Genomic DNA, 113204 nt, shown 5'->3' with positions numbered 1-113204 from the left:
GCCGCGTTCGACACCCGTTCAGGGTCCTGACCTGTCCCGCCGCGAAAGGCGGGACAGGCAGGCGTCAGTTAGTTCAGCGCAGGCGTGTCAGTAGGGACCACGCCCGAACCATAGAGGTCCGTGGCGAGGTCCCGAAGTGCCCGCAGAGCCACCCGCTGGGTAAAGGGCCCATAGGAAACACGGGCCACACCAAGTTTCTGAAGCTCTGCTGCCGGGAGGGCGCCGGGTGCGCCAATCACGGAGAGCTTCCCGTGTCCGAGGCCTTCAACCAGAGGCTCGATGACCTCGCGGGTCATGGCGCCGGGCACGAAGACCAGCGAAGCACCGGCGTCGAGGAAGGCGCGGCCCCTGGCAATGGCGTCCTCGATGCTGACGTTGAGCGGACGGTCCCCACCCCGGGCGATAGCGTCAGTGCGTGCGTTCAGCTGGAACGCGACGCCTTCATCCGCGGCGGCCGAAATGATGGCCTGCACACGGGCAACGGCTTCGTCGAAGGGCCGCAAACGGTCCTCAACATTCGCCCCAACCACGCCGATCCCAATCGCCCGGCGGATGGTCTCGGCAGGGTTCTCGTAGCCGTCGTCCAGGTCTGCAGTGACAGGGTGATCCACGGCGTCGACAATTCGCTTGACCCCATCCAGCGCGACGTCCAACGGCATGGTTCCGTCGGCATAGCCGAAGGCTGCAGCTATGGAATGCCCTGCTGTGGCGATGGCCTTGGTTTCAGGAAGTTCTGCAACAGTGCGGGCACTGACGGCGTCCCACACATTAACCACGCTCAGGATTTCCGGTGCCTCGTGCAGGGCTTTCAGCTGTTGTGCACGTGCGTTGGTGTTTGCTTCAGTCATCGTTGCTCTCCATCATCGTTGTTCTCAGTCATCCACGGGTGGGAACTCTCACTTGCCACCCACAGCCTAGGCATAACGTCACACAACGCGATACCAAGCGCTTGCGGACCCTGAACGCCCTGCCGTTGACTCCTGACTTTCTCCAACCTCTGCACCGCCGTCGTAAGAACTGCCTACGGGTGAGGCCCGGCACTTTGCGCCGTATGTCCATGCACTACGGCCCTTGGTGAAACTCGGGCAGCGAAATTTCCACTGGGTCCGCGCCCACGACTCTGTTACGTCCCTGGGCCTTGGCGCTATATAGCGCGGCGTCTGCCACCTTGATCATGAAATCCAGGTCGGGAGCCTCTATACCAGTGGACGTGACGCCATAGCTGACTGTGGGAAACGGCAAACCATCCGGATCTTCCATTGCGGATAGGCGATGGCTGATCTCTGAGGCGATGGCTTCGGCCCGCTGTTGCGTCGCTCCCGGCAGGAACAGGATGAATTCTTCTCCGCCATACCGTCCAACAAGGTCGGTTGACCGAACCGAAGCGGTGCAGGCCTCGGCGAAGGCACACAAGGCTGCGTCCCCGGCCGCATGTCCGTGTTCATCGTTGACGGCTTTAAAGTAGTCGAGGTCCGCCAGGATCAAGGCCCCTCCTCGTTGGGAGGCCGGACCGGCCAGTTCCTTGGCAGCCAGGCCAAGGAAGGCACCCCTGTTTAGCAGGCCGGTGAGATGGTCCCGTTCGGCGCGTTCCCTGAGTTTTGTAATCAGGTGGTTGTTGCTGAGCGCGTTCATGGTGAAGGACAGCGACACCAGGAGGATCAGGTGCACCACGGCCGCCGGCGCGTAGCCGAAGTAGGTCCGGTACGAATTCCCGTCGGGCCCTTCCAGCACAAACGTGATTGCCCGGCCCAGATAGTACAGGGAGGTAAGTGCTGCGGTGAGGGCCAGGAACTTGGTCGCCCGGGAATGGGTTGATTTCGCGAACCACAATTCTGCCCCGGACATGCCAAGGCCTGCCGCCGTCAGGCCCAGATAGACCAAACCACCGGACCAGATACTGGATTCCGCTGTGTCCGTTAACGACGCAACGTAGGTGATCAGTGGTGCCGGGGCCAAGTGCCAAGCGCTGACTTTACGGTCCCGAAGTTTTCGTGCTCCTGCCCAGACGCTGAAAGCTCCGGCGACAACCAGCGCTTTGCCGGGCGGGCTGGCCCACGCCAGTAAGGAGGTTCCGTTGAGCAGGAAGGCGCAATTTCCGGCAAAGAAAAGGCACAGGGAAGCCCGCCACCAAACGGTGAACGGCGGCCGGAGACGTCGAGAGGAGACGCAGGAGAGAACTATCAGGGTCAGGATGACGGCCCCGAGGACCATTCTTACGGAGAACGGGTCCAGGACTACCGCTCCCTCTTGCATAGAGACTGCAATCATGGCTCGATCCCGCTACCGGCCGACCACCGCGGATTTCCTTTTTGTTGGTCTCATGGCTCTTTGACCTCGCAAAACATGTATTCCCCCAGTAAGTTGCTGCGGCCTCTTGACCGCGAACCACAGTCAAGCACGTTTTTTCCAATCAGTGGACAACAGCCGCCACATCACGGGAAAAAGTTTTTCTCGATTTTCGCGTCACGATTCGGAGGTTGGCCGCACTGTAACCGTAAGGAGGGTTTTGTCCGTAAACCGGGCTATCCACATAGGAGCAAAAAACCGTTGCCACCCATACGCCCTGATGGTTCGATGGGGATCATGGCTACTGCAGAGAGTTACGTCATCGCGATCGGGACCAAGAAAGGCCTGTGGCTGGCAACAAGCCCGGACCGCAAAGAATGGTCCCTCTCCGGCCCGCACTTCCTGATGAGTGAGATACCCAGCATCGGGATAGACACACGGAACGGCACTACACGAATCATGGTTGGCGTACGATCCGAGCACTGGGGTCCCACAGTGGCCCACTCCGACGACCTTGGCGCCACGTGGACCGAGCCCGAGCAGGGCGCCATTAGATTTCCGGACGGCACAGACGCCGCGCTGGAACGCATCTGGCAGATATACCCCGACGCCGACTCCCGACCAGGCGTGGTCTGGGCGGGTTGTGAGCCCATTTCGGTGTGGAAATCAACCGACGGCGGCGAACACTTTGAGCTGAACCGCGGACTCTGGGACCATCCCCACCGCAGCGAGTGGGGCGCCGGTTACGGAGGAGCGGCCGCGCACTCCATTGTGGTTGATCCGTCAGGCGAGAAGGTCCACATCGCCATGAGCACGGGCGGCGTTTACAGATCGCTCGACGGCGGTGCCTCCTGGGAGCCCCGCAACAAGGGAATTTCGGCCTACTTCATGCCTGATCCCAACCCCGAGTTCGGCCAGTGCGTTCACAAGATCGCGGCGGATGCCGCCGTCGAGAATCGTTTGTACGCGCAGAACCACCACGGGGTGTACCGCACGGACGACGGCGGCGAGAACTGGGACTCAATCGCGGACGGGCTGCCGGCGGATTTTGGGTTCGTCATGCTGACCCATCCGCGCCGCGAGGGCACGGCGTGGGTGATCCCTTTGAAAGCGGACGGCGAACGCATCCCGCCGGACAGTAAGCTCAGCGTCCACCGCACAGACGATGCCGGCGGAACGTGGAAAGAACTGCACACGGGCCTCCCGGACCACGAATACAACGCCGTGCTCAGGGACGCCGCTTTCGTGGACACCGCGGAACCTACCGGCGTGTACTTTGGAACCCGCGGGGGCGCTGTGTATGCCAGTGCTGACGAAGGCGAAACATTTACTGAAGTGGCGTCGCACTTGCCGGACGTGCTCTGCGTGCGTGCCGCCGTCGTGGTGGGCGCATCTGCCATACCCGAAGCAAAAGCCAACGCATCGGTGTCTGGGTAGGCCGGTCGTGGCTGACTTTACGGTCCTGCTGCCTGGCGTCCTGCAGCCCCTCGTTGGCGGACAGTCCTATCTGACTGCGTCCGCCGACGGGGCTGTGACCGTTGGACAGTTGCTGGACTCGGTAACCGGAGATTATCCAGTACTGGCCAGGCGTTTGCGTGATGAAACCGGGGCGCTGCGCCGCTACGTGAATATTTACGTGAACGGTGATGAGATCCGGCGTGTGAAAGGTCTTGATACGGAGGTTGCGGCAGGCCAGGAGGTTTTGATCATCCAATCCGTGGCCGGCGGCTGAGAGGGGTTTGGGGTCAAGCCGGATCAGACGACGCGCCAAACGCTGCATTCGTCAGTATTGATGGCTTTCCGCATCCCGGAGGCGTGGTCCATGATCCACACAACGCCGATTCCCGGCGCCGTTTCCTGGACGCGTCCGCGGCGGATCACTACGTCGTCGTAAGCGGGCCCTACGGACAGGCGGGCTTCGATCTCGTCTCCGCGGTGGAGCTGGCTGATAGCACGTATGCGTGTTGTGTGAGTGGTGGCTTCCTTCAGCATGGTTTCCTCCTGGCTGGAGCTGGTGCCTGCACTTGCCGGCTATTCCAGTGTGGCGCGGCAATGTTGCCACGGTATTTCGGCCTGGTTAGGGTCCCGTTAGCATTCCGGGATGGTTGGGTTTCCACGTGGCGAGCCCCGCCTGCCGGGCTCGCCGCCTACCCGGTTGTAGCCTGATCTCGGTTGTTGAGTCTCACAGCAACCACAGGCTCCGTCCCCGGGGAGATCGAATGGGTGCGCTACGGCGAACAATCGCGTTGTCTACAGGCTTGATGGTGTTTGCTACCGGCCTGTTTTTTGTACAAACCCCCGCGAGTGCGGTGCCGTTGCCCGGGCCTGACAACCCAAATGTCCAGTTCGTGGAGGGAACGCCGCACTCGGAGCATACGTTCGAGGTTCCCCCAGAGCTCGCCACGCCGTTCAACACGTCGCCCGACGCCGGTCCGGCAGCGGCGGGACCCAGCGGCGACATCCGGGTTCGGCTGGTCACCGCCAAACTGGCGGACAACACCAATACGGTGTCCATGGCGGGCGCTGAACAGGCTGTTGCCGCGTCCAGCAACTACTGGAAAGCGATGACAGCCAACAAGCTGTCCCTGACGGTGAACACCAAGGTTGCCGGCCACCAATCCAAGGCGAAGTCCACGGATAGCTACAGCACCATCATTTCCATCATCACCAGCGAACTGAATTGGTCGGCCAGTCCGTATACAGCGCTGGTAATTTTCATTCCTACCTCCACTCTGTCCGGAAACGCCCTCGGAGCCGGATACAGCAGCGGAAGCTACAGTGGCCGCGTCCTCCTGCCGCAGATCAGCGGGTTCACGAACAACGTGATGAGCCACGAGTTCGGGCACGTCATCGGCCTCATGCATGCGGACGCGTTGCAGTGCGGCAGTGGCGCGTCCGACGTCGGAGTTGACGGTAGCGGACGGTTCACGGATCCTTCCTGCTACATCCGGGAGTACGGCGACACCACGGACATCATGGGCGCAGCCCAATTTGAATCACCCGTGGTCAGCAGCTCGCTGTGGGACTACGCAGGATTTGGCCGTGGTGATGAAATCCGTGATGTTGGCGTGGCAACGGGAGCCAAGACCTACACGCTCAAACCGTGGGGCGGGACCGAAGCACAGCGTGCCATCAAGTTCACCGATCCCATCAGCAAAGAGGTCTATTACCTGGAGTTGCGGCAGGCCGCAGGCTATGACAGTTACCTTGACGACTCGGGAAGGCCGGCCGGAAACAGGGGCGTAAAGATCGTCCAGCGCGGCGGAGCCACCATCGCTTCGTCCCTGATCCTCATGCCGTCCACCAAGCCGTTCCCGGAAGCCTGGTACGCCAGCAACCACGCATGGCAGGCGGGCAGCACTTTCACCACCTATACCGGCACTCAGGTGACCATCAATTCGGTGACCAGCACGTCGGCGTCGGTCACTATCTTTGCCGATCCCAAGCTCACGGCGAAAATCCGCTTCTCGGCGGGAGACTTCGACGGCGACAGGCTCGCCGATGTCCTCTCCCGCGAGGCTGACGGCTCCCTGATGCTCTACGCCGGCCTGCCCGGCAACAGGCTTGATAATCCCCGAAAGATCGGCTCGGGGTGGAACATCTTTGACGCCATCACCGGCATCGCGGACTTCAACGGCGATCGTCGGGGCGACATCCTGGCGCGAACCAGCGACGGTGTCCTATGGCTGTATCCGGGTGACGGAAATGGCGGTTTCCTGGCGAAACGGCAGGTCGGATCCGGTTGGCAGGGCTTCTCGAACCTCATTGGTATGGGGGATTTCGACGGCGACGCCCGGCCCGATGTCATGGCGACCAAGCCGGATGGCACGCTCTGGCTCTACCCAAGCGACGGTCAGGGGGGTTTCCGTGCATGGTCGCAGGTCGGCTCGGGCTGGAACGGCTTCACCAGCATTACTTCCGACGGTTCCTTCGGCGGTGCCGGCGCGGGACTGCTCGCAAGGGCCAGCGACGGCACTCTCTACCTGTACCCCGGCAATGGTTGGGGTGGTTTCGTGCCGCGCATCGCCGTCGGAAGTGGCTGGAATGCCGTGGGCGACATCGTGGGCGGGCAAGACTTCACGGGTGACACGCGCTCCGACGTCCTGACGGTGACATCGGCGGGAACCATGCGCCTCTACCCGGGCAGCGGCTCAGGTTTTGCCGAACGCCTGGCCATTGGGGCCGGATGGAACCAGTTCAGCCAGGTGTGGGAGGCGGGAGATTTCGACGGCGATGCTGTCGCCGACATTCTGGCGCGCGGCACCGATGGCATCCTGTGGCTTTACCCAGGCAATGGTTCCGGCGCTTTCCTGCCGCGGGTCCAGGTGGGGTCGGGCTGGGGTGCGTTTAATGCGGTCCTCACCGCAGGGGATTTCGACGGCGATGGCCACCCGGACCTTGTGGCGCGGACTTCCGACGGGGTGTTGTGGCTGTATCCGACGGATGGTCGCGGGCAGTTCCTGGCCCGCCAGCAAATCGGAACGGGGTGGCAAGGGTTCACGCAGATGCTCGCACCGGGTGATTTCTCCGGTGACGGCAAAGCGGACCTTGTGGCGCGGGCTGCCGATGGGAGCCTGTGGCTCTACCCAGGTAATGGCGTTGGAGGTTTCCAGCCGTGGCGTCAGGTCGGCACGGGTTGGAACATCTTCAATTCGGTGATGCAGGGCGGCGACTTCAACGGGGATGGCCGCGAAGACATCATGGCCCGTGGAACCGATGGCTCGCTCTGGCTTTATCCGGGCAATGGCAACGGAGGTTTCCTGGCCCGGGTGGCCATGGGGGCTGGATGGAACATGTTCACTTCCTTCGCAGCCTTGGGTAATGCCTTTACCGGGGCGGGCAATCCTTCCGTGGTTGGCGTGGCCGGCGACGGGACACTCTTCCTATACGTCGGTACCGGCCAGGGAGCGTTTCAAACGGTGGTTCTGGACCCTCGATAGGGTCTTTGCCGAAGGTGAGATCCGGATTCCATTTTTGTCGTGGCGAGGCGCTAGCATTGGCCCTATTCGTCGTGACTGCCACGGCAATCCACTCTTAATCTTGGGGGAATTCCGTGTCTTTTTTGAGGATCCGGCATTGGCGTGCGGCCGCTCTGGCGATGATCGCAACACTGACGGCATCACTGGTGTTGGGGATGGTTCCGGCGCAGGCCTGGGCTGTGGGCCGAGCAACGGTTCCAGCCGAGACCGCAACGGCCGGCGGATCGACGGGCGGTTCGATCAGCGGAACCGTTACTGTCCGTTCAAATGTGGACTTGGGGTCGGTCTCCGTCTTTGCGATTAATCTCTATAGTCCGTCCTCGAACGCTCCGTCAGGGACGGTGAACCCCGACGGTACCTATATGCTTCCCAGCCTGCCGGCCGCAGAATACAAGGTCTATTTCCATTCCAGCGACCCCGGGTGGACGAGCATGGAGGTCTATGGCGGCTCGGACCTGAGCACCTCCACTCCGGTGCTGGTCAACGAGGGACAGGACGTTACGGGAATCGACCAAAACATGGGCGGCGGCAGGATCCAAGGCAGGGTCCTGATGCCCTACTACGTGGACACGACCACCGTGGTTGTCGAGGCGTTGGACTCCTCCGGAACCGTTGTCGCTTCAGAGTTTCCAAGCAGCGGTGGCCACTATGATCTCCGTGGAATCCCTGATGGCCTCTATCGGATCCGGGCCAGCGGTGGCGTCATTACTTCCTGGCATGGAGGAGGAGCTTCGTTCGCTGAGGCCTCCACCATCTCCATCGCGGGCGAGCAGGATGTCTACAACGCAGATCTGGCCGGTGATCCGGGCTCCAGCATCAGTGGTTGGGTGTCCAGTGCTTGGCCGGCAACGGGTGCAGGCGAGCACAGGGTCTCTGTCCATGACCTCACTGGCAAAGTAGTGAAGGACGTCCCGGTTAATAGCAGTTTTTACACTGTCAGCGGGCTTCAGCCCGGCCAATACAAGCTTGCGTTGGATATGGTGACCGTCAGCAGCGCCCACCAGGCGAAGAGCTCTTATGAGGGGCAGTACTACAGCGGTGTGAGTGAGGACAAGGGTCCCGGTCCTGCGCAGACCATCACACTCACGGCGAATGAGCAGAAAACCCGTTTCGATTTCTCGGGCACGGATGGCGGGAGCATGAAGGGATACCTCCGCGATGCCAGCGGCCATCCTTTGCCGTTCGCGGTAGTCGAGGCCTACACCCGCGACGATGCGCTCGTGACGAGGAAAGCCGTCACGGATGCCCAAGGCAGGTTCGAAATCACTGGCCTGACCACCGGGTCCTATCGCCTCCGCGGCAACACGACGAATGTGCGCTTCGCTGGTCTCACCTATTCAGGAAGCGTTGCGGAGCAATCCGAGGCCAAAGAAATCGCGGTCAGCAGCGGCACCAAAACCGACGTCGGAACGGTGGGCTATTGGTCCCGCGCCGACTTCACCGACGTCTTCGAAGGCCAACAGTTCGACCACCAGATCAGTTGGATGAAGTCCACCGGCATCTCCACGGGCTGGCCTGACGCCACGTTCCGTCCCTTGCTGTCCGTGAACCGTGACGCCATGGCTGCGTTCCTGTACCGGTTGGCAGGGCAACCCGCGTTCACGCCGCCAGCTACGTCGCCGTTCGTCGACGTCCCCACGACCAACCAGTTCTACAAGGAAATCGCGTGGCTCGCGTCCACCAAGATTTCGGGTGGATGGCCGGACAAAACCTTCCGACCCGTGGAGCCAGTGAACCGCGACGCGATGGCTGCGTTCTTGTACCGCTTCTCCAAGGTCACAGACTTTGAGCCGCCGGCCACCTCGCCGTTTACCGACGTTCCGGCCAATGGCCAGTTCTACAAGGAAATTGCTTGGTTGGCTTCCGCAGAAATCAGCACTGGCTGGGATGACCACACTTACCGGCCGGTCACACCCGTCAAGCGGGATGCCATGGCTGCTTTCATGTACAGGTTCAACGCATTGGATAAGTAGGGACAACGAAATGCCCGGCATGTCAGGATGACGTGCCGGGCATTTCCGCGCTCCAGAGCAGGTAACCCGGAAGGAGCGCTGGGCTTGCTTAGTGCTGGGCTTGCTTGTGCAGGCCGAGTTCCGTGGTGGGAGTTTTGGCTGATTCACGGGCGGTCATGGCCGAGACAGCTGCGATCACACAGATCACCGCGGTGAAGATGGAGATCTGGACCCATCCTCCGGGCTTGGTGCCACCCAAAGCCGTGACGATGGCCGGTGCGAAGCCTGCCATGAGGAATCCGAGCTGGGTGCCAATAGCCAAGCCGGAGAAACGGACCTTGGTGCTGAACATTTCGCCGTAGAAGGACGGCCATACGGCGTTGGCGGCGGCGTATCCGAAGGAGAAGAACACCACGGAGACCAGGAACATCAGCGGCACGTTGCCGCCTTCGAGTGTCAGCAGGAACACCGGCGTCATGATCACGCTGGAAAGGGCTCCATAGATAAACACGGGCTTGCGGCCGATCTTGTCCGAGAGCATGCCGAACAGCGGCTGCGTTCCCAAAGCAACAACGTTGGCCGCAACCACCAGCCAGAGCGTGATGGTGCTGTTGACCCCTGCAACATCCTGGGCGTATTTGATGGCCAGTGTTCCAAAGACCGTACTCACTGCGGCGATGAAGGCGCAGCAGACGACGCGGAGAACGTCGCGCCAGTGCAGCCTCAGGAGATCGGCAACGGGGAGTTTGGAGATCTCATTGTTCTTCTTGGCTTCCGCGAAGGCCGGCGGCTCGTGGAGGGTGCGGCGGATAAAGAAGGCCACCAGAACAACCACGGCGCTCAGCCAGAACGGAATGCGCCAACCGATGCCGTATTTGATGTCGTCGGGCAGTGCCACCACCGGGATGAAGACCAACGCAGCGAGGATCTGGCCGCCCTGGGTGCCGGTGAGGGTCCAAGAGGTGAAGAAGGAGCGGCGGTTGTCCGGGGCGTGCTCCAAAGTCATGGAGGAAGCACCGGCCTGCTCACCAGCGGCAGAAAGTCCCTGGCATAGGCGGGCAACTACCAGCAGGACGGGAGCCCACCAGCCAATGGTCTTGAAGTCCGGGAGGCAGCCAATCACGAAAGTGGCGGCACCCATGAGGACCAGCGTGAACATGAGGACCTTTTGCCGGCCAATCCGATCACCGAAGTGACCCAGGATCACGGCACCCACGGGACGGGCGATGTAGGCGAAACCGAAGGTCGCGAAGGACATGATGGCCGCGTTGGCATCGGCGGAGGGGAAGAAGACGTGGGGGAAGATCAGCGCCGCGGCAGAGCCGAAGATGAAGAAGTCGTAGTACTCGACGGCGCTGCCCAGAAAGCTGGCAAGCGCAGCTTTCTTTGGGGTTCCGGCGGTGGTTTCAGTGCCTGGCGTCGCTGACGGCATTGTTTGGCTCATGGGTGTTCCTTCTGTGACGACGATGTCGCGGATCTGGCTTCTTTGGGGAGACCCAAGCGAGGTGCGGCCGGTCGATCCCTGCACAAGTAACCGCATGGTGAGAGCTACTTGTGCAATACAGCAATACTGACTGTGAGTGGGGTCACTTGTCAAGAGAATTCGCCACCATCTAGAAATAGCTCTCACTATATGAGAGCATCGAGCTATGAGTGTGAAAGAGGACACAAAGACCGACATGGTCGGCAAGGCCTTGAGCCTGTTGGTTTTACTGGGCAATGAACCCCGTGGGGCGAGTGCGGCGGATCTGGCGAGGAGTGCGAACCTCCCCTTCAGCACCACCTACAGGTTGTTGGGCTCGCTGACGCGCGATGGGTTTGTGGACTACGAGCCGGATGGCCGCCGCTACCACCTGGGGCTGCGCGTCTTCCAGTTGGGTCAGCGCGTCTCGAATCATCATGGCTTTGCTGCCACCGCGCTGCCGGTCCTCCAACGAGTCACCGAGAGCACGCATGAGGCCACGATCTTGTCCGTTCGTGATGGCAACCATCACCTCACCGTGAACAAGGTGGATGGCCCCAAGACCTTTCGCGTCACCAGTGACCCCGGCCATCTTGGCGCACTCCACACCACCTCCGTAGGCAAGGCGATCGTCGCGTTCGAGGATGAGATTGAGCGGAAGCGGCTCCTTGAGGAGCTGCCCCTGGATCCATTGACCGAGCGCTCGATCACCGACAGGGACGCGTTCCGTGCGGAAATTGAGCAGGTTCGTCGCCAGGGATATGCCGTGATGGACGAGGAAAACGAGATCGGCATGCGCGCAGTTGCGGTGCCGGTCCTCAACTCCCAGGGGCACGCATTCGCATCACTGGCCACCGCCGTGCCGGTGTTCCGCATGTCCATGGACGAACTCATCGCGCACGTACCCACCCTCCAGGAGGCCGCGGCTGAACTCGCGGCCCGCCTACCCCAGCGATGACCGCGGCCACCTTCGTTGCGAGGCCCGCTCTGCGCGCCAAATGGGCGACGAAAGGTGTAAAGCAGGCCCCGCAACGCACGGCCTAGTGTAAATGTTCGCGATAAGAACAAGCGTGCGGAATATGAACACTTGTAGTAATCTAAATAACACCCGGTCAGGCGGCGCCCCAGAAAAGCACCAAACGCCCCGGGTGCTGAAGTCAAAGGAGCTTTAGGATGAGCAACCGAGCCGAGTCCGTTCTGGTGGGCCTCATAGGCGAAGGGGTCATGCCCTCGCTCACGCCGCCCATGCACGAACGCGAAGCCGATGTGCAGGGCCTTCGCTTGCTGTACCGCCCCATCGACCTGCTGGAACTCGCGTTGCCGGCCACCGCCGTCGGGGACCTCCTCGCCGCCGCCCAGCGGATGGGCTTCAACGGACTGAACATCACTCACCCGTGCAAACAGCTGGTGCTTGAGCACCTGGATGAAATTTCCGACGACGCCCGCAGGCTGGGTGCCGTGAATACGGTCCTCATCCAGGACGGCCGGTTCATCGGCCACAACACAGACTTCTCCGGCTTCGGTGCGGCACTCACGTCTGGGCTGCCGAGCGCAAAGCTCGACCGCGTGGTCCAGCTTGGTGCCGGCGGTGCCGGTTCGGCCGTCGCGTATGCGCTCCTTAAAGCAGGGGTCGCCACGCTGGACCTCGTTGACATGGACCCATCCCGCGCCGCTGAACGCGCCGCGGAACTCGGCGGACTCTTCCCGGCGGCCACAGTCACGCCGCGCACTACCGCAGAGCTAAGCGGGATCATGCCCCTCGCCGATGGCCTGGTGCACTGCACACCGATCGGCATGGCCGCGCACCCGGGCCTGCCCCTCGACATCGATCTCCTGGAACCGCGGCACTGGGTCGCGGACATCGTCTACCGCCCGATCGAAACGCAACTGGTCCGCGAGGCACGTGGCAAGGGCTGCGACGTGCTCGACGGAGGCCGGATGGCAGTCGGCCAGGCGGCCGACGCCTTCCAACTCATCACCGGACGCGAAGCTGATCGTGAACGGATGCGGGCGCACTTCCTGGAGCTGATCGCAGTGGAAGACGCTGGGGCTTCCCTGACCCCCGAGCTGACGAAGGCGGGCAACTGATGCGCACCGGAATCGCCACGGTTTGCCTGTCCGGCACGTTGAAGGAGAAGATGCAGGCCTGCGCCATCGCGGGCTTCGACGGCATCGAGATCTTCGAGCAGGACCTCGTCACGTCCCCGCACAGTCCTGAAGACGTCCGGAAAATGGCCGCGGACCTCGGCCTGGGATTGGACCTCTACCAACCGTTCCGGGATTTCGACGGCGTCACTCCGGAGCTGCTCAAAGCCAACCTTCGCCGGGCCGAGGCCAAGTTCAAGCTCATGTCCCGCTTGGGCATGGACACCATCCTGGTCTGCTCCAACGTGGCCACGGCCACCATTGATGACGACGAACTCCGCGCCGCGCAGCTGACCGAGCTTGCAGAATTGGCCGGGGACCACGGTGTCAAGGTTGCCTACGAGGCCCTCGCCTGGGGTAAGTACGTCAACGACTATGAGCATGCGTACCGTCTGGTTGAAATGGTTGACCACCCCAACCTCGGCACCTGCCTGGACTCGTTCCACATCCTTTCCCGCGACTGGGACACCGCGCCGATCGAGAACATCAACGCGGACAAGATCTTCTTCGTCCAAGTCGCCGACGCCCCTAAACTGTCCATGGATGTGCTCTCCTGGAGCCGTCACTACCGTGTTTTCCCGGGTGAGGGCCAGTTTGACCTAGCCAAGTTCATGGGCCATGTAGTCCGCGCAGGATACACAGGTCCGGTCTCCCTCGAAGTCTTCAACGATGTCTTCCGTCAGTCGGACACCGAGCGCACGGCCGTCGACGCCATGCGCTCCTTGATCTGGCTCGAGGAGCAGAGCGCCAAGTGGCTCGCGAGTAGCCCCACGGAAACTGAAACCGCGGCCGGCAACGGCAGTGCGTCCCGCCGTCGTTATCCCATGGAACTTGCCACGCTGCCCAAAGTGAACGAGCCCGCCGGCTTCAACTTCGCCGAGGTCAAGGCCGACGACACCGTGCAGCTCGAGAAGCTCCTGGGCCAGCTCGGCTTCGGATTCGACGGCCGGCACCGCACCAAGGACGTCCAGCTCTGGACTATGGGCCAAGCCCGCGTGATCATCAACGAGCAAGCAGCCTCGCACTCGGAACCGGCTATCGCAGCATTGGGGTTCGACGTCGACTCTCCAGTGATTGCCTCCGCTCGCGCCCAGCAGCTCAAGGCGCCGGTAGTGGCTCGCAAGGTCCAAGCCGACGAGGAAGTCTTCCAAGGCATCTCAGCTCCGGACTCCACCGAGATCTTCCTCTGCCAGGGCAGCCCCGATGGCACCGCTGCATGGACGCATGAATTCGGCGAAGGGCTGGAGCACTCCGCAGCGCAGCAGAATGCCGTCATTGACCACGTGAACCTCGCCCAGCCCTGGCAGCACTTTGACGAAGCTGTCCTCTTCTACACCAGCGCCCTTGCCCTTGAACCGCAGCCTTTCGCCGAGGTCCCCAGCCCCAGCGGACTGGTGCGCTCGCAGGTCATGGAGACCAGCAACGGCGCGGTCAGGCTGGTCTTGAACCTGGCTCCCGCACAGCAGGCACAAGAAAAAGCCCGCAAAACATACCAGGAACACATCGCCTTCGCCGTGGACGATCTCGTAGCAACTGCCCGGTCCGCCCGCGATCGCGGCCTCGAGTTCCTCCAGATTCCGGCCAATTATTACGAGGACCTGGACGCCCGGTTCGATCTCGACCCTGGATTCCTGGCCACCCTCAAGGAGCTCAACCTCCTGTATGACCGGGACGCCAACGGCGAATTCCTCCACTTCTACACCGCCACCGTGGGCAGTGTGTTCTTCGAAATGGTGGAACGCCGGGGCAACTACGACGGCTACGGGGCGCCCAACGCCCCGGTGCGCCACGCCGTCCAATACGACTCGCTCCACCGGGTTTAGGCCCGCCGCCCAGCAAACCAAGAGAACCCATAAACCGAAAGGAGCCGGCCGTGCCGCAAGAACAGACCGCACAAGTCACTACCGCACAAGCGCTCGAATCCGAGGAACTCGTACCGCCCGCAGAGGCGCACGCCGCGCACGTTTCCCCCAAGAAGGTGGAAACCCAAGCGGACCTCAGTGCTGAGATGAAGGGCATCAGCGACCGCTACGCGGAGGCCCTGAAGAACGGCCGGGGGCCGGAGACCATGCCGCGTCTGGACTACGCGCCGTACCGCAGCAGCATCCTGCGCCACCCCACCAAGAGCCTGCACCACGCGGACCCGGAGACGATCGAACTTTACTCGCCCGCGTTCGGCCACCAGGACGTGCACGCGCTGGAATCCGACCTGACCATCCAGCACAACGGCGAGCCGCAGGGTGAGCGCATCATCGTTGCAGGCCGTGTACTTGATGGCGACGGTCGCCCTGTTGCCGGCCAACTCGTGGAGATCTGGCAGGCCAACGCCGCCGGACGTTACATCCACAAGCGCGATCAGCACCCCGCCCCGCTGGACCCGAACTTCACCGGCGTCGGCCGTTGCATCACCGGTGACGACGGCTCCTACAGCTTCACCACCATCAAACCCGGCGCATACCCGTGGAAGAACCACCTGAACGCCTGGCGTCCGGCGCACATCCACTTCTCCATGTTCGGATCAGAATTCACGCAGCGCATCGTCACCCAGATGTACTTCCCGGGTGACCAACTGTTCCCGCTGGACCCCATTTACCAGTCGATCGTGGACCAGGACGCCCGCGACCGCCTCGTGGCAGAGTACGACCATGAGCTCACCAGCCCCGAATGGGCGCTCGGCTACAAGTGGGACATTATCCTGACCGGTTCCAAGCGCACCTGGACGGAAAACGAAGCATACGGCGACGCCGGGGACGAGGAGTAAGCACATGGGCAAGCTGACACCCACACCGGGCCAGACCGTAGGCCCCTTCTACGGCTACGCACTTCCCTTCAACAAGGACAACGAACTGCTGGCACCAGGCAGCCCCGGCAGCATCCGCCTGCAAGGCACGGTATATGACGGCTCGGGCAGCACCATCCCGGACGCCATCCTGGAGATCTGGCAGCCGGATTCCGACGGCAACATCGTCCAGCGCACCGGCTCCCTGGTCCGCGACGGCTACACGTTCACCGGCTGGGGCCGCGGCTCTGTTGGCAACTCCGGGGTGTACACGTTCACCACGGTCAACCCCGGCCCCACGGCACCCGGTGCTGCCGCCTTTATCTCCGTGGCCGTCTTCGCCCGCGGCCTCATGAACCGCCTGTTCACCCGCGTGTACCTGCCGGAAAACGAGGAAGCACTGGCCAACGATCCGCTGCTGCGCTCCTTGGAACCCGAACGCCGTAAGACGCTCATCGCCCGCCGCGACCCCGACGGAGGCCTCACTTGGGACATCCGCCTGCAGGGCGGCGATGAGACCGTCTTCCTGGACTTTCAACAGGACGGCTCGCTGGAAACCAGCGTCAACGCGGACACCCCGGCATGACCGACGGCGACTTCGGCCTCCTTAGCCCCGTCTCGGCGTCGCGCGCTGTGGCTGCGCTGACGGGCGACCGTGCCGTGATCGCGGCAATTCTCGACGTCGAAGCCTCCTGGGCTGCCGTCCTCGAGGACGCGGGGCTCGTCCCTGCCGGGTCTGCCGCTGTGGTGGCCGAAGCCGCCGATGTTGACTCTTACGACGCAGCTTCGGTGGCGGAACGGGCCCAAGGTGGCGGAAACCCGGTCATTCCGCTGCTCGGTGACCTCCGCGCGCGGGTCAAGTCCTTGGAATCGGCCGGGATCGGCGCCGGCAAAGCCGTCCACACCTCGCTGACCAGCCAAGATGTCCTCGACTCCGCCCTCATGCTGCTCGCCAGCCGCACCGTTTCTGCTTTGCTGGTTGACGTAAGGAGCACGACGACGGCGCTCGCCACCTTGGTAGGGGAACATGCGGAAACGCTGTGCGTGGGCAGGAGCCTCACGCAGCATGCGCTGCCGTACACGTTCGGGCTCAAGGCTGCCCAGTGGTTCCAGGGTGTCGCGGCTGCGGCTGCCCGGCTGGAGTCGCTTCAGTTGCCGGTTCAGTTTGGCGGGGCCGGTGGAACGCTGGCTTCGGGGACCAGGTTGACTGCGGGATCTGCTTCCACGCCGTTCGATCTGGCCGATTCCTTGGCGTCCCGGCTTGGCCTCGCACCAGCTCCTGCTCCCTGGCACACCAACCGCCTCGCTGTCACGGCGCTTGGAGATGGCCTCGCTGCCCTCCTCGATTCCTTCGGGAAGATCGCCGCGGACTTGCTGTTCCTGAGCCGTCCTGAAGTGGGCGAGCTCGGCGAACCGTTGGCCGCCGGACGCGGGGTTTCTTCGGCCATGCCGCAGAAGCAGAACCCGGTGCTGTCGGTGTTAATTCGCAGCGCAGCGTTGCAGGCTCCGGGGCTGGCATCACAGTTGCACCTGGCCGCTGCGACCTTCAACGACGAGCGACCAGACGGCGCCTGGCACAGCGAGTGGCCGGCCTTGCGGCAGTTGCTCGCGTTGGCCTTGGGCGCAGCCGGGCATCTTCGCGAACTCACAAAGGGCCTCCGCGTCTTCCCCGATGCGATGCGCCGGAACCTGGAGATCTCGGGACCGCTGCTGCTCAGCGAAGGTGTGGCGGCCGCCGTCGCCCCTCTCCTCGGTGAGGACGGAAAGCAGAAGCTGCAGGCCGTCGTCGACGAAACCCTCAAGGCACCTGCCGCAGAGCAGGGCCGAATTTACACCAAACTCCTGCGCGAAACCGTCCCCGCGGACAAGCTTTCTGATGCCGAACTAAAAGCGCTCCTGGACCCTGCCAGCTACCTCGGTGAAGCATCCGGGATCGCACGGCGCGTGCTGGCCGCCTACCCCGACTTCGTGGCGCCAGCCGAAAACACCGGAACCCCAACGAAGGGAGCCACTCGTGGCTAAGCCAACTGTGAAGGCCGTGCTGCTTTCCCCGCAGCGTGAACTGGGAACCAATCCGCTCCTGGTGGTGGGTCCGTCGTTGGGTACGTCCACCGTTCTCTGGACCGAAACCGCGGCACTCCTTGGCGACGACTTTGACGTCATCGGCTGGGACCTCCCCGGCCACGGCATCTCGCCGACCGTCACCGAAGGTTTCGATGTGGCGGAACTGGCTGACGCCGTCGTCGACCTTGTCGATTCGGTGAGCCCGGGCGCAAGGTTCCACTACGCGGGCGTCTCGCTGGGCGGGGCCACCGGCCTGCAGCTCGGCATCAAGCACGGCGACCGACTGCTCAGCCTGTCCGTCCAGTGCAGTGGCGCCAAGCTCGGCACGCCGGAAGGCTGGCTGGAGCGCGCCGAAACCGTTCGCAAACTCGGCACCCCTGTCATGATTCAAGGCTCCGCCGAGCGCTGGTTCGGTCCCGGTTTCATGGACCGCCAGCCGGACATCAGCAGCCGGCTCCTGCACGCCCTGCGCGACGCCGACCGCTTCGGCTACGCCTTCTGCTGCGAGGCCCTCGCTGTGTTCGATGTCCGCGAGCAGCTCGGCAGCATCACCGTCCCCACACAGGTGATTGCCGGCGTCGAGGATTCAGTAGCGCCGCCGTCGATGGCTGAAGCTGTTGCCGCTGGCATTACTGCGGGCGGCGGTACTGCTCAGGCGATGGCGCTCGACGGCGTCGCCCACCTTGCGCCTGCCGAGGCGCCGGCCGCCGTGGCTGATTTGATGCGCACCTTCATGAAGGAGAACGGACGATGAGCATTTCTTCCCCCGACAGCTTCGCCCGGAATGGCGCAGTCCAGCCCGACGCCACCGCCCAGGACATTTACGACGCCGGCATGGTGGTCCGCCGCGAAGTGCTCGGCGATGCCCATGTGGACCGCGCCAACGCCGGCAAGGACTCCTTCACCGAGGACTATCAGGACATGATCACCAGGATTGCCTGGGGTGGCATCTGGACGCGGCCCGGCCTCAGCAGGCAAATGCGCTCCGCCGTTACCCTCACGGCGCTGGTGGCGCACGGTCACTGGGAGGAGCTGGCCATGCATATCCGGGCAGCCCTCAACAACGGCCTGAGCAGGGACGAGATCAAGGAAATCCTGCTGCAGACCGCCATTTATTGCAGTGTGCCGTCGGCCAATTCGGCCTTCAAGACGGCCCAGAAAGTATTTGCCGAAATCGACGCCGCTTCCCCCTCCAACGAACCCAACTAGCCCCCCAACGAACCCAACTGAGTAACAGCAAACGTCCCACTGAGGGCCCATAGCGACGTTTGCTGTTACTCAGTTGGGAAAGAGAACGAAGGAAAACCCATGAACCAGGCTTTCGTGTACGACGCCGTGCGCACGCCCTTTGGCAAGTTCGGCTCCGGTCTTGCTGCTGTCCGTCCTGATGACCTTGCTGCCCATGTGGTCCGCGAGTCCGTCAAGCGTGCTCCCGGCCTGGATGTTGAGCGGATCGACGAGGTGGTGTTCGGCAACGCAAACGGCGCCGGCGAGGAAAACCGCAATGTCGCCCGCATGGCTACCCTGCTGGCCGGTCTCCCGGTCTCCATTCCGGGCACCACGGTGAACCGGCTGTGCGGCTCGTCGCTTGACGCGGCGATCATTGCCTCGCGCCAGATCAACGTCGGCGACGCCGACCTCATGCTGGTGGGCGGCGCCGAATCCATGTCCCGGGCTCCGTGGGTGCTCCCGAAGACGTCCAAGCCGTACCCGGCCGGTGACATGACACTCGCGTCCACCACGTTGGGCTGGCGTTTGGTGAACCCGGCCATGAACAAGGACTGGACCATCTCCCTGGGTGAAGCCACCGAACGCCTCCGCGAGAAGTACGGCATCACCCGGGAACGGCAGGATGCCTTTGCAGCTGACTCGCATAACCTGGCCGACGCTGCCTGGAACGAAGGCTTCTACGATTCGTTGGTCTCGCAGGTTCCCGGCACTGACCTGGTCCGCGACGAGGGCATCCGTGCCGGATCATCGGCGGAGAAGCTGGCTGGGCTGAAGACCGTGTTCCGGCCTGAGTCTGACGGGCCCGACGGCGGCACGGTCACCGCCGGTAATGCCTCACCTCTGTCTGACGGTGCTTCGGCCGCATGGATCGGTTCGGAGGCCGCTGCCGGGATTCTTGGTTTGGAGCCCCTGGCCCGCATCGCTGGCCGTGGCGCGCATGGCAACGATCCCCAGTTCTTCGGCTTCGCACCCGTGGAGGCCGCGAACAAGGCCCTCGCGAAGGCGGGCATCGGCTGGGACCAAGTTGGCGCCGTCGAACTTAACGAGGCGTTCGCCGCGCAATCGCTGGCGTGCGTTGACGCGTGGGGGATCGACCCCTCAATCGTGAACCAGCACGGCGGGGCGATCGCGATGGGCCACCCGCTCGGGGCTTCCGGGACGCGCATCCTCGGGACGCTCGCCCGTTCCTTGCAGGCTTCCGGGCAGCGCTGGGGCGTCGCAGCGATCTGCATCGGCGTGGGCCAGGGCCTGGCCGTGGTGCTCGAAAACGTTACTGCCGGCGCATCGGCATAGGAGGGTTAAGGATCATGCTGAATTTCATTGACACTGTTGGCGAGGCTGTCGCCGGCATCAAGGACGGCTCCACGGTAATGATCGGTGGGTTCGGCAACGCCGGGCAACCGTTCGAACTGATCGACGCACTGATGGATTGTGGCGCGAAAGACCTGACCGTGGTCAACAACAACGCCGGTCAGGGAGATCAGGGCCTGGCGTTACTGATCAAGGAAGGCCGGGTCCGCAAGATGATCTGCTCCTTCCCGCGGCAGTCCGATTCCTGGCACTTCGATGCCAAGTTCCACGCCGGTGAGATCGAGCTGGAGTTGGTCCCGCAGGGCAACCTGGCCGAGCGCATCCGGGCTGCCGGCGCCGGAATTGGGGGTTTCTTCACGCCCACCGGATACGGCACCACGCTGGCCGAAGGCAAGGAAACCCGCATTATCGATGGGCGGGGCCAAGTGTTCGAGACCCCCATTCACGCCGACGTCGCCCTGATCAAGGCACTCAAGGCGGACGGCAAGGGCAACCTCGTCTACCGCAAGACCGCACGGAACTTCGGCCCCATCATGGCCGCCGCAGCCAAGCACACCATCGTGCAGGTCACGGAAATCGTGCCCACCGGTTCCCTGGATCCGGAGAACGTGGTGACCCCGGGTATTTACGTCAACAGCGTGGTCTGCGTCGATTCAGCCGGAACATCAGATTCCGCCGGGACAAAAGAGAAGGTGGCCTGATCATGAGCACACAAACCAGCATCCAGACTTCGGAGAAGCCGCTGGGCCGCGACGAACTTGCCCAGTTGGTGGCCCGCGACATCGTCCCCGGCTCGTTCGTGAACCTGGGCATCGGCCAGCCGACACTCGTGTCTAACTACCTCACCGAGGAACAGAACATCACGCTCCACACGGAGAACGGAATGCTCGGCATGGGCCCGGCAGCCCTTGGGGATGACGTCGATGGCGACTTGATCAATGCCGGCAAGATCCCCGTCACCGAACTGCCCGGAGCCTCGTACTTCCACCATGCCGACTCGTTCGCGATCATGCGCGGCGGGCACCTGGACATCTGCGTGCTCGGTGCGTTCCAGGTCTCGGCCACCGGGGACCTCGCCAACTGGCACACCGGCGCCCCGGACGCCATCCCCGCCGTGGGTGGCGCCATGGACCTGGCTACAGGCGCCAAGGACGTCTTCGTGATGATGACGCTCCTGACGCGCGAGGGCGTGTCCAAACTTGTGGAACAGTGCACCTACCCCCTCACCGGCGTCGGCTGCGTCACTCGCGTGTACACGGACAAAGCAGTGTTCCTGACAGGTCCCGACGGCGTCACCGTGCGCGAGACCTTCGGCTGCACCTTCGAAGAAATCCAGGAGCTCGTTCCGCTGCCCCTGAAGAAAGCAGAGTAGGCCCCGCAAGTTGCACGCTCCCCGTTGTGAGGCCCGCTCTGCGGGGTATTTCGGGAAGTTAGCCTGCAGAGTAGGCCCCGCAAGTTGCACGCTCCCCGTTGTGAGGCCCGCTCTGCTGGGTATTTCGGGAACTTGGCGTGCAGAGTAGGCCCCGCAACGCACCCTAGGATTGGTAATCATGACCGATTCCCCAGTAACCCCGCAGGCCAGCGACCAGTATGTTCAGTCGTTGGCACGGGGTCTGGCCGTGATCCGGGCGTTCGACGCAAATAACCCGGTGATGACCCTCAGCGAAGTCGCAGCCCGCACGGACCTGACGCGCGCCACCGCCCGGAGGTTCCTGCATACCCTGGTTGAGCTCGGCTACGTCCGCACCGACGGCAAGACCTTCGCGCTCACGGCCAAAGTGCTGCAGCTTGGTTACTCGTACTTGTCGGCGTTGTCCCTGCCGCAGTTGGCCCAGCCGCACTTGGAACAGTTGAGCCTGAGGCTGGGGGAGTCGACGTCCGCCGCGGTCCTGGACGGTCCGGACATCTTCTACGTGGCCCGCGTCGCCACGCGCCGGATCATGAATGTGGGGATCACCGTGGGCACGCGATTCCCGGCTTATGCCACATCCATGGGTCGCGTCCTGCTGGCCGGTTTGCCGCAGGCCAAGTTCGAGGCCTACCTCTCGACGGCGGAACTTACGCCGATCACGCCGCGAACCGTCGCCAGCGTTCCCGACTTGAGGGCCGCCGTCGAGCATGTCCGTTCGCAAGGGTGGTGCCTTTTGGACCAGGAGCTGGAGATCGGGCTGATGTCCATTGCAGCGCCGGTGTGGAACCACAACAACGGCGACAACGTCGCGGCCATTAATGTGTCCCTGCAAGCTCAGGCAGTCGCGTCCCAGCCGAACCCGGTGAAGTACCTCGACGCCGTGCGCCAGGAAGTGGTCGCGACGGCCAACGCCATCTCGCAGGATGTTTCCGCCAAGCACTAGCCCACCCAAGTAGGTCGCAGATCAGGCCGTTATGAGGGCTCAAAACGGCCTGAACTGCGACTCAGTTGGGACAGGCGGGACTATTTCCGGATCGCTGCCAGCCGCGTCTCCAGGATCCGCCGCACCATGGAGTCCGGCACGGGATTATCCGCAGAAAACCGCAGCGTTCCCGGCGACCACGAATAACCACCAAGCTCCTCCGACATCTCCGGGAGGATCTGCCCGCTGAACGGGTAGAGGGCCAGGTGCTTTGTGGTTTCCTGCACGCTCAGGAAGCCCTTGCCATCAACCAGCAGCGCGGGCATTCCGTAGCTGACGCCTTCTTCGGCGTCGGGGGCCAACTCGCGGGCGATCCCCACAATCCGCTCCAGAATTGAGCGGTTGGCCTCGCTGACGCCCTCAAGATATTCGGTGACGGTTCCCATAGGGACATGCTTCACCACGGGCACCGCAAGGGCCAGAGGTTTAGCGTTCCGGAATCACCGCGATGCCCTGGATTTCGATCAGGGCCTCTTTCTGCCAGAGGCGCGTGACGCCGATGCCGGCCATTGCGGGGTACTGCGAGCCCGCCATTTCCCGCCAGATTCGTCCGATTTCGCGGCCGTTAGCCATGTAGTCGTCCACGTCGGTGAGGTAGATGGTCACGTTGACCAGGTCTTCGGGCTCTCCGCCGGCCTCCCGCAGCGTGGTGATCACGTTGGAGAACGCCTGCGTGAACTGCTCCACGATCCCGCCGGGAACGATGTTCATGTTCTTGTCCAGGGCAGTCTGCCCGCCCAGGAAGACAGTGTTTCCGGCAAGGATGGCGTGCGCGAAGCCCGATGGCTTGGGCAGCGATTCCGGGTTGATGGTCTGGTGGCTCATGCTGTTCCTCCTCGTTGTGGCAGCTGCAAAAACTTTTGGAAAGCCTCTGTGCAGATCATTTCCGCCGTGCTACGTTGAGCATATGTGACGATCGTAAAAAAGTCGACACATCATAAAATCTCGAAGGGAATCCCGCAATGAAACTAGCCACCTTGCGCACGGCCGACGGAAGTACGACGGCGGCACTCGCCACGGGTGCCGGCTCTTACATCGCGTTGCCCGCCACTGACGTCGGGGCCCTCCTGGCGCAGCCGGAGTGGCGGTTGGTCGTCGAGAAAGCAGCAGAGGCTGCCGCGTCCAAGGAGCAGAAAGTCATCGCGGCAGGCGAAGCAGACCTCGCACCGCTCCTTCCCCGCGCCGGCAAAGTCATCTGCTGCGGTCTGAACTACGGTGACCACATCCGGGAAATGGGGCGCGAGCTTCCCGAATACCCCACCCTCTTCGCCAAGTACGCGGACACCCTGGTCGGAGCAAACGACGCTGTGGAAGTCCACGGCAGCGGCCGCGTCGACTGGGAAGCCGAGCTCGCCGTCGTCGTGGGTTCTGAACTGTTCCGCGCGGACGAAGACCAAGCCCGTGAAGCAATCGCCGGTTACACGGTGGCCAACGACGTTTCCATGCGCGACTGGCAAAACCGGACCCTGCAATGGTTCCAAGGCAAAGCCTGGGACGGCACAACCCCTGTAGGCCCGGTCATGGTCACGGCAGATGAAGCCGGCGAACATTTCGACGTCCGCGGTTACGTCAACGGCGAGCTTGTGCAGCAGGGGAACACCAGCACATTGGTGTTCGACCCGGCACAGCTCCTGTCCTACATTTCGCAATTCACCACCCTGCGCCCGGGCGACCTCGTCCTCACCGGAACGCCCGGCGGAGTGGGGATGGGAATGACCCCGCCGCGCTTCCTCAAGGACGGCGACATCCTCACCACCGAAATCGACGGGATCGGCCGGCTGGAGAACCAGTTCCGGATCCACGCACCAGTCCCGGCAAACGCCTAAAAGCCTCACACCTCAACAAAAGGAGAGACCCATGAGCCAGACCACCACCGAATACCGTCTCGAAGGCGACAACTCCATCTACGCGCAGGCTGACGGCAAGGTTGTCCCCGTTGTCACCCGCGCCGGTGCCGAAGACACCAACACGGCTCAATCCGGCGACTGCATCCGCGTCTCCGGCGTCAGCATCCAGCACACCCCGGCAACCAAGATCTGGTTCGGCCAGGTGTCCAACACCCCCGGCTACCGCTCACTCCCGCACCACCACGGTGAGGCAGAGACCGGTGGTTACGTGCTCCGCGGCCACGGCCGGATCTACTTCGGCGAGAACTACTCAGAGTTCATCGACATGAAGGCCGGCGACTGGGTATTCGTTCCGCCGTTCATGCCCCACGTAGAAGCCAACATGTCCATCACGGAGGAGCTCGTCTGGCTCACCGCGCGCACACCGGAGAACCTCGTGGTCAACCTCGAAGATGTCGCAGACGAAACTCTCGCCGACTACCGCCGGGCCTAAGCCATGATCACTGGAACCCTGACGTCCGAGACCTTCCTCAAGGCCGTTGAACTTACGCCCGCAACGGCCGAGGTTTTCGACGAAGCCTGTGAAGCAACCACCCAGTACGTGCCGTGGCCCAAAGCCTATGGTGGAGACATGGTGGCACAGGCTGCGGCCGCAATGATGCGGTCCGTTGATGCTGACAGGACTTTGCACTCGATGCACAGCTACTTCATGCGTCCCGTGGATATCGGTTCCAGTGTCCGCTACGAAGTGGAGCGTCTCCGGGACGGCCGCGGGTATTCCACCCGCACCGTCAGGGGCTTTCAGAACGGTAAGCCCGTCTATGCGGCCATGGGCTCGTTCCAGGTTCCCGAGAACGGGCCGGACTTCCAGCCCGAGGCTCCTGCCGCCGTCGAGCCTGAATCGCTGCGGACCGCTGCCGAAGCGTTGGACGGAACGGATGGTCCGGCGGCGGACTACTGGTCCACGGGCCGCAGCTTCGATATGCGTCATATTCCAGGACCGGTATATATAGAACTGGAAGGCGGCTCAGTGCCGCAGCAGGCGATATGGGTCAAGGCCTTTGATGCCCTGCCTGACGACGCCGACCTCCACCGCACAGCGTTGGCTTACGTCTGCGATTACACAATTTTGGAGCCGCTGCTCCGGGTGAACGGACTCAATTGGTCCAGCCCGGGACTCGCCACCGCCAGCTTGGACCACTCGATGTGGTTCCACCGCGACGGTCGCGCTGACGACTGGGTGCTCTACGCCCAGGAAGCTATCTCCGGTCAAAGCAACAGGGGCCTCGCCATGGGCCGCTTCTTTGATCGGCAAGGAAGACTGCTGGCCACGGTCGCCCAAGAGGGCATGATCCGGGCCGGCTCCTAGGCAGTTTTGACCCCCCAACCCCACTCCGCTTCAACGACGCACCACTGAAAGGAACGGCCATGAGCATGATGCCATCGGCCCACGTGGACACGTTCACCCGCGACCACCTGCCCCCCGCCGATACCTGGCCTGCGCTTGAATTCACCCTTCCCGAACTCCACTACCCGGAACGGCTCAATGCTGCTGCGGTACTGATCGACGACGGCGTCGAACAGTACGGCGCGGACAGCCCGGCCCTGCGGACCCCGGACGGCGTTGTCTGGACCTACGGCCAGCTTCAGCAGCGTTCCAACCAGGTGGCCCAGGTACTCACGGAAGACCTCGGTGTTGTGCCGGGCAACCGCGTGTTGCTGCGCGGGCCCAACAACCCCTGGATCGTCGCTGCCTGGCTCGGCGTGCTGAAGGCCGGCGCCGTGGTGGTCACCACCATGCCCATGCTGCGCTCCAACGAAGTCTCCACCCTCATCGGCCTCACCAAGCCGGTGGTGGCCGTCTCTGATCACCGCTTCGTTGACGAGCTCAGGGTCGCGGCGGGGGACCAGGTTAAGGTCCTGACGTACGGGTCCGGTAACGGGTCCGACGACGACGATCTCACCTCCCGCTGTGGGCAAAAGAGCGGCGTGTTCACGGCTGTGGACACTTCAGCGGACGACGTTGCGCTGCTGGGTCCGACGTCGGGCACCACCGGTGTGCCGAAGGTGACCATGCACTTCCACCGGGACATCCTGGCCAACGCGGACACCTTCGCCCGCTTCATCCTTGAGCCAACGGCCGATGACGTCTTCGCCGGTTCCCCGCCCCTGGCTTTCACCTTCGGGCTGGGCGGCCTGGTGGTCTTCCCGCTCCGTTTCGGCGCATCTTCGCTCTTGACTGAGAAGGCCGGGCCCGTGGAACTGGCAGAGCACGCCGCCGCGGCTGGTGCCACGATCCTCTTCACTGCCCCCACTGCCTACCGCGCCATCCTGAAGGAGAAGCGGGGGGACCTCCTCCGCGGCCTCCGCGTTGCCGTCTCTGCTGGAGAGCACCTGTCCAAGGAGACCTGGGAAGCTGTTCGGGAAGCTACCGGCCTGCGTTTGGTCAACGGAATCGGCGCTACTGAGCTACTGCACGTGTTCATTTCCGCTGCCGGCGATGACATCCGCCCAGGAACCACCGGGCGCGCTGTTCCGGGTTTCCGGGCCACTATCCTGGACGACGACGGCAACGAACTCGGCCCGGGCAGCATCGGCCGCCTGGCCGTGATCGGCCCTACCGGGTGCCGCTACCTCGACGATGCCAGGCAGGCTAACTACGTGGTCCGGGGTTGGAACGTCACCGGCGACACGTTCGCCATGGACGCCGACGGGTACTTCACGTACCAGGCGCGCTCGGACAACATGATTGTCTCTTCCGGTTACAACATCGGCGCACCCGAGGTTGAAACGGCCATCGACCAGCACCCCGATGTGGTGGAAAACGCCGTCATCGGAGTTCCGGATGAAGAGCGAGGCAGCATAGTCTGCGCTTTCATCGTGCTGCGCGAAGGTGTCACCGGCGACGCCGCAAAGCGCAAGGAAATCCAGGACTTCGTGAAGCAGGCCATCGCCCCGTACAAGTACCCCCGGGACGTCCGCTTCGTCAACGAACTGCCACGCAATCCCAGCGGCAAACTCCAGCACTTCAAGCTCCGCGACAGCCTTCTCGCCGAGGGCGTTAAAGCGAACGCGAACCAGACCGAACAACTTACCCCCGCCGGCCAGAGCCAGGCCTGAGAAGGAGCAACACCCATGAAAATCGCAATCGTTGGAGGCGGCCCCGGTGGCCTGTACTTCGCAGCACTGATGAAGCAGCTGGACCCGTCGCACGACATCACCCTCTGGGAACGCAACGCTGCCAGCGACACCTTTGGCTTCGGCGTCGTATTTTCCGATGAGACGCTCGGTGGCATCGGCAACGCCGATCCCGTGGTGGCTGAATACATGAGCCGCCGCTTCGCCCGCTGGTCCGATATCGACATCCATTTCCGCGGCGAGATGACGACAGTCGGCGGCCAGGGCTTCGCTGCCATGAGCCGCAAGGAATTGCTGGAGCTGCTGCAACGTCGCTGCATCGAACTGAACGTTGACGTGCGGTTCAGCACCTTGGCCCCCGCCGTAGAGGAACTTGAAGCCAACTACGATCTGGTTCTTGCCGCGGACGGCATCAATTCGCAGATCCGTGCCAAGTACGCTGACTCGTTCAAGCCGAACCTGGACCCGCGGACCAACAAGTTCATGTGGCTGGGTACGGATCAGGTGTTCGAGGCCTTCAAATTCTTCGTGAAGGAAACCGAGTGGGGTGTCATGCAAATCCACGGGTACCCCTACTCGGATGAGGGTTCCACGTTCATCGTGGAAATGCACCAGGACGTGTGGCACGCGGCGGGTTTCGGTGAGACGGCCAACGAGGTCTTCCCTCCCGGCGTCTCGGATGAGAAGGCCATCGCCAAGATCCGCGAGATCTTCGCCGAGGAACTCAACGGCTACGGGGTCCTCACCAACAACTCCAAGTGGATCAACTTCACCACCGTCCGCAACGAAAACTGGCGCCACAACAACGTGGTGCTGTTGGGCGACGCCGCCCACACGGCCCACTTCTCCATCGGTTCCGGCACCAAGCTGGCCATGGAGGACTCGTTGGCACTGGCCGCTTGCCTGCACGAACACGCGGATGTGGAGTCCGCGCTGGCGGCGTATGAGGCTGAGCGCCGGCCCGTGGTCGCCTCCACCCAGCGCGCAGCCCAGGCTTCCCTTGAGTGGTTTGAGCGCATCGGCCAGTACAAGGACCAGGACCCCACCCAGTTCGCGTTCAACCTGTTGACCCGTAGCCGCCGCATCACACAGGAAAACCTGCGCCTCCGCGATCCTGAATTCGCAGATGCCGTGGACCGCGATTTCGCTTCGTCACAAGGACTGACAGAGGTGGCACCGGCCATGTTCCAGCCCTTCCGTATCGGCGAGCTGGAGCTGAAGAACCGTATTGTGGTCTCGCCGATGGACATGTACTCGGCTACGGACGGCGTTCCGGGCGACTTCCATAAGGTTCACCTGGGCTCCAAAGCACTCGGTGGCGCCGGTTTGGTCATGACCGAAATGGTCTGCGTTTCCGAAGCCGGCCGCATCACCCCCGGCTGCAGCGGCCTGTACACGGACGATCAGCGTGACAGCTGGAAGGAAATCGTGGACTTCGTCCACAGCCGTTCCACTGCCAAGATCGGTGCTCAGCTGGGCCACTCGGGCCGCAAGGGCTCCACCAAGCTCATGTGGGAAGGCATTGACCAGCCGCTCGAGTCAGGCAACTGGACCGCCGTCGGCCCTTCTGCCCTTCCATACAGCCCGGAGAACCAGATCCCCGTGGAGTTGGATCGGGCCGGCATGGATGCCATCAAGGCGGAGTTCGTCGCTTCCACGGTCCGTGCCGATGAGGCCGGTTTCGACCTCCTGGAAATCCACGCCGCCCACGGCTACCTGCTGTCTTCCTTCCTTTCGCCGGTATCCAACAAGCGGACCGACGAATACGGCGGCAGCCTGGAGAACCGGTTGCGGTTCCCGCTGGAAGTGTTCGACGCCGTTCGCGCGGCCTGGCCCGCCCACAAGCCGGTGACGGTGCGCATCTCCGCAACGGACTGGATCGAGGGTGGCAACACCTCCGACGATTCGGTGTCCATCGCCAAGGCGTTCGTCGAGCACGGCGCTGCAGGCTTGGACGTTTCCACCGGCCAGGTGGCCAAGGAAGAGAAGCCCGCCTTCGGCCGCAGCTACCAGACCCCGTTCGCCGACCGCATCCGCCAGGAAGTTGCCGCACCGGCAGGCGTGGCAGTGATCGCCGTCGGTGCCATCTCCACCTACGACGACGTGAACTCCATCCTCCTCGCAGGCCGCGCGGACCTGATCGCCCTGGGCCGGACGCACCTTTACGACCCCCAGTGGACGCTGCACGCTGCAGCTGAACAGGAATACCAGGGCCCGGGCGCCCAGTGGATCCCGCAGTTCCGTGCCGGCCGCCGCAAGCCGCCGAGCTCGCGCACTGACGCCGTTCGCCCGCGCCTTTCCTTGCTAAAGGAAGCCGATATCCAAGAGTCCAACACCCACCTTCGCTGGACTCCTGAGTCCGCCGCCGCATCGGTTCTGGTGAAGTAGCCATGGCGACCGCACCCCTCAACACATGGAATGTGCCCAGGAAGACCACCGGACTGGTGTTGTTCTGCTGCTGGCTCGCGATCCTCGCCGAAGGCTATGACGTGGGCGTCCTCGGGGCCATCCTTCCTGCCCTTGCTGAGTACAAGGAATGGAACCTTAGCCCGCTGGCGCTCGGTGGACTCGGCTCATATGCCTTGATCGGCATGCTTATCGGCGCCCTGTTCATCGGCACCCTCAGCGACCTCGTGGGACGCAAGAAGATGCTCCTGGCTTCCATGGCAATCTTCACGCTCACCCAGGCGGGCGCCGCGTGGGCACCGACGCCGGAGCTCTTCGGCCTGTTCAGGCTAATCGGTGGCCTGGGAATGGGCGGTGTCATCCCGGTGGCGGCGGCCCTGACCATTGAATACTCGGCACCGAACAAGCGTTCCTACAACTACGGCCTCATGTACTCCGGCTACTCGTTGGGCATTGTCGCCGCCGCTCTTGCCGCCCTGTTCGTCCTGCCCATGGGCGGTTGGCGTGCGGTCATAGCTATTGGTGCTGCGCCGGTAGTGCTGATTCCGATCATCTGGAAGTTCCTCCCGGAGTCCTTGGAATTCCTGGAATCAAAGGGCCGGAAGACCGAAGCCAAGGCACTGGCCACCAAGCTGAACATCTCCAACTACACGCCGGTTGTTGCCGTGGCTCCCAAAGCAGGTGTGCAGGCTGATCCTTGGTGGAAGACCATCACCACCATGTTCTCGCGGAAGTACCTGCGCTCCACGGTGTTCTTCTGGATCTCGCTCTTCTGCGGCCTGGTCCTCGTCTATGGCCTGAACACGTGGCTGCCGAGCATCATGAAGAAGGCCGGCTACGACCTCGGCTCATCCTTGACCTTCCTCCTGGTCTTCAGCCTTGCTTCCGCGATCGGTGGCCTGCTCCTGGGCCGCGCCGCAGACAAGTACGGCAAGAAGCTCATCCTGGTGGTGTTCTACATCCTGGGCGGGCTGGGCATCATGCTGCTCGTCTTCCCGAACACCATGGTGGTCAACCTGCTGTTCGTGGCCTTCGCGGGTGTCGGATCCATCTCGACGTCCCTGGTCCTGACCGGCTACATCGCCGACTACTATCCGGCGAAGGTTCGTGGCACGGCAACGGGCTGGGCCCTGAGCTTCGCCCGACTTGGTGCCATCTCCGGGCCCTTGATTGGTGGCTGGATCGCAGGCTCGAAGCTTCCCTTCGAGGCAAACTTTGCGATCTTCGCCGGCATCGCAGTACTGGCAGCCGGTGCTGTGGCAATGATTCCCAAGCCACAACCTGAGGTGCCGGTTGCCGCCGTCGACGTTGATCCCGACGACGCCACCGTCGGCGCCCGCTAGGAGCAATCATGGACAGGTTTCCGGAGGCGTGCGTTGAGCGAACGGTGGAGTGGGTAGACACCGATGCCTCCGGACACCAGCACAACTCGGCGATCCTGCGTTGGGTTGAGGCTGCGGAAGCTGAGCTTTTCCGCTCGCTGGAGTTGCCGGATTATTTCCCCAGCGCTCCGCGGGTGCAGCAAGTTATCAATTACAAGGCGAAGCTGTGGTTCGGCCAGCGCATCACCGCCACGGTGAGGATTCACGCGCTCGGCCGGACCTCGCTGACCATGGCTTTCGATGTAACGTCCGACGCCGGTGAGGTCGCCGCGTACGGGACGGTCACCACGGTGCACGTCCCTAACGGCAGCACCGCTGCGCAGCCTTGGCCGGAACATCTGGTTCGCGCCGTAAAGGGTGTCCCGGCAGCCGAATAGCTCCGCCGAGATGGCAGTTGACACCAATGTTGAAGCCTGGGATTGGTGTCTGCTGCCATCTCGGCGAGGGGGTTGTCTAGCGCAGGCCCTTAAGGATGTTCTTGGGTCGCTGCATCTCACCGTGCTTGGCACCCAGGATGATCACCCAGGCAGCGAACGCAGGAATGGCCCACTGGAGTGCTTTCAGCTGGGTTTGGGCGGCCTTCAACTCGTCCGATGCGCCGGCCTTCGGTTCCGTGGCGCCCACGGCGCCTTCGTCGGAGAGCTCATCCACCTTCTTGCCCACCACGCCTGCATACAGGGTGACGGCTGCTCCAGCCAAAGTCACTACTGTTTTGTATATGGTGTTGGCGGCGACGCTGTCCTGCTTGGCGATCCGGCCTTTGTTTTCCCAAGCGATGGCCAGGTCGGCGGCAAGGTGTCCGGCGAAAGCTGCCGTCTGGACCGGGGCCCACTTACCCCAGCCTTTGCTTGAGAGGCGGGTTCGCTCGGTGGGGTCTTTGGCTTCCGCTGCGGCGCCGTTGAGTCCGATGGCCCCCATCAGCGAGCCGCCGAACCATGCTGCGGCGGTGAGGTCGTGAATGGACCGGGCTACGAGATTTCCTGCCATGATGTGGTTCCTATCGTTGATACGGAAAGGACTTTCTGAGGCCGTGTTAGCCTCGAAACAGCATGGTCCTATACTAAGCATGCTTACTAAGGTGCGGCCAGTCGGTGGAGCGATGCCTTGCGGTTACGCTTGGACCGTGGAGCAGCTCTGGGCGATTCTCGCGTGCACAATTCTTGGTTGTTTGGCCGTTTTCCAGGCTGCGTTGGTGGCTGGCGCGCCCCTAGGGCGGTTCGCTTGGGGTGGGCAGCATGACGTCCTGCCGCGGAAGTTGCGGGTGGGCAGCGTGGTCTCCATAGTGCTGTACGCCTTGTTCGGCTACACGGCGTTGGCAAAAGCGGGTTTGGCGCCGGTACTGGTCAGTGAAACCTTCGCCGACATTTTCATGTGGGTACTTACCGCCTACTTCATTTTGGGCGTTGCCATGAATGCGATCTCCCGCAGCAAGCCCGAGCGTTTCGTGATGACGCCGGTGGCGCTGGTTCTTGCAGTCCTCTTCTTGCTTCTTTCGCTTGGTTGATCCCGGACCCGGGAGCACGCAGCCCGCGACACTGCAGTTAACCCCGATGTTGCGCCCGAGCATGGGGGTTACCTGCCAACTCGGCGGGGACCAACACCGCACCTATGATGAACTGGACTGGCGCCGGACTGCGGCGCGGAAATGAGGGCCCTTAGATGTTCGCCGTCCCGGCACCTCCGGTGCGCCACCAGCAACTGCTCGTCACGATTTTCGGTCTTTACGGCCGCAACGCGGGCGATGCGTTGCCGGTCTCTGCGCTGATTTCCATGCTGGGCTCGCTCGGTTACGACGCCCCGGGTGTGAGGTCGTCCGTCTCCAGGCTTAAGGCCAAGGGCGTACTGAAGAGTGTCCGCGAGGGCGGAATCGCCAAGTACAAGATTTCCGAGTCCGTCAGCGACGTGTTCCGTGAAGGTGACCGGCGGATCTTCGCACCGGAGCAGCCTGCGCCGGTGGATACCTGGGTGCTGGCCGTCTTCTCAGTGCCCGAATCCATGCGCAACCGCAGGCACCAGCTGCGGTCCGCGCTGCTGGGACTTGGTTTTGGTTCCGTAGCCAACGGTGTGTGGATTGCCCCCGCACACAAGTTGGAGCAAGCCCGGGAACGCCTTACCGCGAGCGGGTTGATCGAGTTCGTTGACCTTTTCCGGAGCGACTACGTGTTCGACGGGCCCATGCGGCCCAAAATATCTGAGTGGTGGGACCTCAAGGAACTCGATCAGCAGTTCACCGAGTTCCTCGAGGTATACAAGGGTGCTGAGCAGCAATGGACCGAGCAGGTGGGCGATGATCCGGAAGCTGCCCTGGCTGCGTCCACCGAAGAGCTGCGGCGCGACGCATTCCGCTTTTACATTCCCATGCTCACCATGTGGCGTAAGTTCCCGTACCGGGACCCTAACCTCCCCACCGACTACCTTCCGCCCGAGTGGCACGGACCAGCGGTGCGCAAGACCTTCCTGGCCGTACACCGCTTGGCGGCGCCCCTTGCAGCGGCCCACGCACATGAGGTCATTGCTGAGGCCTTGAACCCGGCCGCAGCCTGAACCCTGAGGTCTTGTACGCGGCGGACTGGGCCTTTGGGGTGGTTCTCTTACTCGTTGATGCGGGGGGCGTCGATGATGCCGAACACTTCACCCTGTGGCGCTTGAATGATGGCCATACGCCCCAGGGGACTCTCCGTTACGGGCATCAGAAGGGTGGAGCCGAGCTCCACTGCCCGTTCCGCAGTGCCTTGGACGTAGTCGCTGGCAAACCAGGTCAACCAATAGTTGGGGGTGGCATCGGGGATGTCGTCGTCATGCTGGATTCCTCCCACTTCCCGGCCGTCCAGCGGCCTGCGCAGCGTGGAGTAGACAAAGCCGTCCTCGCTGGCGTCCTGGTAGCTGACGTCGAAGACCTCAGAGTAGAAGGACCTGGCGGCGGTGAAATCGCGGGTGTGGAGCTCGTTCCAGCACAAGGAGCCGTGTTCATTGACGCGTTCCGCCCCGATATGAGTGCCGGCCTGCCAGATACCGAAGGCCGCGCCCACGGTGTCGACGGCCAAGGCCATGCGGCCGGATTCCATGACATCGAACGGAAGTGCAATCATTTCTCCGCCGGCCGCGCTGATTTTCCTGGCAGTAAGGTCGACATTGTCTGATGCCAGGAACGTGGTCCACACGGTGGGCATGCCCGGTGCCTGCTTCGGCCCCACACCAGCGACGGCGCGCCCGCCAAGGTGTGCCAGCAGGTACTCGCCGGCGTCCTGGCCGCCGGCTACGAATTCCCAGCCGAAGAGATCCGTGTAAAAGCTTTTCGCGGCTGCGAGGTTGTCCACGCCCAAGTCCACCCACATGGGCGTCGCTGCCGGCCAGCTCGAGATTTTGGTGGACATGGGACTCCTCGGGGTAGGGCTCTTAGGGGGTGGCTGACTCCCCGAATGCCCGATGCGCCAGGCGCCCGGAGAGACAGCCACTATAAAGTGCGCCGACGTCCCGATTCGTGACACGATTTCGACCCCGGAATTTGAGCCAGCCCTAAACCGCTGACCCCAAAGACGCCGACCCCAAAGACGGCAGCGCCGCATCGGCGGCGGGAAGGCGAAAGCCGCCCTCCCGCCGTCGTGCGTTTCCCGTTAGACCGTGCGCGTTGCCTTCGCGAGGTTCTCGCGGAGTTCGTCCGCGTTCTGCCGGATGACGTAGGCCGGGCGGTCGCGCTCAACGCGCCAGCTGTCCTCCAGCGGGCCGACGTTGACGGTGTCGAAGCCGAACTCGTCGTAGAGCTTGGTGACAAGCCCGGCTGCTTCCGGGAAATCACTCGAGGTGGCCAGGGCACGACGGTTGGCGCTGCCCGCGGGGGCGCCGTCCGTGGTGATGTCCTTGGCGAAGATGTGATTGAAACCTTTGGCCACCTTGGAGGTTGGGAGGTGCTTCTGGAGCAAGCCGGAGGTGGTGGCTTCCCCGTTATCCAGCTCGGGAATGCGGCCGTCGCGCTCCCAGTAGTAGTTGTTGGTGTCGATGACGATCTTGCCCTCAAGCGGCTCCGTCGGGATGTCCCTGTAGTTCTTGAGGGGAACGGTCACGACGGCGAAATCACCCGCCGCTGCTGCTTCGGCTGCCGTCGCAGCCCGGGCGCGCGGCCCCAGCTCCGCCACCAGCCCGCTCAGGGTCTCGGGGCCCCGTGAGTTGCTGATGACGACGTCATAGCCAAGTTCCACTGCTTTACGGGCGACTTGGCTGCCAATGTGTCCTGCACCGATGATTCCGATTGTTGTCATGACCTTGCAAACAACAAGTTGCAGACGCCTCATTCCTGCGTTACGCAATGTTTCTGAGAAGCTTATACTAAGTAGTCTTACTATGCTGGTTGGCATCGAAGACGAGGAGGTAGGGATGGCCGGGCATTTGGAACTGGTTGAAACGCCTGACGGGGAATTTCGGATTTTGATGGTGGACGGCGACGACGTGTTGATGGGTCTCTCCAAGCGGTTTGCCTCAGTGGATGAGGCCGTTGAGGGAGTTGCTGCCATCAGGGAGGTGGCGGGGACGGGACTCCTTCGCACCTCGACGGCGGAACGATATGCCGTGCTGATGTTGGAGGAACCTGTGATTGATTCTGCGCTGGCAGCGCAGGGTGTGCACGGTGCACAAGCCCGGACGAAGGTGGTCAACTGTGGCAGCTGACACGACGACTCAGAAGAAGCGCGGTGTTCTTTTCGATGTTGATGGAACGCTGATCGATTCGAGCTACTTCCACGCTATGGCTTGGTGGCAGGCGTTCCGACGCGAAGGGTTGGACATCGAGATGTCCGCCATTCATCGTCGAGTAGGCATGGGTGGGGACCGGCTCATCCAGAGCCTGGTTCCGGACTGCTCCGAGGATATGCAGGAAGATCTGAAGTCTGCGCATGGTGCGGTCTTCTCAACGTTTTGGCCGACTCTGCGTACCTTCGAGTCGGTTCGGGACCTTCTGGCCGCGTGCTCCGACGCCGGATTGGCGGTGGGCTTGGCGTCCTCGGCGCAGGAACGCGACCTGGAAGTGAGCAGGCGCCTCCTGGACGCCGGATCTTCCATCGATGCGTGGACCAGTTCCAATGACGCCAAGGAGAGCAAGCCCGCGCCGGACATTCTTGAGGCGTGCTTGGAGAAGCTTGGGCTTAGCCCGGAGGATGTGGTGTTTGTTGGGGACGCGGTATGGGACGTGAAGGCCGGCAGTGCCATTGGCATTCCCGTTATCGCGCTGACCTGCGGTGGAATCAGTGAAGCCGAACTGCGGGACGCCGGTGCCGCGGAAGTCTATGACAATCCACGGCACCTGCTGGAGAACCTGGAGACCAGCATGATCGGCAAGTTGATGGCTGGTTCGCGGGACGCCTAATGGCTGCTATCGGTGCATCTAGCGCGGCTCGTTGCTGATTCCTTTGTCCCGTCCGCGCCGGTTCCGCAGGGTCCAAATGATCAAAACGATGATGATGGCTGCCGCAACGCCCGCCAGAATCCACGGAACGACGTCGGTGCGGGTTTGCTCCTGTTGTTCGGTCTCGCTGGTGCCCGGATTGGCAGGTCCGGTGCCGGCGGGATTCGAGACGTCCGTGGTCGGCTCCGCGGTGGGCGTGGCCGTGGAAGGGCCGGAGGGATTGCTGGGTTCCGGCGACGGAGTGGTGGTGGCAGCTACGCTGCCCTGCACGCCGCCTGCTGCGTTGGCTGCAACGGCAGTGGAAAGCATGGCCCCGGCGAAGAGGGTCAAAGCAAGGGTGGTCATGGCTAATCTGCGAAGCATCATTCCTCCTGGGTTACTAGCATGATTCCTCATATAGTAAGCATACTGACTAAGCCCTGGTTGTGGATGCCTTTAGCGGGCGCCGCCGGCAGTGGATCCGGAGCGGCACCCGCGGGCGCCTTAACGCGTGAGCTTGGCGGAATCCGGTTCCTGGTCGCCGATGTGGCCCGGCGCGTTGGCAGCGAGGACGCGCTGGACGAACGCACTGTACTCCTCCATGTAGTGTCGCAACAGCCCGGCCGTTCCTTCGTCCTTAACTGAACCGTCGTCGTCGTACGCGTCTGCGACGAAGCGGATATACGCCTCAGGTGCGTTCAGCTGCGGCGCGTCCAGGAAGCTCAAAACGCTGCGCATGGACGACTGCATCACCGCTGTACCGATACCGCCCGGCGATGCGCCGATGATTCCGGTGGGCTTGCGCGCGAATGAGTTGCTGCCCCACGGGCGCGAACCCCAGTCGATGGCGTTTTTCAAGGCGCCCGGAATGGAGCGGTTGTACTCGGGGGAGACGAAAAGGATGCCGTCAGATGCGGCGATGGCATCCTTCAATTCGCGGCCTGCAGGCGGGAAGTCAGCGTCGTAGTCCGCGCTGTATAGAGGGAGGTCCTTGATGGCGATTTCATGGAACTCGAGTTCCGGCGGTGCGACGCAGATGAGGGCCTTGGAGAGGACCCGATTGATGGAATTGCTTGCCAGGCTTCCGACGAAATAACCGATTTTGAAGGTGTCCATAGCGGCTTTCCTTTCCGACGGCACGGCCGGAACCGGCTCGTCGACGGTGTGGTGGCTGGTTGCCCCCAGCTTCCACCGACCCTAGTTGACTTATGCACATAGCGCAGCCCCTACTCCCGCCGGGACCTTTGCGGTCATAGACTCATGCCAACTGAGTTCTGGAGAGTTCCGGAAGAGGGGTGACGGGTGAAAGCAGGCATAGCGCGCGAGACGCTCGATGGCGAGCGACGTGTTGCCGCAACGCCGGAAACGGTGAAGCAACTGGTGGCTTTGGGCCTTGAGGTCGACATCGAGTCCGGCGCTGGGATGGCGTCCGGCCATAGCGACGACGACTACCGGGCGGCCGGCGCCGCTGTGGTGCAGTCATTGGTTCTCGGATCGCTGGATGTTTACTGCCACGTGCGTCCCATGGAACCGTCGACGGCGGGAGCTCTCCGCCGCGGTACGGTCACCGCCGGTTTGGGGTCACCGTCCTCGGAGTTGCCCACTGTGCGGGCGCTCGCCGCTGGAGGAATCACCTCCTTTGCACTGGAACTGGTTCCGCGTATATCGCGTGCCCAGTCCATGGATGCGCTCACCTCGCAGGCCTTGGTGGCCGGCTATCGCTGTGTCCTCGAGGCGGCCATGCGGCTCCCACGGTTCTTCCCGCTGTATATGACGGCAGCAGGGACCATTCCGCCCGCCCGCGTGTTGGTGCTCGGCGCTGGAGTGGCTGGTTTGCAGGCCATCGGAACCGCCAAAAGGCTCGGGGCCCGGGTTTCCGCCAACGATATCCGCCCGGCCTCGGCTGACGAAGTGGCATCCATGGGAGGCACGTTCATCAGGCTGGACCTGGAGACCGCCGAGGCGTCCGGCGGGTACGCGCGGGAACTCAGCGCGGACCGGGGTGCCCTGCAGCGGGCCCTTTTGACGCCACACGTGGCCCAGGCCGATGTCCTGATCACCACCGCCGCGGTACCCGGGAGGCGCGCTCCGCTCCTGGTAACCCGCGAGATGGTGCAAGGGATGCGCCCGGGATCCGTGGTGGTGGACCTGGCTGCCGAATCCGGCGGCAACGTGGAGGGCAGCATCCCCGGCCAGGACATCCCCATCCCTACCGGCGACGGTCAGGGTGTGGTGACACTGGTGGGAATCAAGGACCCTGCCTCGGCGATGCCCGCTGACGCCTCGCGCTTGTACGCCAAGAATGTGTCCAACCTTTTGGCCCTGATGACGCAGGACGGCGTTGTTGCTCCGGACTTTGAGGATGAAGTTGTTGCCGGCACGTGCCTCACCCACGACGGCCAAGTCCGGCACGCACCAACTGCGGAAGCATTGGCGGCGCTCGCAGGGGAGACTGCCCCCTTTGGCAGCGGTCATGCCGGCACTTTCCCAACAGGAAATTCCGGCAGTGAAGGAGTGCGCTGATGGACGGCATGAGCCTGCTAACGATTACTGTCTTGGCCGTGTTTGTGGGTTTTGAGGTGGTTTCCAAGGTCTCCAGCACCCTGCATACGCCGCTCATGTCAGGGGCCAACGCCATCCACGGCATCATCCTGGTGGGCGCCATCATCGTGGCCGGACAGGCCGCTGACTCGTGGGTGTTGGCGGTCGCCCTGCTGGCTGTCGTCCTCGCCACGGCCAACCTCGTGGGCGGGTTCGTGGTAACCGACCGCATGCTGGAGATGTTCCGCGGAAGGCAACGGCCGCCGTCGAACGCTGGCTATGGAGGTTCCGGCGGTTCCGGCTCTCCCGGTGGACCTGGAAGCCATGCCGTCGTGGAGCCGTTCGATAAGGAGCGCCGGCAATGACGCTGCTCAATCCCACGTGGACGGCACTCCTGTACCTGGCCGCCGCGGCCTGTTTCATCCTCGCCCTGAAGGGATTGAATTCGCCAAAGACTGCACGGCGCGGCAACCTGATCGGAGCATTAGGCGCCCTGCTGGCTGTGGTGACCGTGTTCGTATCGGTGAAGCTGGACAATATTCCCTGGATTCTTGGAGCCATAGCTGTGGGCTCGGGTATTGCTGCGCCCGTGGCCCGTCGCGTGCAAATGACTCAGATGCCGCAGCTCGTCGCACTCTTCAACGGTGTGGGTGGTGGCGCTGCGGCGCTGGTCGCTCTGCTGGAACTCTCCCACGCGGACGATCCGTGGGTTCGGTTGGCAATTGTCTTCACGCTGCTGGTGGGTGCGGTGTCGTTCGCCGGCTCCGGTGTCACCTTCGCCAAACTTCAGGGGCTCATGACCACCCGGCCCGTGACCTTCCCTGGCTTGCCCGCACTGATGGCAGTAGTGCTGCTGGCCGCCGTGGGAGCCGGCGTCGTAGTGATCCTGAATGGCTCGTTGGTGTTGGCGCTGGTGCTGCTGCTGTTGGGATTGGTTGCCGGAGTCCTGTTGGTGCTTCCTGTGGGTGGCGCTGACGTGCCGATTGTCATTTCGCTTCTGAACGCCTTCACAGGGCTGGCCGTCGCGGCATCTGGATTGGTGCTGGGCAATGTCCTCCTTGTTGTCGCAGGCACGTTGGTGGGAGCGTCCGGCACCATCCTCACTCGTGCCATGGCTGCCGCCATGGGACGCAGTGTTGCAGGCATCATGTTCGGGGCCTTCAAGGGTGGGTCCACGGCCGGATCCACTGCGGTGAGTGAGCGGCCAGTGCGTTCCTCCAGTGCGGAGGACGTGGCAGTACTTCTCGGCTACGCGCAGCGGGTGATTATCGTTCCGGGATATGGCCTTGCAGTCGCCCAAGGCCAGCACACCGCCGCAGAGCTTGCCCTTGCCTTGGAAGCACGCGGTATTGAAGTGGACTTCGCCATCCATCCTGTGGCTGGGCGCATGCCTGGCCATATGAACGTATTGCTCGCAGAGGCCAACGTCCCGTACGAGTCGCTGAAGGAAATGAGTGAGATCAACTCCGAGTTCAAGACCACCGATGTGGCCTTGGTGGTGGGCGCCAACGATGTTGTGAATCCCGCAGCAAAGACCACCTCAGGATCGCCCATCTACGGAATGCCTATCCTGGAGGTCGCCGATGCCCGCCAGGTGGTGTTCCTCAAACGCTCCATGCGTCCCGGGTTCGCCGGGATTGAGAATGAACTGTTGTACGAACCGCAGACCACCCTGTTGTTCGGCGATGCGAAGGACTCGCTGACCAAGGTTCTGGGGGCCGTTAAAGCGCTCTAAGACCGACGACTCGGACGGATACTTGCTGGCTTCAAAGACCTTTCGGACAATCAGGTGGGGTCCTATGCTGAACCGTACGAGCTGCCCTGCCCATGCCGAACCGCCACATTCAACGAGGTTGCGCCATGACCGTGAAACTCAACAAGAAGGCTTTTGACCACGCGAAGCATCTGATCCGCGACGGCAAGGTGGTCAAGGACACCCGCGATGACTGGAGCGAGCACGCCCCCAGCGCCAAGGATGAGAGTGCATTTTTGGACAAACATGGGCACTCGGAGTACTCCAAGTGGTTCCTCGGAGTGGACGACGATCACCCGGACGACCAAAAGGGCCACTACAAATTCCCCATCGGTGACTTCAAGAAGATCCACCGATGCGGTGTGATCTCCGCCGAGAGCAGGGCCGGACAGTACGACTACGACGACATTCGTGATGCCTTGGGGAAGCTGCTCGAAAAGATCGACGAGGACTGAACCCTCTCGCCAAGCTCATCTATTCGGCCGTCATGCCTTTGGACGGCTACATCGCGGACCCCGAGCGCACCTTCGGCAAGGACGCCATCTTCTTGAGGCGCCGCGTGCTGAACTGACGTTGCCGGCCGCCCTCAGTTGGTGGATGGCTCGTGTGCGGGACTGTGCGCCAGGATTTCCGCGAGTTCGGCCAACCTATGCGCGCGCGCCGATTCTGCGGGCGAAAATGGCTCGCCGGGTCGGGAAAAGACCAGCGGCCCGTGCCAAGCCGTCGGGATTTTGAGGATGTCAGGTGAAGGCCCGACGACGGCAGTCGCCTCGGGTCCGTGGCGTTCAGGATTCATCGGAACTACTTTTGCGGACAGGAGTTCGGCTACCGCATGCGGAAGTTCCTTGGGGTTCCCGGCGATGCGGGTGGCGAGGCTCAGGGCCTTGGTTTGGCCGTCGGCCATGGCCAAAGCCGTGGTGGGCCAAACGTGGGACTCGTGCCCGCCGCCGTCGTGCAGTGCTTTTAGCAGTTCCGGCTCGGTGACGTCGCCGGGCGTGGAGAGAACGAACTCATCCATCACGCGCTCACTGTGGCCGGTGGCGGCGGAACTGGTTACGGTCATCGGGTGTACGTGGAGGCTAAGGATGTTGGCGTCCAACTTAGCGAGGGACTGGGTCAGCTTCTGCAAGGACCCTGATTGGTCCAGCAGCACTGTTCGCGCACGCCAGAGGGCAGGAGCCAGGTGCAGTTTGTGCCGCTGACGGAGAGCCGGAGCATGCAACCAGCGTCGCAGAACCTTGGCGGCTGACGGTTCGGCCACCCAAATGACCAGCACCGTGGCGGTGACGGCCAGCAGCAGGACCTTGGCCACGTACGGCAGATGGGTTCCGACCACTGCTGCATGAACCAGCAATTCAATGGGAAGCATGACCGCGATGTTCGCGAGTGTAAGCCGGGCTTTGGGGGCTTCGGGCAACTGGCCGCAGACATCACAGAGTAGATCCGCGGTGACGGGAGTGCTCGGATTGGGCTTCATGGTTTCATGCTGCCCTGCCACTGTTTCGAGCCCGTTGCCTTCGCGTCACGTTCCGGGGACGTGCCTGTGAACGTGAATGAACCCGGCGTTCCCGCGGAGAGAACGCCGGGTTCAGGCCAAGCAACTGGGACGCAGCGCTCGCGACGAGCGGTCGGTCCTAACGGGTGCGGTCGGCCCTAGCGCGTACGGTCGGAATCGAAGTCCGCGTCCAGCTCGGAAGTGTTGCCGGCGTTGCGGGCGGCGGCCGCGTCCTTGAGGAGATCGCGGATTTCGGCCAGCAGGGCGGTATCGGCCGGGAGCGGCTCTTCCTCGGGTTCCTCGGTGGAGAGGCGGTTCTTAACCAGGGAATTGATCTTGTTCATGGGCGCTACGAAAATGAAATAGACCACGGCGGCAGTGATCACGAAGGTAACGAGTGCCGTCAGAACAGCGCCGATGTTCACAAGCGTGGCGGGATTGTTTTCCCAGATCTTGAAGCCGAGTCCGTCAGCATTCATGCCGCCGGCGGCGGCGATCACGGGGTTGATGATGTTGGTGGTGAAAGCCGTAACAAGAGCGGTGAACGCACTACCGATGACCACGGCAATGGCCAACTCGATCACGTTGCCGCGAAGTATGAAGTCCTTGAAGCCCTTGAACATGGATGGTCCTCCGATTGGGTGCGGGTGTCTGGCTCAGCAGAGATCAAACTACCACTCCGAGGTTTCAGGGGGTTGTCACAGGGATGTGAGCGAGCGATGGGCGGAAGGGCTCGGGATGTGAGCGAGCGATGGGCGGAAGGGCTCGGGATGTGAGAGAGGGTTGGGCGGAAGGGCTTGGGATGTGAGAGAGGGTTGGGCGGAAGGGCTTGGGATGTGAGAGAGGGTTGGGCGGAAGGGCTTGGGATGTGAGAGAGGGTTGGGTCTCTCACATCCCGGTGCCCCCGGACAAAGCAGTACTCGTTAGGCGAGCAGGGACCTTGTGTGGTCGTTGAGGAACATTCCGCGGGGATCGAACTCGCGGCGGACCTGGATGAACGTGTCCAACTCCGGGTAGAGGCGTTCCAACCGGCTCCGGGTCATGAAGTGGATCTTCCCCCAGTGCGCGCGTGGCTCGAATTCCTGGAGCACGGCATCGGCGTCACGGAAGAACTGCCAGTAGTCGGTCCCGGGCTCGGTGGTCAGGGTGATGACAGTGCTGTCGCGGCCTTGGAACTGGGATATGTACGCGTCATCGGACTTTACCCAGCGGACCTCCACGGGGTACTTCTGCTCGGGATACTTGCTGCGGATCAGGTCCTGGATGGCTTCGACGGCGACCAAACCGTCCTCGCTGCGGACAAAGTACTCGAGTTCATGGAACTGAGTGGTGAAGCCGCCGGGGTAGATCCGGTAGGAACGGTCCAGCCGGGCACCTTCGACGGCGGAGAGCTGGCTTTCGTCCTGGACGGAAGCTACGTTGTACCGCTTGGTGTAGCTGCGGCCGCCCATGCTGTGATCCGGTGAACCGGGGAGGTCCAACAGTTCACAAGAGTCGTCCTCCGGGCACCACAGGAAAGAATAGTGCCGGTTATCATCGATGTCGGCCTGCCATGTGGACGTGGTCTCCGCCCACGTGGGATAGGTGATCTGTTCCTGAAGGTAGTAGCTGTCCTCTACGTCCAGCTCCACTTCCAGGAAGATCCCCAAGGTACCCAAGGCCGTCTGTGCGGCGCGAAGTTCGCGAAGTTGGCCCTCACCGATCTCCACGATTTCGCCGTAGCCGTTGATCAGCTTCACCCAGCGCAACTTCGAGGAGAAGCTGCCCAGGTCCTTGCCGGATCCATGGGTGCTGGTGGCCAGTGCGCCTGCGATCTGCTGCTTGTCGATGTCGCCCTGGTTGCTGAGCGCCAGTCCTTTCTCCCACAAGGCATCCCCGAAAGCGCTGATGGTTGTGCCGGCCAAGGCCCGGGCACGGCGCCCCGACTGGTCAGTTCCGGTGATGGCAGAAAGGCCGGACATATCCATCAGCACGCCGCCGGTTTGGACCAACGGTGAGGACGAATGTCCTGAGCCGACCGCCCGCACAGGCAGGCCTTCGCGGATGGCGAAACGGACGGCGTCGAGCGCTTCTTGTTCATTCCTGGGCCGAACGGTAAAGGCGGGCGTCGCGCTTTGGTTCCCACCCCAGTTGGTCCAGGTGGCGTCCGTGGCAAAAGGGGCCGACGGGGTAGCGGCACCTGGCAAGGAGGCCGGTCGGAAAACATTAGTGGTCATGGTGAAAGCTCCGTTGCTTGTCTGAACGCTCACGCGCCGTGGTTGATCATGACGTGCTTGGTGCGCGAGTAATCATCCAGGGCATAGAGCGAGAGGTCGCGGCCGTAACCGGAACCTTTGAATCCGCCCCACGGTACCTCGCACGCCAGGACCAGGTGGGCATTGACCCACACGGTGCCGAAATCCAGCTGCTTGGGAATGCGGAGGGAGAGGCTGGAATCGCGCGTCCACACTGAAGCTGACAAACCATAGGGGCTCTCGTTCGCGCGGGTCACAGCTTCCTCAGTGGTGCCGAAAGTTTCCACCGTGACCACTGGGCCGAAGATCTCGTGCGTGGCGATGTGTGCGCCCGCGGGAACGTTGCTGATGACCGTGGGCTCGATGAAGTAGCCGGGACCTTCCATGGCGGATCCTCCAACAGCCACGGTGAGGCCTGCCTCACGGGCTTCGGCCAGCGATTCCTTGACCCGCTCGAAGTGCGGGAGGGAGATCATGGGGCCGATTTCGACGTCGTCGCCGGCCTCGGGTGCGCCGACCACCAGGGTGCTGACCTCGCGTACCAAGTGTTCGGTGAACTCTTCGGCCACGGACTCGTGCACCAGCACGCGGCAGGCGGCACCGCAGTCCTGGCCGGCATTCCAGAAGCCGGCGTTGCGTACGCCGGCAGCGGCGGCGCGGAGGTCGGCGTCGGGGAAGACAACAACGGGAGCCTTGCCGCCGAGTTCCAAGTGGACGCGCTTGACGGACTTCGCGGCGGTTTCGGCCACCGCCTGGCCACTGATGACGCTGCCGGTGAGGGCGACCAAGGCAATGTCAGGGTGTTCGGACAGTCGCTGGCCTACAGTCCGGCCGCGTCCTGTCACCACGTTGAGGATCCCGTCAGGAATGCGTCCGGCCAGCACTTCCACCAGCTTCAGCGTGGACAACGGAGTCTGTTCGGAGGGCTTGATGACGATGCTGTTGCCGGCAGCGAGGATGGGCGCGATCTTCCAGGCGGCCATCAGTAGCGGGTAGTTCCAGGGAGTAATGACGCCCACCACGCCGACGGGTTCGCGGAGGATCACGGACGTGTGGTCCGTGGCGTAGTCGCCTCCCGCCATGGAAGTCAGGGTACGGGAGGCGCCGGCCATGAACCGGAAGGTATCGATGGTGCTGGAGACATCGTCGTCCGACACTGCCTGCGGCTTGCCGGTGTTGGCAGACTCGATTGCCTGGAACGATTGCCGGTTCTCTTCGATGATGTTCGCAATGAGGTTCAGGACATCCGCGCGTTCCTTCGGGGTGGTGGCACCCCAGGTCTTTTGGGCCACGACGGCGGCGGCAACAGCGACGTCGACATCATCGGCCGTGCCGGCCTGCACCGAGGCGATGACCGCCTCCGTGGTGGGATCCACGACGTCGATGGTCTGGCCTGAGGAGCCGGGGACGAAGGAGCCGTTGATGAAGTGTCCTGCGGGTGGCAGAGGCAGGTTGTCGGAGTGGTCGGCAGAGGAGCGTCGGACAGTGAACTGTTCGGTCTGGGTGGTAGTCATGATGATTCTCTTTCAGATGAGGGCAGGTCAGATGAGGTCTGGGGTGAGTGCAGTTGCGGGAAAGGGGGCGGCTTCCGTCTTTTTGTCGAACAACCGGGCCGCGAAGTAATACAGGGGAGCGACGACGACCAGGCCGACAATCCAGGAAATGTCCACGCCACCCATCGCCGCAGCCAGTGGGCCCGTGTAGATGGCGGTTGCCGAGAAGGGAACCTGGATCAGGGCACCTGCCAGGTAGGAGCCGATGGCGACCCAATTGAACCGCGCGTACACGCCGCCGTCGCGCTTGAAGAAGTCTTCAACCCTGTACTCGCCGTGCCGCAGGAGGTAGTAGTCCACCAGGTTGATGGCCGTCCACGGAACCAGGACATACATCAGGAAAGACAGGAAGTTGGTGTAGAAGAGGATGAAGTTGTCACGGGCAAACAGGGCGATGGAGACGGCGACGACGAAGAGGATGATTGCCGCGATGCTGCGGGTCTTGGCGTGCGGCAACCAGCTTGGCTTGAACGTTTGCCCGATAGTGAGGGTGCACAGGACGCCGCAGTAAAGGTTCATGGCGTTCGACGCCGCGACGCCCAGGCAGAAGATGCCCACGATGATCAGGGTCCAGGGCTGAAGCAATGCGCCAAGGCTGCCCACGATTTCGACGTCCCCGGTGCTCATGGAAACGGCCAGCGTGCCCACCAAGGCGCCCAGGATCATGGGGAAGAGCGTTCCCAAGACACAGCCCGAGTAGGATGCCCAGAATGCCGGAGCGGATCCTGTTCCTTGCGGCATGTAGCGCGAATAGTCGGAGACGTACGGTGCGTAGGCCAGCTGCCACAATGCGGAGACGGAGATGGTGCCCATGAAGCCCACCCAGTTGAAGTTACCCGTCTCGAGGAAGCTGGCCGGCAGTCCGTGGACCATCAAAATCCACCCGAAAGCCAGCAGCAGTGCCAGCCCGGCGGCGACGCTGAGGACGCGTGCATAGGCGTGGATGAGCCGGTAGCCGAAGATCGTGGCGATGACGCTGACCACGCCGATGATAATAATGCCGGCGTCAACGCTGATGCCCGGACTCACCGCTGCCATGGCCTCGCCGCCGAACACCAGGTTGGCCGCGAAGAACCCCACGTACATGACCACCACGATGACCACGATCAACAAAGCCCCGAAAGAACCGAACTGGCCGCGGGTCTGGATCATCTGGGCCACACCCAATTGCGGGCCCTGCGCGGAGTGCAGCGCCATGAAGATGCCGCCCACCACGTTGCCGATGATGATGCCCACGATCGCCGGCACGAAGCCCAGGCCGAACACCGTGGTGGCGAGCCCGCCGGTCACGATGGTCATGATCATGATGTTCGAGCCGAACCAGATGGTGAAGAGGTCCCGGGCCTTGCCGTGGCGCTCATCGGCGGGGATCGGCTGGATGGTCTTGTCCTCGAGCCGGGGTACCTCAGTTGCCGGCGCACTCATGACGTAGCCCGGGATGCTGAAGCCAATTCACGGCCAACTGTGCTGTTTGCTTTGCTGCGGTTCACCATCAGCCCGAGAAGGTCAAAGACCAGCGTGGCGGCGGCGACGGTGGTGATGTCCGCGTGGTCATACGCCGGGGCGACTTCCACGACGTCGGCGCCCACGATGTTGATGCCGTTCAGCCCGCGGAGCAGGGCCAGGAGCTCGCGGGAGTGGAGCCCGCCCATCTCAGGGGTGCCGGTGCCGGGTGCGAAGGCCGGGTCAAGGACATCGATGTCGATGGAGACGTACACGGGGGTGTCACCGAGCCTGTCCTTGACGCGCTGGATAGCTGCGGGGACGCCGATGACGTCCAGGTCCGAGCACCGGATGATCTGGAACCCGAATTCGTGGTCGCGGAGGAAGTCGTTGCGGTCGTAGACCGGCCCGCGGATACCCACGTGCATCGACTTGTCCTCCACAAGAAGGCCTTCTTCGAACGCCCGCCGGAAGATGGTGCCGTGCGTGATCGGCTGGTCGAAATAGGTGTCCCAAGTGTCCAAGTGGGCGTCGAAATGCAGCAGGGCTACCGGACCATGGACCTTGTTCAGGGCCCGCAGCATGGGCAGGGCGATGGTGTGGTCGCCGCCGATGGAAATGAGCCGCTTGTCCTCGCTGATCAAGGGCAAGGCCTGCTCCTCGATTTCACGGACGGCCCGGGTGATGTCGTAGGGGGTGCAGGCGATGTCGCCGGCGTCCACTACCTGGGCTTCGTACACCGGTTCAACGTCGAGCTCCGGGTGGTACCCCGGGCGGAGGAGGCGGGAGGCTTCGCGGACTGCGGCGGGTCCGAAGCGGGCGCCGGGCCGGAAGGAGGTTCCGCCGTCGAACGGGACGCCGACGATCGCAATGTCGTAGTCCGGGACGCGGTCGATTTGGGGGAGACGGGCGAAAGTACCGAGGCCTGCATACCGGGGGACTTTGGTGGCGTCGACAGGGCCGATGGGCTTGTGCGTTGTCATTGACGGATCCTTGGGTTGAGGGGTGCTCGCCGTTGAGCGGGAAGTAAGTAATTCCATTCTTGGTGACGCGGATCACTCCGGAAAGCGCTACATTGACTACAAATAGTTGAGGCGTTTAGACGAATGTCTAAGTGCCCCGGAACGCGGCGGCAAGACCGCCGGAAACGCAAGGGAACCGGAGCGCACAATGGCAATCACCGTGGGTGAACTCGTGGCTGAACCGCAACTGGGACTCACCCTCCTGGCAGGAGCGGCAGGCCTCGAAAACCGCATCACCTGGGCTCACACGTCGGACCTTCCCAGGCTGTGGGAGTGGGTCACCGGCGGCGAACTCATGATGACCAACGGCCTGTCGATTCCCGCCGACGCCGAGGGCCAAGTGGCGCTCGCAGAGGCCTTGATGGACAGCGGCGCCAGCGCCTTGGCGATCGGCGAGAAAATGCACGCACCGCCGCTCACCGCGGAATTCATGGAAGCGTGCGAGCAACTCCCGTTGCCCCTGATCAACATCCCGTACCCGCTGCCGTTCATCGCGATCGCCCGGTCGGTGGCCGAGTCCTCCTTGCTCGAAGAATCCCGTCGGCTGCGGCAGACTGCCCGCGTCTACGATCTGCTCCGCACCGCCGGAGCCTCCGAAGACCACTGGCAGAGCCTGGTCCAGCGGCTGGCGACCGAGCTCGACGCGGACCTGTTCGTGGTGGACCGCCGCTGCCTCCATCCTTGGCACCCGGACGGTCAGGCACTCCCCGTGTTTCTCTCCGAGGAGTGGGCTCCGCTATCGGGGCAAGTGTCCCTCGCGGGAAAGAACTTCCAGTGGCATCGCATCCGCGGCAGGCACGTCCTCACCATGGACATTCCCACCCATGCCAACGCGCTCCTGGTGGTGCTGCCCAACAGCGAACCGCACCCGGACGCCGTCGTGCTTCTCCACGCCGCAACCGTGCTGGGACTGCAGCTTTCGCGCATCGTTTTGTCGCTGGAAGGCCGCCACCGGCTGGCCGGCGAGTTCCTCCTGCAGGCAATGGACGGACGCTTGGGCGCGGCCGAAATGGAGAGCCGGCTGGCAGCTTTCGAGGTTTCGCCCCAGGATTTCCTGCTCGCCTCACTGACGGCGGACGCCGCGGTTAAAGCGGCGGACGACGGCGGCAGGCTGGCGAACGTGCACATCGAACTGTGGCGGCACGGGGTTGCGTCCGCGTCCTTGAAGCGGAACAACAGGCTCCATGTGGTGGTCCCGGCAGACGTGCCTGACGATGTCCTGATGCACTGTGCCGGCATGGAAACCACGATCGGGATCAGCGCGCCGGCGGCCGTTGCGAACATCCAACGGGCGCTGCAGGAGTCCCTCTGGGCGCTCGGTTCCGCCCGCGCCAACAACCAAGGGCTGGCCCGCTATGCGGAGGGGCCCTCATGGCTGGGACTCACCGGTTTTGAGGAAGGAACCGCCCTGGTCCGGCGTCTTTTGGGTCCGATTTTCGACTACGAGCAGAGCCAGGAAGGTGATCTCATTGTCACCTTGAGGACGTATTTGGACTCGCAGCGGTCGTGGCAGAAGACTGCTTCAGCATTGTTCGCGCACCGACAAACCATCATCTACCGGATGCGGAAAATCGGCGAACTGACGGGGCTGGACATGGGCGAAACGTCCACCGTCGCCCAACTGTGGTTCGCTCTGCAGATCCATGAAGCGATGCATCAGTAGCCACACCTTGCTTGCGTTTCTTCAAAACAACCAGTTATGGTGTGAAGCGTGTCACTCACGTGATGCAACGCTTTTGATCTGCGGCGGGAGAGCCCTGCCGGTACATCCAGTCAGGCGCCGTAGGAGCAAATCCTCCCCAGGAATCTCTCAGGCCCATGTACCGCCGCGGTTAGGCAACTCTGGAAAGCAGTCCGGGTAACCGGGCTCACCGACGGTGCAAGCAGGCAACCATTCCTGCGGAATCTCTCAGGTCCAATACAGAGCGGGGAGGAACCCCACATCATCGTGGCGCTCACTGGGCGCCTGAATCATGGAGTTCCTCTTGACTGTTCAATCAACCCCCACCGCCTTCGCGGACCGGCACATCGGCGCCCGCCGCCAAGCCGACGTTGACACCATGCTCAAGGCCATCGGCTACGACTCTGTCGACGGCTTGGTAGACGTCGCCGTTCCCGATTCCATTCGCCAGGACACTGCCCTGAAGCTGCAGGACGCCCTCACCGAGGTGCAGGTCCTCGCCGAGCTTCGCAAGCTCGCCTCCAAGAACAAGACCGCTGTCCAGATGATCGGCCAGGGCTACTACGACACCGTCACGCCCCCGGTGATCCGCCGCAACATCCTGGAAGCTCCGGCGTGGTACACGGCCTACACGCCGTACCAGCCCGAGATTTCCCAAGGCCGTCTGGAGGCGCTGCTGAACTTCCAGACCATGGTGCAGGACCTCACCGGGCTTCCCGTAGCCAACGCCTCGCTCCTGGACGAAGCCACCGCCGTTGCCGAGGCCGTGCTGCTGATGCGCCGCGCCAACAAGTCCAAGACCGCCAAGGACGGCAAGACCGTTCTGGACGCTGACCTTCTCCCGCAGACCATCGCCATTGTGAAGGGCAGGGCTGAGGCGCTGGGCTTCGAGGTGGAGATCGCTGACCTTTCGGCGGGCCTTCCCGACGGCGATATCAACGGCATCGTCCTGCAGCAACCCGGCGTTTCCGGGCGCGTGTTCGATCACTCCGGTGTCATCGCTGACGCCAAGGAACGCGGCGCGCTGGTCACTGTGGCCGCGGATTTGCTGGCGCTCACCCTCATCACGCCCCCGGGCGAGCAAGGTGCGGACATCGCCGTCGGAACTGCGCAGCGCTTCGGCGTTCCACTGTTCTTCGGCGGCCCGCACGCTGCCTACATGGCCGTCCGCGAAGGCATGGAGCGCACGCTGCCGGGCCGCATCGTTGGGGTCTCCAAGGACAACGCCGGCGTCCCTGCTTACCGCCTGGCCCTCCAGACCCGCGAGCAGCACATCCGTCGCGAGAAGGCGACGTCCAACATCTGCACCGCGCAGGCACTGCTCGCGATCGTAGCCTCGATGTACGCCGTCTACCACGGCCCGGAAGGCCTGAAAGCAATCGCCGAAACCGTCCACGGCCACGCCCGTGTTTTGGCTGCGACCCTGCAGAAGGCCGGCCGCGAACTCGTCTCCGAGGCTTTCTTCGACACCCTCACCGTTCGCGTTCCCGGCAAGGCAGACAAGGTCATCGCCGCCGCCGAAGCCCGCGGCATCAACCTGCGCCTCATCGATGCGGACACCGTTGGCGTCTCCATTGATGAAACCACGACGCCGGAGATCCTCTCCGCGGTTGCCGTCGCCTTCGGTGCCGGTCCGGTAGGGGACTTTACCGGATTCGAATTGCCCGCTGACGTAGTCCGGACATCCGATTTCCTGCAGCACCCGGTGTTCAACACGCACCGTTCCGAGACGCAGCTGTTGCGCTATATCCGCAAGCTGTCGGACCGGGACCTCGCACTGGACCGCACCATGATCCCGCTGGGTTCGTGCACCATGAAGCTGAACGCCACCGCTGAGATGGAGGCGATTTCCTGGCCGGAGTTCGCCTCCATCCACCCGTTCGCTCCGGACCACCAGACCGCGGGTTGGCGCGAGCTGATCGAGGACCTGGAAGCGGACCTCACCGAGATCACCGGCTACGACCAAGTCTCTATCCAGCCGAATGCCGGTTCCCAGGGCGAGCTCGCAGGCTTGCTTGCGATCCGCGGTTACCACCTGTCCCGCGGCGATGAGCAGCGCACTGTTTGCTTGATCCCGGCATCGGCCCACGGCACCAACGCGGCCTCGGCTGTGCTGGCGGGCATGAAGGTGGTTGTGGTGGCGACGGCTGCCGACGGCACGATCGATCACGCGGATCTCGCTGCGAAAATCGAGGCCCACCGTGAGGTTTTGTCGGCCATCATGATCACCTACCCGTCCACGCACGGTGTGTACGACGCCGACGTCCGCGAGGTCTGCGACGCGATCCACGCAGCCGGCGGCCAGGTGTACGTTGACGGTGCCAACTTGAATGCGCTGGTTGGTTTGGCACAGCCGGGCAAGTTCGGCGGCGACGTGTCCCACCTGAACCTGCACAAGACCTTCTGCATCCCCCACGGTGGCGGTGGACCGGGCGTTGGGCCTGTAGCTGCGAAAGCCCACTTGGCTCCGTTCATGCCTGGCGACGCGAAGAAAGCGGCGCATGAACCCGGTCATGGCGTTGCGATCTCGGCTTCGCGTTATGGCTCGGCCGGTGTGCTGCCGATTTCCTGGGCATACGTGAAGCTCATGGGTGGCCAAGGACTGACGGAAGCCACCAAATCGGCTTTGTTGGCAGCCAATTACGTTGCTTCCCGCCTGGATGAGCACTTCCCGGTTTTGTACACGGGCGAGGGCGGACTCGTGGCCCACGAGTGCATCCTGGACCTACGTGAGCTGACCGTCCGCACAGGTGTCACGGCTGAGGACGTTGCCAAGCGCCTGATCGACTTCGGCTTCCACGCCCCCACGTTGGCGTTCCCGGTTGCGGGCACCTTGATGGTGGAGCCCACCGAGTCCGAGGACCTGGCCGAGATCGACCGTTTCATCGAAGCCATGATCACCATCCGTGCGGAGATCGAGCAGGTGGCCAGCGGTGATTTCACTGTTGAGAAGTCGCCGCTGCGCAACGCACCGCACACGGCTGCCGCCGTCGTAAGTTCCGGCTGGGACCGCGACTACCCGCGGGAGCAGGCAGCGTTCCCCGTCCACCACCTGAAGCAGGACAAGTACTTCCCGCCGGTCGGCCGAATCGACGGCGCCGCAGGCGACCGGAACCTGGTGTGTTCCTGCCCTCCCCTCGAAGCGTTCGAGGACAACACTGCTGACTTCGAAAACTAAGGACTCCCGTCATGTCTGAGAATTACACAGCTCTTTACGAGCAGCACAAAAAGGCCGGTGCATCGTTTACGGACTTCGGTGGCTGGCAGATGCCCCTGAAGTACGAGTCCGAGCTTGCCGAGCACCACGCTGTCCGCAAGTCTGCGGGCTTGTTCGACCTCTCCCACATGGGTGAAGTCTGGGTCACCGGCCCGGACGCTGCGTCCTTCCTGGATTACGCGCTCGTGGGCAAGCTGTCCGCTGTCGCCGTGGGCAAAGCGAAGTACTCGCTCATCTGCAACACCGACGGCGGCATTATCGACGATCTCATTTCTTACCGTCGCCCCGCTCCCGAAGAAGGCATCGACAAGTATCTGGTGGTCCCCAACGCGGGCAACGCGAAGGTGGTTGCTGCGGCACTGCTGGAGCGGGCGGCCGGCTTCGACGTCGTGGTGGAGGACGCTTCCGCTGAGACCTCACTCATCGCCGTGCAGGGCCCGAACGCCGAAGCCATCCTGCTGAAGCTGGTCCCCGCGGAGCAGCACGCGCTGGTCACCGAGCTGAAGTACTACGCGGCGGTTGAGGTCTCCATCAACGGACAGGACCTGCTGCTGGCCCGCACCGGATACACCGGCGAGGACGGCTTCGAGATCTACATCCCAAACGTCGACGCCGCCGGTCTCTGGGAAGCACTGCTCGAAGCCGGCGAAGGCCACGGACTCATCCCCGCCGGCCTCGCAGCCCGCGACTCACTGCGCTTGGAAGCCGGAATGCCCCTGTACGGCAACGAGCTCTCACGCCACGTCAACGCCTACGCGGCGGGACTGGGCCCCGTAGTTTCCCTGGCCAAGGAAAGCGACTTCATCGGCCGCGATGCGCTCACCGCCATCAAGGCCGCCGGCGTCGGCTCCGCTCTTGGACAGAAGCTCGTGGGCCTCAAAGGAACCGGACGCCGCGCCGCCCGCGCCCACTACTCGGTGCTGAAAGACGGTTCGCTCATCGGCGAAGTCACGTCCGGCCAGCCCAGCCCGACGCTCGGCTACCCAATCGCCTTGGCGTACGTCGACGTCGAGCATTCCGAGCCGGGCACCATCGTGGACGTCGACCTCCGCGGCAAGGCGGAGCCGTTCGTAGTCGTCCAGCTCCCGTTCTACAAGCGCCAAAAGTAGGTCCCGGTGAGAGTGACATCCTCCGCGGGCTCGGTCGCAGAAGCGCCCGTTGGGCGGCGGGTTAAGTAGGTTCCGTCGGCTTTGACCTCCTCTGCATGCTCCCCACCGTCCCCCTCGCCTCGCAAGCTCGGCCAGGGAACCCGGACGGCGTGGCCCCCGTCGAATACAGGGCCCGCTGAGCGGACGCGACGCTCCCTTAGACGCATGCTGCCGGAGGCCAAACCCGAAAGGGACCGGCGGCTCACCTTGCGCACGGAACCAGGAGACCGAGGCAACCTGCTGAAAGGCGGGTTCCAAGCCTCGGTTCGCTGCTCCTCAAAAGGCGAGCGGCACAACGGTGACGGCCGGCAGGCGGACAGCGGATTCCGGAAGCGTGCGTCAAAGCGACGAAGGAGCAGCACGCGGAGGAATTCGGTGTCCGGCACCCAACCCAAGTGTCACCGTGACCACGAACATTTTTTAGACATATGAGAAGTGAGGAATTGGAATGAGCAAAGTAGTTGCCGAGCTGAAGTACTCGGCTGAGCACGAGTGGGTTGCCGTTGATGGGGACGGGCCCGTAGGTATTGGGATTTCCGCCGTCGCCGCTGACGCCCTGGGTGACATTGTGTACGTGGACCTCCCTGAGGTTGGTTCCACTGTGACCGCCGGCGAGACCTGTGGCGAGGTGGAATCGACCAAGTCGGTATCGGACCTGTACTCGCCCGTTACTGGTGAGGTCACCGAGATCAACGACGCCGTTGTCAGCGATCCGGCACTCATCAACAACGATCCCTACGGCGCAGGCTGGCTGTTCAAGGTGGCCGCCACCGAAGAAGGACCGCTCATGTCGGCCGAAGAATACGCTGCAACAAACGGAGGAGAACTGTGAACCCGGTATCTGTAACTGACTTTCAGCAGGTCGTGTCGGCGTCGTTGGACGCGCAGCTGTCCGAGCTGGATCCAGAGATCGCTGCAAAGATCGACGACGAACTGGGTCGCCAGCGCGACGGCCTGGAAATGATCGCCTCGGAGAACCACACGGCCGTTGCAGTGATGCAGGCTCAGGGCTCGGTGCTGACCAACAAGTACGCCGAGGGTTACCCGGGCAAGCGTTACTACGGCGGCTGCGAGCACGTTGATGTGATCGAGCAGCTCGCGATTGATCGCATCAAGGCCCTGTTCGGCGCGGAGTTTGCCAACGTCCAGCCTCACTCCGGTGCACAGGCCAACGCCTCCGTGATGCACGCCCTCATCAAGCCGGGCGACACCATCATGGGCCTCAACCTGGCCCACGGCGGCCACTTGACCCACGGCATGCGGATCAACTTCTCCGGCAAGCTCTACAACGTGGTCCCCTACGGCGTCCGCGAAGACACCCACACGGTGGACATGGCCGAGGTTGAGCGCCTGGCCTTGGAACACAAACCGGCACTCATCGTCGCTGGCTGGTCCGCTTACGCGCGGCAGCTGGACTTCGCCGAGTTCCGCCGGATCGCCGACTCCGTTGGTGCGTACCTCATGGTGGACATGGCCCACTTCGCCGGTCTGGTTGCTGCAGGCCTCCACCCGTCACCGGTCCCGCACGCCCACGTCACCACGTCCACCACGCACAAAACCCTCGCCGGTCCGCGAGGCGGCATCATCCTCTCCAACGACGCCGACATCGCCAAGAAGATCAACTCGGCCGTGTTCCCCGGCCAACAAGGCGGCCCGCTGGAGCACGTCATCGCAGGGAAGGCCGTCGCGTTCAAAATCGCCGGTTCCGAAGAGTTCCGCGAGCGTCAGGAGCGTGTCCTTGCCGGTGCGCGGATCCTCGCCGAGCGACTGATCCAGCCCGACGTTGCCGCCAAGGGCATCAGCGTGGTCTCCGGCGGCACCGACGTGCACTTGGTCCTCGTCGATCTCCGCAACTGCGAACTCGACGGCCAGCAAGCCGAAGACCGCCTCGCCGAGATAGACATCACCGTCAACCGCAACGCCGTCCCCTTCGACCCCCGCCCGCCCATGGTCACCTCCGGCCTGCGCATCGGCACCCCGGCCCTGGCTACCCGCGGGTTCGGCGAAGAAGCGTTCCGCGAAGTTGCCGATATCATCGCCGAAGTACTGATTGCCGACGCCGATGCGGACCTTTCCGGGCTGCGGCACCGTGTTGATGTGCTTGCGAAGGCGCACCCGCTGTACCCGGGTGTTTCGAACCTCTCGTAAGTCGCCTCGGGGCTCGGTTCGCCCGTCGGGTTCGGTTCCCGTCGGGTTCGGTTCGCCCTTCGAGTTCGGTTCGCCCTTCGAGTCCGGCCTCCTCTGCATGCTCGGTCGCGTAGACGCCCGCTGGGCGGACGTGACGCTCCCTTAGACGCATGCTGCCGGAGCCCGGACTCGGAGGGGCAGCTCTCGGGTTGCCGTTAGCGACAGGACCGCCGGGTTCGCTTGTTGTGACTAGGTCTAGCTGCCGGGAGTGTTCATCGGGCGCCGGGTTGGTTTGGGAGCGTGGGGATGTTCTGGTCCGATTCGGGGGTTGGCTGCGGAACGTGCCGTGCGCACGGCATGTTCCGCTGGGAACCCACGAAACGGCCGGGGCGGTTCGCCCAGGCCACTTATCCCGACCACACACATTTAGTTAGGAAAAACCATGGCCGTTGGGGTCTTTGATCTGTTCTCTGTGGGTATTGGCCCGTCGAGCTCTCACACTGTTGGGCCGATGCGCGCCGGGGCGGTGTTTGCCCGGGAGTTGCGTGAGTCCGGAGTGCTCGAATCCGTTGCCGGGTTGCGGGTTGACCTGTACGGTTCCCTGGCTGCCACGGGCAAGGGACACGGGACTTTCACGGCCGTCTTGCTTGGACTCGAGGGGTTCGACCCTGAGGAGATCCTTCCTGACGAGGTGGAGGATCGGCTGGCTTCCATTGCTGAGACGGGAAAGCTCAACCTTTCCGGCGATACGCTCCTCGACTACGCGGTTGAGGACATGATCCTGCATCCGTTGACGGTGTTGCCGCGGCATACGAATGGGATGAAGTTTACTGTCTCTGATGCTGGTGGGAATGTGCTGCGGGAGGCGACGTTCTTTTCGGTCGGTGGTGGGTTCATTGTCCGGGAGGGTGAGGAAGATGCGGCCCGGGAGGAACTCGAGGAGTCGAAAAAGGAGTTGCCGTTGCCGTTCAGGACGGCGGCGGAGTTGCTGGGCCGGTGCTCCTCCGAGGGCCTTGGGATCAGCGACATCATGTTCATCAATGAGCGTGCGTCCCGGTCCGAGGAGGAGATCCGGGAGGGTTTGCTGCATATTTGGTCCGTGATGGAGGCCTGTGTTGAAACCAGTCTGAAGCGTGAGGGTGTGTTGCCCGGGGGTTTGAAGGTTCGTCGTCGTTCTCCTGATTGGTTGGAGCGGTTGCTGAAGGAGGACAAGGACCGGAACGATCCGAAGTATTGGCAGGAGTGGGTGAACCTGATCGCGTTGGCGGTCAATGAGGAGAACGCTTCTGGCGGCAGGGTGGTGACGGCGCCGACCAATGGTGCTGCGGGGATCATTCCGGCGGTGCTGTATTACGCGTTGAATTACGCGCCGGGCATGGACAAAGCTACGCAGGCCGATAAGGACGATGTGGTGGTGAAGTTCCTGCTCACTGCGGGTGCGGTGGGTGTGTTGTATAAGGAGCAGGCGTCCATTTCGGGGGCTGAGGTTGGTTGTCAGGGTGAGGTGGGTTCGGCGTCGTCGATGGCTGCTGCGGGGTTGGCTGAGGTGATGGGTGGTACGCCGGGTCAGGTGGAGAACGCTGCGGAGATTGCGATGGAGCACAATCTGGGGTTGACGTGTGATCCGATCGGGGGGTTGGTGCAGATTCCGTGTATTGAGCGGAACGCGATTGCGGCGGCGAAGGCGATCAACGCGGCGAAGATGGCGTTGTGGGGTGATGGGACGCATCGGGTGTCGTTGGATGAGGTGATCGTGACCATGCGTGAGACGGGCAAGGACATGTCCTCCAAGTACAAGGAAACCGCGATGGGCGGCCTCGCCGTCAACGTCGTCGAATGCTGACGCCGGGCTCACCTGCGAAAATGGAATACCAACAAGGAAGAAACTCATGACACTCGCACCTGAAGGCCGTAAGTTGCTGCGCGTTGAGCAGCGTAACTCGGCGGTCCCGGTTGAACGTAAGCCTGAGTGGATCAAGGCCAAGGTCCAGATGGGGCCGGAGTTCGTCCAGCTCAAGAACCTGGTGAAGAAGGAAGGCCTGCACACTGTGTGTGAAGAGGCCGGTTGCCCGAACATTTTTGAGTGCTGGGAAGATAAGGAAGCGACGTTCCTGATCGGCGGGTCCGAGTGCACCCGGCGCTGTGATTTCTGCCAGATCGATACCGGCAAACCTTCGCCGGTGGACATGTTCGAACCCACCAAGGTGGCCCGGAGCGTGCAGGCGATGCAGTTGCGCTACGCGACCGTGACCGGGGTGGCCCGTGATGACCTGGCCGATGAGGGTGTGTGGTTGTACGCCGAAACGGTCCGGAAGATCCATGAACTGAACCCGGGCACCGGGGTGGAGTTGCTGATCCCTGATTTCTCCGGCAAGCCTGAGCACATCGCGGCGATCTGTGTTTCAAAGCCGGAAGTGTTCGCGCACAACGTCGAGACCGTGCCGAGGATTTTCAAGCGGATCCGTCCGGCGTTTCGGTACGAGCGGTCCCTGGATGTCATCACCCAGGGCCGGGACCTTGGCATGGTGACCAAGTCCAACCTGATCCTGGGCATGGGCGAGACCCGCGAGGAAATCTCCGAAGCGCTGCGGGATCTGCACGCTGCCGGGTGTGACCTGATCACGATCACCCAGTACCTGCGCCCGTCCGAGCGGCACTTGCCGGTGGACCGGTGGGTCAAGCCGCAGGAATTCGTGGACCTCCAGCACGAGGCCGAAGAAATCGGGTTCCTTGGGGTCATGTCCGGCCCGTTGGTGCGCTCCTCGTACCGGGCAGGGCGTTTGTGGGCCACCGCGATGCGGAAGAAGGGCTGGGAAATCCCGGCCGCCCTGGCCCACATCGAGTCCTCCGGCACCACCCGCCAGGAAGCCTCCACCATCCTCGCCGCCCACGGCTAAGCACCACGCACAGCATCATGAGGACTCCTCATGCTCCCCACTCGTGGTGAAATCGTCCCTATCGGCGGCATTGGGGCTGTAGTGCGACGGCGGTTGGTTGCCTCTCTGAGGTGACTGCCCGCCGTCGGTGGTTAAGTAGCGGTGGCGAAACAATCGAACACCAGCGCAGTTTTTGCTCAAGACAGGCACAATGTTCGCGCATACAAGTCGGAGTAAGACGGGTCCGCGGGAATTCAGCAGTGTCCACTCTTTGGACAGGGCCTGGGAAAGCGAGTACCCGCACCCCCGGTATGACTGGGGTCTCTGGCATCGGTCCAAGTAGTGCGGGTTCGAAAACCGAGTAATGGCATCGCGAAGGTGGGTATCTTTCGCCGGCTGTTCGAATGAAAAGTGGCGTACCCGGAAACCTAGCCACAAGGCTTGCGCTAGCTGAAATATTGGGGACATCGCTTCATCCGACAACAACGATCGGATGCTTGGGGGTTGCGACGCGGCTCCCCGGGACGTAGATCAACCAAGGAGCCTTATCATGCGCAAGCTTTCCAAGAAGAGCCGGGTCACCGCAGCCGTCGCAGGCGTTGCATTGGTAGCCGTGGGTGGCGGAGCCGCTTACGCCTACTGGACCACCACCGGTTCAGGCAACGGCACGGCAACCAACTCTGCCGGCGGCGGAACGGTCACCCTCCACGCGACGTTCGACGCCGGCCTCGCTCCGGGCAACCAGGTTAATGTGGCCTACACTGCCGACAACGCCACTACCTCCAGCACCGTGGTTGGGGCTCTCAGCGCCAATGTGACCACCAATGTGGCCACCTGTCTTCCAGCCTGGTTTGAGGTCACGGCCACCACCACCAACACCAATGTGGCAGCAGGCGCCCTCGGAACGTCCGTGGGCAGCGGCGTGCTGAAGTTCAACGACAGCACCACGGAGAACCAGGACGCCTGCAAGAGCGCAATCGTCACGGTCAACGTCACCAGCCTGTAGCGCGTGACCGCCGGGGACCACCTTGCGAGTGGTGGTCCCCGGCCTACGCATTTCTGCCCGCAGCACCGAACACGTCCGAAAAGAGCTTCCATGGACCCCCGGCCAAAGCGAACAACGCCGTTCCGCCAAGCACGAGTGCCACTCCGTGCGCTGATACTTGCGCTCGTAGTTGCCCTGTGCCCGGTGGCGGCCCTCGCGGCCAGCAGCGGGCAGGGCGCCTCCCAAGGAAACCAAACCAAGGTCGCCAAAGGGATTGTGGTCGCGCTCTCTCCCTCAAGCCGGAGCCTGGACCAGGGTCAGTCCATCACGTATACCGTGTCAGCCACCTCCACGGGAGGTTTCACGGGAACCGTCACGTTCGCCGCCAGCGGGTTGCCGGCCGGAGCGGTAGCGGCCTGGCAACCGTCGTCGGTGGTTCTCACCTCCGGGAGCACCGCGCAGGTGACCATGACAGTGCAAACGGCACCCACCACAGTCGCCGGTAAGACGGACTTCACAGTGAAAGGCACCAGCGGATCTGTGCAGGCCTCAGCTCCGGCGCAGCTGCACGTGCTGGAGGTCAAGCGGACATTTGACGTGACCGGCTCGGTGGACGGCTTACTCGCACCCGGAACCACCAGGCCCGTGAACCTCCAGATTTCCAACTCCAACAACAGGAGCATCGCGGTGACCGACCTGACCGTGGCTATCAGCCAAGTGGTCAGAACCCCCGCGGCGGTGGCTGCCAACCTGCCCTGCACCACGGCGGACTACAAGATCACCCAGTATTCGGGGACGTATCCGCTGACGGTTGCACCGGGCACCCGCTCACTTTCCGCACTCGGCGTGCCGGAGTCCAAGCGACCGCAGATCGCCATGCTCGACACATCCATGCTCCAGGACGGTTGCAAAGGCGCGACCCTCCAGCTCGCATACTCCGGCACGGGACAGGCGAACTGACATGAAGACCACAGTCCGAACTCCCCGCATTCCCGGCAATGGACGGCTGGCCCGAACAGCCGCTGCCACCGTTGCCCTCTGCATCCTGGGCGGCGCAGGGACCGCTTACGCTTACTGGGCTTCGACGGGCACCGGAAGCGGATCAGCAACGAATGGCACCATGCAGGCCGTCACGGTGGACGCCCTGGTCCCGGGCGATACCCTGCAAACCAGCTTGGTCCCCGGCGGAACTGCCGATGTCATTCTCCGTGCCACCAATCTCAACGCCCACGCCGTCACCATCTACGGCATTGCGGCGAATGGTCCCGTGACTGCCGATGCCGCACACCCCGGGTGCACCACCACCGGGGTGACGTTTACGCCCCCGCCAACACCGTTGACGCCACCGGCAACCATCCAGGCGAATACGTCCATCCTTTTGACGCTCCAAGGGACGGCCAGTATGAGCGCGGGTTCGCTATCTGCCTGCCAGGGCGCCCAGTTCAACGTTCCCGTGACGCTGGAGGTTCGGAAGTGAGCAAGCATCGCCGGTCAACGGGCCCAGGGGCCACTTTTGGCCTCTGGAACAGAATTGCCGTGATCGTGGCAGGTATTCTCCTCGTCTCATGGGGAGGGCCGGCCGCCACCGCCTTCTGGGGGTCGATCAGCGGGGGCCCCGGAGCCGCCAAGGCCGACACTGTAGCCCAAGGCTCCAAACCCGTCACCGCTGTTTCCGGGGGCAACGTGACGGTCACCTGGGCAGCTAGTACGACGGCGGCAGGACGGTCCGTGACCGGCTACAGCATCGCCCGCTACGCCACGGCGACGGCGGGTACCAGGATCGCTGCGGCAGGCACGTGTACTGGAACAGTCGCCGCTCTCATTTGCGCTGACAGCAATGTTCCTACCGGAACCTGGTACTACACGGTCACGCCGTTGCTATCGGCATGGCAAGGGGCGGAAAGCACGCGGAGCGCCGCGACGGCCGTGGACGCCACTGCGCCTGGAGCTCCTGTTATCACTGCTCCTGTGTACGTGTATTCCGGCAATGTGAACAAGGTTCCCGTCAGCGGTACAGCCGAACCCGGTTCAACCGTGGTGCTCACGGTCACTGGTGCCGGGGCCCAACCTTTGACGGAAACCATGACGGCTAACGGTTCCGGAAACTGGACGGCACCAATCCTGAACATGAGCGCCTTCAACGAAGGAAATATCAATTACTCAGCCCGTGCAACGGATGCAGCCGGCAACACCAGCCCTGCAGGTACGGCAGATTCCACGAAGGACGTGACTGCACCGACGGTGACCGGGGTTCGGTTGAACAACGGCGGAGCCACGGCCGGCAAGGTTGACTCAGGCGATTTCGTGACTCTGACATTCTCCGAGCCGCTCAAGGCCAGCACCATCTGCAGTACTTGGACCAGCCCCGCCAGCACCCAAACTGTGAGCGGCAACGGGAACAACCGGGTTGTGGTGAATGTCAGTGCCAACGACGTTCTCACCGTGACCACCAATAGCTGCCCGGTGCTAAGAGTAGGCTCGGTTGCTCTCGGAGGAGAGTACACATCGAGCAATTTGAGTTTCGATACACCTAACAGTGGCGGCGTTTTGCACTGGAGCTCGACATCCCAAGCACTCACCATCACGTTGGGTGGAGGAAACGCGGGAGGGGCGACCCTCGGCTCAGACACAATCCCGACTTACACCCCCGCCTCCGACCTGACTGACGTCGCCGGCAACGCGCTTGGCACCTCGTCGGTACCAGGAGCCCCGTCCCGCTTCTGATCTCAGGAATTTGTCCGCAGACAGTGCCCCTCGCATACGTGATGAGGGGCACTATCTGTACCTAATACCGGGGCAGCCCTAAAACCCGGGCGTAACCTTGAAGCGGACGCCAGCGCCGCCGTCGTACGTTTGATCCTGCGACGAAAGGCGAGCTGCCACTTGAAGGCTGTAGCGGAAATGTTCACGATGGGTCCTGGAAACAAGGACCACCATCCCGCACTCCGCTGCGCTGTAGGTGTGTTTGTCCCGCTGATTACCTTGACCCTGCTGGGGCGACTGGACCTGGCAGTGTTCGCCTCATTCGGTGCGTTCACCGGAATTTATGGCAGGAACGAGCCCCACAGTGTGCGTTTCCGGAGCCAGTTGCGCGCCGGCGGCTTCATGCTTTTGATCGTTCTTATGGCCACCCTCATGGCCCGCTTTGCGCAGGCCGCGGGCATGGAAGGTGCAGCTTATTCCTGGCTCCTGACGGCAGCCACCACAGTCGTGGCCGGTGTCTGCTCCTTGGTGGTGGCCGCTTGGCGGCTCCGGCCTGGCGGCTCGCTCTTTCACATTTTTGCCTTCGCTGCCATTGCCTCCATCGCCGCGCAACCTCCCCTCTGGGAAGCAATGCTTGTGGCGGTGGGGACCACAGTCTTTTGCTTGCTCATCGGCATGTCTTCGCGCGTGCTCAGAAGCCACCGGACACCGTGGAAGCGGCCTCCGCGCATCCGTCACACCGCAGCTGAGCGCCGGGCGATCTGGCTTGAGGGCGGTGGTTATCTCGTTGCAGCAGGCCTGGCGGGGACCATCGCAACGTTGGTTGGGGAGCGACTCGGGTTCGGGCACACCTACTGGGCCATGGTGGCGGCTGTGGTTCCGTTGGTGGGCCACTCGACGCGTCACAGGGTCAGTCGTGGCATCCAAAGGATCGCGGGAACGGTGATCGGACTGGTGCTGCTGGCCGGCATTCTCTGGCTCAACCCTGCACCGTGGGCCATGGTCCTGGTCATTGCTGCGTGCCAGTTCGGGGCTGAGATGTTCATCGCCCGCCAGTATCTGGTGGCGCAGGTCTTCGTGACGCCGCTGGCCTTGATTGCCACGCTGTTGGCCGCGCCGGTTGATCCGGCTTTGCTGCTCCGTGACCGCATCATCGAAACCGTCATTGGCGCCGCCGTCGGAGTGGCGGTCGTAGTGGCTCCTGCTGTTTGGCGGCGTCTGCGGGCGAGTGGCCCGGGTGCATAAGCTCTAATGCCAAGGGGTTCGGACCGCATCGCCTCGTCATATCACCTAGGATCAACTGGTTAGACAATCGAGATACATGTCTACCAGAGGATTGTTGATGAGCGATAAGAGTGAACGACAGAGCTATTGGTACGGCTTGGAGAGTCGCAAGCGGATGGGTGCCGTGGACGTCCTGAATGCACTCAGGGACTACCGATCGGCCGAAGCCGACATGCGGCGCCGAACCCAGGCTTCCATGGGGATGGGCGAAACGGACCTCATGGCGCTCCGCTATTTGCTGGAGGCCGAGCGCGCAGGCCGGGATGTGGGGCCCAAGGAATTGACTGTCCGCTTGGGGATTACTTCCGCTTCCATGACCTCGCTGGTGGACCGGTTGGTCAGGTTGGGCTATGTCACCCGGGAGCCGCACCCTACCGATCGACGAGCGCTTATTCTCCGGCCAACTCCAGGATCGGACCGGGAGGTCCGCAGCACTTTGGGCGATATGCATGCCCGAATGATGGAGGTGGCGGACACCCTTAGTGCTCAGGAGTCTGCGGTGGTGGTGGACTTTCTTAGGCGCATGAGAGCAGCGATTGACGCCGTTGCCACCTGATCCCGACTGGACTTAAGTAGTAAGTACACATATAACTAGATAGCCAAGCTACTTACTAGGAAATGTGTGGGAGAGAACGATGACAGTCGCGCTGCGTGAACCAAGCTCCACACCAGTGGCTGAAAATACCGTGGACATTGTCACGGAAGAGGCTATCCCCCAGGGACCCGTGCACTGCGGTTCCCATATGGCTATCTCCGCCGGGCCGTCCTACGACTCCATGCAGTGGGTTTCTGTAGAGCCGATCTGGCCGGAGTGGGCCTGCGGTTGCGGCTTTCGCATGGATATTGACGCACTGGACCCCGTCAGCGGTGTCTGGATCGCGGCTCTCCGCCGGCAGAGCCTGCAGCATGAGCTCGCCGTTGCCCAGAACACCCTCGAACTGGCGTTCAAAAAGGCGGTCGACGCCGGTGTCGATCCTCGCGCTCTGGCCGACGTGACCGGAGTGCCTGCCACCGAAATCGAATCCCTCCTTCAGTGACGCTCCTTGAACGGGCGGCTGTCCGCGCTGATCGCGGGGCCGCTGGAATTGATCGGCAGGGTGCCGGAACTGATCGTGGGGCAAGAGCTGACCACCACGCAGTAGCTGCCAACGAGGTGGTGCTTGGAGGACGCTACCGACTCGGCGCCCAACTGGGTGGAGGTTCGGAAGCGTATGTCAACGAGGCCCGGGACCTGCTCTCAGGCAAATCGGTAGCGGTGAAAATCTTCAGGTCAACGGACTCCATGGACAACGCCCCCTTTCGGCGGGAGCTGGAAATCCATGGACGGTTGCGGCACAGGAATATCGTCAGGGTCCTCGACTCCGGCGACACGCCAGGCGCCGGGGGCGTCGGCAGCCAGAAAAGCCGCAGCTTCGTCGTGATGGAGCTGGTAGGCGGCAAGGACCTGCGTGGGTTCCTGCAGGATAATCCCGCCTCCCCGGAGCAAACGGCGGCCTGGATGACCGATATTGCCCGCGCCTTGGCCCATGTCCATCGCAGGGGAATCGTCCACAACGACATCAAGCCCGGCAACATCCTGGTGGACTTCGCGTCCGACCCGCGCGGTCTTGGAATCGCGAAACTGGCGGACTTCGGAATTGCCCTCAACGGACGCCACGCGGCGCCCAACTCTTCCTCGGGCACACCGCATTACCTGAGCCCCGAAGAGGTATGCGGCGGAACGTCCACAACCGCCAGCGACATCTACTCGCTGGGCCTGGTTGCACTCGAATGCCTGACCGGAACCAAAGCGTTCCCAGGCCCTCCCCTCGAGTCCATGGTGGCAAGGACTCTGAGGGAACCCCGAATTCCCGGCACGGTGCGGCGGCGCTGGTCCATGGTGCTTCATGCCATGACAGACCCCGACCCTGCCGGCAGGCCGTCTGCCAGCCAAGCCGTCGGCATGCTCCGACGGCTCAGCTGGTAGCCAACAATCAGGCAGATAGCGGCATGCGTCCTTATGCCGAACTGGGGCCTCCTTATGAAAGAGAGAATGAAAAATGGGAATCATCGGTTGGATTATTTTGGGTTTGATTGCCGGCGCCATTGCAAAGGCCATCATGCCCGGTAAGCAGGGTGGCGGCTGGATCACCACGATCCTCCTCGGCGTCGTGGGCGCCGTTCTGGGTGGTTGGATCGGCAGCGCGCTCTTCAAGGTGGGCATCAACGAGTTCTGGTCGCTGTCCACCTGGCTGCTCGCGATCGGCGGCGCACTGCTGGTCCTCATTATCTGGGGACTGGTCACGCGCAAGAAGGCATAACTGCCTGAACACCAAGAGGCCCCGACGCTGCTGCAGTTTCTGCAGGGTCGGGGCCTCTTCGCTGCGTTCTAGTGGGTAATCCGGCCGAGTGGCCGAGTGCCTGGTCGATGAACAGGCGGGCGCCCAATCGCGTGGCACCCTTGGGGGCGCGCTCCTTAGAGTGAGTGATGGGCGTCATCCGAGGTCACGGCCAAGGCAAATATCCAGTCTTGTACGCTGCTGCAACAGCGTCATGCCGTGAACCGGCTCCCAGCTTCGAATAAATAAGGCGAATGTGGGTCTTCACCGTGTTCACGGAAAGGTGGAGTTCCGCTGCCATCTGTTCCTGCGACAAGTGGGACGGCAGAAGCGTGAGGACCTCACGTTCCCGGGGAGTCAAGGACTGCGCTCGCCGAGCCTCAGCCGGTGGGTGCAAAGCAAGCAGGCGCTGGGCAATTGCCTCTTGGTGGCCGAAAGTACCCGCTCTTTCCACCAAGAGGTCGGTGACATCCTGGGGAGCGATTGCCAACGGCCGGAGGACGTCCAGTTCGTCGGCTACATGCAGGGCTTCATCCAAGAGTTTGCCGGCTAGCGTCCGCCGCCCCGTCCGGAGGGCCATGGAACATTCCAAGACGTTCACGTGGAGCCGGGTCCATTCCAGCACTGGCTTCACCGCACCCGTATGCAGCGGCCGGAGGCGGTCTGTGGCCGCATCGAAGCGGCTGATCCCCGCTGGTCCCTGGGCTCGCAAAAGACAAAGCTCACCTGTTCCCGGAATCCGTTCGCCAGCCCATTCCAAGACCTCCCGAGCATGGTCGGCGTGACCCAGTGCCAGCGCGGCTGTTTGCTCAATGACGGCTATGCAAGCAGCCAGTGGCTGCGCAAAGAGGTGATGCGCAGCCTGGCTTGCCGCATGTCGTCGAGGGCGTTGCGCCTGTCCCCGGAATCCATGTGAGCGCACGCGGTGATTATTTCCAAGGTGACTCGCATGGCAGCTCCGACTCCCTTGGCGGACGAGCCGAGTTGTTCGAGCTCGGAGATGCCGGTTGCGGCGAACTGCAAGGCTTCGGCGGGTTCAGCGCGAAGAAGCGCTGCCGACGCATGCATGAGGGCTCCGATCGATCTTCCGGTTCCCGCTGTCCATGCTTGCGCCGGAAGCTTGTCCTCGGCGAGTCGCAGGAAGTCACTGGCACGGCGTAGCTGGCCTTGCATGGAGTGGGTGGCAGCGAGCTTGAGGTAGACCTTGCCTGTGAGGTAGGCGTTGCCGGTCTCAGTGGCGTCGATCAGGGCCTCGGCGGCCTCATTCTCTGCAGTTCCGTATTTCCCCTCGACCAGTGCGGCAGTGACTTTAACCATCCTCGCCTCGATGCGGACGTCGCTTCGCCGCGAGAAACGTAGGGCAGCGTAGTCCACGGTGGCCTGCGGGTCCTGGTCCACCCAGGCGTCGCTGAACCAGGAAAGGCGTGCTTTTGCCAACGCCTGCAGTTCGCGGAGATCGGGAGGTGATTCGTCGTCCCGGTTTCGGTGGGCTGCCACCATGTAGCGGGTGGCGGTAGTGGGCTGACGGCTTTCCACGTGGGCCAGGGCGGCAACCACGCAGAGCTTGGGGCTTGCGGCGAAAACGGTGTCGGGTAGGACCGCCAGGGCGCGGCGGACCTGGAGGAATTCGCCGGACCCTAGGAGCGTTGCGCCGTGCCGTTCAAGAATTTCGCCGATCAAGCCGTTGTCCGTGGAGTCGATGGCGTGACTGAGCGCCGCTTCGGGTTCGCCGGCACGCTCATGCCACAGCGCAGCTATCCGGTTGTAGCTGAGCAGTTCGTCGGGCTCCATTCGCAGAAGCTTTGCCCTGAAGAACGCCCGGATCATGGGACGGACCAGGAAGACCTTCCGTCCGCTGCCTGCCGATTCCACAAGTTCCCGGTCGTCGGCCAATCCAGTGAGGATCCTTCCGGCACTCCGATGGCCGGCAAGGGCGTTGGCCTGCGCTGCGACCAGTTCGCGGCACACGCTGGTACTGGACAGTACAAGCCGTTCCTCATCGGAAAGCGTGCGGACGATCTGCTGGTCCAGGTAATCGCCGAGCTGCCGGTTGCTGGCAGCGATGTCTCCCAAAGGGGCATCGGGATCGGCGGCTTCGCGCAGGGAACGCAGAGCGAGCACTACACAGGCAGGCCAGCCCGCGGTCTGCCTGAACAGCTCGCGCAGTTGATGCTTCCCCATCAGGGTGGTTGTCTTTGCCGCCAGCACGTTGATGTCTTCCAGGGTGAAGGCGAGATCTTTCGAGCGCAGCTCCACGATGCGTCCGCCCAGACGGTAGGGTCCGGGGATCAACCGCAGAGTTGTCCCTGTAAGCCAACGCCAAGTGGGGGGAGGCCTGTTTGCTTGAGAAGTGCGGGCAGCCAGTAATCGCGTTCGTCTGGAGCGAAGCCGTCCACTCCGTCGATGACCAGGCGAACGGTTGCGTCGATTGCAGTGAGCTCCTGGGCCAGATTTCCCAGGACGTCGACGGCGTTCACCTCGTCCCCGGAAAATTGCCTGAGTGCACCGGGCGGGATGGCCGGGCAGCGCCTCAGCGCCTGCAATATCGCGGGCCAAAGCGCATCCCGGTTGTGTTGGGTGGGGCTGAGCCACGCCACCTTGTGCATCTGACCTTCGAGCCACTGGCCCAACAGCACTGTTTTTCCATACCCGGCAGGGGCACAGATGAGGACGGTTTCGGCCGTGCAATCAAGCTTGGCCACGAGTCGGGATCGAGCCAGAAGAGCCAAGGGCAGCCGGGGGACCGCGGTCGGCTTCAGGCTCAAGAGGTCCGGGCGGGTACCACCTTGGTCGTCCACTCCTTCAGTGTAGGGGCGGTGCATCGAGGATTCACCCGGTACGGGTAAGCGCGTGCTTGAGGGCTCGACGACGAGTGGCCCGCAATGCGGTCACTGGTCAGATCCCGGCGTGCACCAGCCCGTCGGTCACAATTCTCCCGTAGCTGGACGACTGCAGACGACATCCAAGGGTCGGTTACGCTGCTCAAAGCCACGCCACTCCGCACGCATGGGGCCACCAATGACGCACTCTTTTGCAGCTGACCACGCTATCCCGCAGACGGGAAGTTCGCCCAAACCTTCGCCCGAACCCAGCGTCGAACACAGCGCCGCCGGCACCGCCTTGGGAGCCTTCGGAATGGTGGCCGTCGTCGGTGTATTGGCGCTTCTCCTCCACACGCTGGCGCAGCATTCGCCGCGGATTGGTGCTGGCTACGCGGCATGGCCGCAAGACGCCGTTGACACCCCGTTGGGCGCCGTGCGCTGGTTCCTGGGCGACATGACAGAGCCACTGTTCTACAAGTCCGATCTCGCAGCGCTCGGGCTACTCGCGGGCGCCGCGGTCGCGTGGTGGGTTGGCCGACGAGGTGCGAAATGGGCGGGCTCGCTTGGCTATGGGACGGGCCTTTGGCCTTGGGTCCTGGTATCCGCGTCCATGAGTTTGATTCTGTCCAACCTGGTGTTCGGCTGGATGCTGGACGACGGATGGCAGCCAACGTTCGTGCCTTTCGTTTGCGTCGCACCCGCCCTGGTCCTGATGTACGGAGCGGGTTGGCGGACCTGCATCACCGGCGCGGTCCTTGGGGCGGCCACCACCACACCCTTGGCGTTGTTGTTCATAGTTACCGTCTCAGAACCGCTCGGCCTGCCCCCCGTGGTTGGGGGTGTCCTCGCAATGTCGGTGGGTTCGGTCATCTCGTTCCTGGCCGCCCGGCGGATGCCGTGGCTTGTCCTTCGGGAGCCGCGACCGGCTACGCAACCGGAGTTGCCGCCGTCGAGCTTCAACCGAAACTTGGCTGGCGACGCCGCCTGGGCCGCGCGCAGGGTGCTCAAGGACTTCACTGAAACGCATTTTTTCGCCAACGAGCTCGCCGCCGCCTGTGTGATCCTGGCTGTGGCGGCGGCATTTGTCCTGAACCCGGCGCTGCCGTCGTACGGGACGGGCCTGCTCCCTCACATACTGTTTGCCCAAGCGTTGACCTCGGCCATCGGCGTCACGCTGTGGCGGGGCTGGTACCGCGACGGCGGGTGGGCGGCCACCTACGCGTCCGTGGTGTCAGTGGCTCCTGCGGCAGTCCTCGCGTATGGCGGCTCCTGGACGGGAATGGTGGGCGGCGCCGTGGTGGGTGCGGTCCTCGCGCCGCCTCTGGCCAGGGCGATTTCCGCGCGGTTGCCGGCCGGTTTCCATCCGGTCATCGGCAATACAGCGGCCATGGCCGTCTCGACGGCAGTTGCCTTGCCCGTGATTGGGCTGCTGCCCTAGTTGCGCGGGACTTGGCCCGCGACAGTTCGCTCGTCCGGCTGCCTCTTTCGGACAGCTCAGCCGCCGACGTGGTGAATTGTAAAGGCGCTCAGGAATCCGACGGCGGCCGTCAGTCCTGTCAGGTTGTGGTGCTCCTCAAAGGCCTCGGGAATCATGGTGTCGGCAAGCATGGCCAGGATTCCGCCCGCAGCGATGGCGGTGATGAACGCGATGACGGTCTCCGGAGCGTTTTCCAGAGCGGTGTACCCCAGGAGTGCGGCAAGCCCGCTGAACACCGCGATGCCGGCCCACGTGCCAAAGACGTATGCGGGGCTGCGTCCGGCCTTCTTCATTCCTGCTGTGCTGGACAGGCCCTCCGGAACATTCGAAATGAAGACTGCGGCGAGCATGGCCGGACTAACTGCTCCTCCGGCGAGGAGGCCGACCCCCAGAACCACTGATTCCGGAATGCCGTCAATAAGTGCACCTACTGCGATGGCAGTGCCGCTTCCAGGAGAGTCCTTTTCTGAGGGCTGAGCTCCGCCGGAGCGCTTGCGATGCTTGGCTCCCGCGCGGGCAAGCAGGGCATTGGAGCCCACAAAGATCAGTGCGCCCAGGAGGAAGCCCAGGACCGTGGGGAGCAGCCCGCCGCCTTCCACGGCTTCGTCCACCAGTTCGAAAGCCAAGGCAGAGATCAATACCCCGGCGCCGAAGGCCATCACTGTGGACACGATTTTGGGCGGCACTTTCCATACCCATGCGATACCCGCCCCGAGGACCAGCGCACCGCCGGCCAGAGTTCCCCACATCAAGGCCTGCAACCACATTGGCATTCGTCGTGCCCTCCCATCAGCCGTTCGCGTGCATCAAGAAGTGTTGCACATGAGGTCTGTGTGGCTGCTGAAAGTCTTGATGATTTCCTGAGGAAGAGCAGGATTTGTTCTTGATCCGGGCCCTGCACAGTAGTTCTTGTCAGCCAGAGAGGCTGGAAAACGAACGGCCGGCCGGACCACGGTGGCCTCCCGAAAGGACCATACTCAGATGGCCATCAGCCTCAAGACCACCTCCGGTAAGATCCTCGCGTCCGTCGCGCTGGTCGGCACCGCAGCCGCAGTGGCAGGCATGGGCACCTACGGCGCCTTCACCTCCTCCACCTCCGCCTCCCAGGCAGTCACCGCCGGCACCGTCACCATCGCCCTCGGAACACCCGGCCCGGCCAACACCCTCAACGTCCCCGTCGCAGGCCTGCTCCCCGGCGACAAAGTCGAAAAGCTCGTCACCCTGGCCAACACCGGCAACTCGGACCTGAACAACGTCACCCTCACCACCTCCGCCGGGACCACCGCGTCCCTGCTCACCACCGATGTCACCAACGGCCTGCAGCTGACCATCGAAAACTGCTCCGTAGCCTGGACCGGCGCCGCAGCCCCTTACAACTGCACCGGCACCAAAACCACCGTGGTGGCCTCTTCACCGGTGATCGCCGCGAACAAGGTCCTGAACAACCTCACCTCCCTGATCTCGGCCAAGACCGACAACCTCAAAGTCACCACCGCGTTCCCCACCACCGCGAACAACGACTTCCAAGGCGCCACCTCCACCATCGCCTTCGCCTTCACCGGCACCCAACGCACCGAAACCACCAAATAGACACAGCAACACACCTGCCCCGCCGGGCCTGGTCGGGCGCCCCCCTGCCCGATCAGGTCCGCCGGTAAAGCCCTACCGAACAACGAAAGGAACGCCAGGCAATGAGCACCATCACCAGCATCAACGAACCCGCAGTCCAGGGCCGGCGTTCCGCCGCGCAGGCCATTGAAACCGCAGCACCAGTTTCTGAGGCGGATACCGCGGTGACGTCCGCCTCCGCGACCCGGCCCAACGCCGTCGTGATTCCCCCGGAACCTGCCGCCGCAACTACGGTCAGCTTCAAGCCGAGTGCTCTTCGACGGGTTGCCGGCAAGGTGGTTAAGGGAATCGGTGTGGGCATGCTGGTCCTTGCTGCCATGGTGTTCCTCTTCCTGGCCATCGGGCCGCGGGTCTTCGGTTACCAGACCTCAACCATGCTGACCGGGTCCATGGCCCCGCTTATCAACCCGGGAGACGTCGTCGTGACCGTCCCCACGCCCGTCGCGGACATCAAAGTAGGCGACGTCATCACCTATCACATCCCCGTCGAAGACCAGCGTGTGGAAACCCACCGCATTACAGAGATCACCACCACCGCAGACGGCGGTGTCGCGGTGCAAACCAAGGGCGACGCCAATAACGGCATCGACCCCTGGATCGCCACCCTCCAAGGCAAAACCGTGGACAAGCAGATCGCCACCATCCCGTACGTCGGCAACGCCATCCGCGCCCTCCGCGAACCGATCGTCATGAACACCCTCATGTACGGCGCACCTGCCATCCTGGTCATCGGAATGCTCGCCTCCATCTGGACTAAAGAGCCCACCAAGTCAGCGCCGGAAGACGCCGCAGCAGCTCAGGCAGCAAGCGGTGAGTGAGGATCCAGTCCCCACGCCGGCGGCGATGACCCTGGAACCGTGCAGGCTACAGGCCTTGGCTGACGAGTTGGGAGATTCCACGCCAGTGCTCCGCTTTCTCTCTACTTACCTGTCCATGCTGCCTGACCGGATTCGCAGTATCTCCAGCGGCCTGTGCACGCACGACGTCAACGCGAGCATGGACGCCATCCTGAGCCTCAAGATCGCCTCGGGCATGGTTGGCGCCCTGGAAACAGAGGGCCAGTGCCGAGCCATGGAAATGATGATCCGCGAAGACCACTTTGATTCCGCCGTTCAGGCGTTCACGGCGCTTCAAAACTCGACGGACCGCTGTTTTGCTGCGGGACCGCAGTTGCTGGGGAAGGCGCGGGAATCGCTCTGCTCCACGCCCCGGACTAGCTTTTAGCGCTCAAGGCGCCGTTCAGCGCTCAGCCAGGACGCCGGTGTCGGCGGTCCGGACCTCATGCGGCACGAGGAACAGCGCGGCCACGGCCAACACGCCGGCGGCAGCGAACACGTAGAAACCGGCAGGGTAGGCAATGTTCGCAGCGACCAGGGTTCCCGTAACTGCAGGTCCAACGATCGCGCCGAGCCGGCCCACTCCTGCGGCGAATCCCAGCGCGGTTCCGCGGAGCCGGGGTGGGAACAGCTGGCTGATCCAGGCGTAGACCAGCACCTGCGAGCTGAAGACAAAAACGCCGGTGACAAACACGGCAGCGTTGAGGAGGAACTCATTCGGGATCTTGACGCTCAAAATTGCCAGGAACACCGCGGACAACCCGAACCACATCAGCACGATCTTCTTTGTCCCATGTTTGTCGGCCAGGATTCCGGCAACGAACAGGCCCGCGACGGCACCGAGGTTTAGGACAAGCAGCAACGTCAGGCCAGTGCTCACGGGGTATCCGGCGGCCGCCATCAGCTGCGGCAGCCACGTGTTCAGGCCGTAAACCAGCAGCAGCCCCATGAACGAAGCGATGCCAATGCCCACGGCAACCATGGGATAGGGCTTCTGCAGGAGGTCGCGGAAGCCGGTCTTTGGCTTTGTGCCCGTTGAATGCTCGACGGCGGTTGTTGTGTTCGCGGGTTCACTCGCCTTCAGTTCGCTGGTCTTAGCCGGACCGGACTTGGCCGGGCCGATCTTGGCGGAGGCTGCTTCGGGGAGCGATTCCGGCAGCTTGACCCACAGGAAGGGCAGGAGAAGCAGGCCGGCTACGCCTCCGATGATAAACATGAGTCGCCAGTTCGGAACGATGAAAATGGCCAAGAGTGCCGTTGCTACAGCACCAACGTGGTACCCGGTCATCGTCCGGGTGGTGGACTTGCCGGCGGACCCGGCTGGAGCGTAGTCGTTGATATAGGCCAGGGCGGCGGGGAGGCAGGCGCCCAAGCCGAGCCCGGCCAGCATGCGAAGCAGCGAGAACACGGCGACGTTCGGGGCGAGGGCAACTCCGATGGTGAACAGCGAGAAGCTTGCGACGCAGGCGATCAGCAGTTTACGGCGTCCGAACTTGTCTGAGAGCGGGGCGATGAAGAGAGCGCCAAGGCCCACGCCCACCAAGGAGATGGTGGCGGCGAAAGTGGCTCCGACTGCGTCGAAGCCTAGCTCGCCGGTCTTGATGAGTGTCGGGATGACGGTGCCCAGGACCACCAAGTCGAAGCCGTCCAGGACCATGGCCAGTCAACAGAGCCAGACAGGCCATTGGGAGCGGCGGGCAGATGACATCGTTGGCATAGCGTCCTCGGTACTTCTTGGTGATTGGTGCCGACCACAGAACGTTCGGTCAGTCATGAGAGTTGTATCACCGCATCATGTTGCCTGGCACACGTTCTACCATTGAATGGAAAACGACCCAAGGGTACATGTCATTGAGTGACCAAGTAGCAGTGGTCAGGCGTGCCCGAGAGCTGTGACCCAGAACACTGACCGATAAACCAGGAGTCCATGTGGCCAACTCAGCATCCGGCGATTCCGTGGTGGACCGTGTTGTGCGGGTCATGGAAGCTTTCCCGGAAGGGGTGACCTCCCTTCAATTGAGCGAACTGGCCGACCGCGCCGGACTCCCGCTGTCGTCAGCTCATCGGTTGGTCCGGCAACTTTCCGAGCATGGACTGCTGGATCTTGGTGCCGGCGGGACTGTTCGCCTGGGACTGCGTTTGTGGGAGCTCGTCAACCGAAATTCGCCCACGCTGGCTCTGCGACAGGCAGCCATGCCCTTCATGGAAGACATTCAGCAAGTCCTCAGCCAGAACGTGAATCTGGCTGTGCTTGACGGATGGGAAGCGCTTTTTGTGGAGCGGCTTTCCCGGCGGGGGTCGGTAGCCAACCGGGCACGTATCGCCGGGCGGATGCCGGTCCACATTTCCTCTGCGGGTCTTGCCTTGATGTCCCACCAGCCGCGTGAACTGCAGGCGGAGTACCTCGAGCAGTTCGCAGATCCGGCTGGAAAGGTGAGCGCCGACGTCGTGCGTCATTTCCTGGCCGAAGCAGCCCAGCAGGGGTACGCGCAACTGGCTGGCGTGGTGGATCCGGACACGTGGGGCATTGCCGTGCCGGTGATCGATGCCAAGCGTCGAACCGTGGCCGCGCTCGGAGTAGTGGTGCCCCTTGCGGAGATGCGGCTGCAGGCTCTGGTGCCCGCGCTCCAAACTGCGGCCCGGGGGATCGGCCGCCAATTGGGGGACTAGCCTCCCTTCCGTTCAACGGAATTGTTGTAACGCCAATCACGCCATGCGGGCCACACTGATTCCAGACTCATCCCGCTTCCGAGTAAGCCGGGATCCGCAACGAAGCGAGGAAAACCATGGCACGTACACCAATCACCACCCAAGTCGCCATCATGGGCGCAGGTCCCGCGGGCCTCATGCTCTCGCACTTGCTGGCCAAGCAGGGCATCGAATCCGTGGTGGTGGAGATCCGCAGCCGCAAGGAAATTCAGGAGACTGTCCGCGCTGGAATTCTCGAGCACGGCACCGTTAACCTGCTGGTCGATTCCGGCGTTTCGGACCGGGTATTGCGCGAAGGTGACCGGCACGACGGCATTGAACTGCGCTTCAACGGTGAGAGCCATCGCATCAATTTCAAGGAACTCGTGGGTGAGTCCGTGTGGTTGTACCCGCAGACGGACGTGTTCATGGACCTCGCCGCGAGGCGCGAGGCCGACGACGGCGACGTCCGATACAGCGTCACCGACACCACTGTTCACGACCTCGAAGGCAAGCCGAAAGTCTGGTTCACCGACGCCGACGGTCAGGATTTCGAAATCCAGGCCGACTTCCTGGTGGGTGCCGATGGGTCGCGCAGCCACTGCCGCTTCCAGATCCCCGAAGCAAACCGCAAGTGGTACTTCCACGAGTATCCGTTCGCATGGTTCGGAATCCTCGCTGAGGCCCCCCGCAGCGCCGACGAGCTCATCTATGCCAACTCTGCAAACGGCTTCGCCTTGATCAGCCAGCGCACCGAAACTGTCCAGCGCATGTACTTCCAGTGCGACCCCAAGGAAAACGTTGCCGACTGGGACGACGAACGCATCTGGTCCGAGTTCCGCAAGCGCGTCAACGGCAACGGCTTTGAGCTCAAGGAAGGACCCGTCCTGGAAAAGATGGTCCTGCCTTTCCGCAGCTTCGTGCACACACCCATGCGTCACGGCAACCTTTTCCTCGCGGGCGACGCTGCGCACACCGTCCCACCCACCGGCGCCAAGGGCCTCAATCTGGCCATCCACGACGTCAAGGTGCTCTTCGAAGGCCTCGATTCGTTCTACTCGAACGGTTCAACTGCGCTGCTCGATTCCTACAGCGAGCGCGCCCTGGACCGTGTGTGGAAGGCCCAGCACTTCTCTTACTGGATGACCTCCATGCTGCACACCGTTCCTGGAGCCGACGACTTCGATCGCGCCCGACAGCTTGGCGAGCTTCACTCCGTTGTCACATCTGAGCACGCCAAGGCGTATCTGGCTGAGTCGTACACAGGCTGGCCGACTTCGCGGTAGGTCTGGGCGCGGACACTCGCACCCCGACTCACGTCAGCCGGGCTACACCACCTTATGTTCTCTGGGGTGTGTGGTGGTGGTTGCGTCGTGGTGTTTGTTGGGGGTCGAGGTGGGGTGGGGGGATGAACCAGGGGACTCCGGTGGTGATGTCGATGCGCCATTGTTCTTTGTGGATGAGGTGGTGGTGGTGGCTGCAGAGCAGGGTGCCGTTGTTGGTTGATGTGGTGCCGCCGTGGGACCAGTAGGTGGTGTGGTGGGCTTCGCACCAGGGTGCGGGGATGGTGCAGTCGGGGAAGGCGCAGCCGCCGTCGCGGGCGGTGATGGCTTTGCGGATGTGGGGTGGGAAGATCCGGGTGGTGCGGCCGATGTCCAGGACGCGGGAGTCGGTTCCGAGTAGGACGGGGATGATGTCGGCGTCGCAGGCGATTTTGCGGATGGTGTTCGGGTGGATGGGGCCGGTGAAGGTCGCTGTGCCGGTGCTGAGCGGATTCAGGGCCGCTCCGGTGTTGCCGTGGTCGCTAGGTCGTGAGTTGTGGGTGACTTGTTCGAAGAGGTCGCGGTGGTCGATGGTGACGGTGAGTTGGGGTCGGAGGCCGCCGTTGGAGGGCAGTTTCCCGGTGGTCATCGCCAGGGCGCAGGCTCCGACGAGGCCGTTGAGGAGTTTCTGGGCCCGGCTGCGGCGGTCCAGGTCCGGTCCGCTGGGCTTGTCATCGGTGGGATTGTTGCCGGTGGTGAGTCGTGGGTTGGTGGCGGTGTTCATGGCGGTGGTGAGGGTTTCGTATTGTTCGGCGGTGGCGAAGATTTCGAGGTGGTGGAGTCCGTGGCGGCGTCGGCGGCGGAGGAATGCGCCTTGGAGTTGGCGGAGAACTTCCTCGGACGGTTCGGCACCGTCCTGGTCGATGACGTCGGTCCAGCGTTTGGTCATTTTGGCGACGAAGTCCGGGTCGGATTCCATCGCGGTGGTGGTGAGGGCGTGTTCCATCCGGGTGATGGTGTCCTCATCGGTGAGTTGCCGGACGGTGTCCAGGGCGGTGCTGATGATCGTCGCGGACCGGGACGGTACCAGGGCTGAGGAGAGGGCGTCGGCCAGCACTTCGCGCCGGGCCGGGATCTGTTGCCCGGCCATTCCCGTCTGGGGCAGGACATCGGCCGCGAGGGCGAGCCTGCGCCGGGCTTCCCCGATGCTGATCCGCAACCGGGCCCGAAGGAACTCCGCGGCGTTCCGGTACCCGTCATCCAAAGGGCTCACTGAGCCGGCGGCCTCAGTTACTGGCCCTGGACCGGTCACGGAACCTGCCCCGCGCACGGAAGCTCCTGCGCTTATGGAGCGTGCTCCAGCGGCAGCTGATGCCACACCGGATCCTGGCCCCACGTCGGATCCTGGCCCGACGTCGGATGCTGTCTCTGGTTCAGTCCACCCAGTCCGCCATCCCGGCCCGGCCCCGAACGCGGACGCCCCCGGCGACGCTTGCTGTGCTTCTTTCCGGGTCCGTTCCACCGCCTGCGCGGCGACGACCTGCAAGTACTCCAACGACCGGGAGATCTCCTCGACCCTGCCCGCGAAATCGGCAGCCGCAACAAAACCAAACAACCGCGCCTCATCGGCCCCCATTGATCGCAACGCATCCGCTGCGGCTGCACACTCATGGAGCGCCGCTTCCAGTACTGGCAAACCCGGCGCCGAGGATTTCGGCCGCAGCAACTCCGGCCGCAGTGGCTCCGGCGCCTGCTCGGGGGCGGAGGCCCTGGGCGAGGGCAACTGCTGGGGCGCCTCCTCCTCGCGCGCCGCATTTTCGGGCATGGAACATTCGCGGGACCCTGGAGGCGCAGCTTCCCGGGCATCGGGCGCCGACGCGAGTCCAAGAAGTAGCTCAGGAACCAGTGAGGTTTCCGCGTCGGTGCCTGCCGTCGTCGGGAGCTCACGCGTTGGAAGCGGGGAAAACGTGTCGAGCGGGGAGGGCGAGACGCGCGTGGGCATCTCACTGGCGTCGGACGGACCCGTCCGCCGCGCCAAAACCTGCCCTATGCCTTCCATAACTCAACCCTGTCAGGATGGCGCCACATCTATCAGCCCTCATTGACGCTATGTGGAAAAAGTCAGTCCACGGCTCAGGTTGTCGAAAGATCGGGGCTTCAGGACCTACCGTACAAACATGACTATTGATCCAAGTCCAAAATCACCGGTCCGGCAGTTGCGCCTCGTCGTGGAGGCTGAGGACTACGAAGCTGCGTTGGCATTTTTCCGCGATGCCCTGGGCCTTACCGAGCAGGCTGCTTTCGAAGGAGAGGGGGATGCGCGCGTCACTATCCTCGAAGCCGGCCGGGCTACCCTGGAGATTTCCAACCCCGCCCAGGTGCGGCTGATCGACCAAGTAGAGGCCGATGGCCAGCCCAGTGCCAAGATTCGCATAGCCTTCGAAGTGGATGATTCCGCAGCAACCACTAGAGACTTGGTCGAAGCAGGGGGCACCTTGATTGCTGAACCCAGGGAAACTCCATGGAAGTCATTGAATTCGCGACTCGAAGCACCCGCAGGTCTCCAGATCACGCTGTTCCAAGAGCTTGAAGCCATCGAAGAACGAAGCTTGAAGCCCGGTTTCAAACGACCTTGAGCCAGTGTCGCGTGTGCCCGCCCCAACTTTAGGCGGTGCCTATCAGACGACTCCGTCTTGGTGATCGATGCCCGCTTGATCGACCTTTCGGTGGAAGCGCATGCCGGCCTTGCCGCCCACGATGGCGCCGAGGAGGGGGATGATCAGGGCGATGACGAGACCGATGATGCCGCTGGTGGTCATCAGGCTTCCGTCGACGGGAATCTGCGGTGCGCCGTTGAGATTGTCGAGAATGTTGAACTGGCTCCCGGCCACCGCCGCGAGGACTGCCACGATAATGGCGATGATGATGCCCCACAGCCACACGGCGAGCCCCTGTTTCGCTCCGTCGAAACGGGCCATGCGGCCAGCGACGTACCCTCCGCAGTAGTAAGCCAGGAACAAGACCACTGCGAGGACAATTCCGCTGACGATGCCCAAGGTTTCCGCATTCTGCTGGGCCTGGTCTGCCGCCTGTTCGGCGCCGGATGGATTCGCTGCTCCTACCCCCACGCCGATGGCAGTGGCTAAGGCGCTGAGCAGGACCGTCATCCCGATGGCCGTCAGCCAGCCAAAGAAAGCCGAGCCCCATTTGATGCCGCCGAAGCGTTCCTTTTCCGCTCTGACGACGTCGTCCCTACGGGCTTCGGGAGTGCTTGAGCCCGCACCATTTTCGTAGACCATGTCAGCTCCTAATCCTGGTGCCTTTGGTTAATCAAGCAAAACACCACCCCCGACAAGAAAGCAAGCATACTTACTAAAGTGCCGCATGCCTTACGAGTCGATTTCCGCCAAACCGCGAGGGACTTTCAGGGTGTCACCTGAAACCTGAAGCAACTGGAGGGCTTCCGCAGCCGCTGATCCCGGGTCTGCGGCGTACAGGAGCACCCGATGCCCCGATTCGTCCGGCGGCGTGAGTACCTCGAAGTTCAACTCCAGATATCCCACTTCAGGATGGTGCAGGTATTTCACACCGGACATGCAGTTCTCCACCGGGTGCCGGGCCCAGAGCTTCGCAAAATCAGGGCTTTTCAAGGTCAGCTCACCAACCAGGGACGCCAGTTCCTGGTCATCGGCGGATTTTCCCGCGACGAGGCGCAATGACGCGACCGCCCTTCTCGCCTCGTCCGGCCAACGCGTGTACAGCTCCCGTGTGTGATCGTCGAGGAACAACAGCCGGGTCATGTTGGGACGAGTAGAGGGGGCCTCCGGCGCTGCGAAGTCCAGGTGGCCGGCAACGAGCCGGTGTCCCAAGACGTTCCACGCCAACACTTCACTTCTGCGCCCCAGCACCACCGCCGGAGTGCCGGGCATGGACTGGATCAACCGCAGTGTCCCCGGCCGCACTTTGTCCGGCTTTGCCGGCGTGCGGCGTTTCGTCTTTCCCGGACGAGCCAGGTTGAAGAGATGCACGCGTTCGTCTTTGCTGAGGTTCAGGGCACGAGCGATTGCATCGATGACAGCTTCTGAGGCGTTCGTACTCAGGCCCTGCTCCAGCCGTGTGTAATACGTGGTGCTGACTCCGGCCAGCATGGCCAGTTCCTCCCGTCGCAGGCCAGGGACGCGCCGGATGCCGTAATTTAGAACGCCCACGTCCTCGGGCTGCAAGGATGCCCGACGGATGCGAAGGAACTCCCCAAGTTCGCTATGTGTACCCATGCCCCCATTGTTCAGCTAATTGCCGGGGTTGTCCTGTCACTGCCAGTGGTACCCACAGCGGGGTGTGGTTGCCACCCACGAAGACGGTCACGCTGAACGCATGCCAACAACCAAACGCATGCCAACAACCAATAGAGCCAGCCATCCCCACATCGAGCCAGCACAAAACAAAGCCCCACAAAGCATGACCACCAAACAACGGCTTGCGCTCATCGTCCTCCTGGCAGCGAGTTTCACGCTGGCCGTCGATTTCTCGATCCTCAACGTCGCACTGCCCGCAATCGGCTCCGATGTCGGTTTCTCGCTGGAAAACCTCCAATGGGTCGCAACGGCTTTTGCGCTGTGCGCCGCTGGCTTCACGTTGCTGTTCGGCCGAGTGGCAGACTTGGCGGGTCGGCGGAGGATGTTCCTGATCGGCATGGCGCTGCTCGGGGCTGCGTCCCTGGCTGGTGGCCTGGCCGCTGAACCGGCGTTGCTGCTGCTGGCAAGGGTGGGCCAAGGAATCGCAACGGCGATGGTGGTACCGGCGGCCCTGTCACTGCTTCTGGTTTCGTTCCCGGAAGGCCCTCTTCGGGACAAAGCACTCGGGCTCAATGGGTCCCTGATGGCTGCCGGATTCACCACGGGGGCAATCCTTGGTGGGCTGCTGACCGAGCTCCTGAGCTGGCGGTGGGCGTTCTTCATCAATGTTCCCGTTGCGGTAGCAGTTCTCCTCATCGCACCCGTTGTACTCGCCGAAAGCCGACCATCGTCCAAGGTCCGGCTCGACGTTCCCGGCGCCATCACGGTCACCCTTGGCCTGCTCGCACTGGTCTTCGGCCTCACGCATGCCGCGGAACACTCCTGGACCCACCCTCTGACGCTCGGTGCGCTTGCGGCCGCCGTCGTCCTCTTTGCGGTGTTTGCCATGGTTGAAAGCCGGGCGCTGCATCCGCTGGTGCCTCTTGCCATCCTCAAGCGTTCGAGCGTGGCGTGGGGCAACGTCGCCGGAGTCCTGGCCTTCGTTACCGAGACATCGCTGGTGTTCCTGCTAACCCTGTACCTGCAGCAGGTCCTTGGCTATACGCCGCTCGGTGCGGGTCTTTCCTTCGCCGTCCTGGGCTTGGGCACGGTGCTCGGCGGCATGCTCGGACCCAAAGTAATTGCGAGGGTCGGCAGCAAAAAGGCAATTGTGTACGGGTTCGTGGTTCAGGCAGCGGCCACCGGAGCGCTGGTGTTGCTCAGCTCGGATCCGGCGTCCATCGGGCTCCTCCTTGTGGCGACATTCGTTGGCGGCGTCGCCAACCTGGTGGTCATCGTGGGCTTCATGGTGACCGCCACTTCAGGGCTGCCCGACGCAGATCAAGGCATGGCAACCGGGCTGGCAACAATGAGCCAGCAGATCGGCATCACCATGGGGATCCCGGTGATGAGCGCGGTATTCACCGCTCAGCTGGTGGCTATCGGCGCCTCGGACGCTCCCGCCGTCCTCAACGGCGTCACGGTGGCGGTCGGGGTGAATGCGGCCATATGCGCCGCGGCTGCTGTGGCCGTTGCGGTGTTCCTCAGGAAGGAAGCGGCACCAGTCGCTGGCTGACATACCTGACGAGGCGTATTGGCGGGGAAACGCACGACGGCGGCAGGTCGCCGTCGTGCGTTTGTCGCGTTGGGAACGGACTGCAGAAGTGGCGGTCAAGGCTGTTGCGACGCCGCCGCGGTCGGTTCAAGATCGGCGAGCGTGAGCAGACGCGCAGGAGCATCCGGGAAGGGCGCAGTGGAGGTTACGGAGAGATCCGGACCGACATGAACCAGCTCGCCGGACTTCATGGGCCGCCAGCCAGGGTTGGGGTCCATGGGTTCGGTGGCGAAGAGGACATGCGGAGAACGGGAGAGCTCGGTACTCTTCGAACGGATCCGATGACTTCGGGCGTCGAGCGGGGCAGATGCAGAGGCCTGCCGTTCAAGCACGTACAACTCGTGGGTGGCCGGGTATCTCAGCGCCCACATGTCCGTTGCGGTGGTCAGGATGAAGTTGAGGCTGAAAACGGGGAGCTCCCGAGCGGCCCAGTTGATGGCCTTCACTATGCCGGTCCCTACGTCCCCTCCGGCGAGGCGCGTTTCCGCCGTGATGAGTGCGAAAAGGCGTTCGCTGTCCGACTGTCCCAGCACCAGGTCCATCACGCCGAGCGTGTTGAGGTGCTGATCGAGTTGGTCCAGGCCGTGGAGAACACCGTTGTGTGCGAACAGCCGCCCGTCCTGCTCGAACGGGTGCGTATTGGCCATGGTGAGCGCGCCGGTGCTGGCGTACCGAACATGGGCCAGGAACGTGGTGCTCTTCAGGTCCCTTGCTTCGCGGGCGAAAGCGTGATCCTCCCACGCCGCCAAAGGCTGTTTGGCTACGTGCGCCCTGCCTGCCGTATCAAACGTACCTATGCCGGCGCCGTCGGGCTCGCGTCGGCTTTGCACGGAGAGGCTGTCCGGCGCATCCAACAACCAGAAGGTGGCCCGCACCGGCCGTGGACCGGCGTGGAGCCCGAAGAGCCGACACATATGGAAGTTCCTTTCCCGGAGTTAGTGGTGAAAGCCTTCTGACTGCTTGTCCGTGGGCATCGGCGCCGTGAGGCTGTCGAGGTAGTCCACTTCCTTCTTCAGGTCAGCCAGGAAGCTGGAGGCGAGGTCCCGGGTGAAACCGTTGCGGACCACGATCCTTTGGACTGTGACCTCACTCAACCCATCGGGCAACGGGTAGGCCGGAACCAGCCAGCCGTTCATTCTGAGCCGTTCCGAGAGGTGGTGAAGGTCCCAATGCTCCGTGTGGCCGTCGCTAAGCTGCCACGCGAACACCGGGATATCCGACCCGTCGCTCCAGAGGGTGAACGCGTCCATCGCCCCTATCTCGCTGGAGAGGTAAAGTGCCACATCCCTGGACGTCGCTTGGACAGACCTGTATCCGGCAAAGCCGAGGCGGAGAAACAGGTAGTACTGCAGCAACACCTGGGCGCCGGGCCGTGAGAAGTTCAGCGCAAACGTTGGCATATCCCCGCCGAGGTAGCTGACGTGGAAGATCAAGTCCTCGGGGAGTGCCGCCGCGTCCCGCCACACCACCCAGCCCAGGCCCGGGTACACCAGACCGTACTTGTGGCCGGAGGTGTTGATGGAAGCGACGCGGGGGAGCCGGAAATCCCACACGGTTTCGGGTTGCAGGAACGGTGCCACCATGGCTCCGGAAGCACCGTCCACGTGGATGGGGATGTCCAGTCCGCGACGTGCCTGAATCTCGTCCAAGGCCTCGGAGATGAGCTCCACCGGCTCGTACTTGCCGGTGTAGGTGACGCCCAGGATGGCGACGACGCCGATGGTGTTCTCGTCCACATACTTGTCCAAGTCATGGCCGTCCAATGTGGGATGCTCGGCCGAGACCGGGACGAACCGGGGCTCCACGTCCCAGTAATTGCAGAACTTCTCCCAGCACACCTGGACGGCGGAGCTGAGGATGAGGTTGGGCTTCTCCGTGGTCTTGCCGGCAGCGCGCCGGTCATGTTGCCAGCGTCGCTTTAAGGCCAAGCCGCCAAGCATGCAGGCCTCGGAGGACCCGATGGTGGAGGTGCCGATGCTCTTCTCGGGATCCGGCGCATTCCACAGGTCCGCGAGCATCCGCCAGCAGCGCGTCTCGATCAGTGCTGTCTGCGGGTACTCGTCCTTGTCGATCATGTTCTTGTCGAACGTCTCGGCATAAAGCTTGGATGCTTCCGTCTCCATCCATGTCCCGACGAACGTGGCCAGGTTCAGCCGCGAATTGCCGTCCAACATCGCTTCGTCGTGGACAACCTGGTAAGCCGTGGCCGGCAACGATTCGCCGTCCGGCAGGGTGAAACGGGGGAAAATGTTGGATTCTCCGGGCCTGCTGAACAAGGGATTGAGTTCGACGGCGGTGTCCGGTTCATGCTGTGACGCTCGGTGGGATCTGCTCATGGGGCAACTCCTTGGGATCGTCCGCTCGCGGCGGGGCGCAACCTGTCCTCGGCTCACGCTACCCGGGACGGGCCGCCCACCCAAGCTTCCGAAGCGCTGCAGAAAGCCTACGACGACGGTAGCTCGCCGTCGAACGCTCTTTTCGCCCTGGTGTCGGTCAAGCTAGCGCTTGTGAAGTTAGAGCCAGTGAAGTCCAGCGCAAGCTGAGGCTAGTCCGGAATCTCCCTCCGGAACCCGTACTCATCGCAGTGAAATCCTGGGCGTGGCAAGCGCCACCGATTCTTCAATTGGGGCTTGCCAAGCAAACACTAAGCATGCTTATGATTTGGTGTTCCTTAAAGCCGACGGGTTGAATTCACTCCCCGTACGGGCGTCCGGAAACCATGCCTGGTGATGCAGCCCGCTTGGCAACCCACAGTAAGAGAACCGCATTCCAAGGAGACATCATGCTCGCGAGGGAAAACATTGACCGTTTGATGGGCCTCAACGGAAACGTCCGCACCACCGAAGGTGACAAGGTCGGCTCCATTGGCACGTTCTACACCGACGACGACACGGGTGAGCCCACCTGGGTGACCGTCAAAACCGGCCTTTTTGGCAGTTCGGAATCGTTCATCCCCCTGCAGGACGCCACGGTGGAAGGTGACGACGTGGTGGTTCCCTTCAGCAAGGACCACGTCAAGGATGCCCCGCGTGTGGCCGAAGACGGGCACCTGGATCCGGGCGAGGAGAGCCGCCTGTACAACCACTATGGACTAGAGGGCAGGGACAGCTTCAGTGGCCATGGCGACTATGCCGGCACCACTACCGGCACGGTCGGGACGGCGGGCACTACCGGCACTAGGGATGCTGTGGACACAGACGCCAATTACACGCGGGATACAGACACCAACCGCGACGACGCCATGACCCGTTCGGAAGAGCGGCTGAACGTGGGCACCGAACGGCAAGCCACCGGCCAAGCACGGCTGCGCAAGTACATCACCACCGAAAACGTCACCACCACCGTCCCCGTCCAGCGTGAGGAAGTCCGGCTGGAGCGTGAGCCCATTACGGACGCCAACTCGCGTGACGCCATGTCCGGTTCGGATCTGACGGAGAGCGAGCACGAGGTCACCCTCCATGAGGAACGCCCCGTTGTGGAGAAGGAAACCGTTCCTGTTGAGCGGGTTCGCCTCGAAAAGGACACCGTCACTGACGAGGTCCAGATTGACGAGGAAGTCCGCAAGGAGCGCATCGAAACAGAAGGAACCGGCACGGGCGAGACCCGCCGCTAAGCACACGTTGCGAGGCCCGCTCTGCGCCCCAAAGAGCCGGGAGAGGGTGCAGAGCGGGCCTCGCAACGGCAGTTTTAGCTATCGCTGACGAACTGGTGATGGGACCATTGGGGTATGGGCGAACAAGAGCAGGTGCAGCCCGCCGCGCCAATCGGCGCAGCGTCGGAAGATCGAGGTGACCCCACCACGCAGCAGATGCGGACCGTAGGTCAGCGTCGACGCGAAGCCGAACGTAAGCTGGACCTGCACTTGGAGGAAGCGAGCCACAAGGGCGAACCATCAGCTACCGAAGGCGAGGATCATTCCGAAGGGTAGAGCCACTGGCGCTGTCCGGATGCTTGGGTTTGTGAAGCGGGGTGTCGCTGCTGTGGGCCTCGCCCTGGTGAAGTTGCAGGGCGCTGTGAATCAACGGGAAATGGCTGAAGGCCTGCGGGGTGTTGCCGAGGTGCCGCTGCGTCCGCGGATCCCATTCCTCACTGAGCAGGCCCACATCGTTACGCAAGCTAAGAAGGCGCTCGAATAGCTCGGTAGCCTCACCCGAGCGGCCGATTCCCAGCAGCGCATCCACCAGCCAAAACGAACATGCCAGGAACACGCCTTCATCACCCGGGAGTCCGTCATGTCCGGACTGGGTGCGATACCGGAGGGCCAGTCCGTCGTCGGTGAGTCCTTTCTGGATGGCGTCCACAGTTCCTATAACCCGCGGATGCCGGTGGGGCAGGAAGCCGACGCGCGGAATCAGGAGCAGGCTCGCATCCAGTTCCTTACTGCCGTAGGACTGGACGAAGCTGTTGAGTTCATCGTCGAAGCCCTTGGCCATGACATCTGCATGGATTTCGCTACGGAGCGCAGCCCACCTGTCGGCAGGGCCTGGGAAGCCGGATGTTCGGACGGCTTTGACCATTCGGTCGGCAGCCACCCACGCCATCACTTTGGAATGGGTGAAGTGCTGCCGTGGTCCGCGCATTTCCCACAGCCCGTTGTCGGGCTGGTCCCATGCCCCTTCGAGGAACTCCATCAGAGCGACTTGAATGTCCCAGGAGCTATCCACACTGCCATCCGGGGATGCCGCCCGGGTCAGCGAAAGCCCGTCCAGGACTTCGCCCCACACATCCAATTGAAGCTGCGGGGCAGCGGCATTTCCGGTACGGACGGGCAGTGAACCTTCGTAACCCGACAACCAGGGAATGTCTGCCTCCGGAAGTCTCCGGGCGCCGTCGAGACCGTACACAATCTGAAGTTCCGACGGGTCGCCGGCAATTGCCCGCAGCAGCCAGTCGCGCCAGGCGGCAGCCTCCTCCGTGTAGCCGGCGGCGAGCAGTGATTGCAGGGTCAAGGTGGCGTCGCGCAACCAGCAATACCGATAATCCCAGTTGCGGGGCCCGCCGATTTGCTCGGGCAGGGAGGTTGTTGCGGCGGCCACAATGCCGCCTGTAGGCGCATACGTGAGTGCCTTGAGGGTGATGAGGGACCGCTCCACCGGTTCTTTGTATTTGCCCGTCATCTCGCTGCGGCCGATCCATTCCAGCCAGAACGACTCCGTCGCCTCCAGTGCATGCATCGGATTGATTCGACGTGGCTCGCGTTCGTGGCTTGGAGCCCAGCGCAGCACGAAGGGAACGCGTTCGCCCGCGCGGACAGTGAATTCGCTGAAGGTGCGCTTGTCCCGGCCCTCCAGGGGAGCGGGGGTGGTGAGGTAGGCGCTGTCGGGGCCGGCCACCGCGCTGATGCCGTGCTCGCCATGACGGACCCATGGCACCACCCGGCCGTAATCAAAGCGCAGGACCAGTTCCATCTGCATGGTGACCTCGCCCGACACTCCTTCGACGATCCGCACCAGGTCCACGGCGTCGTCGCGGACGGGCATGAAATCGAGGACCCGCACGGATCCGCCGTCAACTTCCCATTCCGTTTCCAGGATGAGGGTGTCCTCACGGTATTGGCGACGCGTGCAGTCGCCGCCGTCCGCTGTTCCGGCGGGCGCCAGCAGCCAGCGGCCGGCGTCGGGGGTGTGCAGCAGTGCGGCGAAGCAGGCGGGGGAGTCGAAGCGCGGCAGGCACATCCAGTCGATGGAACCGCTGCGACCCACCAAGGCGGCAGTGTTCAGGTCTCCGATGATCGCATAGTCCTCGATCCTGGCCATGAACTCAGCTCCCTCATTCGGCGTCGTCAGCTATGCCTGACCGTACCCCGTTGGCCTGAGCGCCTTCAATGAGACTCGCGCCTCCAGCCGAAAGGCACTTATTCCCCGCCGGATTTCAGCCGGTTGAGACCTTCAAGGATCAGGTCCAGGCCGAACCCAAACTCGTCGCCAAAGTCGTAGCCGGGTTTGAGGACGTGCTCGACGGCGATCTCCACCATGCGCGGATACTCACCTGTGGCGAAGCGCTCCAGGATGGGGTTGGTGATCTCGGCCGCGGTGTCCCTGCCCTCGAACGGGAGTGCTGCTTCCTGAAGGGCGAAGCCGTAGATGTAGCTGTCCAGCAGGGCGTAGGCGTGGGCCGTCAACTGGACGGAGAAGCCTGCCTCCCTCAGTGTTGCCAGCGTTGCTTCATGGTGCCGGAGTGTGGCCGGTCCCGGTGCGGACCGGCTTTCCAGCAGCCCGACTGCCCACGGGTGGCGCCTGAGCGCTGATCGCACTCCGTGAGCCCTCTGCTGCATTTCCGCGCGCCAATCTCCCCCCGGTTCCGGCGGTTGGATTTCGCTGAAGACCATATCCACGATCCCATCAAGGATCTCTTCCTTGTTGGCTACGTAGTAGTAGAGCGACATGGGCTTGGTTCCCATGCTCTGGGCCAGCGTGCGGATGGTCAGCGCCGCCAGTCCGGATTCGTCAGCGAGCGCAACTGCGCACTCCAGTACTCGTTCCCTGCTGAGGGGCAGGCGCTGGGATGCTGGGGCGCGCACATGGACTCCTTGCGTTGAGTGTCAGGCTCTAGCGGTTTAGTACAGTGTACGGTAGCGTGTTTGGTACAGCGTACGAAAAGAAAGGTCCGGCCCATGACCACTGATCAGCAGTCCAAGGAAGCGCGCAAGGAAGAGGCGTCGCCCGGAAACGTGAGGGCCATCGTGCAGGAAGCGTATGGCTCCGCCGATGTGCTTCACGAGGCGCAGGTTCCTCGCCCGGCCATCAAGGAAAACGAGGTTCTGGTGAAGGTCCGGGCAGCCGGGCTCGATCGCGGTACGTGGCACGTCACCACAGGTTTGCCGTTTGCGTTGCGTTTGGCTTACGGCTTCCGCACGCCAAGGAACCCCGTGCCCGGGCTCGACCTCGCGGGCACTGTGGAGGCTGTCGGGGCTAAAGTCACGCGGTTTGCCGTGGGCGACCAGGTTTTCGGGTCAGGGAAGGGAACATTCGCAGAGTACGCCGCTGCCCGCGAGAACCAGCTCGCCCACAAGCCGGCGGGGATCAGCTTCGAGCAAGCGGCCGCGGTTCCTGTGTCCGCGTGCACGGCCTTGATCGCGTTGCGTGCGGGAGGTATCGATCCGGGCAAAGGCCCCGTAGCGAAGGAAATCAAGGTCCTGATTACTGGCGCCTCGGGCGGCGTGGGCAGTTACGCGGTGCAGATCGCCAAGGCGGCCGGTGCCGAGGTAACCGGGGTGGCCAGTGCCGCCAAGGCGGACTTGGTTCGGGAACTCGGCGCTGACCATGTCATCGACTACGCCTCGCGGGACTTCGCTGTTGGCAGCGAGCGCTATGACGTCATTATCGACATAGCCGGAAACCCTTCGGTTTCCCGTCTTCGCCGGGCGCTTACTTCTTCGGGAACAGCAGTGATCACCGGTGGGGAGGAAGGTGGGTCCTGGACGGGCAGCTTGGATCGCCAGTTCCGGGCCGTGGCGCTCTCTCCCTTCATCCGCCAGAGGCTCACCATGATCGTGGGCACCCAAACCGCGGCGGATCTGGAATACCTTGCAGGCATCCTCGAAGCCGGAACCATTACCCCTGCAATAGACCGAAGTTATCCGCTGGCCCAGGTCCCGGATGCCATGCGGTATTTCGACGCCGGTAAAGCCCGCGGGAAGATTGTCATCACCATTTGAGTTTTAGGGTGAAGCTGAAACGCCCCCTAGCCCCAAGCTCCGGCCTCGTGCTACCACTGACCCTAGGAACAAACCCCTGAGGAGAAACAGTGGCCGAAGACCTGCCTGTCCTTGTTGTTGGCGCCACTGGTTTCTTGGGTGCACAAGTGGTGGACGAACTGCTCAAGCGCGGAAAGAAAGTTCGGGCCCTGGTCCGGCCCAAGTCCAATGCCGCCAAGCTTGAGGCCAAGGGTGTTGAGATCGCCCGCGGAGACATGTTGGACGCCGCCTCTTTGATCACCGCAATGACCGGCGTTTCCGCGGCAATATCGACGGCGGCTGGATATACGCGGAATGACAAGAACGCCAAGGCCATCGACACCTTCGGCAACAGCAATCTGGCCGTCGCGGCCAAACACGCCGGAGTGCCGCGTTTTGTGTTGATCAGTATCGTCACCAGCGATCAAACTCCCCAGATTCCCCATTTCTGGAACAAGAAGCTGGCCGAGGACAAATTCGAGGAGCTCGGCGTTCCCTTTGTGGCCCTCCGGCCAGGCGCCTTCTTTGACCAGGCGGTAGGTATGGGTGGTGATCCCTTCGCTAAGGGCCGCTTCGTCTGGCTCGGTTCCAAAGATGCCAGGCTCACATTCGTCCTGGCCAGCGATGTTGCCGCCTATCTTGCGGAGGCGGTTGACGCGAACATTGTTGAGGGAGAGCGCATCGATATCGGCTGGAGTCGGCCCTTGAGTATCCACGAAGCCGCGGAAATTGCCGGACGCCGGGCCGGCAAGCAGATCAAGGTGATGTCCATACCCGCCGGTGCCATCGCTGGACTCGGCAAGGTGACTGCGAAAATCCTTCCGTTGGTGGGCGATATGGCAAGCATGGTGGCGTGGTTCGAGACCGGGAAATACGTTGCGGACGTCACCCGCCAGGAGCAGGTCTTCGGCCCCGCGCCGACCCCCGAGGATGCCATCGCCAGAGTGGCGGCACGCTACGGCCACTGACAATGGCACCGGGTTGATGCTGGTCGGCGAGGTGGAACGTAAGTATCCTGATGATACGGATTCGGCTGCAGGCCCTGACTGCGTCGAAAAAACATGAGGAGCACGTTATGAGAATTGGTTCTTCCATCGCCCTGATTGCCATCGGAGCTATTCTGGCTTTCGCGCTCGCCCCAGGAATCATCCCCTTCCTTGACCAGGTCCTGGTCGGCTACATTCTGATCGGGGTCGGCATCGTCGGTCTCATCATTTCCATCGCCATGTCCAATCGGACCCGTCGCACAGTCGTTGAGCGCCGCGGCGATCCCCACACCGTTGTTGAGCGCCGCGATGAACCCCACACGATTGTCGAGCGGCGCCCCGAGGTCTAGCAACTGCAAGCTGCAGAAGAAGCGCACGACGGCGGATACTCGCCGTCGTGCGCTTTCTTTCGTCAGTGCCTCTGAGGTTAAAGCCCAGCGGCTCAGGCGAGCGAGAGGGTGAACGACAAAACAAATCCTGCTGCCGTACTCAGCGCAACGGCCGGGCCGCCGTGTTCGTAGGCCTCTGGCATAAGAGTGTCCGCTAGCGACGCGATCACGGCGCCCGCTGCAAATGCCAAGGGGAGGGAGATCGTCTCGGGCTGGGCTGAGGAGAGCGGCCCCGCTCCGAGGACGACGGCGGCAACCAGCAACACAGCGCATACGCTCCAGAGCAGCATGATCCGCCCAGCCTTGCGGCCCTGGCTGCGCATGGACGAAGCTCCCACCAAGGCCTCGGGCAGGTTGGAAACGAAGATGGCCGCCAGCAGTGCCAGGCCGCCGGATCCCTCTCCCAGGGAGATGCCCAAGGCGACATTCTCCGGCACGCCGTCCAAGGTGACCGCAGCCAAGAGGGCCATGCCGGCGGCGCCTCGTGTTGAGGCGGAGGTGGCGGCTTTATCGGACGCGGCGGCGTCGGTGTCCAGCTTGGGGCTGCCCTGTATTTCGTCCGCGGCTTTGGATTTCGAGGTTCTCCCGGGTTGGGCCCAGCGGTCCAACAGGGCGCTCAACGCCGTGAACACGATGGCCCCGGCAAGGAGCCCCACGGCAGCGCGCACGATTCCGCCTTGTTCGTACGCGTCCTCGAACAGTTCGAAGGCCAAAGCCGTGATGAGTGAGCCGGCCGCGAAGGACAGCAGGATGGCCAGGAGCCGTTTTGGCAGTTCGAAACGCACGCCGATGATTGCGCCTATGACCAGGGCGCTGGAGGCAATCAATCCGAACCATAGTGATGCCATCACAACGCCAGTATAGAAGTAAGTAACCTGATCTTCTCTACGGCGAGGAAAAAACGTTCGACGGCGGCAGCTCGCCGTCGAACGCTTCTCAGGTTGGGCGTGTGGTCAGGCCCGTCGAGTGCCGCTGCCCTGCCGTGCTGAAGCGGAACCGCCACTCCACTCCGGCGATTGGAAGTGAGCTCCGCCGAACATCGGGAAGCGCAGCAGGCCTTCCTGGTCCCGGAGCTGGGCCCAAGGGCGGTTGATGCCGTGAGTTCCATAGCGGCGGAGCTGGGTGACGCGGTCCAAGTCCAGGACGGCGAACAGGATCTCCTCACCGCCCCGGGCGTGCTGCATGATGGTGCCCTCGGGGTCGACGATGACGCTCTCGCCCACGCCGGAGGGGGATGCTCCGTTGACGTTCACCACGTACACCTGGTTGGCGAAGGCGTTGGCCTGGGACATGACGATTTCCATGGCCCGGTCCCGCGTGGTGGTGAGTGTGGGCTGGATGATGACCTCTGCGCCGAGCCATGCCAATTGGCGGGCGACTTCGGGGAAGCTGCCGTCGAAGCAGATGGCCAGGCCGATGCGTCCACAGCCGGGGATGTCGAAGGTGACGAAGGAATCGCCGGGAGTGGTGGTTTCGAACGGTCGCCACGGGAAGAGCTTCCTGTAGCGCGCCACAATTTCTCCTTGCGGGGAGACAGCAATGGCGGTGTTGTACGTGTTCCCATTGTCCGTTTCCAGCAGTGAGCCGGGCACAAGCCACACGTTAAGCCTGCGGGCCAGCGCGGAGATGCGGTGGGTGAGTGGGCTCGGGATGGGCGCGGCGGAACGGGTTTCGCCGTCGGGGTCCGGGAGCAGGAACTCGCCCGGCGCGGAAAGCAGCAGTTCCGGAACCACGATGACGTCCACATCCGGGCCCAGCTTCTTGGCTGATTCGGCTTGGGCCTCGAACCGGGCCCACGTGGCCTCGAGGTCATTGGGGACGGGGTTGGTTTGAATGGCTGCGATGGACAGGATGCGCATTTATGCCTCGGTTTCGTTGTGATGAGTGTCGTTGCTGAGGATGGACGGAAGTTGGTGGCGGGTGGTGATGTTTCCGCGGGGGATGGATTCGCCTGAGAAGAAACGGCGCAGCCGGGTCCTCAGGATCGCGGTGACCAGCAGGCCCAGGATCAGCGCACCGATGCCTATCCAGAACACAGATCCGATGCCCAGCCACGACAGCCCGACGTACTCGGGGGACAGCATGTCGACGGCGCTGTATGCGAACGCTCCGATCATGAGGAGTGCTCCGAGGCCGGGAAGGATGCCCTTCAGGATCAGCGCCGATGCAGAGGTGCGCATCAGCGGTGCGAAGTACACCACCGAGGCCAAGGCTGTCGCGGCGTAATAGGCCGCTATCATCAGGCCCACCGAAAGGATACCCAGCCCGATGAAGTCCGGGCTGATTGCCGTCAACCCCAACGTTATGGCCATGGTGATGATTGCCCACCAGGCGATGGAGGTGGTAGGCGTTCCCCTCTTGGGATGCATCTTCGTGGTCGACTTGGGCAGCGCGCCGTACGTGCCCATGCTGAGCCAGGTCCGCGGCGTGCTGACAGCAACAGTCATCAGTGCTGCCAAAGCCGAAAGTCCCACCGCCAGGATGATGACCTGGCCAAACACTTCTCCGGTCGCCTGCGGTCCGAGGACTGAAAGGACATCCGAGACGGTTTCCGGGTTGGTGATGCTTGCAGTTCCGGCGTATCCGACGGCGGCCGTAGCGGTCACTACATAGAAGAACAGGAGGATGACCGTGGTGATGACTACTGCCTTACCGGGCGTTCCCTTGCGGTCCGTGGTTTCCTCGTTCACGGCGATCAGTGCATCCCAGCCCCAGTAGATGAACAGGCACAGGATGACGCCGGACACGAGGCCGGACATGTCGCCTGATGCAAAGGGGTTGAACCATTCCAGGCCCGGCTTTTCGGCGCCGTCTGTGGCGTTGCCCGTGGCCATGGCCGTGAAGGCGGCGACACAGAATCCGCCCAGTGCCACGAGCTGGAGGCCAATCAGTGCGTACTGTACCCAGGCGGAGAGTTCGATTCCCCTCGCTGCGATCCATGCACTCAAGGCGATCAGCCCGCATGCGATGGCAGCTACGGCGATCGGTTCCGCGGCGATCCAGGCCAGACCAAAAAAGTTGAGCAGATAAGTGGTGGCCACTTGGGCGAGTGCGGCGCTCGCAATGAAGGTGGCCACTTGTGGCACCCATCCGCCAAGGAACCAGCCAGCGGTGGGCCCGAAAACGCGGGTGATCCAGACGAACACTCCACCGCAGTCGGGCATTTCCTTGTTGAGGTCCCTGAACGCGAGGGCGGTAAACAGGATGGGGACGAAGCCCAGCAGGAACGCGGCAGGGGTGCTCGCTCCCACGGCAAGGACCACGAAGCCGAGCGTCACGGCCAGGCTATAGGCCGGAGCGACGGCGGCCAGCCCGAGGGCCACGGTGGGTCCGATGCCGATGGAGCCTGCTTTCAGGCCCTTGGACGTTGGCTCGCTTGGTGCCGGGTTCTTTGATGGTGCGTCTTTTGGGGTTGGGTCGCTTGCGAGTGGGGTGGGGGACGGGGGATGTGACACGGAGACTCCTCGTTGAATCAGTAAGTCGTATCTGGAATCAGTAATTTGAATCACATTCAAATTTGAATGCCATTCAATACCGGTCTAGAGTCAATGTCAACAGGAATCTTCAAGCGTCCACGGGGGAGCGGCAGTGGCCAAGGTAGATAAGAAGGACATTCGGCGGCAGGAAATCGTTGCGGCAGCACAGGCCGTGGCAGCCCGCGACGGCGCTGAGGGCGCCACGCTCCGCGCCATTGCCGCCGAGGCAGGCATGGCCGCCAACGCAGTGCTCTACTACTTCGGCAGCCATGCCGACATCATCGCTGCCGCCGTGCAGGCTTCCTCCGGCAGGTTCCTGGAGAAGCTCGCCGAAGCCGCTGACCTGAACATGACTCCCACCGCCAGGCTCGCCGCCGTCATCTGCGCCGGCACTACTGCAGGACTGGACGACGACGTCTCCCGGATTCTGTACGAGTACTGGCCCCACATGCTCCGCGACGCCGAACAACGCCGGATCCAGGAAGAGCTCACCAGCGCACAGGAACGCGTCTACCGGGAAATCATCGACGCCGGAACCAGCTCAGGTGAGTTCTCTCCGCTGCTGGATCCAGCCAAAATTGCCCGGACCCTTGTTGCCCAGGAAGACGGCCTTGTCATGGATGTGCTCGCCGGGAGTGCCACCAGCGAGTATGTGCTTGATTTGGTGGGAAACCTTGCAGCCGCCCTTCTTGGGCTCAAGGCAGAGGCCCTGCTTCAGCTCATCGCTGTCCGGGGCGGGTCAGTTCCTGCTAGCTAACGGCGTAGGCTGCTGCCATGGAGAAGTCATTCGACATTGAACTGGTCAATCAGAACGAGTACTTGGTGCGTTGGGCATCGGAAGGGCAGAACGGTGAATCCCTGGTTCACACCAACCCGGACTTCCTTGCCGAGGTGGGCCTGGGCGGCTTCGACGAGCAGCTGATTGTCGAAGAAACCACCAACTACCTGGCAGAACACCAGCCCGTGATCGACTTCCCGCAAACGGTTGACCTGGAAGAGATTGCCGCAGCCTACGCGGACTATGCTGAGCAGCTGAAAGCGCGGCTCGAAGAGCGGTAGTTGGCTTGTTTGAGGTGCCTGTTTGTCAGGTGTGCGCGAGAAGCCATCAAGCGTCTACGCTCACCAACACAGGTTTCTCCGCCGCTTCCCTGCGAAGGCGCACCGCCTGAATCACCACACCCGCTGCAGCGAACGCCAAGAGGGTCGCCGCGTAGGCCTGCAATGTCAGGATGATTCCCCACGTGGGAACCAGTAAGCCGGCAATGACAACCGGGATGCTGAACGCGAGGTACGCCGCGATGTAAATGCCGGCAAATACCCCCGCGCGTTGCTGCGGTTCAACCAAGGGTGCGATCAACCGAAGCTGACCGCCGAAAGATCCACCAAAACCAACGCCTCCAAGCACTGCGCCAATCCAGATTGCAGGCAACCAGGATGCGCTGATCCCGACCAGGACCACAATGATTCCAGCGAGTATCAGGGATACTCCTGCCAGTGTGCTGTGACGGGCGGGATGCCGGGTGAAATAGAAGCCTGCCAGTGCCGCGGTGAACGGCCCCAGGAAAGCCGTGAAGCCCGCAACCAGCCCGCCCTCCAGTCCGAATTGGACTCTAAGCAATGCTGGTGAGAGCCCAAGAAACAGTGCCGGGAACATCCAACCCGCGATGTGGACCGGCAGGCCGGCGCCGAACTCCCGACGGATTGAAGCCGGCAATCCCAGCCGTGGGGCAAGCGATCGAAACGCTCCTGGCCTGGGTGTGACTGTTTCTTCCGTGAGGCTCACGTATACGACCGCGATGACCATGACCACGGCAAGGATGGCGAAGATCAGCGTATTTGCGTCAGATGTGAATTGAACTGCGGCTCCGGTCACGAGCGCCCCAACGCCAAGGCCGCCGGCTACGGATGCACCCGCAAGCCCTCCGGCAAGCTTCTTGCGGTGAGGGGGTGCGTGTTCGGCGATGGCGGCATTGAAGGCGCTGGTTGCCAGCCCCGTGGCGAGACCCTGGAGTGCTCGAGCAGCGATCACCCAGGAGATGCTGGGGGCAAAGATGAAAACGGCCATGGAAAGGAGTTCGCCGTAGAGGGCCAGGAGCATGACCGGGCGGCGCCCCAAATGGTCCGATAATGACCCTCCGATGAGGAGTGCTGCCAGCAAGCCGATCGCGTAGATGGAGAAGGCGATGCTCAGCGTGGCGGCCGAAAAGCCCCACTCCTGTTGGCGAAGGGAGAGCAGGGGTGTGGGCGCTCCGGCTGCAAAAAAGAACGCTGCGAACACCGCGGCGAGCCCGATGAATGTCGACTTGGAGGGGGTGGAACGAGGCAAGGGAAGGCTCCTTGAGCAGAGTGGTCTTTCAGCTTTAGTTAGACAGGTCTGTTCAATAAAGTCAAAAAAATTTAGACAGATCTGTCTGATATGCTGCTGCTATGTCCCCTGCCAAGGTTCCCGCACGTCAGCGACTCCTCGAGGCTGCAGACCGATTGTTCTACTCCGAGGGCGTCCATACGGTGGGGATTGACAGGGTCATCGAAGAAGCGGGGGTCGCCAAGGGCTCCTTGTTCTATAACTTTTCCGGCAAAGACGATCTCATCGCCGCCTACCTGGCGGGACGCGACCACCGCCGACGCGATCGAATTGCCAAATTCCAGCATGGCTTGGATGACCCCGTCCACAAGCTCCTGGCCATCTTTGAGGCCCTCGGGGAAGCCGTTGCCGAGCCGGGCTACAAAGGCTGCCCGTTTGCCAACGCAAATGCCGAAGCCCGCCCCGGGAGCGTTGAGTCCGCCGCACTGCGCACATTCCGTGACTGGATGGCCAACGCCATGTTGTCCTTATGCGAAGACGCGGGCTACGCCCATCCGGGGGACGTATCCGCGCGGCTTTGCCTGCTGTATGACGGCGCAGTCGCCGGTTCCAACCTCGACGCGCAACCTCAGGCCGTTGGCATTGCCAAGGAACTGGCCTCAATGGTGCTGGAAACGGCGCCGCGACGCTGAACGCCGCCGCGCTGGTTACCTGAGATCAGGCCTCGACGTCGGCCGTGACGCGCTCGCCGTTGAAGTACTCCAGTCGCCAGCCGTCAGTGACGTGGTGATGGGCCAGGTTGAGCACTGCATTCTGCACGCTGTCCAAAGTGCGCCCGATAGCCCGGCTCAACGTCAGCCGGATCAAAGTACCGTGCGCCACCACCAAGACGCGCTTGCCGGCAAACTCCCCGGCCAGCTCTTCCAGGGCGGCCATGCCACGGTCAGCCGCTGCCGCGTCGGATTCGCCTCCGCGAAAACCTCCCGGAATGCGGAGTGCCTCCAGTTCGGGGCCGGCCTGCAGCCCTTCGGCGGGTCCGAAGCTGCGTTCCGTCAGCTCGGGAACCAGCCGCGCAACCTTCAGGCCTAGTCCTTCGGCGATGATCTCCGCAGTTTCGGCGGCACGGCCCAGCGGCGAGGACACCACTGCGTCCCACGGCTGGTCCGACAGGAAGGCGACGGCGTCGCGCGCCTGGCCGCGGCCGACGTCGTTAAGCGGGATGTCAGTGGACCCCTGCAACCGGCGTTCCGCGTTCCAATCGGTCTGGCCATGGCGGACGAGGGCGAAAGTTGTGAGGGTCATGCTTTCCATTGTGCCTTGCGGGTGCGCCGGCCCGCAGTTTCCTGCGTCACGTACGACCGTTACGTCACGTAAAGAAGCGCCCGACGGCGGGAGGCCGCCGTCGGGCGCTTTGCTTGTGGCTAGTGCTTCTCGGCCTGGTCCATTTCGAACACCGTCCGCCCGCCCACCACCGTCTGCAGGACCTTCGCTTCCAGCAACGAGGCCGGGCTCCTGGACGCAAGCACATCGGTGTCCAGGACCACGAAGTCCGCGTACAGGCCAGCAGCCAGCCGACCAATTTGGTGCTCCGCCCCGCACGTCCACGCGGAATCGCGCGTTGCATGTTCGATCGACTCGGCGAGGGGCAGGGCGAAGCCGGGGACATTGGTTCCAGTGGAAGCGTCCAAGGCCGAAGCCCGGGTGGTGGCTACGTACATGTTCGGCAAGGGCGCGTGCGGGGACGTGGGGGAGTCCGTGCCGAAGGCCAGCCGTGCTCCCGCCGCAGTAATCCATGGCCACGGGAAGCCGCGCTCCACGCGGTCATCACCCAATTTGGCTGCCCAGTTTTCGCTGATGGCAGGATCGGCGTGGACCGGTTGCATGCTGGCGGTGATGCCCAGTGCGGCGAGGCGATCGACGTCGGCCCTGTCCACCAACTCGAGATGCTCGATGCGGTGGCGGCGTTCGCGGGGCCCGTTCTCTGCCACGGCGTGTTCCACAGCTCCGATGGCGATCCGCACCGATTCGTCGCCGATGGCATGCATGGCAACCTTCAAACCGGCGGCATCGGCAGCGGCAACCACTGGCGCGAGTTCCTCCAGGCTCCAGATCGGTTCCGCGTTCGAACCATCGGCGTACGGCATTCCGAGGGTAGCCGTGCACCCGTCGATGGTGCCGTCAATGATGACCTTGATTCCCACCACGCGAAGGAACGGCGATTCATGCTCGACGGCGAGCGCCGCCGCCCGCTGGACCTGGGCGATGTTTTCCTCCGTCGATCCAGCGTTGTTGACGCGCCAGTAGGCGATGAGCCGGCTGGTTAGTGTGCCGTCTTTGTCGGCACGCTTAAAACCTTCGAGGTCAGTCTCGTTGAACCCCATATCGCACGCGGTGGTCACTCCGGTCTCGCGGTAGGCCTGCTGGACGGCGGCGATGCTGGCCTCGTGCTCCTCCTTGCCTACTTGGGCATCGAGGTAGGGGAGCACCATGTCGTAGAACGCGTTCTCGTCGATGTAGCCGGTGGCGTGGCCGTCTGCGTCGCGCTTGATGGTGCCGCCGTGCGGGTCCTTCGTGTGGTCGTCAATCCCCAGTTCAGCCAGCGCCGCCGAGTTCACCCACACGGAGTGGAAGTCGTAGGCGAAGGCGTAGACCGGCTTGTCCTGGACCACGGCATCGAGCATGGCAGCGTCGGGGACACCGCCGGGAATTGCGCCATGCAGCCAGCCGGTGGCAAGGATCCGCTCAGCATGGGGGCGGTCGGTTGCCCTTGCCCTGATTCGTTGCTGGATCTCCTCCACTGACTTGGCACCCCACAGGCTGACCTGCCCCAAGGCTTCGCCAGTACCGACTACGTGGGCATGACCGTCGACGAAGCCGGGGACAACCAAGCGACCCTCGAGATCAATCCGCTCGGCGTCCGGTCGAAGGCGTTCCGCGGTGTCGGTGTCCCCGACGTAGAGGATGCGCTCGCCTTGAACGAGCAGCGCTTCAGCCCAGCGGCGGGTATCGGAGGTGAAGATGCGGGCATTGGTGTAGAGCTGGGTGGTCACGCTGCGTTTTCCTTGCTTTCCGGGGCTGTTGCTTCTGCTGGGACTTCTCGTGTTGCTAGTGGCTCATCCAGGGAACGGCTGACATCGAGGAGCAGTTGGTTCTGAAGCCCGTGCAGTTGTTCGCTGTCCGGTTCCGGCCAGGTGGACATCTTCACGATCACGGTATCGGTGGCGGGGTCGAGCCAGAGGTATTGGCCGTAGATACCTATCCCGGTGACATTGCCGCGCTCATTACCGGTGCACCACCACTGCCGGGTGTACGAGCCGTGGGGGTGAAGGGCGGTGAAGGAGGAGTCGGCCATGGCTTCGGGGTCTCCGCCCGCGAGGATGCTGCCGGCCCACCCCTTGGAGACCACCCGGCCTGACGGACCTACGCCGCCGTCGAGCATTAACCGGCCCACCCTCGCGAGGTCGCGGGCGGTGCAGGAGACCCCGCCGTTCGCGAAGCCGAACCCGGCGGAATCGACGGTGATGGTGGCGTCCCGATCTGCATCGAGCTTGGACCACAGGTACTTGGAGAGTGCGTCCGAATACCGGAGCCCGGTCACGCGCTCGATGATCCATGCCAGCACGTCCGTGTTCGCGGAGCAGTACTGGAACGTGCCCGCAGTGCCGTTGCCCGTGAGGGCTGTGAGGAAGGCGTACGTGTCCTCCGGGTCGCCGGCTTGCCGGGTGCGCCAGCCTGAGGAGCGATCATGCGTCTGGACTTCTGAGGCCGGATCCAGGTAAGCCTCGCTGTAATTGAGGTGGAGAGCCATATCGAGGACGTGCTGCACGGTCGGTCCGTCATACGCCGATCCTGCGAGTTCGGGAACGTAGTCACACACTCGGGCGGACGTCACGATGTCCCCTGAGTCCACCAAAGCCCCCACCACTAAGCCGCACATGGATTTGGAAACGCTCATGACCAGGTGGAGATCGTCCGGAGCGAAGCCGGGGCGGTAGTACTCCGCGATCACCTCGTTGCGCTGTAGGACCAGGAAAGCGTCTGTGTACGTCTCCTCCAGCCGTTGCCTTAGGCGGGGAACGGCCAAGGAGCTCAAGCGCTCAGTAGCCCCAGCCGGGGCGGCCGGGAAACGGCGGGTGACTGACGCCGTCGGCAGCAATTCGCCCAGGTGCGCGAAGGTCCAGCGGTTGTGCGGTCCCTCCTGCCAGGTGTCGAGGGTTGGCTGCTCGGCGGCGCCGGTGTAGCGGGCGGGGTGCGGTCCGGTGGTGGTCATGCGTGGGCTCCTTCGATGGAGGGGACTGCGGTAGGGCGGCGTTTCGCGGCCAGGCGCGTCAGGACGATGTACACCCCGGCAGTAACCACCATGGACACCGGAACCGAGAGATCCACGTAGCCCATGGCCGCTGCGATGGGGCCTGTCCACACGGCGCTGGTGAGGAAAAGGGATGCCAGAGCCGCGCCAACGACGATGGCGAGCAGCCCGGGGACGTGCCAGCCGCCGGAGTACCAGAAGGGGCTGCCGGGCTTTTCGTTAAAGAGGTCTTGTCCGCGGTAGCGGTTGCGGCGGGCAATGACGTCCGTGGCAAAGACCGTCATGGTGGGTCCGGATATGAGGACCAGCACCTGCAGCATCAGGTTGACGGCGTCCAGGAGGCTCGTGGACATCACCAGATAGATAGTCAGCGCAGTGCCGATCGCTCCAACTACCACTGCCGACGGGATGCGTCGGATGGGAACGCCGATGGACTGGAATGCCATGCTGGCCGTGTATGTGGTCATGCCGTTGAGCGAGATGGTGTTGATGATGACGCCCACCACGAAGACGGGTCCGAGCCAAGCCGGGAGCAGGGCGAGGAGCGCCGATTCGATGCCAAGATCCATCGCTGCGGCATCAATTCCCGTGGCGAGCAGCGCACCTACTGCTGTGAAGAACATGGAGGGCAGGGCGCCCCCAAACGCTGTGGCAGCGATGATGTGCGAACGCTTGGTGGACTTCGGGAGGTAGCGGGCCAGGTCCGGGCTGTTCGAGTAGGACAGGGGACTGGAGGCGAGGATGGCGAAACCGATGGTCATCGCAGACCACAGTGGCGCACCCTCCAAGGGCGCGGGTGCAGAGTAGCCCCACTGCACATGGGGCAGGACGAACGCCGTAACCAGCAGGAAGATTGCAAGCAACACGGAGGCCACCACGGGGTAGCTGCGCAGGATCAGGCTGTGGCCGAACACCGCCACCAGAACGGTGATCGCGGCAACCAGGACGGTGACGAATACCGGAACCAGGACAGGATCCGTGAAACCAAGCTGTGCCAGGAGTGCAGCGCCCATGAATGAGGATGCGAGCCAGTTCAGGGCCAGGAAGACTGCGGAGATGAACCATCCAAAGAAGGCGACCACAACTCTGTTGCCGCGGATTCCGTAGATGGCGCGGGTGATCACCGAACCTGACGTCCCCGCTGCCGGACCACTGGTGGCGACGATGCCGGTGAGGATCCAAGGGAGGCTTCCGGCGACGATGACAACGAAGGCCTGCCAGAGTTCCATGCCGAGCAGGATCAGGGAGGCGCCCACCGTGAAGTTGAGGACGCTGACGTTTGGGGCCGCCCAGACCGGGAAGAGGTCCCGGGCGCGGCCGTGCCGTTCGGAGGCTTCGATGACTTCGATGCCGCGGGTTTCGGGGTGGGCAAGCGGTTCGGGGTAGCTGACCGGATCGGTCATGTGAGCGTGGGACAACGCTGTTCCTCTCGGGCAAGGTCCGGCTCGCAACGCTGGGAAACCGGTCCATCGACACTATTGGTCGCACGACCAATGAGCTATTGGTCACTAATCCAATAGACTGAACAGCATGGTGTCAAGCCCCGCATCCCAACGCGTCCGAAAGTTACCCGGCGAGCGCCGCGCCGAAATTCTGGTCGAAGCTGCTTCGATTGCCCTGAATGAGGGGCTGGAGCGGATCACCCTCCGCGCCGTAGCTGACCGCCTGGGGGTGCGTCCCGGACTGATCAGCCACTACTACCCGGCCGCCGAGGACCTGGTGATCGCCGCCTTTGTGCGCGCCGTTTCGGAGGAGCGCGAAGAACTGTTTCCCGACGACGGGACTCCCCTTGAGCGAATGGCCCACCTCGTCTCGCGCATCGAGGGGAATGGCGCATTTGAGCTCACCAGGCTGTGGCTCAATGCCCGGCATCTATCCCGCTTCAGTCCGGCTTTGTCCGAGGCATTGCTGGCGCAGGAATACCTGGACAGGACGCGGCTGACCGTCCTTATTGAGGATGGTGTTAGCTCCGGTGACTTCGCGGTGGATGATCCGTTCGCAGCCTGCATCCGGATCTGGGTGGCCATCGACGGCGTGGGCTCCTACGTCAACAACGCCGGATCCTTTGATTACGAGGCGTTCACGCGGTTCGTCACCGACGTCGCTGAGTGGTCGCTGGGCGTTCAGGCGGGCGAACTTCGCGCGGCTGTGGACCGACTGCAAGCCGCCTGACTCTCGCAGTCGCTGAGCCTTCACATTGCCCTTCCCGCGATTTAATCAGTATCCTGATAACTGATCTGGTGAAACCGGATGATGCTGTTTGGGCTCATTGCCTGGGCCGCTCGTGGCTGAAGCAGTCGGTCGCGCGGCCATCGTGAAAGTTTGATTGACGGCATTGCTGGGTGACGCAGGGACACTGGTTCCGTGGCTCCAGGTATGCCTGAAGGACGTGACATTCGTGGGCAACAATGACGAGGCCGTGGACCCCCAACTCCCCGCCTCCAGCGAAACCGCAGGAACAGGCGATGAAGGAATAGACGCCGCTGAAACGCTTGAAGGCCGCTACCGGCTGGGCTCTTTGCTGGGCAGGGGTGCCATGTCTGCCGTCTACCAGGCAACGGACATGCTCCTTGGCCGCGAGGTAGCCATCAAGATTTTCCTGCCCGGTTCAGGCGATGAGTCGTTCCGTGCCCGCCAGGAAAATGAAATGCGGCTTCTGGCCGCCTTTGATCACCCAGGGTTGGTGGCCGCCTTTGACGCCGGCGTCGATACGCGCAACGACGAAGAGCGCGCGTATCTGGTCATGGAACTGGCAGATGGCCGGGATTTGCGCGCCATACTGGCTGACGGACCACTCACTGTTCCCGAGACCGCGCGCATCGGGATCCGGCTCGCCGGGGCCCTGTCCCAGGTTCATGAGCACGGAGTTATCCACCGCGACATCAAGCCGGCCAACATCCTGGTATCCGACGACGACGGCGTGGGACAGTCGGTGAAGCTCGCGGACTTTGGCGTCGCGCTGGTCATGAACGACAACCGCCTCACCGCAACAGGCTTTACAGTGGGGACCGCCCAATACCTCAGCCCGGAACAGGCGCAGGGCCTGGCGCTGACTCCCGCGAGCGACATCTACTCGCTGGGCTTGGTACTCCTCGAATGCCTCACCGGAAAGGCTGAATATCCGGGCACGCCTATTGAGACGGCATCAGCCCGCCTCCACCGCGCACCGCAGGTCCCCTTGGAATTGCCTGGTCCGCTGCGGGAGCTCCTTGAAGCCATGACGGACATGGATCCCGAAAAGCGCCCAACGGCACAACACGTCGAGCAGGCGCTCGGGAATGAAGGGATCCAGTCCGGGCGCAGGACCGCGCTGCTGCCGGCCGTGCCGTCGAGGCCACCACTCCGCACGCCAACCAAGCGGCAGGCCACCGTCACCAGCCTTAGGGACTTCAATAAGCGGCGACCCAGGACCGTTAGGGGTGTGGCCGCAGCAGCGGTAACCATTCCGCTCGCTTTGCTGATCCTCTCCCAGGGGCTCACGCCCACGGGCAACACAACTGACCCCTCCCACCCCGCGGACACCGGGGTTTCCCAGGCTGAGCCGCAGCCGACGACGCCGGTGGTGCCCGCCCTTCCTGTTGCGCCGGCGACTGCCGAAGCCGTGCCTGCCGAAGCCGTGCCCGCGGATGACCAGCCCGCTGAGGTGATCAATCTTCAGGAGCCGGCACCTGCACCGGTACAGGCACCGGCGCCAGCACCCGCAGCGGAGCCGGGCACGGATATCGCCAAGGAAAAGAGCGACGGCAAGAGCGAGAAAAAGCCTGAGAAAGCCAAAGGAAACGGGGAGGGCAAGTAGCCCTGCCGAAGTGAATTAGCGCTCGACGGCGACCTGCCGCCGTCGTGCGTTGAGTTCCGCCAGGTCAGCGTTCTTGGCCGTCAGCGTCCGGCAACGCATCCCGGTGCGGTTCCGCGGCACTTGTATGACGCGCCGGGCTTCAGGTCGATGCCCGCGAAAAGCTCCGGGAGCGTGACCAGGTAGAAGCCCTTGCCTTTGAGTTGGGCAATGAGCTCGGACTGGCCGTCCACGGTGGAAGCGTGGACGTCGTGTTGGAGGATGATGGATCCTGGCTTGACCAGGCTCATGATCCGGGGGAGGAACACGGATTTGTTCTTGGATTGCCAATCCATGGAGTCGACGTCCCAGAGGATTTGGGGCAACCCTACAGAAGCGGCCACTGACTTATTGGTTGCTCCGTAAGGTGGCCTCACGTGGGCGGGCACCACTCCCGTTGCTTTCTCGATGGCGTTTTGGGCTCCCTCGACCTCGCTCGCGATGCCCGCCGGAGACAATTTGGTGAGGTACGGGTGGTTCATGGTGTGGTTTGCGATGGTGTGACCCGCAGCTGCCACGGCCTTCGCCACCGCCGGATTGGCCTTGACGTATCCGCCCTGTTGGAAGAACGTGGCGAACACTCTGTGCTTGTCGAGTATCGCCAGAAGGCGCGTGGTTTGGGCATTGGGCCCGTCATCGTAGGTGAGGGCAGCGCAGGCCACCAGGTCGCAGTTGATTGGAGCCAGGCCGCCGGATTCGGGCTGGAGGGCCTTGAACGGAGCCCCGGCAATGACCGCGGTGCGCAACGCCTGTCCTGCAGGAGAAATGACCTCGGCTGTTGCTGCGGCGTTCAATGTCACGGTGACGGAGGTGGGCAAAGCGGCACGTGTTCCGGGGTCTCGATGGATGGTGACGCTGAGATCCCCTGCGGAGGTAAATGCGACAGCGGTAAGCAACTCGGCGTCGGAAACGGAGTCCGTTGGCGGGGCCCGGTCCGGGCCCGGAGCCTGCGTCGGGGACGCCGCACCGATGGCATCTCCGAGTATTGTCCGTAGGGTGCTGGTCATGGCCGGGTTGATCAAGCTGGCACTGCCGGTAACAACGCCAGTGCTGAGGTCCTCGTAGGTGATCTCCTCGCTGCGGGCGGTGCGGACGCCGCCGGCCATGGTTGTTTGCACTAACCTGGATCCAACAACGCTTCCGGTAGCCAGGACAATTTCATGGGTGACCGAAACGCCGTCGGCCAGCAGCGCAGCGGGGGTAGCCGGCAGTGCCGCCGGTTCGTGGCGACCGCCGGCCCGGGCATCGAAGATGCTGAGCAGCCGGGCATCGAGCTGACTATTGAAGGTCTGGGCACCGCTGATGTATTGCCACGTGGCAACGGTGGGCGCTGTGCCGGCTGTGCGCGTGGTCATGTCCACGATTGACGGTTGGAGGGCGATCCTGGACGGGGGCGCCCCGATGACCGCGGTTGGTACTTGCGGTGCCGGCTGGGTGGTCATGGGGACGCAGGCCGCTATGAAGAGCACGATGACTACGAGCGGGATCGTGAACGGTGAGCGGACTGGGGTGGGCCGCTGCATGGTTTCCTCTACCGGAAGTACGAGGTGGTCATGCCTCGAATGATGGCAGGCACAACGCCTAAGACCCCGGAGACACCCCGGAGCGGCTAGAGACCGGCTGGAAAACTAACCGTAACGGTGGTTCCGCCGTCGGGAGTTTCAGCCAGTGTGAGGTCGCCACCGTGGGCTTTCGCGATGCTGCTGCACGTGGCCAGGCCGAGCCCGGAGCCGGGACCGTCGCCTTGCCGACGCAGGCGCACCAACGGTTCCAAAGCCTTGGAACGGTCCTCGGGTTTGATGCCCTTACCGTTGTCCGCCACGAAGATCGTGGCTCCGTGATAGTTGGAAACCCCGCTGATTCTGACACGCAGATCACGGTCGGGACTGCGGTAGTTCATGGCGTTGGAGAGCAGGTTTTGCAACAGAGTGCGGAGCTGTCCGCGGTCGGCGTGAAGCCTGAGGTCCTGGACTTCAACCACGCCGTCATTCTCGATTCCCAGGTCACGGGCAACTTCTTCGGTGACCTCGCGCAGGGACACCTGGGCCGGCTGGATCGCGCCGCCCACCCGGGAGTAGCTCAGCACATCCTCGAGCATTCCGAGCATCCGCCGTCCACTGGAGCCAATTCGGTCCAGGTAGCGCGCGGCGGTGCTGTTCGGTTCTACGTCGGGATCGTCTTCCACCAGTTCCACATAGCCCAGGATGGTGGTGAGGGGAATGCGGAGATCGTGGCTGACCCGGCCGGCGAATGCGGCGAGTTTTGCGTTGCTGTGCCTCAACTCGGCATAGGTGCGGTCAAGCTGTACCGTGCGGTGCTGAAGCTCCAGAAGCTCAACAACCTGCTTGGCCAGGACTTCGAGCATGCTCAGCTGTTCCGGACTCAGCTCATTGGTTTTATCCGAGAAGACGCACAGTGTTCCGGGGACGAATCCCGATTCTGTCTGCAGCGGGACCGATGCATAAAAACGGACGTTCCCGATTTCACCGGTGACAAACGGATTGTCTGCGAATCGCGGATCCTGTGATGCATCGGCAACCACGGTCCTTTCGCGGGAAAGGAACACCTTGGCGCACATGGAATCCTCGCGGGAACAGACTCCGGGGTCCACGCCCCAAGCCCCGATTTGGTGCTGGTATTCCGCGCTGATGATGTTGACCACGCCAAACGGAGCGCCACAAAGCTCCGTTGCCAGCCGCACGAGGTTCTGCAGTGCGCTCATGACGGCGGCATTGGGAAGGAGAGTGGAATCCACTGCCGGGTCCAGGCCATATTCCTGTAATTCCAGATCCCGGCTGATGTCATCGGTGAAGGACAGCTGCCCCTGAACTTCCGTCATGTTGTTACTCCCCCAAGCGTCATTAGCATTCCTTGCCGATACTACCGGGACCGTGGCGGCGGTGGTTTACTGGGACGCATGACCGAGCAGGAACCGGCCTCCGCCGCGTCCACTGAAAGTATCGATCTCTCCCTACGCACTCCCGCGCAAAGATCCCGGACCTTTACCGGGATCCTGGTGAACACCGCCCTCGCGAACATCACTACGAGCTATCTCTGGTTCGCACTGACGTTTTGGGTGTACTTGGAGACACGGAATGTCATCGCCACAGGGGTAATAGGCGGCGCGTACATGCTGCTGATCGCCCTCTCCAGCATCAGTTTCGGAACTTTCGTTGACCGTTACCGCAAATTGGCCGTGATGCGTTTCGCCGCCGCCTTCACCATGGTGATGTTCGTCCTCTCAGGCGTCATGTTCCTGCTGACACCCGAGCAGGCCCTACTGGACCTGACACAGCCATGGTTCTGGATCTTCACCATGATCATCCTGATCGGCGCAGTGGTGGAGAACATGCGAAATATTGCCCTGTCCACCACTGTCACCATCTTGATCGAACCGGATCGGCGGGCCAATGCCAACGGGCTCGTCGGCATGGTGCAGGGGCTCATGTTTATTGTCACCTCGGTCTTGTCCGGGCTATCGGTAGGACTGCTGGGCATGGGGTGGACGGTGGTTGTCGCCTTGGTGCTGACCGCCTTGGCCTTCGGGCACTTGCTCATGCTGCGCCTGCCCGAGGAAGTGCGGGCAGCCGCTTCCGACGCGCAAGGCGGATTCGACTTGCGGGGGTCGTGGGCTGCCGTCATGGCAGTATCCGGCCTTTTTGCGCTGATTCTCTTCTCCACGTTCAACAACTTCATTGGCGGCGTGTACATGGCGTTGATGGACCCGTACGGCCTGGAGATGTTCTCCGTGGAGATGTGGGGAGTTGTCTTCGCCATTGGCGCCACGGGGTTCATTGTTGGAGGTGCGCTGATCGGCAAGTTCGGCCTCGGGTCCAATCCCTTGCGGACCATGCTCATTGCCGTGCTGTTGATGGGGTTCATCGGTGCGGTGTTTACGGTCCGCGAGTGGGCTTGGGTTTACATCGTGGGAATATGGCTCTACATGGCGCTGGTCCCTGTGGTTGAAGCCGCTGAACAGACCGTCATCCAAAAGGTGGTGCCACTACCGCGGCAGGGCAGGGTGTTTGGTTTCGCCATGGCGTTCGAGTCCGCGGCGGCGCCCATCACCGCCTTCCTCATCGCACCAATCGCCCAATTCTGGATCATCCCCTACGCCCGATCCGAGGTAGGGGCGGCCAGCCTTGCCCCCCTGCTGGGCGAAGGGATTTCCCGTGGCATCGCCCTGGTGTTCCTGGCCGCCGGCATCATCATGATCGTTGTCGCCTTGATCGCCTTCCTGACTCCCGTCTACCGCCGCGTATCTGCTTCTTATGCGCAGACAGCGGCGGAAGAACGGGAAAGCCAGGATGCGGAGTCGCCGTCGTCGCATTGATCCAAGCCGGTCAGGAAGCTTTTCAGGACGCTGCCTTTAACGCTGCCCCTGCCATGGCGGAGCTGCCCAGATCGCTCTTTTCCAGCGCCTGCCCGGACTCGACGGCCTTGGCCCAAGCTTCGGTGGGAGCAACGGCGGCCCAGTTGGAATTCAACAACGCCATCAACGTGGTGTGTACGGTCTTGGCGTCCACGGTTCCGGCGTTGTTGCTGAGGTTGATGGCTCCCGTGGCATCCGAGAGTACTTCGGTGGCGAAGCCGAGGAATTCTGCTTCAACGGCCGATGCCAGGATGCAGTTGTTTGCCATGTAACCCACCAAGGTGACGGTGTCGACGTCGTGCTCCCGCAGCCAGGCGGCAACATCCGTGCCAGCGTAGACCGAACCGTACTGCTTGACCACCCTTTTCCATGAACCGGTCCGGCGGGCTTCCACCTCGGGGTGCAGCTCGTATTCCGCTGTTCCCGGGGCGAAGACGGGCGCGCCTTCACCCTCGCTGTGCTGGATGGCTGCGATGGGGATGCCGGCTGCAGTTGCGGCCTCGATGGCCTTGCCGATCATCGGAAGAGACTCTTGGTGCTGCGGGTACTGAATTTCCAGCGGGCCGCTGAAGTACTGCTGCTGGACATCGACAAGGACTAGGGCGCGGCGGGGTGTGCTCATGGTGTTCTCCCGTAGTGGTTGCTGGTGGAGCGACGTTCGGCGGTCTTTTTCATCATTCGTCCATTACCCGCTGGACACCAGTGGCACGAATGCCCATATACGATTGATTTGGGCCAAAGACTAGCGGAGGGCACCATGAGGATCGCGGTGTACGCCTTCAACGGCGTCACGATGTTTCACCTTGCCGTGCCGCAAATGGTGTTCGACGAGGTCTCCCGCCAAGGCTTGGCCGAGTGGAACACCGTCCTGTTCTCTGACCGGGCGGGCCACATCCAAACGGCCGAGGGCTACGTGTTGGGGGAAGTCCAAGGACCCTCGACGGTGGTACACGCAGACGTCGTAGTGGTGCCGTCCTGGTTCGACGACGAACGCGAGCCCGGCGAAGGCCTCAGCAACGTCCTCCGGGAAGCCCATGGCAAGGGCGCAACCATAGTGGGTCTGTGTTTGGGAGCGATCCCCGTTGCCGACGCCGGTCTCCTGAACGGACGATCTGCCGTGACCCACTGGCAAGCCTTTGATTCCCTCTCTGTCCGGCATCCCGACGTCTTCCTCGACCAAACAGTGCTGTATACCGATCACGGCGACGTCCTGACATCTGCGGGCACAGCGTCCGGACTCGATGCGTGCTTGCACGTTGTGAGAGGCCGTTTGGGAGCGGAAGCAGCCAACCAGGTGGCACGAAGCCTGGTCATCGCTCCGCACCGTGAAGGTGGGCAGGCCCAGTACATCGAGCATCCCCTTCCGCCGCGAGCCGAGGGGGATCCGATGGCCCGTTTGCTTGAGTGGACGTTGGGTCGGCTGGGAGAGCCGCTCAGCATTGACCGGCTCGCGGCCCAGGCTCACATGAGCCGGCGAACCTTCGTGCGCGCCTTCCGCGCCTCAACCGGGACCACGCCGTCGGCCTGGATACGCACTCGCCGCCTGGATGCGGCCCGCCGCCTGTTGGAAACCACCGACTTGTCTGTTGACCAGGTTGCGGCCGACTGCGGGTTCGGCAGCGCCGTGACCCTCAGGCAAAACTTTGCCAGCGCCTTTTCCACCTCGCCCACGGACTACCGGCGCCGCTTTACCGCCTGATCTCTTACAGGCCCCGGACCCCAAGCCAAAGATCACTCGTTTCGGGTGAGACAGGGTGAATACTGAGTGGTGCAGGGTGGAGTCAGCCCGTGGCATGCGGGCAGTCCTGCAATCCTGCAATCCTGCAATCCTGCAATCCTGTGGAGATGGAGACGGTTCCATGGCCGAAGCGGACGACGTCGACTACACCCTTCACCTCGAGCCGGACAATGTCTTGTTACTGGCATGGGGCCCGGGCGTCAGTATTGAAGCCGGAAACGCCCGGGCTGCCGTGGACGCTGTCAACGAGTTCGCTGCCGGTAGTCGCTATCCCTTGCTGGTCAGGATGGCCAACGCGAGCCACTTGAGTCGTGCGGCACGTGACGTTTTTATCGAGCCCTGTGCGGCCTCCAGAATCGCGTTGTTGGGTGAAAATCCTGTTGACCGCATA

The 113204-nt window shown here is 63.0% G+C and carries 109 protein-coding genes and 1 riboswitch (2 of these 110 only partly in view); of the genes, 69 read left to right on the top strand and 40 right to left on the bottom strand.

The features are described 5' to 3' along the window. Nucleotides 1-30, top strand: partial view of a LysR family transcriptional regulator gene (locus KCX59_RS21485; protein WP_091464020.1) — the end only. The gene continues 894 nt to the left of window position 1, outside the view; 30 of the gene's 924 nt are visible here — the last part of the coding sequence; its start codon lies off the left edge, out of view; its stop codon occupies nt 28-30. Nucleotides 31-68: 38 nt separating this feature from the next. On the opposite strand, the gene KCX59_RS21480 is transcribed toward KCX59_RS21485, so the two are convergent. Then, complete coding sequence (locus KCX59_RS21480) at nt 69-848, bottom strand: isocitrate lyase/PEP mutase family protein (RefSeq protein ID WP_178994522.1); 780 nt, start codon at nt 846-848, stop codon at nt 69-71. A gap of 214 nt (nt 849-1062) precedes the next feature. Next, nucleotides 1063-2268 (bottom strand): GGDEF domain-containing protein, encoded by a 1206-nt coding sequence (locus tag KCX59_RS21475; RefSeq protein ID WP_179017961.1) that lies wholly within the window; start codon nt 2266-2268, stop codon nt 1063-1065. Between the two features lie 306 nt (nt 2269-2574). Between KCX59_RS21475 and KCX59_RS21470 the strand changes: the two genes are divergently transcribed. Both KCX59_RS21470 and KCX59_RS21465 read left to right on the top strand, forming a co-directional pair. Beyond that, entirely contained in the window at nt 2575-3723 is a 1149-nt protein-coding gene (locus KCX59_RS21470; protein ID WP_178994519.1) for a WD40/YVTN/BNR-like repeat-containing protein, read from the top strand. Between the two features lie 7 nt (nt 3724-3730). Continuing rightward, nucleotides 3731-4018 (top strand): MoaD/ThiS family protein, encoded by a 288-nt coding sequence (locus KCX59_RS21465; RefSeq protein WP_017197341.1) that lies wholly within the window; start codon nt 3731-3733, stop codon nt 4016-4018. Between the two features lie 23 nt (nt 4019-4041). Here the strand turns inward: KCX59_RS21465 and KCX59_RS21460 are convergent, their stop codons facing one another. Continuing rightward, entirely contained in the window at nt 4042-4278 is a 237-nt protein-coding gene (locus tag KCX59_RS21460) for a hypothetical protein (RefSeq protein WP_179017960.1), read from the bottom strand. Nucleotides 4279-4505: 227 nt separating this feature from the next. On the opposite strand from KCX59_RS21460, the gene KCX59_RS21455 reads away from it, so the two are divergent. Together KCX59_RS21455 and KCX59_RS21450 are read left to right on the top strand one after the other, a co-directional pair. Then, nucleotides 4506-7226 (top strand): FG-GAP-like repeat-containing protein, encoded by a 2721-nt coding sequence (locus KCX59_RS21455; protein WP_179017959.1) that lies wholly within the window; start codon nt 4506-4508, stop codon nt 7224-7226. Between the two features lie 113 nt (nt 7227-7339). Beyond that, the gene (locus KCX59_RS21450) at nt 7340-9238 is read left to right on the top strand and encodes an S-layer homology domain-containing protein (protein ID WP_179017958.1); all 1899 of its coding nucleotides are present in this window, start codon (nt 7340-7342) and stop codon (nt 9236-9238) included. A gap of 88 nt (nt 9239-9326) precedes the next feature. Here the strand turns inward: KCX59_RS21450 and KCX59_RS21445 are convergent, their stop codons facing one another. Then, complete coding sequence (locus KCX59_RS21445) at nt 9327-10661, bottom strand: MFS transporter (RefSeq protein ID WP_179017957.1); 1335 nt, start codon at nt 10659-10661, stop codon at nt 9327-9329. Between the two features lie 205 nt (nt 10662-10866). Between KCX59_RS21445 and KCX59_RS21440 the strand changes: the two genes are divergently transcribed. From KCX59_RS21440 to KCX59_RS21385, 12 genes are all read left to right on the top strand, one after another. After that, entirely contained in the window at nt 10867-11637 is a 771-nt protein-coding gene (locus KCX59_RS21440) for an IclR family transcriptional regulator (protein ID WP_178994510.1), read from the top strand. Nucleotides 11638-11852: 215 nt separating this feature from the next. Further along, nucleotides 11853-12767: a shikimate dehydrogenase gene (locus tag KCX59_RS21435; RefSeq protein WP_179017956.1), complete on the top strand. Its 915-nt coding sequence runs from the start codon at nt 11853-11855 to the stop codon at nt 12765-12767. Then, nucleotides 12767-14647, top strand: coding sequence for a bifunctional sugar phosphate isomerase/epimerase/4-hydroxyphenylpyruvate dioxygenase family protein (locus tag KCX59_RS21430; protein WP_179017955.1), 1881 nt, complete (start codon nt 12767-12769; stop codon nt 14645-14647). The genes KCX59_RS21435 and KCX59_RS21430 overlap by 1 nt, the downstream gene beginning before the upstream one ends. Nucleotides 14648-14697: 50 nt before the next feature. Then, nucleotides 14698-15585, top strand: coding sequence for a protocatechuate 3,4-dioxygenase subunit beta (gene pcaH / locus KCX59_RS21425; protein WP_179017954.1), 888 nt, complete (start codon nt 14698-14700; stop codon nt 15583-15585). A 4-nt stretch (nt 15586-15589) separates the two neighbouring features. Next, nucleotides 15590-16189, top strand: a complete 600-nt coding sequence (gene pcaG / locus KCX59_RS21420) for a protocatechuate 3,4-dioxygenase subunit alpha (RefSeq protein ID WP_179017953.1) — start codon at nt 15590-15592, stop codon at nt 16187-16189. Next, entirely contained in the window at nt 16186-17625 is a 1440-nt protein-coding gene (locus KCX59_RS21415; protein WP_179017952.1) for a lyase family protein, read from the top strand. The genes pcaG and KCX59_RS21415 overlap by 4 nt, the downstream gene beginning before the upstream one ends. Then, the gene (locus KCX59_RS21410) at nt 17618-18421 is read left to right on the top strand and encodes an alpha/beta fold hydrolase (RefSeq protein WP_179017951.1); all 804 of its coding nucleotides are present in this window, start codon (nt 17618-17620) and stop codon (nt 18419-18421) included. Before KCX59_RS21415 ends, KCX59_RS21410 begins: the two co-directional genes overlap by 8 nt. Next, on the top strand, nt 18418-18876 hold the full coding sequence (pcaC, locus tag KCX59_RS21405; RefSeq protein ID WP_178994496.1) for a 4-carboxymuconolactone decarboxylase: 459 nt from the start codon (nt 18418-18420) through the stop codon (nt 18874-18876). Before KCX59_RS21410 ends, pcaC begins: the two co-directional genes overlap by 4 nt. Before the next feature lie 99 nt (nt 18877-18975). Continuing rightward, complete coding sequence (locus KCX59_RS21400; protein ID WP_179017950.1) at nt 18976-20190, top strand: thiolase family protein; 1215 nt, start codon at nt 18976-18978, stop codon at nt 20188-20190. A gap of 14 nt (nt 20191-20204) precedes the next feature. After that, a complete protein-coding gene (locus tag KCX59_RS21395) occupies nt 20205-20909 on the top strand; it encodes a 3-oxoacid CoA-transferase subunit A (RefSeq protein ID WP_179017949.1) in 705 nt (234 codons plus the stop codon). Between the two features lie 2 nt (nt 20910-20911). Continuing rightward, nucleotides 20912-21580, top strand: a complete 669-nt coding sequence (locus KCX59_RS21390; RefSeq protein WP_091463978.1) for a 3-oxoacid CoA-transferase subunit B — start codon at nt 20912-20914, stop codon at nt 21578-21580. Nucleotides 21581-21758: 178 nt separating this feature from the next. Beyond that, nucleotides 21759-22562 (top strand): IclR family transcriptional regulator domain-containing protein, encoded by an 804-nt coding sequence (locus KCX59_RS21385; protein WP_178994489.1) that lies wholly within the window; start codon nt 21759-21761, stop codon nt 22560-22562. A gap of 80 nt (nt 22563-22642) precedes the next feature. Here KCX59_RS21385 and KCX59_RS21380 read toward each other — a convergent pair whose 3' ends face one another. Together KCX59_RS21380 and KCX59_RS21375 are read right to left on the bottom strand one after the other, a co-directional pair. Further along, nucleotides 22643-22987: an iron chaperone gene (locus KCX59_RS21380; RefSeq protein WP_178994487.1), complete on the bottom strand. Its 345-nt coding sequence runs from the start codon at nt 22985-22987 to the stop codon at nt 22643-22645. A gap of 40 nt (nt 22988-23027) precedes the next feature. After that, nucleotides 23028-23426: a RidA family protein gene (locus KCX59_RS21375; RefSeq protein ID WP_179017948.1), complete on the bottom strand. Its 399-nt coding sequence runs from the start codon at nt 23424-23426 to the stop codon at nt 23028-23030. 137 nt (nt 23427-23563) lie between these two features. Between KCX59_RS21375 and KCX59_RS21370 the strand changes: the two genes are divergently transcribed. Genes KCX59_RS21370 through KCX59_RS21340 form a run of 7 tightly spaced genes read left to right on the top strand, consistent with a single transcriptional unit; the run spans nt 23564 to nt 31751 of the window. Further along, on the top strand, nt 23564-24427 hold the full coding sequence (locus KCX59_RS21370) for a fumarylacetoacetate hydrolase family protein (protein WP_179017947.1): 864 nt from the start codon (nt 23564-23566) through the stop codon (nt 24425-24427). Between the two features lie 31 nt (nt 24428-24458). Further along, complete coding sequence (locus tag KCX59_RS21365) at nt 24459-24941, top strand: cupin domain-containing protein (protein WP_179017946.1); 483 nt, start codon at nt 24459-24461, stop codon at nt 24939-24941. Nucleotides 24942-24944: 3 nt separating this feature from the next. Beyond that, nucleotides 24945-25817: an acyl-CoA thioesterase gene (locus KCX59_RS21360; protein WP_179017945.1), complete on the top strand. Its 873-nt coding sequence runs from the start codon at nt 24945-24947 to the stop codon at nt 25815-25817. A gap of 59 nt (nt 25818-25876) precedes the next feature. Next, nucleotides 25877-27568, top strand: coding sequence for an AMP-binding protein (locus tag KCX59_RS21355; RefSeq protein ID WP_179017944.1), 1692 nt, complete (start codon nt 25877-25879; stop codon nt 27566-27568). Between the two features lie 15 nt (nt 27569-27583). Next, on the top strand, nt 27584-29974 hold the full coding sequence (locus KCX59_RS21350) for a bifunctional salicylyl-CoA 5-hydroxylase/oxidoreductase (RefSeq protein WP_179017943.1): 2391 nt from the start codon (nt 27584-27586) through the stop codon (nt 29972-29974). 2 nt (nt 29975-29976) lie between these two features. Beyond that, a complete protein-coding gene (locus tag KCX59_RS21345; protein ID WP_178994475.1) occupies nt 29977-31335 on the top strand; it encodes an MFS transporter in 1359 nt (452 codons plus the stop codon). A gap of 8 nt (nt 31336-31343) precedes the next feature. Then, entirely contained in the window at nt 31344-31751 is a 408-nt protein-coding gene (locus KCX59_RS21340) for an acyl-CoA thioesterase (RefSeq protein ID WP_054808492.1), read from the top strand. Between the two features lie 76 nt (nt 31752-31827). On the opposite strand, the gene KCX59_RS21335 is transcribed toward KCX59_RS21340, so the two are convergent. Then, nucleotides 31828-32361, bottom strand: a complete 534-nt coding sequence (locus tag KCX59_RS21335; protein ID WP_091463952.1) for a hypothetical protein — start codon at nt 32359-32361, stop codon at nt 31828-31830. 136 nt (nt 32362-32497) lie between these two features. Between KCX59_RS21335 and KCX59_RS21330 the strand changes: the two genes are divergently transcribed. Together KCX59_RS21330 and KCX59_RS21325 are read left to right on the top strand one after the other, a co-directional pair. Beyond that, nucleotides 32498-32878 (top strand): hypothetical protein, encoded by a 381-nt coding sequence (locus KCX59_RS21330; protein ID WP_179017942.1) that lies wholly within the window; start codon nt 32498-32500, stop codon nt 32876-32878. Between the two features lie 155 nt (nt 32879-33033). Then, nucleotides 33034-33918: a PaaX family transcriptional regulator gene (locus tag KCX59_RS21325; protein ID WP_091463948.1), complete on the top strand. Its 885-nt coding sequence runs from the start codon at nt 33034-33036 to the stop codon at nt 33916-33918. A gap of 47 nt (nt 33919-33965) precedes the next feature. On the opposite strand, the gene KCX59_RS21320 is transcribed toward KCX59_RS21325, so the two are convergent. Both KCX59_RS21320 and KCX59_RS21315 read right to left on the bottom strand, forming a co-directional pair. Next, on the bottom strand, nt 33966-34748 hold the full coding sequence (locus KCX59_RS21320; protein ID WP_179017941.1) for a VOC family protein: 783 nt from the start codon (nt 34746-34748) through the stop codon (nt 33966-33968). 240 nt (nt 34749-34988) lie between these two features. Beyond that, a complete protein-coding gene (locus KCX59_RS21315; protein ID WP_178994464.1) occupies nt 34989-35630 on the bottom strand; it encodes an NADPH-dependent F420 reductase in 642 nt (213 codons plus the stop codon). Between the two features lie 82 nt (nt 35631-35712). Between KCX59_RS21315 and KCX59_RS21310 the strand changes: the two genes are divergently transcribed. Together KCX59_RS21310 and KCX59_RS21305 are read left to right on the top strand one after the other, a co-directional pair. Then, nucleotides 35713-36036 carry a hypothetical protein gene (locus KCX59_RS21310; RefSeq protein WP_256871494.1) on the top strand — a complete coding sequence of 108 codons (324 nt, stop codon included), beginning with the start codon at nt 35713-35715 and terminating at the stop codon, nt 36034-36036. Next, nucleotides 36026-36730, top strand: coding sequence for an HAD family hydrolase (locus tag KCX59_RS21305; protein ID WP_179017940.1), 705 nt, complete (start codon nt 36026-36028; stop codon nt 36728-36730). The genes KCX59_RS21310 and KCX59_RS21305 overlap by 11 nt, the downstream gene beginning before the upstream one ends. A gap of 18 nt (nt 36731-36748) precedes the next feature. Here the strand turns inward: KCX59_RS21305 and KCX59_RS21300 are convergent, their stop codons facing one another. Together KCX59_RS21300 and KCX59_RS21295 are read right to left on the bottom strand one after the other, a co-directional pair. Beyond that, nucleotides 36749-37114, bottom strand: coding sequence for a hypothetical protein (locus KCX59_RS21300; protein ID WP_256871493.1), 366 nt, complete (start codon nt 37112-37114; stop codon nt 36749-36751). A gap of 138 nt (nt 37115-37252) precedes the next feature. Beyond that, nucleotides 37253-37864: an NADPH-dependent FMN reductase gene (locus KCX59_RS21295; RefSeq protein ID WP_179017938.1), complete on the bottom strand. Its 612-nt coding sequence runs from the start codon at nt 37862-37864 to the stop codon at nt 37253-37255. 186 nt (nt 37865-38050) lie between these two features. On the opposite strand from KCX59_RS21295, the gene KCX59_RS21290 reads away from it, so the two are divergent. The 4 genes from KCX59_RS21290 (at nt 38051) to KCX59_RS21275 (ending at nt 41497) form a co-directional block, all read left to right on the top strand. After that, nucleotides 38051-39271, top strand: coding sequence for a Re/Si-specific NAD(P)(+) transhydrogenase subunit alpha (locus KCX59_RS21290; protein WP_091463941.1), 1221 nt, complete (start codon nt 38051-38053; stop codon nt 39269-39271). Further along, nucleotides 39271-39654 carry an NAD(P) transhydrogenase subunit alpha gene (locus tag KCX59_RS21285; RefSeq protein ID WP_179017937.1) on the top strand — a complete coding sequence of 128 codons (384 nt, stop codon included), beginning with the start codon at nt 39271-39273 and terminating at the stop codon, nt 39652-39654. The genes KCX59_RS21290 and KCX59_RS21285 overlap by 1 nt, the downstream gene beginning before the upstream one ends. Further along, on the top strand, nt 39651-41024 hold the full coding sequence (locus tag KCX59_RS21280) for an NAD(P)(+) transhydrogenase (Re/Si-specific) subunit beta (RefSeq protein ID WP_179017936.1): 1374 nt from the start codon (nt 39651-39653) through the stop codon (nt 41022-41024). Before KCX59_RS21285 ends, KCX59_RS21280 begins: the two co-directional genes overlap by 4 nt. Before the next feature lie 125 nt (nt 41025-41149). Beyond that, on the top strand, nt 41150-41497 hold the full coding sequence (locus KCX59_RS21275) for a hypothetical protein (RefSeq protein ID WP_178994456.1): 348 nt from the start codon (nt 41150-41152) through the stop codon (nt 41495-41497). 131 nt (nt 41498-41628) lie between these two features. Here the strand turns inward: KCX59_RS21275 and KCX59_RS21270 are convergent, their stop codons facing one another. The 6 genes from KCX59_RS21270 to speB all read right to left on the bottom strand — a co-directional run bounded on the left by KCX59_RS21270 (nt 41629) and on the right by speB (nt 48750). Continuing rightward, on the bottom strand, nt 41629-42519 hold the full coding sequence (locus KCX59_RS21270) for an amino acid-binding protein (protein ID WP_179017935.1): 891 nt from the start codon (nt 42517-42519) through the stop codon (nt 41629-41631). 176 nt (nt 42520-42695) lie between these two features. Continuing rightward, nucleotides 42696-43160: a large conductance mechanosensitive channel protein MscL gene (gene mscL, locus KCX59_RS21265; RefSeq protein ID WP_178994451.1), complete on the bottom strand. Its 465-nt coding sequence runs from the start codon at nt 43158-43160 to the stop codon at nt 42696-42698. A 300-nt stretch (nt 43161-43460) separates the two neighbouring features. After that, a complete protein-coding gene (locus tag KCX59_RS21260) occupies nt 43461-44753 on the bottom strand; it encodes a D-arabinono-1,4-lactone oxidase (RefSeq protein ID WP_179017934.1) in 1293 nt (430 codons plus the stop codon). A gap of 29 nt (nt 44754-44782) precedes the next feature. Then, nucleotides 44783-46285 (bottom strand): aldehyde dehydrogenase family protein, encoded by a 1503-nt coding sequence (locus KCX59_RS21255; protein ID WP_256871492.1) that lies wholly within the window; start codon nt 46283-46285, stop codon nt 44783-44785. A gap of 27 nt (nt 46286-46312) precedes the next feature. Further along, the gene (locus KCX59_RS21250; RefSeq protein ID WP_179017933.1) at nt 46313-47749 is read right to left on the bottom strand and encodes a purine-cytosine permease family protein; all 1437 of its coding nucleotides are present in this window, start codon (nt 47747-47749) and stop codon (nt 46313-46315) included. After that, entirely contained in the window at nt 47746-48750 is a 1005-nt protein-coding gene (gene speB, locus KCX59_RS21245) for an agmatinase (RefSeq protein ID WP_178994445.1), read from the bottom strand. The genes KCX59_RS21250 and speB overlap by 4 nt, the downstream gene beginning before the upstream one ends. A gap of 187 nt (nt 48751-48937) precedes the next feature. Here speB and KCX59_RS21240 point away from each other — a divergent pair, with 187 nt between their 5' ends. The 16 genes from KCX59_RS21240 (at nt 48938) to KCX59_RS21165 (ending at nt 67110) form a co-directional block, all read left to right on the top strand. Further along, nucleotides 48938-50452: a PucR family transcriptional regulator gene (locus KCX59_RS21240; RefSeq protein WP_179017932.1), complete on the top strand. Its 1515-nt coding sequence runs from the start codon at nt 48938-48940 to the stop codon at nt 50450-50452. A 74-nt stretch (nt 50453-50526) separates the two neighbouring features. Further along, nucleotides 50527-50625: riboswitch (glycine riboswitch) on the top strand. A 137-nt stretch (nt 50626-50762) separates the two neighbouring features. Next, nucleotides 50763-53648 (top strand): aminomethyl-transferring glycine dehydrogenase, encoded by a 2886-nt coding sequence (gcvP, locus tag KCX59_RS21235; RefSeq protein ID WP_370629202.1) that lies wholly within the window; start codon nt 50763-50765, stop codon nt 53646-53648. A gap of 11 nt (nt 53649-53659) precedes the next feature. Beyond that, nucleotides 53660-54796: a glycine cleavage system aminomethyltransferase GcvT gene (gene gcvT, locus KCX59_RS21230; RefSeq protein ID WP_179017930.1), complete on the top strand. Its 1137-nt coding sequence runs from the start codon at nt 53660-53662 to the stop codon at nt 54794-54796. Between the two features lie 487 nt (nt 54797-55283). Continuing rightward, nucleotides 55284-55667, top strand: a complete 384-nt coding sequence (gene gcvH, locus KCX59_RS21225; protein WP_017197389.1) for a glycine cleavage system protein GcvH — start codon at nt 55284-55286, stop codon at nt 55665-55667. Further along, on the top strand, nt 55664-56983 hold the full coding sequence (gene glyA, locus KCX59_RS21220; RefSeq protein WP_364308480.1) for a serine hydroxymethyltransferase: 1320 nt from the start codon (nt 55664-55666) through the stop codon (nt 56981-56983). The genes gcvH and glyA overlap by 4 nt, the downstream gene beginning before the upstream one ends. A gap of 421 nt (nt 56984-57404) precedes the next feature. After that, nucleotides 57405-58805, top strand: a complete 1401-nt coding sequence (locus KCX59_RS21215) for an L-serine ammonia-lyase (RefSeq protein ID WP_434122544.1) — start codon at nt 57405-57407, stop codon at nt 58803-58805. Between the two features lie 46 nt (nt 58806-58851). Then, nucleotides 58852-59859, top strand: a complete 1008-nt coding sequence (gene lipA, locus KCX59_RS21210; protein WP_179017369.1) for a lipoyl synthase — start codon at nt 58852-58854, stop codon at nt 59857-59859. A 529-nt stretch (nt 59860-60388) separates the two neighbouring features. Next, nucleotides 60389-60844 (top strand): hypothetical protein, encoded by a 456-nt coding sequence (locus tag KCX59_RS21205; protein WP_179017372.1) that lies wholly within the window; start codon nt 60389-60391, stop codon nt 60842-60844. Nucleotides 60845-60934: 90 nt separating this feature from the next. Next, a complete protein-coding gene (locus KCX59_RS21200) occupies nt 60935-61783 on the top strand; it encodes a COG1470 family protein (protein WP_179017373.1) in 849 nt (282 codons plus the stop codon). 1 nt (nt 61784) lies between these two features. Then, nucleotides 61785-62300: a hypothetical protein gene (locus KCX59_RS21195; protein ID WP_179017374.1), complete on the top strand. Its 516-nt coding sequence runs from the start codon at nt 61785-61787 to the stop codon at nt 62298-62300. After that, a complete protein-coding gene (locus KCX59_RS21190; protein ID WP_179017375.1) occupies nt 62297-63547 on the top strand; it encodes an Ig-like domain-containing protein in 1251 nt (416 codons plus the stop codon). The genes KCX59_RS21195 and KCX59_RS21190 overlap by 4 nt, the downstream gene beginning before the upstream one ends. 159 nt (nt 63548-63706) lie before the next feature. Continuing rightward, nucleotides 63707-64771 (top strand): FUSC family protein, encoded by a 1065-nt coding sequence (locus KCX59_RS21185; protein WP_179017376.1) that lies wholly within the window; start codon nt 63707-63709, stop codon nt 64769-64771. A gap of 97 nt (nt 64772-64868) precedes the next feature. Next, the gene (locus tag KCX59_RS21180) at nt 64869-65366 is read left to right on the top strand and encodes a MarR family winged helix-turn-helix transcriptional regulator (RefSeq protein ID WP_256871404.1); all 498 of its coding nucleotides are present in this window, start codon (nt 64869-64871) and stop codon (nt 65364-65366) included. A gap of 79 nt (nt 65367-65445) precedes the next feature. After that, a complete protein-coding gene (locus KCX59_RS21175) occupies nt 65446-65847 on the top strand; it encodes a hypothetical protein (protein ID WP_178993987.1) in 402 nt (133 codons plus the stop codon). Next, nucleotides 65844-66776 carry a serine/threonine-protein kinase gene (locus tag KCX59_RS21170; protein ID WP_179017378.1) on the top strand — a complete coding sequence of 311 codons (933 nt, stop codon included), beginning with the start codon at nt 65844-65846 and terminating at the stop codon, nt 66774-66776. Before KCX59_RS21175 ends, KCX59_RS21170 begins: the two co-directional genes overlap by 4 nt. Before the next feature lie 73 nt (nt 66777-66849). Then, complete coding sequence (locus KCX59_RS21165) at nt 66850-67110, top strand: GlsB/YeaQ/YmgE family stress response membrane protein (protein ID WP_091463889.1); 261 nt, start codon at nt 66850-66852, stop codon at nt 67108-67110. Nucleotides 67111-67294: 184 nt separating this feature from the next. Here KCX59_RS21165 and KCX59_RS21160 read toward each other — a convergent pair whose 3' ends face one another. The 3 genes from KCX59_RS21160 to KCX59_RS21150 all read right to left on the bottom strand — a co-directional run bounded on the left by KCX59_RS21160 (nt 67295) and on the right by KCX59_RS21150 (nt 69926). Then, nucleotides 67295-67708, bottom strand: a complete 414-nt coding sequence (locus KCX59_RS21160) for a helix-turn-helix transcriptional regulator (RefSeq protein WP_256871405.1) — start codon at nt 67706-67708, stop codon at nt 67295-67297. A gap of 239 nt (nt 67709-67947) precedes the next feature. Continuing rightward, on the bottom strand, nt 67948-69420 hold the full coding sequence (locus KCX59_RS21155) for a hypothetical protein (RefSeq protein WP_256871407.1): 1473 nt from the start codon (nt 69418-69420) through the stop codon (nt 67948-67950). After that, a complete protein-coding gene (locus KCX59_RS21150; protein ID WP_256871409.1) occupies nt 69417-69926 on the bottom strand; it encodes a hypothetical protein in 510 nt (169 codons plus the stop codon). Before KCX59_RS21150 ends, KCX59_RS21155 begins: the two co-directional genes overlap by 4 nt. A gap of 220 nt (nt 69927-70146) precedes the next feature. Between KCX59_RS21150 and KCX59_RS21145 the strand changes: the two genes are divergently transcribed. After that, nucleotides 70147-71388, top strand: a complete 1242-nt coding sequence (locus KCX59_RS21145) for a hypothetical protein (protein ID WP_179017379.1) — start codon at nt 70147-70149, stop codon at nt 71386-71388. 56 nt (nt 71389-71444) lie between these two features. Here the strand turns inward: KCX59_RS21145 and KCX59_RS21140 are convergent, their stop codons facing one another. Then, a complete protein-coding gene (locus tag KCX59_RS21140) occupies nt 71445-72200 on the bottom strand; it encodes a ZIP family metal transporter (RefSeq protein WP_178993995.1) in 756 nt (251 codons plus the stop codon). Nucleotides 72201-72408: 208 nt separating this feature from the next. Here KCX59_RS21140 and KCX59_RS21135 point away from each other — a divergent pair, with 208 nt between their 5' ends. The 3 genes from KCX59_RS21135 (at nt 72409) to KCX59_RS21125 (ending at nt 74280) form a co-directional block, all read left to right on the top strand. After that, the gene (locus KCX59_RS21135; RefSeq protein WP_434122543.1) at nt 72409-73017 is read left to right on the top strand and encodes a TasA family protein; all 609 of its coding nucleotides are present in this window, start codon (nt 72409-72411) and stop codon (nt 73015-73017) included. A 101-nt stretch (nt 73018-73118) separates the two neighbouring features. Beyond that, a complete protein-coding gene (locus KCX59_RS21130) occupies nt 73119-73874 on the top strand; it encodes a signal peptidase I (RefSeq protein WP_178996570.1) in 756 nt (251 codons plus the stop codon). Continuing rightward, nucleotides 73867-74280: an Hpt domain-containing protein gene (locus KCX59_RS21125; RefSeq protein ID WP_179017861.1), complete on the top strand. Its 414-nt coding sequence runs from the start codon at nt 73867-73869 to the stop codon at nt 74278-74280. The genes KCX59_RS21130 and KCX59_RS21125 overlap by 8 nt, the downstream gene beginning before the upstream one ends. Nucleotides 74281-74295: 15 nt before the next feature. Here KCX59_RS21125 and KCX59_RS21120 read toward each other — a convergent pair whose 3' ends face one another. Further along, nucleotides 74296-75549: an MFS transporter gene (locus KCX59_RS21120; protein ID WP_179017862.1), complete on the bottom strand. Its 1254-nt coding sequence runs from the start codon at nt 75547-75549 to the stop codon at nt 74296-74298. A 272-nt stretch (nt 75550-75821) separates the two neighbouring features. On the opposite strand from KCX59_RS21120, the gene KCX59_RS21115 reads away from it, so the two are divergent. Beyond that, entirely contained in the window at nt 75822-76562 is a 741-nt protein-coding gene (locus KCX59_RS21115; RefSeq protein WP_179017863.1) for an IclR family transcriptional regulator, read from the top strand. A 116-nt stretch (nt 76563-76678) separates the two neighbouring features. Continuing rightward, the gene (locus KCX59_RS21110; protein WP_178996578.1) at nt 76679-77866 is read left to right on the top strand and encodes a 4-hydroxybenzoate 3-monooxygenase; all 1188 of its coding nucleotides are present in this window, start codon (nt 76679-76681) and stop codon (nt 77864-77866) included. A 52-nt stretch (nt 77867-77918) separates the two neighbouring features. On the opposite strand, the gene KCX59_RS21105 is transcribed toward KCX59_RS21110, so the two are convergent. Further along, entirely contained in the window at nt 77919-79901 is a 1983-nt protein-coding gene (locus KCX59_RS21105; protein ID WP_434122542.1) for a DUF222 domain-containing protein, read from the bottom strand. Nucleotides 79902-80019: 118 nt separating this feature from the next. Here KCX59_RS21105 and KCX59_RS21100 point away from each other — a divergent pair, with 118 nt between their 5' ends. Beyond that, nucleotides 80020-80478: a VOC family protein gene (locus tag KCX59_RS21100; RefSeq protein WP_179016770.1), complete on the top strand. Its 459-nt coding sequence runs from the start codon at nt 80020-80022 to the stop codon at nt 80476-80478. A 42-nt stretch (nt 80479-80520) separates the two neighbouring features. Here KCX59_RS21100 and KCX59_RS21095 read toward each other — a convergent pair whose 3' ends face one another. Beyond that, entirely contained in the window at nt 80521-81141 is a 621-nt protein-coding gene (locus tag KCX59_RS21095) for a hypothetical protein (RefSeq protein ID WP_091463864.1), read from the bottom strand. 90 nt (nt 81142-81231) lie between these two features. Beyond that, the gene (locus KCX59_RS21090; protein ID WP_179016771.1) at nt 81232-82116 is read right to left on the bottom strand and encodes a helix-turn-helix domain-containing protein; all 885 of its coding nucleotides are present in this window, start codon (nt 82114-82116) and stop codon (nt 81232-81234) included. Nucleotides 82117-82300: 184 nt separating this feature from the next. On the opposite strand from KCX59_RS21090, the gene KCX59_RS21085 reads away from it, so the two are divergent. After that, nucleotides 82301-83692 carry an MFS transporter gene (locus KCX59_RS21085; RefSeq protein ID WP_179016772.1) on the top strand — a complete coding sequence of 464 codons (1392 nt, stop codon included), beginning with the start codon at nt 82301-82303 and terminating at the stop codon, nt 83690-83692. 95 nt (nt 83693-83787) lie between these two features. Here KCX59_RS21085 and KCX59_RS21080 read toward each other — a convergent pair whose 3' ends face one another. Continuing rightward, nucleotides 83788-84645, bottom strand: coding sequence for a class II glutamine amidotransferase (locus tag KCX59_RS21080; RefSeq protein ID WP_179016773.1), 858 nt, complete (start codon nt 84643-84645; stop codon nt 83788-83790). Between the two features lie 21 nt (nt 84646-84666). Continuing rightward, nucleotides 84667-86067: a glutamate decarboxylase gene (locus KCX59_RS21075; protein WP_179016774.1), complete on the bottom strand. Its 1401-nt coding sequence runs from the start codon at nt 86065-86067 to the stop codon at nt 84667-84669. 446 nt (nt 86068-86513) lie between these two features. Here KCX59_RS21075 and KCX59_RS21070 point away from each other — a divergent pair, with 446 nt between their 5' ends. Beyond that, nucleotides 86514-87344, top strand: coding sequence for a PRC and DUF2382 domain-containing protein (locus KCX59_RS21070; RefSeq protein WP_178993777.1), 831 nt, complete (start codon nt 86514-86516; stop codon nt 87342-87344). A 114-nt stretch (nt 87345-87458) separates the two neighbouring features. Beyond that, nucleotides 87459-87659, top strand: a complete 201-nt coding sequence (locus tag KCX59_RS21065) for a hypothetical protein (RefSeq protein ID WP_178993775.1) — start codon at nt 87459-87461, stop codon at nt 87657-87659. Here KCX59_RS21065 and KCX59_RS21060 read toward each other — a convergent pair. After that, entirely contained in the window at nt 87628-89487 is a 1860-nt protein-coding gene (locus KCX59_RS21060) for a glycoside hydrolase family 15 protein (RefSeq protein ID WP_179016775.1), read from the bottom strand. The two genes, KCX59_RS21065 and KCX59_RS21060, sit on opposite strands and share 32 nt — an antisense overlap. A gap of 98 nt (nt 89488-89585) precedes the next feature. Continuing rightward, on the bottom strand, nt 89586-90251 hold the full coding sequence (locus KCX59_RS21055) for a TetR/AcrR family transcriptional regulator (protein WP_179016776.1): 666 nt from the start codon (nt 90249-90251) through the stop codon (nt 89586-89588). A 93-nt stretch (nt 90252-90344) separates the two neighbouring features. Between KCX59_RS21055 and KCX59_RS21050 the strand changes: the two genes are divergently transcribed. From KCX59_RS21050 to KCX59_RS21040, 3 genes are all read left to right on the top strand, one after another. Continuing rightward, nucleotides 90345-91388 (top strand): NAD(P)-dependent alcohol dehydrogenase, encoded by a 1044-nt coding sequence (locus KCX59_RS21050; RefSeq protein ID WP_179016777.1) that lies wholly within the window; start codon nt 90345-90347, stop codon nt 91386-91388. An 89-nt stretch (nt 91389-91477) separates the two neighbouring features. Continuing rightward, complete coding sequence (locus tag KCX59_RS21045) at nt 91478-92374, top strand: SDR family oxidoreductase (RefSeq protein ID WP_178993769.1); 897 nt, start codon at nt 91478-91480, stop codon at nt 92372-92374. Between the two features lie 107 nt (nt 92375-92481). Continuing rightward, nucleotides 92482-92742, top strand: coding sequence for a DUF6458 family protein (locus KCX59_RS21040; RefSeq protein ID WP_091463835.1), 261 nt, complete (start codon nt 92482-92484; stop codon nt 92740-92742). A gap of 92 nt (nt 92743-92834) precedes the next feature. On the opposite strand, the gene KCX59_RS21035 is transcribed toward KCX59_RS21040, so the two are convergent. The 3 genes from KCX59_RS21035 to KCX59_RS21025 form a co-directional block, all read right to left on the bottom strand. Then, the gene (locus KCX59_RS21035) at nt 92835-93632 is read right to left on the bottom strand and encodes a ZIP family metal transporter (RefSeq protein WP_179016778.1); all 798 of its coding nucleotides are present in this window, start codon (nt 93630-93632) and stop codon (nt 92835-92837) included. 102 nt (nt 93633-93734) lie between these two features. Further along, a complete protein-coding gene (locus KCX59_RS21030) occupies nt 93735-94640 on the bottom strand; it encodes a carbon-nitrogen hydrolase family protein (RefSeq protein WP_179016779.1) in 906 nt (301 codons plus the stop codon). Next, on the bottom strand, nt 94641-96236 hold the full coding sequence (locus KCX59_RS21025; RefSeq protein ID WP_179016780.1) for an APC family permease: 1596 nt from the start codon (nt 96234-96236) through the stop codon (nt 94641-94643). A gap of 133 nt (nt 96237-96369) precedes the next feature. Between KCX59_RS21025 and KCX59_RS21020 the strand changes: the two genes are divergently transcribed. Continuing rightward, a complete protein-coding gene (locus KCX59_RS21020; RefSeq protein ID WP_178993763.1) occupies nt 96370-97014 on the top strand; it encodes a TetR family transcriptional regulator in 645 nt (214 codons plus the stop codon). Between the two features lie 17 nt (nt 97015-97031). Further along, nucleotides 97032-97316: a hypothetical protein gene (locus KCX59_RS21015; protein ID WP_091463824.1), complete on the top strand. Its 285-nt coding sequence runs from the start codon at nt 97032-97034 to the stop codon at nt 97314-97316. A 46-nt stretch (nt 97317-97362) separates the two neighbouring features. Here the strand turns inward: KCX59_RS21015 and KCX59_RS21010 are convergent, their stop codons facing one another. Beyond that, nucleotides 97363-98583 carry an MFS transporter gene (locus KCX59_RS21010; protein WP_218648891.1) on the bottom strand — a complete coding sequence of 407 codons (1221 nt, stop codon included), beginning with the start codon at nt 98581-98583 and terminating at the stop codon, nt 97363-97365. Between the two features lie 101 nt (nt 98584-98684). On the opposite strand from KCX59_RS21010, the gene KCX59_RS21005 reads away from it, so the two are divergent. Then, the gene (locus tag KCX59_RS21005) at nt 98685-99254 is read left to right on the top strand and encodes a TetR/AcrR family transcriptional regulator (RefSeq protein WP_179016781.1); all 570 of its coding nucleotides are present in this window, start codon (nt 98685-98687) and stop codon (nt 99252-99254) included. A 25-nt stretch (nt 99255-99279) separates the two neighbouring features. On the opposite strand, the gene KCX59_RS21000 is transcribed toward KCX59_RS21005, so the two are convergent. The 4 genes from KCX59_RS21000 to KCX59_RS20985 all read right to left on the bottom strand — a co-directional run bounded on the left by KCX59_RS21000 (nt 99280) and on the right by KCX59_RS20985 (nt 104274). Then, nucleotides 99280-99873, bottom strand: coding sequence for a histidine phosphatase family protein (locus tag KCX59_RS21000; protein ID WP_179016782.1), 594 nt, complete (start codon nt 99871-99873; stop codon nt 99280-99282). Nucleotides 99874-99983: 110 nt separating this feature from the next. Continuing rightward, a complete protein-coding gene (locus KCX59_RS20995; RefSeq protein WP_179016783.1) occupies nt 99984-101612 on the bottom strand; it encodes an amidohydrolase in 1629 nt (542 codons plus the stop codon). Beyond that, nucleotides 101609-102832 (bottom strand): serine hydrolase domain-containing protein, encoded by a 1224-nt coding sequence (locus tag KCX59_RS20990; RefSeq protein ID WP_179016784.1) that lies wholly within the window; start codon nt 102830-102832, stop codon nt 101609-101611. The genes KCX59_RS20995 and KCX59_RS20990 overlap by 4 nt, the downstream gene beginning before the upstream one ends. Further along, nucleotides 102829-104274: a purine-cytosine permease family protein gene (locus KCX59_RS20985; protein ID WP_179016785.1), complete on the bottom strand. Its 1446-nt coding sequence runs from the start codon at nt 104272-104274 to the stop codon at nt 102829-102831. The genes KCX59_RS20990 and KCX59_RS20985 overlap by 4 nt, the downstream gene beginning before the upstream one ends. Nucleotides 104275-104401: 127 nt before the next feature. Here KCX59_RS20985 and KCX59_RS20980 point away from each other — a divergent pair, with 127 nt between their 5' ends. Both KCX59_RS20980 and KCX59_RS20975 read left to right on the top strand, forming a co-directional pair. After that, the gene (locus KCX59_RS20980; RefSeq protein WP_179016786.1) at nt 104402-105043 is read left to right on the top strand and encodes a TetR/AcrR family transcriptional regulator; all 642 of its coding nucleotides are present in this window, start codon (nt 104402-104404) and stop codon (nt 105041-105043) included. A gap of 154 nt (nt 105044-105197) precedes the next feature. After that, nucleotides 105198-106667 (top strand): serine/threonine-protein kinase, encoded by a 1470-nt coding sequence (locus KCX59_RS20975; protein WP_306294640.1) that lies wholly within the window; start codon nt 105198-105200, stop codon nt 106665-106667. An 80-nt stretch (nt 106668-106747) separates the two neighbouring features. Here the strand turns inward: KCX59_RS20975 and KCX59_RS20970 are convergent, their stop codons facing one another. Next, on the bottom strand, nt 106748-108226 hold the full coding sequence (locus tag KCX59_RS20970) for a polysaccharide deacetylase family protein (protein ID WP_256871338.1): 1479 nt from the start codon (nt 108224-108226) through the stop codon (nt 106748-106750). Nucleotides 108227-108312: 86 nt separating this feature from the next. Next, nucleotides 108313-109542, bottom strand: coding sequence for a GAF domain-containing sensor histidine kinase (locus tag KCX59_RS20965; RefSeq protein ID WP_178993749.1), 1230 nt, complete (start codon nt 109540-109542; stop codon nt 108313-108315). Between the two features lie 78 nt (nt 109543-109620). Here KCX59_RS20965 and KCX59_RS20960 point away from each other — a divergent pair, with 78 nt between their 5' ends. Beyond that, a complete protein-coding gene (locus KCX59_RS20960) occupies nt 109621-111036 on the top strand; it encodes an MFS transporter (RefSeq protein ID WP_179016788.1) in 1416 nt (471 codons plus the stop codon). 22 nt (nt 111037-111058) lie between these two features. Here the strand turns inward: KCX59_RS20960 and KCX59_RS20955 are convergent, their stop codons facing one another. Further along, entirely contained in the window at nt 111059-111697 is a 639-nt protein-coding gene (locus tag KCX59_RS20955) for an isochorismatase family protein (protein WP_178993745.1), read from the bottom strand. Nucleotides 111698-111832: 135 nt separating this feature from the next. On the opposite strand from KCX59_RS20955, the gene KCX59_RS20950 reads away from it, so the two are divergent. Together KCX59_RS20950 and KCX59_RS20945 are read left to right on the top strand one after the other, a co-directional pair. Continuing rightward, complete coding sequence (locus KCX59_RS20950) at nt 111833-112774, top strand: GlxA family transcriptional regulator (protein WP_179016790.1); 942 nt, start codon at nt 111833-111835, stop codon at nt 112772-112774. Nucleotides 112775-112934: 160 nt separating this feature from the next. Next, nucleotides 112935-113204 carry the 5' portion of a DUF7793 family protein gene (locus tag KCX59_RS20945; RefSeq protein ID WP_179016792.1) on the top strand. The gene runs 138 nt beyond the window's last position, so only the first 270 of its 408 coding nucleotides appear in the window; it begins with the start codon at nt 112935-112937; its stop codon lies beyond the right edge, outside the window.

Origin of the sequence: Paenarthrobacter nitroguajacolicus (genome assembly GCF_051027655.1) — a bacterium.
GTDB classification, from domain to species: domain Bacteria; phylum Actinomycetota; class Actinomycetes; order Actinomycetales; family Micrococcaceae; genus Arthrobacter; species Arthrobacter nitroguajacolicus.
This window is presented reverse-complemented; position numbering and strand designations above follow the sequence as displayed.

Bases quoted from the DNA above. Each gene is read 5' to 3' on its own strand.
- gcvP (WP_370629202.1), top strand. From the start codon at position 50,763: ATGGAGTTCCTCTTGACTGTTCAATCAACCCCCACCGCCTTCGCGGAC.
- KCX59_RS21180 (WP_256871404.1), top strand. From the start codon at position 64,869: ATGAGCGATAAGAGTGAACGACAGAGCTATTGGTACGGCTTGGAGAGT.
- KCX59_RS21030 (WP_179016779.1), bottom strand. From the start codon at position 94,640: ATGCGCATCCTGTCCATCGCAGCCATTCAAACCAACCCCGTCCCCAAT.
- KCX59_RS21325 (WP_091463948.1), top strand. From the start codon at position 33,034: ATGTTCGCCGTCCCGGCACCTCCGGTGCGCCACCAGCAACTGCTCGTC.
- KCX59_RS21175 (WP_178993987.1), top strand. From the start codon at position 65,446: ATGACAGTCGCGCTGCGTGAACCAAGCTCCACACCAGTGGCTGAAAAT.
- KCX59_RS21060 (WP_179016775.1), bottom strand. From the start codon at position 89,487: ATGGCCAGGATCGAGGACTATGCGATCATCGGAGACCTGAACACTGCC.
- KCX59_RS21395 (WP_179017949.1), top strand. From the start codon at position 20,205: ATGCTGAATTTCATTGACACTGTTGGCGAGGCTGTCGCCGGCATCAAG.
- KCX59_RS21385 (WP_178994489.1), top strand. From the start codon at position 21,759: ATGACCGATTCCCCAGTAACCCCGCAGGCCAGCGACCAGTATGTTCAG.
- KCX59_RS21065 (WP_178993775.1), top strand. From the start codon at position 87,459: ATGGGCGAACAAGAGCAGGTGCAGCCCGCCGCGCCAATCGGCGCAGCG.
- KCX59_RS21085 (WP_179016772.1), top strand. From the start codon at position 82,301: ATGACCACCAAACAACGGCTTGCGCTCATCGTCCTCCTGGCAGCGAGT.
- KCX59_RS21275 (WP_178994456.1), top strand. From the start codon at position 41,150: ATGACCGTGAAACTCAACAAGAAGGCTTTTGACCACGCGAAGCATCTG.
- KCX59_RS21360 (WP_179017945.1), top strand. From the start codon at position 24,945: ATGATCACTGGAACCCTGACGTCCGAGACCTTCCTCAAGGCCGTTGAA.
- KCX59_RS21100 (WP_179016770.1), top strand. From the start codon at position 80,020: ATGACTATTGATCCAAGTCCAAAATCACCGGTCCGGCAGTTGCGCCTC.
- KCX59_RS20955 (WP_178993745.1), bottom strand. From the start codon at position 111,697: ATGAGCACACCCCGCCGCGCCCTAGTCCTTGTCGATGTCCAGCAGCAG.
- KCX59_RS21475 (WP_179017961.1), bottom strand. From the start codon at position 2,268: ATGATTGCAGTCTCTATGCAAGAGGGAGCGGTAGTCCTGGACCCGTTC.
- KCX59_RS20970 (WP_256871338.1), bottom strand. From the start codon at position 108,226: ATGCAGCGGCCCACCCCAGTCCGCTCACCGTTCACGATCCCGCTCGTA.
- speB (WP_178994445.1), bottom strand. From the start codon at position 48,750: ATGACAACGCACAAGCCCATCGGCCCTGTCGACGCCACCAAAGTCCCC.
- KCX59_RS21260 (WP_179017934.1), bottom strand. From the start codon at position 44,753: ATGACCACTAATGTTTTCCGACCGGCCTCCTTGCCAGGTGCCGCTACC.
- KCX59_RS21165 (WP_091463889.1), top strand. From the start codon at position 66,850: ATGGGAATCATCGGTTGGATTATTTTGGGTTTGATTGCCGGCGCCATT.
- KCX59_RS21080 (WP_179016773.1), bottom strand. From the start codon at position 84,645: ATGTGTCGGCTCTTCGGGCTCCACGCCGGTCCACGGCCGGTGCGGGCC.
- KCX59_RS20960 (WP_179016788.1), top strand. From the start codon at position 109,621: ATGACCGAGCAGGAACCGGCCTCCGCCGCGTCCACTGAAAGTATCGAT.
- KCX59_RS21110 (WP_178996578.1), top strand. From the start codon at position 76,679: ATGGCACGTACACCAATCACCACCCAAGTCGCCATCATGGGCGCAGGT.
- pcaG (WP_179017953.1), top strand. From the start codon at position 15,590: ATGGGCAAGCTGACACCCACACCGGGCCAGACCGTAGGCCCCTTCTAC.
- KCX59_RS21120 (WP_179017862.1), bottom strand. From the start codon at position 75,549: ATGGTCCTGGACGGCTTCGACTTGGTGGTCCTGGGCACCGTCATCCCG.
- KCX59_RS21090 (WP_179016771.1), bottom strand. From the start codon at position 82,116: ATGGGTACACATAGCGAACTTGGGGAGTTCCTTCGCATCCGTCGGGCA.
- pcaC (WP_178994496.1), top strand. From the start codon at position 18,418: ATGAGCATTTCTTCCCCCGACAGCTTCGCCCGGAATGGCGCAGTCCAG.
- KCX59_RS21070 (WP_178993777.1), top strand. From the start codon at position 86,514: ATGCTCGCGAGGGAAAACATTGACCGTTTGATGGGCCTCAACGGAAAC.
- KCX59_RS21160 (WP_256871405.1), bottom strand. From the start codon at position 67,708: ATGGCCCTCCGGACGGGGCGGCGGACGCTAGCCGGCAAACTCTTGGAT.
- KCX59_RS21240 (WP_179017932.1), top strand. From the start codon at position 48,938: ATGGCAATCACCGTGGGTGAACTCGTGGCTGAACCGCAACTGGGACTC.
- KCX59_RS21470 (WP_178994519.1), top strand. From the start codon at position 2,575: ATGGGGATCATGGCTACTGCAGAGAGTTACGTCATCGCGATCGGGACC.
- KCX59_RS21135 (WP_434122543.1), top strand. From the start codon at position 72,409: ATGGCCATCAGCCTCAAGACCACCTCCGGTAAGATCCTCGCGTCCGTC.
- KCX59_RS21345 (WP_178994475.1), top strand. From the start codon at position 29,977: ATGGCGACCGCACCCCTCAACACATGGAATGTGCCCAGGAAGACCACC.
- KCX59_RS21480 (WP_178994522.1), bottom strand. From the start codon at position 848: ATGACTGAAGCAAACACCAACGCACGTGCACAACAGCTGAAAGCCCTG.
- KCX59_RS21460 (WP_179017960.1), bottom strand. From the start codon at position 4,278: ATGCTGAAGGAAGCCACCACTCACACAACACGCATACGTGCTATCAGC.
- KCX59_RS21075 (WP_179016774.1), bottom strand. From the start codon at position 86,067: ATGAGCAGATCCCACCGAGCGTCACAGCATGAACCGGACACCGCCGTC.
- KCX59_RS21435 (WP_179017956.1), top strand. From the start codon at position 11,853: ATGAGCAACCGAGCCGAGTCCGTTCTGGTGGGCCTCATAGGCGAAGGG.
- KCX59_RS21370 (WP_179017947.1), top strand. From the start codon at position 23,564: ATGAAACTAGCCACCTTGCGCACGGCCGACGGAAGTACGACGGCGGCA.
- KCX59_RS21270 (WP_179017935.1), bottom strand. From the start codon at position 42,519: ATGAAGCCCAATCCGAGCACTCCCGTCACCGCGGATCTACTCTGTGAT.
- KCX59_RS21365 (WP_179017946.1), top strand. From the start codon at position 24,459: ATGAGCCAGACCACCACCGAATACCGTCTCGAAGGCGACAACTCCATC.
- KCX59_RS21285 (WP_179017937.1), top strand. From the start codon at position 39,271: ATGGACGGCATGAGCCTGCTAACGATTACTGTCTTGGCCGTGTTTGTG.
- KCX59_RS21215 (WP_434122544.1), top strand. From the start codon at position 57,405: ATGGCCGTTGGGGTCTTTGATCTGTTCTCTGTGGGTATTGGCCCGTCG.
- KCX59_RS21250 (WP_179017933.1), bottom strand. From the start codon at position 47,749: ATGAGTGCGCCGGCAACTGAGGTACCCCGGCTCGAGGACAAGACCATC.
- KCX59_RS21105 (WP_434122542.1), bottom strand. From the start codon at position 79,901: ATGGAAGGCATAGGGCAGGTTTTGGCGCGGCGGACGGGTCCGTCCGAC.
- KCX59_RS21455 (WP_179017959.1), top strand. From the start codon at position 4,506: ATGGGTGCGCTACGGCGAACAATCGCGTTGTCTACAGGCTTGATGGTG.
- KCX59_RS21310 (WP_256871494.1), top strand. From the start codon at position 35,713: ATGCTGGTTGGCATCGAAGACGAGGAGGTAGGGATGGCCGGGCATTTG.
- KCX59_RS21445 (WP_179017957.1), bottom strand. From the start codon at position 10,661: ATGAGCCAAACAATGCCGTCAGCGACGCCAGGCACTGAAACCACCGCC.
- KCX59_RS21380 (WP_178994487.1), bottom strand. From the start codon at position 22,987: ATGGGAACCGTCACCGAATATCTTGAGGGCGTCAGCGAGGCCAACCGC.
- KCX59_RS21050 (WP_179016777.1), top strand. From the start codon at position 90,345: ATGACCACTGATCAGCAGTCCAAGGAAGCGCGCAAGGAAGAGGCGTCG.
- KCX59_RS21095 (WP_091463864.1), bottom strand. From the start codon at position 81,141: ATGGTCTACGAAAATGGTGCGGGCTCAAGCACTCCCGAAGCCCGTAGG.
- KCX59_RS21350 (WP_179017943.1), top strand. From the start codon at position 27,584: ATGAAAATCGCAATCGTTGGAGGCGGCCCCGGTGGCCTGTACTTCGCA.
- KCX59_RS21400 (WP_179017950.1), top strand. From the start codon at position 18,976: ATGAACCAGGCTTTCGTGTACGACGCCGTGCGCACGCCCTTTGGCAAG.
- KCX59_RS21315 (WP_178994464.1), bottom strand. From the start codon at position 35,630: ATGACAACAATCGGAATCATCGGTGCAGGACACATTGGCAGCCAAGTC.
- KCX59_RS20990 (WP_179016784.1), bottom strand. From the start codon at position 102,832: ATGACCACCACCGGACCGCACCCCGCCCGCTACACCGGCGCCGCCGAG.
- KCX59_RS21255 (WP_256871492.1), bottom strand. From the start codon at position 46,285: ATGACTACCACCCAGACCGAACAGTTCACTGTCCGACGCTCCTCTGCC.
- KCX59_RS21205 (WP_179017372.1), top strand. From the start codon at position 60,389: ATGCGCAAGCTTTCCAAGAAGAGCCGGGTCACCGCAGCCGTCGCAGGC.
- KCX59_RS21415 (WP_179017952.1), top strand. From the start codon at position 16,186: ATGACCGACGGCGACTTCGGCCTCCTTAGCCCCGTCTCGGCGTCGCGC.
- KCX59_RS21430 (WP_179017955.1), top strand. From the start codon at position 12,767: ATGCGCACCGGAATCGCCACGGTTTGCCTGTCCGGCACGTTGAAGGAG.
- KCX59_RS21015 (WP_091463824.1), top strand. From the start codon at position 97,032: ATGGAGAAGTCATTCGACATTGAACTGGTCAATCAGAACGAGTACTTG.
- KCX59_RS20980 (WP_179016786.1), top strand. From the start codon at position 104,402: ATGGTGTCAAGCCCCGCATCCCAACGCGTCCGAAAGTTACCCGGCGAG.
- KCX59_RS21195 (WP_179017374.1), top strand. From the start codon at position 61,785: ATGAAGACCACAGTCCGAACTCCCCGCATTCCCGGCAATGGACGGCTG.
- KCX59_RS21295 (WP_179017938.1), bottom strand. From the start codon at position 37,864: ATGGACACCTTCAAAATCGGTTATTTCGTCGGAAGCCTGGCAAGCAAT.
- KCX59_RS21355 (WP_179017944.1), top strand. From the start codon at position 25,877: ATGAGCATGATGCCATCGGCCCACGTGGACACGTTCACCCGCGACCAC.
- KCX59_RS21145 (WP_179017379.1), top strand. From the start codon at position 70,147: ATGACGCACTCTTTTGCAGCTGACCACGCTATCCCGCAGACGGGAAGT.
- KCX59_RS21005 (WP_179016781.1), top strand. From the start codon at position 98,685: ATGTCCCCTGCCAAGGTTCCCGCACGTCAGCGACTCCTCGAGGCTGCA.
- KCX59_RS21340 (WP_054808492.1), top strand. From the start codon at position 31,344: ATGGACAGGTTTCCGGAGGCGTGCGTTGAGCGAACGGTGGAGTGGGTA.
- KCX59_RS21000 (WP_179016782.1), bottom strand. From the start codon at position 99,873: ATGGAAAGCATGACCCTCACAACTTTCGCCCTCGTCCGCCATGGCCAG.
- KCX59_RS21140 (WP_178993995.1), bottom strand. From the start codon at position 72,200: ATGCCAATGTGGTTGCAGGCCTTGATGTGGGGAACTCTGGCCGGCGGT.
- gcvT (WP_179017930.1), top strand. From the start codon at position 53,660: ATGTCTGAGAATTACACAGCTCTTTACGAGCAGCACAAAAAGGCCGGT.
- mscL (WP_178994451.1), bottom strand. From the start codon at position 43,160: ATGTTCAAGGGCTTCAAGGACTTCATACTTCGCGGCAACGTGATCGAG.
- KCX59_RS21390 (WP_091463978.1), top strand. From the start codon at position 20,912: ATGAGCACACAAACCAGCATCCAGACTTCGGAGAAGCCGCTGGGCCGC.
- gcvH (WP_017197389.1), top strand. From the start codon at position 55,284: ATGAGCAAAGTAGTTGCCGAGCTGAAGTACTCGGCTGAGCACGAGTGG.
- lipA (WP_179017369.1), top strand. From the start codon at position 58,852: ATGACACTCGCACCTGAAGGCCGTAAGTTGCTGCGCGTTGAGCAGCGT.
- KCX59_RS20950 (WP_179016790.1), top strand. From the start codon at position 111,833: ATGAGGATCGCGGTGTACGCCTTCAACGGCGTCACGATGTTTCACCTT.
- KCX59_RS21320 (WP_179017941.1), bottom strand. From the start codon at position 34,748: ATGTCCACCAAAATCTCGAGCTGGCCGGCAGCGACGCCCATGTGGGTG.
- KCX59_RS20965 (WP_178993749.1), bottom strand. From the start codon at position 109,542: ATGACGGAAGTTCAGGGGCAGCTGTCCTTCACCGATGACATCAGCCGG.
- KCX59_RS21335 (WP_091463952.1), bottom strand. From the start codon at position 32,361: ATGGCAGGAAATCTCGTAGCCCGGTCCATTCACGACCTCACCGCCGCA.
- KCX59_RS21130 (WP_178996570.1), top strand. From the start codon at position 73,119: ATGAGCACCATCACCAGCATCAACGAACCCGCAGTCCAGGGCCGGCGT.
- KCX59_RS21300 (WP_256871493.1), bottom strand. From the start codon at position 37,114: ATGACCACCCTTGCTTTGACCCTCTTCGCCGGGGCCATGCTTTCCACT.
- KCX59_RS20985 (WP_179016785.1), bottom strand. From the start codon at position 104,274: ATGACCGATCCGGTCAGCTACCCCGAACCGCTTGCCCACCCCGAAACC.
- KCX59_RS21200 (WP_179017373.1), top strand. From the start codon at position 60,935: ATGGACCCCCGGCCAAAGCGAACAACGCCGTTCCGCCAAGCACGAGTG.
- KCX59_RS21280 (WP_179017936.1), top strand. From the start codon at position 39,651: ATGACGCTGCTCAATCCCACGTGGACGGCACTCCTGTACCTGGCCGCC.
- KCX59_RS21440 (WP_178994510.1), top strand. From the start codon at position 10,867: ATGAGTGTGAAAGAGGACACAAAGACCGACATGGTCGGCAAGGCCTTG.
- KCX59_RS21375 (WP_179017948.1), bottom strand. From the start codon at position 23,426: ATGAGCCACCAGACCATCAACCCGGAATCGCTGCCCAAGCCATCGGGC.
- KCX59_RS21040 (WP_091463835.1), top strand. From the start codon at position 92,482: ATGAGAATTGGTTCTTCCATCGCCCTGATTGCCATCGGAGCTATTCTG.